We start from the raw sequence: 115,343 nt of genomic DNA on the forward strand, positions 1-115,343 counted from the left end.
AATAACTGGTGTGAAGACCTGCCGGAAAACCATGAGCCCCAGCTGGTGCCGCCGCAACTGCGCTGGCTGACAGAGCGGAATGATATTTACCTGGAGGTGCCCCGTTACCGGATTGAGGTGATGTGGGGGGGGGGTTATTTTTTCAGTAATATTGTCTGTTTTTTTAATGTTTTTTATGATTGTTACAGGAATTTATATGGAGTTTTATATATTGATTCCTTTACCTCTCATTGCATTTTCCATATTAATAAAATACGGCCTTACAACCTACTTTATAGAGCCTCGCAGCCAGCCAATACGCCTGAATCGCAAGCGGCAAAAACTCTATGTGTATAACTATAAACAGCCCTGGCAGCCCTGGCGGAAAGCCATAACCCGTATCAGTGTGTATAACTGGGCAGATATCCACGGAGAAGTCCATTTTGAAAGCACCCCGGGTATCCGTGGCTACCACCTGTATGGGGCGTTGTGTGAACCCGGCACCCACCAGGTGGTGGAACGTTTTGTGCTGGCGAAAGAGTGGGGGGAGCGGGAGCAACTGAACCAAATCTGGAGTTACCTGTGTATGTATATGCAGCACGACGATGAACTGCCACCGCCGCGCGAAGCGGGAACCCCGGACTTCTGGCAACCCCGTAAGGCCGATGCCTGGCCGGAAGCCATGGAGCGGGAATCCACCACGATATCACAGGTGTAGCTCACTTTTATGTGTGATGTGCATCATTTTATATGGTGTTTGCTGTATTTGAATTGTTTCTTTAAATGTACCACTTAGTCGAGTGTTTTTGTTTACTCAATTTAAGATGAAACTATGCCTGTTGATTTGAAAAAAATACCTGATGTGAGTTGTCGACCCAAAATGCCAGAAATTAAAAGATGGCTTGTTTTGTTTTCTTTTCTGGTGATTGTGTATGTTTTTATTTTGTATTTCTTTACGAACCTTGTGGGTAGTTTTTATTTTATTTTAGTACCTGCGTTTTTTGTTTTTTCTGGTTTTTATTTCGTGTTTTTTGTCTTCTCATTAAAGCATGTATCTGCTAATGCATGGGACAAGCAGAGAGAGGCGGTTATTCTCCAGGAGGTTCGCCGTGGGCGCAGATCATTACAAATCCTGGCGGCTGAGTATTGTACCGCTCATTCATTTATAGATACACCATTTACACCAGCAATCAACAATCTTCTGAATAATGAGAACGTACTTTTCCCTCAGTGTTCATGGCGAGGGGAAGATAATATTCGTTTAAGCCAGTTAGCCAGGTCTGAAGGAAGAGATGAAGAACATCATATCAGTGTATTATTTGCTGAGTTGGCAAAAAAAATAGCCATTCCCCTCTCTCAGTTGCCTGGAAGTAATCCTGTTATGTTGTTATTTGAAGCATCATCATCAATAGCAGATGATAAACTTGATAACTTATGGTCACAGGCCTGGCAAGCAGTGGGTATACAGCAATCTTATACATCTATTAATGGGTCTGGTCCTAAGGTAATTGATGACTGGCTTGATAATAACATTCGCAGCAAAGCGGTATTACTGATTATTGGATTACAGTACGTGCCTGAACATACGGCAATGTCTGCTGAAGTAATCAGCGGTATATTATTAGGTAATAGACTCACGCAACAAAAAATACATCCACTGGCGATTATCCACAGACCTGAACTTGTATTAAAAAACACAGATTATCAAAATAATATGATCACTCAGGCATTAGATTGGGTGCCTGTTAATGCAGATAAACTTAAACACCTTTGGATCAGCGGTGTTTTAGGGGGAACCGATGAGTGTCAGGTCCTGATGCACTCACTTGAGAACGAGCTTTTAACAGAGATTGACCGGAAAAAAGGCATTCACAATTTTAGTGATTTCATAGGTGGACCCGGTAAGGCCAGTATGAGTCTGGCTATTGCTGCAGCAACGCAATCGGTGAATCAAAAGCCTGAATATCATTTTTTAATTATACAGGAAAGTGCTTCTGCGAATATCTGGGGAATGGTTATCTCACCATGTTTTATTACTAAGGACAGTACGTAATGGGAAAAATAACAAAATGGTTCAAGGAAAATAACAGGCTTTATTGGTTTGTGGTAATCAGTGCCTTACTTGCTGGAAGTATACTCTATTATATTGTTCTTTTTTATTCGGCTTGGCTGGGTGTTATTCGTGATACACCTTCGTGGCATAGTTGGGAAAGTAATGTCAGAGTAAGTATCATCATATTTTCTGTTGTCAGTATCTTAATGTTTATAATTTTTTATAAAAGAGGCAAAGATGACTTTTTGTCTGAGAGAAATAATACTCCAGGAGATGATATAGCAATAGCCATTAACGAGAAGTCAGCAGACACTTCATGTTCTATAAATGTCGAAATTTGTGATTATCTGCGAAATCGCTCCGGGCCATTTTGGCGCCGCAAAGTCCGCCTGCTCCTGATTACCGGTGATGACGGTGCTGTCAGTCGCCTGGTCCCAGGTCTTAAAGAAAACCAGTGGCTGGAATGCAACGGCACCGTGCTGATATACGGTGGTAATCTGGATAGCCGGCCTGATGCTGAAAAGCTCAATGCCTTGCGTAAACTGCGCCGGTTCCGCCCACTGGATGCCATTATCCGGGTGCTGGACACCACACAGTCTCTGACTCCCCTGCGTAGTGACACAGACCTGCGTAGCCTGGAAAAGATCAGTGAGATCCTGCGTTATTCGCCCCCAGTCTGGCTGTGGCAACTGTGCGCCAGTGCATGGCCGCAGGAGGGCAGAGAACCACAGGCTGTGGGAATAACTCTGCCACGCAATGCCATGCCGGATGACGTGGAAGCACAGCTAAATGCACTGTTGCCGCAGTTACGCCAGCAAGGGTTGTCGCAGGTGGGGAGTAACTGGTCATATGATTTTTTGCTGCGCCTGGCATGGCAACTGGGGCAAGGGGGCAGCGCACAATGGAAGGCCCAACTGATCCCCTGGCTGCAAGGTGCGTCATCGCGTATTTCACTGAGAGGGGTGATGTTCAGCCAGCCTGAGCCTGTGGCAAAAAATGGTGGCAAGGAGACTACCCCAATGCATCCTCATGCGCTGGTGTTGCCACCAACCTGGCAGGGAGTGTTGAATGGCTGTGCGCGGGTACGTGGTTTTCGGGTGGGCCGCCCATGGGAGCCGGTACTTGCGTGGAGCCTGGCGGCTCTGTGCGCTGTCTGGTTTACCGGCCTGTTGATTTCAGCAACAGTCAATTACTACCATATTTCCACTGTTGCTGCTCGTGCTCACGCCCTGGATGTCAACCCGCCAGTATCAGATGCTCAGCTCACTGCTCTGCATGCCCTGCGCAACGATGCCGGGCGCTTGCAATACCACATCCGGCAGCGCGCGCCTTTGTACTGGCGTTTTGGTCTGGATCATAGCCAGCCGTTGCTGGATGCGCTGCTTCCTTATTACGGCAGGGCGAATAACCACCTGATACGCGACCCAGCCAGCCAGGCGTTGGCACAGTCATTACGTACCCTGGTGAATACCCCTCCGGACAGTAGCCAGCGGGCAGCACTGGCCAAATCCGGCTATGACCAGCTAAAAGCCTGGCTGATGATGTCACAGCCTGAGCGGGTGGATGCCGCTTTTTTTACCGAAGTCATGGCAAGCGTACAACCAGCACAGCCCGGCCTGTCGCAAGGGTTGTGGCAGGCACTGGCTCCAGATTTATGGGCGTTCTGGATGGATTTGCTGCCATCTCAGCCTGGCTGGGCAATTACCCCCGACAATGCCCTGGTGACCTGGAGCCGCCAGGTACTGTTACAACAGGTGGGGCAGCGTAACGCGGAAAGTAACCTGTATAACGGTATTTTGCTGGCTGTGCGGCGTAATGTGGCAGATGTCACGCTGGAAGACATGACAAACGGCACAGAGGTTGGGCGATTATTCTCAACGCGGGAAGTGGTTCCGGGAATGTTTACCCGCCAGGCCTGGGAAAATAGTGTCGCACAGGCGATTGACAGCGCGGCGAATGCCAGGCGAGAAGAAATTGACTGGGTTCTGAGTGACGGGCGGAATAGTGTCTCGGCTGATATCTCACCGGAAGCCCTGAAAACCCGGCTAACACAACGGTATTTTACTGATTTCGCCGGAGCCTGGCTGAATTTTCTCAATAGCCTTCAACTAACTCCGGCAAACACCATTGCCGATGTTACCGACCAACTGACCCTGATAAGTGATGTCCGCCAGTCTCCGGTTATTGCCCTGATGAACACGCTTGCCTGGCAGGGCCAGACAGGGCGGCAGGGGGAAGGATTAGCAGGCATGTTGTTGCGACCGGTTAAAAACCTGGCCAGTGGGCCGCAGCCTGTTATAGACCAGCTTGCCGCCGAACCACAAGGGCCACTGGATGATACTTTTGGTCCTTTACTGGCGCTGGCTGGCATTTCAGGTGGCACTGGCGTGATAAGCGCAGACAGCAGCTTAAGCCTGCAAACGTGGCTGACCCGTATTACGCGGGTGCGCCTGCGTTTGCAACAAGTGGCTGCAGCGCCAGACCCACAGGAAATGATGCAGTCCCTGGCGCAAACCGTGTTTCAGGGAAAAAGTGTGGATCTGACAGATACGCGCCAGTATGGCAGCCTGATGGCCGCGAGCCTTGGAGAAGAGTGGAGCGGTTTTGGCCGAACTGTCTTTGTGGAACCTCTGACCCGGGCATGGGAAGCGGTTCTGCACCCGTCAGCCATCAGCCTGAATGGCCACTGGAAACGCTCTGTGGTGGCTGACTGGCAGACTGCTTTTGGTGGGCGTTACCCACTGGCAGACAGCAAGAGTGAGGTGTCACTGCCAATGCTGGCTGAATTCATTCGCGCTGACAATGGGCGGATTGACCGTTTCTTGTCCACACAACTGGGAGGTGTCTTGCACAAGGAGGGCAGCCGGTGGGTTCCAGATAGCGCTAACAGCCAGGGTCTGACATTTGACCCGGCTTTTCTGGAAGCAGTAAACCAACTGAGCCAGTTAGCAGAGATCCTGTTTACCGATGGCCAGCAAGGTATTCGCTTTGAACTCCAGGCGCGCCCGGCACCAGAAGTGGTGGAAACTCGCCTGACCATTGATGGCCAGCAACTGCACTATTTTAACCAAATGGCCGACTGGCATACTTTCCGTTGGCCGGGTGAAACATACCAGCCCGGGCTGATGCTGACATGGGCATCAACCCGGGCTGGCACTCGTCTGTTTGGTGATTACACCGGCACCTGGGGGCTTGTCCGTTGGCTGGAACAGGGAACCAGCAAGCCTCTTAGTCGCAGTGAGTGGATGATGAGTTTCACAGCACCGGATGGCCGGGAGCTGGAGTGGGTATTACGTTCACAACTGGGGAAAGGTCCGCTGGCTTTGTTAGCCCTGCGGGGTTTCCGGTTGCCAGAAAAAATATTTATTGTGGAACCGCATATCTCCAGCCCAAACGCCCCTGTCGCCAGCAACAGCGTAGTGATGCAAGGAACTGAAGAATGAGTAACCTCCAGAATCTTATTTCCGCCTGTGGTACAGACGAAAAGACATTAAGAGCAAAAACGCAGTCGCATATTGTTGACTGGGAACGCTGGATGCAACCAATCAATGAAAACGACCCGACTGGGGGCGATTCGGGTTATGACGATGATTTCCAGTTGATGCGCGATGAAGTTAACAAACTCACCGGCACAGACACCGCCCTGATTTGCCAGCTTGCCGAAAAGCTACTTACTACTACCAGTAAAGATCTGCGTGTTATCACCTTTTATGTTTGGGCGCGCCTGCATCAGGATGGAGAAACAGGCCTTGCTGAAGGGCTTGAATTGCTTGCGGGTATGCTTGAAAAATATGGCACCCGTCTGCATCCTTTGCGCGAACGCACCCGGAAATCGGCACTTGAATGGTTAACCAGCCGCAAGGTTATGGACAGCCTGTTGCTGTACCCCGAAGTTGATATGGCTGTGATGCCACGTATTACTGGCGCTTTATTGTTAGTGGAACAGGCAATTGTGCAGTTAGATGCGCCGTCCCGGCCGGAGCTGGCACCTCTATACCAGGGGTTAAACCAGCGCCTTGAACAAAGCGGGGGAGCCAGTAGTCTTGTGCCGCAGAACAGCCGTGAAGAGAATAATGGCAGGCCTGCCACGAGATCTTCAGCACCTGTTATGTCTTCGGTCTCTTCGGGGCGGGATCTGCTTGATCAGGCTAAAGTGCTGGCAGCATACCTGCGTGATCAGCCCGGTGGCTGGCTTGCAGGGCATCACCTGATAAAGAGTATCCGTTGGGATACGCTGGCAACCTTACCTCCACTGGATTCAGCCGGCCGCACACGCCTGGTACCGCCAAAGCCGGATAACCGGGCACATCTTAAACGCCTGTATCTTCAGCAAAGTTGGAACGAATTACTAGAGCGTGCAGATAACTTACAGGCGCAGGGGGTTAACCACCTGTGGCTTGATGTGCAGTGGTATATCTGGCAAGCCCTGCTCAAAATGGATAACGACACTGTCCGGGCCGACATTATTTGCCGTGACCTTCAGGGCTTGCTAACCCGGCTTCCCGGGCTGGAAACCCTGGCCTTTGACGACGGCACTCCTTTTGCAGATGAAGTCACACTGAGCTGGATCAACGCCAGTGTGCTGGGCGAGGGTAACAACTGGAAAGAAGAACCGGTTAATGCACCAGACTTATCCGGTGATGCAGTACTGGCACTCGAAGCAGAAGCGATACAACTCGCAGACACCGAAGGCGTTGAGGCCGCCTTAAACTGGTTGCAACTCCGCCCGGGTTTTTCTTCTGCTAAAGACCGGTGGATGGTACGCCTGCTGATGGCAAGGGTAGCCGAACAGTACAATAAAAATGAACTGGCACTGCATTTGTTAAGTGACCTGGATAACCGTGCCAGCGCTCTCACCCTTGACCACTGGATACCTGAACTTATGTTTGAAGTGAAAGCCCGCTGGGTAAGGTTACTCCGGGCAAAAGCCGGGCGTAATGAGGCAGATAAACTGCGCCTTCAGGCAGAAATGGACACGCTGTTATCCGGGTTGATTGCGCTGGATCCTGCCCGGGCTGCGGTATTGTGTAACTGAATACACATGCAATTAATTGAAAGAGGGATGAGTTATGGCCAGAGGCCATTATCTGGTAATGGGCGACAAGACTACCTGCGGTGGAAGGATTATTGAAGGGGCAGTGGATCACCAGTTACTTGGTATGCCGGTTGCGTGTGAGGGCGATAAGGTCTCTTGTGGTCTGACTCCTTTTATTTATGTGATTCAGGGGGGAATATTAACTGACACGCTGCATGGGCGAAAGCTGGCGGGTACTCTTGAAAGTATCAGTACCTGCCCGTGTAAAGCTCGGTTCATTCCTTCACTCCCGCTGGATACTTATGAGTGAATCAGAGTATTGCTGTGCGCTGTGGTGTTATTTTATGGCAATTCAATTGCTGTGATATTTACGGCTAAAATAAATTAAATTTATTTTTTGTGAAGGTGATTATTGTTTTAATTGAAACTAATAATCGCTTTTTCTTTTTTTAAATTATATGTGGTGATTTTTTCCATCCCTGTGAGTGTTGCAAGTTAGTTTTTTTATATTTCACAAACAAAAAATAGTTAGTGAAAACTTACAATTATTACCCAAGTAGAAAATATTATGGATGATTTAACTCTGCGTTATTACGACGCTGAAATGCGTTACCTGCAAGAAGCAGGTGAAGAATTTGCCCGGGCTTACCCGGACCGGGCGGCCATGCTTAATCTTGATAAATCCGGTGCCCGTGATCCGTATGTTGAACGGTTGTTTGAAGGGTTCGCATTTTTAATGGGGCGGTTGCGGGAAAAACTGGATGATGACCTGCCTGAACTGACAGAAGGGCTGGTCAGCCTGTTGTGGCCTCACTATTTGCGCACTATTCCTTCGCTATCTATCGTCGAGTTTTCACCTGACTGGCGCGAAATGAAGGAAAGGCACCAAATTCGTAAAGGTTTTGAAGTGCTTTCCCGGCCAATAGGCGAAAAGGGAACTCAGTGCTGCTACACCACTACCCGCGAACTTGGCCTGTACCCACTTTCGCTGGAAAAGGTCTCTTTGAAAACTAATCAGAATGGGTGTTCAGTAATTAATTTCCGTTTCAGTTGCAGTAACCTTGCAGACTGGAGTCATATTAATCTGAGTGAACTCCCCCTTTATTTTAATGCAGATGCCCCGCTGGCCTGTGCAATGCACGAGGCATTTACCATGAATGCTGGCCGAATGTGGTTACAGTTATCAGATGGCAGTGAACCCCGTGAATTTGGCGGTTATTTTACTGCTTACGGTTTTGATGATGACGACAACCTGTGGCCAAAGAGCCACAGCAGTTTTAGTGGTTATCAGTTATTACTGGAATATTTTACCTTCCGTGAAAAGTTTATGTTCACCAGCCTGCGTGGCCTGGAAACCGTTAACTTCCCGCCAAATTTGCAATGGTTTGAGGTTGAGGTTCTCCTGGCCCGGCGCTGGGAGCATGATTTCAGCTTTAGCGAAAAACACATACGCCTGAACTGTGTACCCGTTATTAATTTGTTTCGGCTGGAGTCAGACCCGCTCAATATAAATTCTCTGCAAACGGAATACCTGTTAACGCCAATGCGGATTCAGGACGGTTATACAGAAATTTACGCTGTCGATGAGGTAACCTCATCCAGCTCACATACCTATGTGCCATTCTCAAGCTTCCGCCATAAAGGCGGCATGATGTGCCATGAGGCACCTGAGTATTACTATCATACCAGGGTTCGCCGTGGGCCGTCTGGTTTGCATAATACCTGGCTGATTCTGGGCGGGGAGGCCTTTGATAACCATACTGTCCCGGCTGATGAAAGCCTGTCCCTTACATTGACCGGAACAAATGGCCAATTGCCACGCCGGGCGTTGCAAAGCACGGTGCTGGATACCGTGATGAGAGCGACTGCTGTCAGTATCACGGTAACTAATCTGTGTGCACCTACGCTCCCTTGTTACCCACCCGAGCAGGACCGCTTTCACTGGCGTATTCTCAGCCACCTTGGCAGCAGCTTCTTATCCATGATGGATGACGCAGAAGTATTACGCGGCACGCTGGCGCTTTATGAATGGACTCACAGCGAGATGAACCGGCGCAGGCTGGAAGCGATTATTGATGTTAAGCATTCAGAAACCGAACGCTTTGAGCAAGGTTACCTGGTTCGTGGCGTGCAAATTGAGGTAGTACTCGACAGCCATGGTTTTGCCGGAAGAGGGGACATCTGCCTGTTTGGCGAAATGTTAAGCCGTTTCTTTGCCTTGTATACCGACATCTATCTGTTTAATCGCCTGGTAATCACCTTGCAACCAACCGGAGAACGACTGGAATGGGAAGAGAAACGCAGCCGTCATATTCCAGGCTGAGCCCGCGTCTGGAAGCAGAACTTCACCGGATAAACTTTTACCGTTTTTGCCAGTTACTGGAGAAAAAACAGCCGGGCAACCCACCATTAGGCTCAACCAGCCATCCCGCCGATGACCCGGTGCGTTTTTGCCCTCATCCTGGTATGGGGTTTCCGGTAAGTGAACTAAAACGTGTTGAATATGATGAAGAGGGCAGCCAAAACCCACCGGTTATCCGTACTACATTTATGGGCCTGTATGGCGTAGATTCGCCACTGCCAACCGCGTATCTCGACGACATCACGCAAAAACGTGAAGGGCACGAAGCACTACAAGGGTTTCTGGATATCTTCAACCACCGTATCCTCACCCAGTTTTACCGCATCTGGCGTAAATATTCGTATCCGACCACTTTCGAGCCTGGTGGAACCGACAATATTTCACAGTCGTTACTGGGTTTGGTGGGGTTAGGTATACCCGGTATGGCGAAGCATATTGGCACACCCGTATCGCGTTTTTTAGCGCTGTTGGGCATTCTGCGCCAGCCTGGAAAAACACAGGAGGGAATACAGGCACTGGTTACGTTGCTGGCACCTGAAACAGCTGCACAAGTTAGCCCTTATTGCCTGCGTCCGGTGGTAATCAGCCATCCGTCCGGCTTTTATGGCGAAGAGGATATGTTACTGGATGGCAATATGCCATTAGGTGATGAAGTCATGGACGCTTCCAGCCAGTTGTTGATAACACTGCGCACCGGGAATCACCAGGAAGCGCAGGGCTGGAGGCCGGATGGGCAGCTGTATCAGGATTTTCTGGTTATGCTGCGCGTATACCTTGGGTGGCGTTTTAAAGCCAAAATTCTCCTGACAGTGTGCACAGAAGCATTGAGTATGCGCCCGTTGGGAGAGTCGCCATTATGGTTGGGAATTAATGGTGTTCTGGGCGCTGAAGGCGAAGTTTTAGCTGCAGATATTCCGCCAACTTTTACCACCACTTTGGGCTATTACTCAGGCCTGCAACCCGCACCACAACGAGAGGGAAGTCGACGTGTCAGGTATCAATTTTCGTAATATAACTTTTTGGCTTGTGCCCTTTGTTGCATTCAGCCTTACCGGGTGTGGTTTAACGCAAAGTGTGGCAGAGGGAAGTAAATCTGCATTTAACTCGGTTTTCTACAAACAAATCAAAGTACTGCATCTGGATTTTACGGCTCGCGAAGCCCTGAACACAGATTCACGAGAGATGAATTCACTTTCAGAGCCTGTCGTTGTGCGGGTTTATCAACTTAAAGCCAGCCAGGCGTTTGAAAAGATAGTTTATGAACAATTACTGCGTGATGGTGAAAACAGCCTTAAAGAGGATTTACTGGCAACCCGGGATGTCGTGGTTAAGCCGGGCGGAGATGCTATGCTGGATATGCCGCTGGAAGCCGGAGCAAAATTTGTGGGAATTGCCGGTCTGTTTCGTGAACCAGATCGCAAAAATAACCACTGGAAACTCATCATCAAGCGTGAATCTCTTTTCGTAAATAATGCGCGCATCATTGAGTTGGGTGCGAACAGCCTGCGGTTATTGCCCGCTAAGGAGGAGTGATTGATGCAAAAGCAACATCATTCCCCATCTCTTTATGAAGTGCTCAGCGGTAATTTTACTGGTGGTTTTGACCTGCACCAGGTGAGTGAAGAAAACCTGGTTATTTTATCGGTACTGGACAACATGCAACGTATCCTGAATTGCCGGGCAGGCACACTGGCACACTTACCGGATTATGGGTTACCCGATATGGCAACCATTCTGCAGGGCATGCCAGGAACCGCCCACCAGTTAATGAGTACCCTCTCAGCAGTTTTGCTCAAATATGAACCCCGCCTGAAAAAGATAACCGTTGTTATGCTGGCTCAGGTGCAGGCAGGGGAACTGTGCTACGCCATTGATGCCGAACTGAAAGATATTGGTCTGGTGCGCTATGGCACCCAGTTTATGCCAGAGGGCAAGGTGTTGCTCAGGCATTTGAAACAACAGCGGTTCATCAACAACTCATCTGGTTTATAAGTTTATCTCACCACTGAGGGAACAGTACCTGTGAATACCCGAAAACACCTTCGTACAGGCAGCGACCCACGCTCACTGCCTGACTATATTGCTTTGCGTGATGAAATGCTGAAGCTCACCCATCCAGCACGGCCTGATGTGAACTGGCAATCGGCAGAAATGCTCTGCCTGCGGTTATTTGAACATAATGGAGTCGAATTACAGAGTGCGGCATGGTACACCCTTGCGCGTATGCACGTTGCTGGCCTGGCTGGCATGAACGAAGGGCTGGCTTTGATTAATGCACTGGCCGCGCACCAATGGTCAGTGATGTGGCCTGCCAGTGTGCATGCCCGTATGGAAATAGTAACCGGCCTTAATCAGCGCCTGCAGGCAGTCTTCCGTACTCAGGTTCGCCAGTCTCCCGATGACCTTGCTGAACTCTACCGGGCGCAACAAGGTCTGGATGAACTGGGCGAGACACTGGGCCGCCATGAACTCAGGCAAACCAGCCAGCTTGCTGCGCTTGGGCAACAGATAAAACAAGCGATTACCCGGCTGGAGAATATGCCGCGTGGCGAGCAATTTGCGCCGGATATTGTGTTGCCTGCCCAGGCAGTGACGCAGTTTGCTGAACCTCTGCGCCCGGCCAGAGAACGTCTGGTTTACATTGTTCCCCACGAGCCGGTAGTGGATGTTGATGTGCAGCCCGCACCGGGGAAAGTAAAGCGCCATAGCGTATGGCTGTTTTTAAGTGGTGCATGCACTGCACTATTGTTGAGTAGTGCGGTTAGCTGGGGATGGCATTATCTGAATACACCGCCCACAGGCCTGGCTCAGTTAAACGCATCTTTGGCACCGTTACCCGGCATCGTTCCTGAAGACAAACGTATGGCACTGAGCCAGCATGTAGGCGCAAAATCGCATGGCAGTGAAATGCTCCTCAAACAAACCCGTGAACAACTCGACTGGCTGGCAACGCTGGCTCCGGGCTGGCAACATCAGTATGCCCGGCAGTTACTGTCACAGGCCGCCTTTTTGTTGCCCTACAATACTGTTGTCGAGCCAATGACACGCGAATGGCAGCAACAGGCAGAAGCGAAGGCTTTACCTTTACCCCACCTAACCAACTGGCAGGACGGAATGGTAAAACTGCAACACCTGGCTGACCAGCTCAATGCTCTGGATGAGAAGCGCGGCAAGTACATGACGGTCAGTGAGCTGAAGTCGCAGGTTTTCGCTATAACCGAGGCGTTCCGCATGCATTTACCCACTGAAGAGCGGCTGCGCCAGTTGGCGCAGGCAGGTGATTCCGGCACCCAGCATGGTGCTTTGCAGTTACAGACCGAACTGCATATCAGGCAACTGCTTTACCGCTATAGCCTGATAAACATGCACCTGGGAAGCCCGGTTACCGGAACAAGTGGGAAACAATAACGGAGTGAGGTTGTAGTGACAGGCAATAACCTTAACAACCGGTTATACAAAAAACAAAGCCCCTGTACCGGGGCTTTGTTTTTGTTGCCAACAACTTAGTGGGATGACAAATCTGAGGTAAAATCACGCTTGGTGTAGCCGGTATACAGCTGGCGCGGACGGGCAATTTTCAACCCTTCTGCGTGCATTTCACTCCAGTGAGCAATCCAGCCAACGGTACGTGCCATTGCGAAAATTACCGTAAACATTGAAGACGGAATCCCCATTGCTTTGAGGATAATGCCCGAATAGAAGTCAACGTTCGGGTACAGCTTACGTTCAATGAAGTACGGGTCGTTCAGCGCGATGTGTTCCAGTTCCATTGCCACTTCCAGCAGGTCATCTTTCATACCCAGCTCTTTAAGCACTTCATGGCAGGTTTCACGCATTACAGTGGCGCGCGGATCGTAGTTTTTATAAACACGATGCCCAAAGCCCATCAGGCGGAAAGAGTCATTCTTATCTTTCGCACGGCGCACAAATTCCGGAATGTGTTCTTTCGCGCTAATTTCTTCAAGCATCTTCAGGCAGGCTTCGTTCGCACCACCGTGAGCAGGCCCCCAAAGTGAGGCGATACCCGCTGCAATACAGGCGAAGGGGTTGGCACCAGAAGAGCCTGCAGTACGTACGGTTGACGTTGAGGCGTTCTGCTCATGGTCCGCATGCAGAATCAGAATACGGTCCATTGCGCGTTCCAGCACCGGGTTAACTTCATAAGTTTCACACGGTGTTGCGAACATCATATGCAGGAAGTTACCGGCATAGGAGAGGTCATTTCGTGGGTAAACGAAAGGCTGCCCAATGGAGTACTTGTAACACATCGCCGCCACGGTTGGCATTTTGGACAACAGGCGGAAAGCCGCGATTTCACGGTGACGAGGAATATTCACATCCAGTGAGTCATGGTAAAACGCAGCCAGCGCACCTGTTACCCCGCACATGACGGCCATCGGGTGGGAGTCACGGCGGAAACCATGGAACAGGCGAGTAATCTGCTCATGGATCATGGTATGACGCGTTACAATCGTTTTGAACTCATCATATTGTTCCTGGGTGGGTTTTTCACCATACAGCAGGATATAACAGACTTCGAGATAGTTGGAGTTAGTTGCCAACTGGTCGATGGGGAAACCGCGGTGGAGCAAAATACCTTCATCACCATCAATAAAGGTTATTTTAGATTCACAGGATGCGGTTGAGGTGAATCCAGGGTCAAAAGTAAAAACCCCTTTTGAACCAAGGCTACGGATATCGATAACATCCTGGCCCAGGGTGCCTTGTAGCACGTCCAGCTCAGCGACAGAGCCCCCTTCGAGGGTTAGGTTTGCTTTTTTATCAGCCATTTACGGTCTCCTTAGCGCCTTATTGCGTAAGACTGCGGCTTTACCAGTTTGCTTTCATGGCCAGGTTGAAGTTTACCAGTTTGTTATATCAGCTCTCGTCTCTGTTTTTAGAGGATATGACCAGGGTACAGAGCGATGGGCGCTTGCAGGTAACCATTCAGACCGTGGTGAAACAACAGCAAATCAGGGTGTTAGCAGTCAGTATCATAAAATCTTTATATCACTAATAACTGTCCTGACTACTGCGGTCAATACCGACACACTGTTACATAACTTATTCTCAGGTGAAAGAGTGACCCTATAACTTTTGCGAATTATACGGCGTTTTCGGTGATGGATGTAACAATAATGTTTAATTTTTGTCAAATCAGATAATTAAAAATTAAAAAATTGTTGTTATCGTGATCGTGTTCACTGTTCCAGCCAAAAACACACAAACTATTTGTAGGTTAATTGTAATGATATTGTGAACATCCTATACTGCCGCCAGGTCTCCGGAACACACTGCTCCCGCGAGCCACCCAGCGTAGTACTCGTCATTTTAACACCTGGAAGCAGTTGTTTTACATGACGCAGAGTTATAGAAAACCACGCTGTCTGACCGCCTGCAGACCGGAGGAAGGAATAATAAAAACAGCATGTGGGCGCTATTCATAATGAAAAATGTGAAAAAACAAAGACCTGTTAATCTGGATCTTGCTACGATCCGATTTCCCGTCACCGCAATTGCTTCCATCCTCCACCGCGTTTCCGGCGTGATCACCTTCGTGGCGGTCGGCATTCTGCTCTGGTTGCTGGGGCTATCCCTTTCCTCACCCGAAGGCTTCCTGGTTGCTTCATCAATTATGGACAGCTTTATCGTTAAATTCATCCTGTGGGGCATTCTTACCGCACTGGCTTACCATGTTGTCGGTGGAATCCGTCATATGCTGATGGACTTTGGTTATCTGGAAGAAACCTTAGAGGCAGGGAAGCGTACTGCCAACATTGGTTTCGGTATTACTGTCGTGCTTTCTATTCTTGCAGGAGTTCTCGTATGGTAAGCAACGCCTCTGCGCTTGGTCGTAATGGTGTGCACGACTATATTCTGGTGCGTGCTACTGCGATTATCATCGCGCTGTATATCGTTTATATGGTTGGCTTCTTTGCAACCAGCGGTGAACTGACCTGGCAAATCTGGACGGGTTTCTTCGCCTCCGCTTTCACAAAAGTATTCACCTTGCTGGCGCTGTTTTCTGTGCTGATTCATGCCTGGATTGGCATGTGGCAGGTGTTAACCGACTACGTTAAACCACTGGCTATACGCCTTGTCCTGCAACTTGCCATTGTTGCAGCGCTGCTGGTTTACGTCATTTATGGGTTCGTTGTGGTGTGGGGTGTGTAATGAAATTGCCAGTCAGAGAGTTTGATGCAGTGGTTATCGGTGCAGGTGGCGCAGGTATGCGTGCCGCACTGCAAATTTCCCAGTCGGGGCAAACTTGTGCTCTGCTGTCCAAAGTATTTCCTACTCGCTCCCACACGGTATCTGCGCAAGGGGGCATTACTGTCGCATTAGGCAATTCCCATGAAGATAACTGGGAATGGCATATGTACGATACCGTGAAAGGTTCTGATTACATTGGTGATCAGGACGCAATTGAATATATGTGTAAAACCGGCCCGGAAGCGATTCTTGAGCTGGAACATATGGGGCTGCCGTTCTCGCGCCTGGATGACGGGCGTATTTATCAGCGCCCGTTTGGCGGGCAGTCGAAGAATTTTGGCGGTGAGCAGGCTGCGCGTACTGCGGCGGCGGCAGACCGTACCGGGCATGCTTTGCTGCATACGCTGTATCAACAAAATTTGAAAAACCACACCACCATTTTTTCCGAGTGGTATGCACTGGATCTGGTGAAAAACCAGGACGGCTCAGTGGTGGGTTGTACTGCACTGTGCATCGAAACCGGTGAAGTCGTGTATTTTAAAGCCCGCGCTACGGTGCTGGCGACCGGCGGTGCAGGGCGCATTTACCAGTCAACCACCAATGCGCACATTAATACTGGCGATGGCGTTGGCATGGCAATGCGTGCGGGTGTGCCTGTTCAGGATATGGAAATGTGGCAGTTCCACCCAACGGGTATTGCCGGGGCTGGTGTTCTGGTCACGGAAGGCTGCCGTGGTGAAGGCGGTTATTTGCTGAATAAACATGGCGAACGCTTCATGGAGCGTTATGCGCCAAATGCCAAAGACCTTGCCGGTCGTGATGTAGTTGCCCGCTCAATCATGATTGAAATCCGTGAAGGCCGTGGTTGCGATGGCCCATGGGGCCCACATGCCAAACTGAAGCTTGATCACCTGGGTAAAGATGTTCTGGAATCCCGCCTGCCAGGTATTCTTGAACTGTCACGCACCTTTGCACACGTCGACCCGGTAAAAGAACCTATTCCTGTTATTCCTACCTGCCACTACATGATGGGTGGGATCCCCACCAAAGTAACAGGCCAGGCGCTGACCGTGAACGAAAAAGGCGAGGATGTTGTGATTCCGGGCCTGTTTGCCGTTGGTGAGATTGCCTGTGTGTCTGTTCATGGTGCCAACCGTCTGGGTGGTAACTCGTTGCTGGACCTGGTGGTATTTGGGCGTGCGGCAGGTATGCATCTGCAAGAGTCTATTAATGAACAGGGTGCGCTGCGTGATGCAAGTGAATCTGATGTGGAAGCCTCCCTTGAGCGCATGAACCGCTGGAACAATAACCGCACAGGTGAAGACCCGGTGGTTATCCGCAAAGCATTGCAGGAATGCATGCAGCACAATTTCTCCGTATTCCGCGAAGGCGATGCAATGGCGAAAGGCCTTGAAGACCTCAAAGGAATTCGCGAGCGCCTGCAAAACGCGCGTCTTGATGATACGTCGAGTGAGTTTAATACCCAGCGAGTGGAATGCCTTGAACTGGATAACCTCATGGAAACGGCGTATGCCACCGCGATGTCGGCAAACTTCCGTACTGAAAGCCGTGGCGCGCACAGCCGCTTCGATTTCCCGGAACGTGATGATGAGAACTGGTTGTGCCACTCCTTGTACTTGCCAGAAAGTGAATCCATGGTACGCCGTAAGGTGAATATGGAGCCTAAATTGCGCCCGGCGTTCCCGCCGAAGGTACGTACTTACTGATTGCGGAGACAAGGTGATGAAACTCGAATTTTCAGTTTATCGTTATAACCCGGATGTAGACGATGCTCCGCGTATGCAGAATTACACGCTGGAAGCTGACGAAGGGCGAGACATGATGCTGCTGGATGCGTTAATCCAGTTGAAAGAAAAAGATCCGACACTTGCTTTTCGTCGTTCCTGCCGTGAAGGGGTCTGTGGCTCTGATGGCATGAATATGAATGGCAAAAATGGCCTGGCCTGTATCACGCCCATTTCAGCCCTGCGTAACGGTAATCAAAAAATTGTGATTCGCCCGTTACCAGGACTTCCTGTTGTGCGTGATCTGGTTGTGGACATGGGGCAGTTCTATACTCAATATGAGAAGATTAAACCTTACCTGTTGAATAACGGGCGAAATCCGCCGGCCAGAGAACATTTACAGTCCCCTGAACAACGGGAAAAACTCGATGGGCTGTACGAATGTATTTTATGTGCGTGCTGTTCAACATCCTGCCCGTCCTTCTGGTGGAACCCGGATAAATTTATTGGACCGGCTGGTTTGTTAGCGGCTTATCGTTTCCTGATAGACAGCCGTGATACAGAAACTGACGAACGCCTTGAAGGGTTGAGTGATGCTTTCAGTGTGTTCCGCTGCCACAGTATTATGAACTGTGTCAGTGTTTGCCCAAAAGGTTTGAACCCAACTCGCGCAATTGGCCATATTAAGTCGATGTTGTTGAAACGTAGTGCATAATATGAAGGGCCGGGAAGTCGTTTCCCGGCTTTTCAGGAAATCTTTAAAAACTGCCGGTAGCACCTTGCACCGGGTGTCATACTCAAAAGGTGCAATTGCGTGAAGACAGTTTTTAAAGGTTCCTTCGCGGGCGATTCCATTATAAAAGCTCGCTGAAAGTGAACCCTGGTACGTGCCCCATAAGGGTGTACGATGTAGTTTTTACGGCGAAAGTAAGCCTGTAAGGCTTAAGGGATCACGATGCAGAACGGCGCAATGAAAGCCTGGCTGGACTCTTCTTACCTGTCTGGTTCTAACCAGACATGGATAGAACAGCTCTATGAAGACTTCTTAACCGATCCTGACTCAGTGGACGCACACTGGCGCTCCATGTTCCAGCAGTTGCCAGGAACAGGGGTAAGACCGGATCAATTCCATTCCAAAACACGTGATTATTTTCGTCGTCTGGCGAAGGATGCCTCACGTTACACTTCCTCAATTACCGACCCTGACACCGATGCCAAGCAGGTAAAAGTCCTGCAGCTCATCAACGCATACCGCTTCCGCGGTCACCAGCAGGCTAATCTCGACCCGCTCGGGTTGTGGCAACAAGAGTCGGTACCTGATCTCTCTCCTGCATTTCATCACCTGACGGAAGCTGATTTCCAGGAGAGTTTTAACGTGGGGTCTTTTGCAATTGGCAAAGACACCATGAAGCTGGGCGACTTAATCACTGCACTGAGGCAAACCTATTGTGGTTCTATCGGTGCGGAATATATGCATATCACCAACACAGAAGAAAAACGCTGGATTCAGCACCGTATTGAATCTGTGGTTGGTCAGCCTTCCTTCTCAACAGAAGAGAAAAAGCGCTTTCTCAGTGAGTTAACTGCGGCTGAAGGTATGGAGCGCTATCTCGGTGCCAAATTCCCGGGCGCAAAACGCTTCTCACTGGAAGGTGGTGACGCGCTTATCCCCATGCTCAAAGAACTGATTCGCCATGCAGGCAAAAGCGGTACCCGTGAAGTGGTACTGGGCATGGCGCACCGTGGCCGTCTTAACGTGCTGCTCAACGTTCTGGGTAAAAAACCGCAGGATTTGTTTGACGAATTCTCCGGGAAGCATAAAGAGCATCTGGGAACCGGTGATGTGAAATATCACATGGGCTTCTCGTCAGACATCGAAACTGAAGGTGGTCTGGTCCACCTGGCGCTGGCGTTTAACCCTTCGCATCTGGAAATTGTCAGCCCGGTTGTTATTGGTTCTGTGCGTGCGCGCCTTGACCGGCTGGATGAACCTGGCAGCAACAAGGTTCTGCCTATCACTATTCATGGCGATGCTGCTGTTGCAGGCCAGGGTGTAGTTCAGGAAACCCTGAACATGTCCAAAGCTCGTGGTTATGATGTGGGTGGTACTGTTCGTATCGTTATTAATAACCAGATTGGTTTTACCACGTCGAACCCACTGGATGCCCGCTCCACACCTTATTGTACTGATATTGGGAAAATGGTGCAGGCACCGATTTTCCACGTCAATGCAGATGACCCGGAAGCAGTGGCGTTTGTTACCCGTCTGGCACTGGATTACCGCAACACCTTCCAACGTGATGTGTTTGTTGACCTGGTGTGTTACCGCCGTCATGGCCATAACGAGGCCGATGAACCCAGTGCAACTCAGCCGCTGATGTACCAGAAAATTAAAAAACATCCCACGCCTCGCAAACTCTATGCAGACAAACTGGAACAGAACCAGATTGTCACACTGGAAGATGCCACTGAACTGGTGAATCTGTACCGCGATGCGCTGGATGCCGGTGACTGCGTGGTGAAAGAGTGGCGCCCAATGAATATGCACTCATTCACCTGGTCGCCTTACCTGAACCATGACTGGGATGAAAGCTACCCGAACAAAGTTGATATGAAGCGTTTGCAGGAACTGGCAAAACGCATCAGTACGGTTCCGGATGTTGTCGAAATGCAGTCACGCGTGGCGAAAATTTACGGCGATCGCCAGGAAATGGCCGCCGGTAATAAACCGCTCGACTGGGGTGCTGCAGAAAACCTGGCTTACGCCACCATGGTTGACGAAGGTATTCCGGTACGCATTTCTGGTGAAGATGCAGGCCGTGGGACATTCTTCCACCGCCATGCTGTCATTCATAACCAGACTAACGGCTCGACTTACACGCCGCTGTGCCATGTACACAATGCACAGGGTACTTTCCGTGTCTGGGATTCTGTTCTGTCTGAAGAAGCCGTGCTGGCCTTCGAGTATGGTTACGCGACAGCAGAGCCACGCACTCTTACTATTTGGGAAGCACAATTTGGTGACTTCGCAAATGGTGCTCAGGTGGTTATCGACCAGTTCATCAGTTCGGGTGAACAAAAATGGGGCCGGATGTGTGGGCTGGTGATGTTACTGCCTCATGGTTATGAAGGGCAGGGGCCAGAGCACTCTTCCGCACGCCTGGAACGCTACCTGCAACTGTGTGCTGAGCAAAACATGCAAGTGTGCGTACCATCAACACCGGCACAGGTTTACCATATGCTACGCCGTCAGGCATTGCGTGGTATGCGCCGCCCGCTGGTGGTGATGTCACCCAAATCCCTGCTGCGCCATCCCCTGGCTATTTCCAGCCTGGATGAACTGGCGAATGGCACTTTCCAGCCTGCCATCGGTGAAATTGATGATATCGATCCGCAAGCTGTGAAACGTGTGGTGATGTGTTCTGGCAAGGTGTACTACGATTTGTTGGAACAACGCCGTAAAAACGATCAACACAATGTGGCGATTATCCGTATTGAGCAGTTGTATCCTTTCCCGGTACAAAGCGTGCAGGAAGTGCTTAAACGGTTCTCCCATGTTCATGACTTTGTCTGGTGTCAGGAAGAGCCTCTGAACCAGGGCGCATGGTATTGCAGCCAGCACCACTTGCGCGAAGTGATACCTTTTGGCTCCGCACTGCGTTACGCAGGGCGTCCGGCGTCAGCATCACCTGCCGTCGGGTATATGTCCGTTCACCTTAAACAGCAGCAAGATCTGGTTAATGACGCGCTGAATGTCGAATAGTTAAAGGATAAATAATGAGTAGCGTAGATATTCTTGTTCCCGACCTGCCTGAATCCGTTGCCGACGCCACCGTGGCAACCTGGCATAAAAAACCGGGTGACGCGGTAACCCGCGACGAAGTTCTGGTTGAAATCGAGACTGACAAAGTGGTACTGGAAGTACCGGCAGCCGCTGATGGTGTACTGGATGCTGTGCTGGAAGCTGAAGGCACAACAGTGACTTCTCGCCAGATCCTTGGGCGGCTGCGTGAGGGTAACAGTTCTGGTAAAGAAACCTCTGCCAAGGCGGATGAAAAGGAATCAACACCAGCACAACGCCACACTGCTGATCTTGAAGAGCAAACCAATGACGCTTTAAGCCCGGCAATTCGCCGCCTGTTGAGTGAGCATGATCTTGACGCCAGTGCAATTAAAGGCACCGGTGTTGGTGGCCGCATCACTCGCGAAGATGTTGAAAAACATCTGGCTAAAGCCCCTGCTGCGGCGGCAGTTCCGGCGGTAGAACCTGTTGCGGGTAACCGCAGTGAAAAACGTGTCCCGATGACGCGTTTACGTAAACGTGTTGCGGAACGTTTGCTGGAAGCGAAAAACTCAACAGCAATGCTGACTACGTTCAACGAAGTTAACATGAAGCCGATTATGGATTTGCGTAAACAGTACGGTGAGGCGTTTGAAAAACGTCATGGTATCCGTCTGGGCTTTATGTCTTTCTATGTTAAAGCAGTGGTTGAAGCACTGAAACGTTACCCGGAAGTGAACGCTTCAATTGATGGTGATGATGTGGTTTACCACAACTATTTCGATGTCAGCATGGCAGTGTCCACACCGCGTGGTCTGGTTACGCCGGTATTGCGTGATGTGGATACACTGGGCATGGCCGATGTCGAAAAACGTATCAAAGAGCTGGCTGTGAAAGGCCGTGACGGTAAACTCACCGTTGAAGATCTGACCGGTGGTAATTTCACTATCACTAACGGCGGCGTATTTGGTTCTTTGATGTCCACTCCGATTATCAATCCACCGCAAAGCGCCATTCTGGGTATGCATGCCATCAAAGACCGCCCCATGGCGGTAGACGGTAAAGTAGAAATTCTGCCAATGATGTATTTGGCACTTTCTTACGATCACCGTCTGATAGACGGGCGTGAGTCCGTTGGTTTCCTGGTGGCAATTAAAGAGATGCTGGAAGACCCGACTCGCCTGCTGCTGGATGTGTAGTTGTGTGGGGCTTGTGCCCCACACACCGATTACCCGGCCACAGCAAACGCTGTGGCGCAGAGTACCCCGAGCCTAGATGCTCTTCATCTGATTTGAATGGATAGAACTCATGAACTTACACGAATATCAGGCGAAACAATTGTTTGCCCGGTATGGCTTGCCGGCACCGGTGGGTTATGCCTGTACCACACCGCGTGAAGCGGAAGAAGCGGCGTCTAAAATTGGTGCCGGTCCTTGGGTAGTAAAATGCCAGGTACACGCAGGCGGCCGCGGTAAAGCTGGCGGTGTGAAAGTCGTAAAAAATAAAGAAGATATCCGTGCTTTTGCTGAACAATGGTTAGGCAAACGCCTGGTAACCTACCAAACAGATGCCAACGGTCAGCCGGTAAACCAGATCCTGGTTGAAAATGCGACTGATATCGCTAAAGAACTGTATCTTGGCGCAGTTGTAGACCGTAGCAGTCGTCGCGTAGTGTTCATGGCATCCACTGAAGGTGGCGTGGAAATAGAAAAAGTTGCTACAGAAACGCCGCATCTTATTCACAAAACAGCCATTGATCCACTGACTGGCCCGATGCCGTATCAGGGGCGTGAACTGGCATTCAAACTGGGTCTGCAGGGCAAACAAATTCAGCAATTCAGCAAGATTTTCATGGGGCTGGCCACTATGTTCCTGGAGCGTGACCTGGCGCTGGTGGAAATCAACCCCTTAGTCATTACTACTCAGGACGACCTGATTTGCCTTGATGGCAAACTGGGTGTTGATGGTAATGCGCTGTTCCGCCAACCAGAACTGCGTGAAATGCATGACAAGAGCCAGGAAGACCCGCGCGAAGCCCATGCTGCGCAATGGGAACTGAACTATGTGGCTCTGGAAGGCAATATCGGTTGCATGGTAAATGGCGCAGGTCTGGCTATGGGCACCATGGATATTGTGAAACTGCACGGTGGTGCGCCGGCTAACTTCCTTGATGTGGGCGGTGGTGCAACGAAAGAACGTGTTACTGAAGCGTTTAAAATTATTCTGTCTGACGATGCGGTTAAAGCGGTACTGGTTAACATCTTCGGCGGGATTGTGCGTTGCGACTTGATTGCCGACGGCATCATTGGTGCCGTTTCCGAAGTCGGTGTAAATGTGCCAGTTGTTGTGCGCCTTGAAGGTAACAATGCAGAACTGGGTGCGAAGAAGCTTGCTGAAAGTGGCCTGAATATTATTGCGGCGACCAGTCTGACCGATGCCGCGCAGCAGGTTGTTGCTGCAGTGGAGGGGAAATAATGTCCATTTTAATCGATAAAAACACCAAAGTTATCTGCCAGGGTTTTACTGGTAGCCAGGGGACATTCCATTCCGAGCAGGCCATTGCTTACGGTACCCAAATGGTCGGTGGCGTTACACCGGGTAAGGGCGGTACAACGCACCTGGGTTTACCCGTGTTTAATACCGTTCGTGAAGCGGTAGAGGCCACAGGAGCGACTGCATCAGTTATTTATGTACCGGCCCCGTTCTGTAAAGACTCGATTCTTGAAGCAATCGATGCTGGTATCAAACTGATTATCACTATTACTGAAGGTATTCCCACTCTGGATATGCTGACTGTGAAAGTGAAACTGGACGAAGCCGGTGTGCGCATGATTGGGCCTAACTGCCCGGGCGTTATCACTCCGGGTGCTTGCAAAATCGGTATCATGCCAGGGCACATTCACCAGCCGGGTAAAGTCGGTATTGTTTCACGCTCGGGTACGCTGACCTATGAAGCGGTGAAACAAACAACTGATTACGGCTTTGGCCAGTCGACTTGTGTTGGTATCGGTGGTGACCCAATTCCAGGTTCCAACTTTATCGACATCCTGAAACTGTTCCAGGAAGACCCGCAAACCGAAGCCATCGTGATGATTGGTGAAATCGGTGGTAGCGCAGAAGAAGAAGCTGCTGCCTATATTAAGGAACATGTCACTAAGCCAATGGTGGGTTACATTGCGGGTGTTACTGCGCCTAAGGGTAAACGTATGGGCCATGCTGGCGCCATCATTGCCGGGGGTAAAGGTACTGCAGACGAAAAATTCGCAGCACTTGAAGCTGCCGGGGTGAAAACTGTGCGTAGCCTGGCAGATATCGGTGAAGCGCTCAAATCTATTCTTCCTCAATAAAAAAATGGTGATCGCCGGTAAGGCGTGAACCCCTTTTCGACATGGTTGGCCACCTCCTGGGTGGCCTTTTTTTTACCCGTATAGTGACGAGCACTTCACAAAAACAGGGAAAATGAAAATAAAAAGTTAAAAACTTGATTAATATTGTGAAGGAACTACGCTTATTGATATTGCACAGAGTGACAGTTTCATTGTGAAAATGACAATGACATTACGCTTTAATTATTTATAACATCCAGCATACATGTAATTAAAGTTAATTTAATTAACATTATATTAACTTGACGCACACCCGAATAACCTCGTTAACACAAAATATTCGTTATTGATTTAAATCAATAAAATAACCTCTTGTCACCAAATGAAAAATTCCAAATTTGTCGAAGATCAAACTAGCGCTTGAGGATGTTTTTCGCTATAAATTGATCACCGTCGAGAAACGCAAAAAACGTTCAGTAAAAACCTATTTATTGTAAGTCCATTGAAGCGTAATATATTCGCGGGATTCATTTGGTATTAATTAACGTATTTGTAACCTTTTTACTTTTCTTGTTTTACATTCAGTGGTGCCGGAAAAGAAAGAGGTCGCAAATGTTTTTTGTATTGGGGCAAGTGTAGGGGAATGCTGTAGCCAGGTATTCTTCTATTCGGCGTCTTCATGCGAGGAGCAAGGAGTCAAGATGTTTGATATAGTCGAACTGTCACGATTGCAGTTTGCCTTGACCGCACTGTACCACTTTCTGTTTGTGCCACTGACGCTGGGTATGGCGTTCTTGCTGGCCATCATGAATACGATATATGTGTTGTCTGGTAAACAAATCTATAAAGATATGACCAAGTTTTGGGGAAAGTTGTTTGGTATCAACTTTGCTCTTGGGGTTGCCACTGGTTTAACCATGGAATTCCAGTTCGGTACTAACTGGTCATACTATTCGCATTATGTGGGCGATATTTTTGGTGCGCCGCTCGCTATTGAAGGTTTAATGGCCTTCTTCCTTGAGTCGACTTTCGTTGGGCTCTTCTTCTTCGGTTGGGACCGGTTGACCAAAGTACAGCATATGGCTGTTACCTGGTTAGTTGCTCTGGGCTCAAACCTTTCTGCGTTGTGGATTCTGGTCGCAAACGGCTGGATGCAAAACCCAATCGCTTCTGAGTTCAACTATGAAACCATGCGTATGGAAATGGTCAGCTTCTCCGAGCTGGTCCTGAACCCGGTCGCACAGGTTAAATTCGTTCACACGGTTGCTGCAGGCTATGTAACCGGCGCGATGTTCATTCTCAGCATCAGCGCATGGTACATGCTCAAAGGCCGTGACCTCGCATTTGCAAAACGCTCCTTTGCGGTTGCTGCCAGCTTCGGTATGGCTGCTGTGCTTTCCGTTATTGTGCTGGGTGATGAATCTGGTTACGAAATGGGTGACGTACAGAAAACCAAACTGGCTGCCATTGAAGCTGAATGGGAAACGCAACCCGCTCCTGCATCATTCACCTTGTTTGGTATTCCTGACCAGGCTGAACAGAAGAACCACTACTCGGTTCAGATCCCGTATCTGCTGGGGCTTATTGCCACACGTTCTGTTGATACGCCAGTGCTTGGTCTTAAAGATCTGATGGCCCAGCATGAAGAGCGCATCCGTAATGGGATGAAGGCTTATAAGTTGCTGGAAGAATTGCGTGCGGGTTCAACCGACCAGGCAGTGCGTAACGAGTTTAACAACGTGAAGAAAGACCTTGGCTATGGCCTGTTGTTAAAACGTTATACACCAAATGTCACGGATGCAACTGAAGCACAAATTCAGAAAGCCACCAAAGACTCTATACCGGAAGTGGCGCCACTCTATTTTGCTTTCCGCATCATGGTAGCGTGTGGTGTCTTGCTGCTTCTGATTATCGGCCTGTCGTTCTGGTCAGTGATTCGTAATCGTATCGGTCAGAAAAAATGGCTGCTGCGTGCCGCGTTCTATGGTCTCCCATTACCCTGGATTGCTGTAGAAGCTGGCTGGTTCGTTGCTGAATATGGTCGCCAGCCATGGGCTATCGGTGAAGTGTTACCCACAGCCGTTGCTAACTCGACATTGTCCGCGTCTGACTTGATTTTCTCAATCGTACTGATATGCGGTCTGTACACCTTGTTCCTGGTGGCGGAACTGTTCCTGATGTTCAAGTTTGCACGTCTGGGGCCAAGTAGCCTGAAAACCGGTCGCTATCATTTTGAGCAATCCGGCGCTACGGCTCAAACGGCACGCTAAGACAGGAGTCGAAACATGATTGATTATGAAGTATTGCGTTTTATCTGGTGGTTGCTGATTGGCGTTCTGCTGATTGGCTTTACCGTAGCTGATGGTTTCGACTTCGGCGTAGGTATGCTGACCCGCTTTATGGGCCGTAATGATGTTGAACGTCGTGTGATGATTAACAGCATTGCGCCACACTGGGACGGTAACCAGGTATGGCTTATCACTGCTGGCGGGGCGTTATTCGCCGCCTGGCCAATGGTTTATGCTGCCGCTTTTTCTGGTTTTTATGTCGCGATGATTTTAGTGCTGGCATCATTGTTCTTCCGCCCGGTTGGCTTTGATTACCGCTCTAAAATAGAAGATTCTCGCTGGCGTGACATGTGGGACTGGTGCATTTTTGTCGGCAGCTTTGTTCCACCGCTGGTTATTGGCGTTGCATTCGGCAACTTATTGCAGGGTGTACCGTTTAATGTCGATGAGTATCTGCGCCTGACATACACCGGGAATTTCTTCCAACTGCTGAACCCATTTGGCCTGCTGGCGGGTGTGGTGAGTGTAGCGATGTTCCTGACTCAGGGGGCAACCTACCTGCAAATGCGTACCAATGGTGAGTTGCTGCTGCGTGCCCGCGCAGTTTCTCAGGTTGCCACGCTGGTTATGATGGTGTGCTTTATCCTGGCTGGTGTTTGGGTGGTTTACGGGATTGATGGCTATGTGGTGACATCTGCTATGGACCATCACGCCGCATCCGACCCGCTGGTGAAAGAAGTATCTCGCCAGGCAGGAGCATGGCTGGTCAACTTTAACAATGCACCTGCACTGTGGGCTATCCCTGCGTTGGGGGTTGTGCTGCCGTTGCTGACCGTGCTGATGACCCGTGCAAATAAAGCTGCCCTGGCCTTTATTTTCTCCTCACTGACTATCGCCTGCGTCATTCTGACAGCTGGTGTGGCAATGTTCCCATTCATTATGCCATCCAGCACGATGATGAATGCCAGCCTGACAATGTGGGATGCGACATCCAGCCAGTTAACTCTGTCTGTGATGACTTACGTAGCGATTGTGTTCGTACCAATCATTCTTCTGTATACCGCCTGGTGTTACTGGAAAATGTTTGGTCGCATTACGAAAGAACACATCGAAAGCAACACGCATTCTCTGTACTAAGTAAGGAGCTGATTATGTGGTATTTCGCATGGATTCTGGGCACCCTTCTTGCGTGTGCATTCGGTGTGATTACAGCACTGGCACTTGAGCACGTTGAAGCGACTCAGTCCGGAGAAGAAAAGCAGGGATGAAAAATCTGATTTCATCACTCTATAAGCTGGTAGATAAGAGCCCGTTAAGGGCTCTTTCTCTGCTGATGGCACTGGTTCTGGCTGGCTGTATGTTCTGGAATCCGTCACGGTTTGCCGCGCACACCAGCGCGTTATCTGTCTGGCATGGTTTATTGCTGATGTGGGCAGTTTGCGCAGGGGTTATTCACGGTATCGGCTTTAAGCTGAAAGCCATTCAGTGGCAGGCTGTTTTTTGCCCATTACTCGCTATGATCGTACTGGCAGCAGGGTTGGCTTTTTTCTTTTTTTGAATAAGCTACCTCCGTCACAATTTATGGGCTTTACAAAGCCCATAAATATTTACACTCCGCACCCCTTAACCCATTCCCAACCCACTTCAGCTTGCGTATAGTAGCAACGTTTATTTTGCCTTACCGGGATGTAAAGTGAGCACTAAGCAGTTTCAATGGCCTGTTCGTGTCTACTATGAAGATACTGATGCAGGGGGAGTGGTTTACCACGCCAGTTACATTGCCTTTTATGAAAGAGCACGTACTGAAATGCTGCGTGAACATAACTTCAGCCAGCAGGCATTACTGGAAGAGCGTGTTGCCTTTGTTGTGCGCCGCATGTCTGTTGAGTATCACGCGCCAGCCAGACTTGACGACTTACTCGAAATCCAAACAGAGATTACCACGCTACGCCGGACATCTATGGTCTTTACGCAGCGCATAGTCAATGCAGACAACAAGATCCTTAATGAAGCGGAAGTGCTTATTGCTTGCGTTGATCCAATCATCATGAAGCCAAAAGCGCTTCCACTTTCTATTGTCGCGGAGTTCAAGCAGTGACTGACATGAATATCCTTGATTTGTTCCTGAAGGCAAGCCTTCTGGTCAAACTCATCATGTTGATTTTAATGGGTTTCTCTATTGCGTCCTGGGCTATCATTATCCAGCGAACCCGCATTCTCAATGCGGCAACACGTGAGGCTGAAACCTTCGAAGATAAGTTCTGGTCAGGCATTGATTTATCCCGCCTGTATCAGGAAAGCCAGGGGCGTCGTGAGAATTTGAGCGGTTCCGAGCAAATTTTCTATTCGGGCTTCAAAGAGTTTGCACGCCTGCATCGGGCCAACAGCCATGCACCGGAAGCCATTGTTGAAGGGGCATCGCGGGCAATGCGTATCTCAATGAACCGTGAGCTGGAGTCGCTGGAAACGCATATTCCGTTTCTGGGGACTGTAGGCTCTATCAGCCCGTACATCGGTTTGTTTGGTACGGTGTGGGGGATTATGCATGCGTTTATCGGCCTGGGTGCAGTAAAGCAAGCCACACTGCAAATGGTCGCTCCAGGGATTGCAGAGGCGCTGATCGCGACTGCGATTGGTCTGTTTGCCGCTATCCCGGCTGTTATGGCATACAACCGTTTGAACCTGCGTGTTAACAAGCTTGAGTTGAATTACGACAACTTCATGGAAGAGTTTACCGCAATTCTGCACCGTCAGGCGTTTACCACTACTGAGAGCCAAAAGGGGTAAACCATGGCCAGAGTGCGGGGACGAGGTAGCCGGGAGCTGAAGTCCGAAATCAATATTGTGCCGTTGCTGGATGTTCTGTTAGTGCTGGTGCTTATTTTTATGGCCACGGCACCTATCATCACACAGAGCGTCGAGGTGGATTTACCCGATGCAACGGATTCACAGTCCGTGGCGACTAACGATGATCCACCCGTCATTATTGAAGTCTCTGGTGTGGGGCAGTACAGCGTCGTGGTTGATAAAGATCGTATGGATCAACTTCCGCCAGAGCAAGTTATTGCAGAGGCGCAACGGCGCCTGGCAGCAAATCCGAAAACGGTATTTCTAATCGGGGGCGCAAAAGAAGTCCCTTACGATGAAATTATTAAAGCGCTTAATTTGTTGCATCAGGCTGGTGTGAAATCGGTAGGTCTGATGACCCAACCAATTTAATCAGCGCTATAACGGCAGAGTTTTTGGGAACCAAGAGTGTCAAAGGCAACCGAAGAGAACAAAAAGCTTAAACGTGCCATCATCATCTCAGCGGTACTGCATGTCATACTGTTTGCGGTGCTGATTTGGAGTTCGTTTGACGAACATATTGATGCCAGCGCCGGTGGTGGTGGTGGTTCGTCTATTGATGCCGTGATGGTTGATCCTGGCGCTGTAGTTGATCAATACAACCGCCAGTCGCAACAGCAGGCCAGTGCGCAGAGAGCAGCTGAGCAGCGTGAAAAGCAGGCTCAGCAGCAGGCTGAAGAACTCCGCGAGAAACAAGCGGCGGAACAACAGCGCCTGAAAGACCTGGAAAAAGAACGGTTAGCTCAGGAGCAGGCTCAGCAGCAAAAACAGGCTGATCAGGCGGCGGCTGAAAAAGCTGCAGCAGAAAAAGTAGCGGCTGAGAAAGCGGCAGCAGATGCAGCAGCCGAAAAAGCAGCTACACAAAAAGCAGCGGCAGAGAAGGCAGCAGCGGAAAAAGCGGCAGCACAAAAAGCAGCGGCAGAGAAGGCTGTAGCGGAAAAAGCGGCAGCGCAAAAAGCAGCGGCAGATAAGGCGGCGGCTGAAAAAGCAGCAGCACAAAAGGCAGCGGCAGAGAAGGCTGTAGCGGAAAAAGCGGCAGCACAAAAGGCAGCGGCAGAGAAGGCAGCAGCGGAAAAAGCAGCAGCACAAAAGGCAGCGGCAGAGAAGGCTGTAGCGGAAAAAGCGGCAGCACAAAAAGCAGCGGCAGAGAAGGCTGCTGCTGAAAAAGCGGCAGCACAAAAAGCAGCGGCAGAGAAGGCAGCTGCGGAAAAAGCAGCAGCACAAAAAGCAGCAGCACAAAAAGCAGCAGCAGATAAGGCCGCTGCTAAAAAAGCTGCAGCCGAAAAAGCCGCTTCAGAGAAAGCTGCCGCCAGCAAAGCTGCGGCAAAACAAGCCGCCGGGGTGGATGACCTGTTAGGCGATCTGAGCTCCAATAAAAATGCACCGAAAGCGGGAGGTGGAGCAAAAGGTAGCAACGCTTCACCTGCCGGTAGTGGTAATACCAAGAATAATGGCGCGTCAGGTGCTGAAATTAATGGCTATGCTTCGCAAATTAAGTCGGCTATTGAAAGTAAGTTCTATGATTCAGGCTCTTATACAGGTAAAACCTGTACGCTCAGAATCAAGCTGGCACCAGATGGTATGTTGCTGGATGTTCAGTCAGAAGGTGGTGACCCGGCATTATGCCAGGCTGCACTTGCGGCTGCTCGCCAGGCACATATGCCAAAACCGCCGAGCCAGGCAGTTTATGAAGTCTTTAAGAATGCGCCGCTGGATTTCAAACCGTAATTCTATTCCCCTGTACTAAGGGAATAGCATGAACGTTAAGTCGCCGGGTGGCGGTAGTTTTGTGTTATTGGGTTTGTTAACCTTCTGCTAATTATCGTGGGTCTTGTATCCAGATAAGGGAGATATGATGAAGCAGGCATTACGAGTTGCATTAAGTTTCCTGATGCTGTGGGCAGCAGTGCTGCACGCTGAAGTACGCATCGAGATAACTCAGGGGGTGGACTCGGCTCGCCCCATCGGTGTGGTACCGTTTAAATGGGCAGGGCCTGGTGCTGCACCAGAAGATATTGGCGGCATTGTGGCTGCTGACTTACGTAACAGTGGCAAATTCAACCCGCTGGATACATCCCGCTTGCCTCAGCAGCCTGCGACAGCACAGGAAGTTCAGCCTGCTGCATGGTCAGCTCTGGGTATTGATGCCGTCGTTGTAGGGCAGGTATCACCGAATCCGGATGGCAGCTATTCTGTGTCATACCAGTTGGTTGATACTGGTGGGGCGCCGGGCTCCGTCCTTGCTCAAAACACTTATAAAGTGAATAAACAGTGGTTGCGTTATGCAGCGCATACTGCCAGTGATGAAGTGTTTGAAAAACTGACGGGTATCAAAGGGGCTTTCCGTACGCGTATTGCTTATGTCGTGCAGACGGCGAACAGCCAGTATCCTTATGAATTGCGCGTTGCAGACTACGATGGCTACAACCAGTTCCTGGTTCATAAATCACCCGAACCATTGATGTCTCCGGCATGGTCTCCTGATGGCAACAAACTGGCCTATGTAACCTTTGAGAGTGGCCGCTCGGCGCTGGTTGTTCAGAACCTGGCTAACGCGACTGTTCGCCAGATAGCTTCTTTCCCGCGGCACAATGGTGCACCGGCATTTTCGCCGGATGGTACCAAACTGGCTTTCGCTCTGTCTAAAACAGGTAGCCTTAATCTGTATGTGATGGACCTGGCTTCCGGGCAAATTCGCCAGATTACTGATGGCCGCAGCAACAACACTGAACCTAGCTGGTTCCCGGACAGCCAGTCACTTGCCTACACTTCTGACCAGGCAGGTCGTCCGCAGATTTATAAAATCAATATTAATGGCGGTGCTCCGCAACGTATTACCTGGGAAGGTTCACAAAACCAGGATCCGGATGTCAGCGCCGATGGTAAATTCCTGGTGATGGTGAGTTCCAATGGTGGTGCTCAGCATATCGCCAAACAGGATCTGGTAACGGGAGGAGTTCAAACTTTAACTTCTACGTTCCTGGACGAAACGCCAAGTCTGGCACCTAACGGCACTATGGTAATCTACAGCTCTTCTCAGGGGATGGGATCCGTGCTGAATTTGGTCTCTACAGATGGGCGTTTCAAAGCGCGTCTACCGGCTACTGATGGTCAGGTGAAATCACCGGCCTGGTCGCCGTATCTGTAAATAAAAGAGTTCTTACTAAGGATTATAAAAAATGCAATTTAACAAAGTGCTGAAAGGGCTGATGCTGGTTCTGCCTGTTATGGCTATCGCTGCTTGTAGCTCTCACAAGAATGCAAATAATGGTCAGAGCGAAGGCATGCTGGGTGCCGGTACAGGTATGGAAGGCAATGGCAACATGTCTTCTGAAGAACAGGCTCGCCTGCAGATGCAACAGCTGCAGCAGAACAATATCGTTTACTTCGACCTGGATAAATACGATATCCGTTCTGAATTCGCAGCAATGCTGGATGCTCACGCAGCTTTCCTGCGCAGCAACCCGTCTTACAAAGTGACTGTTGAAGGTCATGCGGACGAACGTGGTACTCCGGAATACAACATCGCACTGGGCGAACGCCGTGCTAACGCAGTGAAAATGTACCTGCAGGGCAAAGGTGTTGCTGCAGACCAGATCTCTATCGTTTCTTACGGTAAAGAAAAACCAGCAGTACTGGGCCATGACGAAGCCGCTTATGCGAAAAACCGTCGCGCCGTACTGGTTTACTAAGAGAATGGCATGATCAGTAACTTCAGACATCATCTGTTGAGTCTGTCGTTACTGGTTGGCGTAGCGGCCCCCTGGGCCGCTAATGCTCAGGCGCCAATCAGTAGTGTAGGCTCAGGGTCCGTAGAGGACCGTGTAACGCAACTCGAGCGCATTTCTAATGCGCACAGCCAGCTTTTAACCCAACTCCAGCAGCAACTTTCAGATAACCAGTCCGACATAGACTCTCTGCGCGGCCAAATTCAGGAAAGCCAGTATCAGCTTAGCCAGATTGAAGAGCGGCAGAAGCAGATACTGTTGCAGATAGGTAATATGTCTGGTGGGGCGGCAGCAAATGGAACCACGCCTGCTGAAGGGAGTGCGAGCGGTGATACCGGGAGTACGGCTGCGCCGTCTGCACCAGCTTCATCAGCACCGGCTCAAACCGGTGATGCTAATACAGATTACAATGCCGCGTTTGCACTGGTGCAGGACAAATCGCGCCAGGATGATGCTATTGCTGCATTCCAGAACTTTGTGAAAAAGTATCCGGATTCAACCTATGTTCCGAATGCGAATTTTTGGTTGGGGCAACTGTATTACAGCAAAGGTAAAAAAGACGACTCTGCTTACTATTTTGCTTCTGTCGTTAAAAACTTTCCGCAATCACCGAAAGCACCGGATGCAATGTATAAAGTCGGTTTGATCATGCAGGAAAAAGGCGATACGGCAAAAGCGAAAGCAGTTTACCAACAAGTGATCTCAAAATACCCAGGCACGGATGGTGCTAAACAGGCTCAAAAACGCCTGAATGGCATGTAATTTTCCGGGCAAGGCCCGATAATGCTGTTTTTCTGGTCTTGCCGCCTGAAACATAAGCAGTTGAGTTACCTTTCTCGAAATTTTTGTTGCGCTGAAATGAGAAAGCAGTAATATATGCCGCCGTTGCCGGGGGATACATCACTGAAGAGTGGTGAGCCAGCAAGACGACGGGTCGTTAGCTCAGTTGGTAGAGCAGTTGACTTTTAATCAATTGGTCGCAGGTTCGAATCCTGCACGACCCACCAAAAATTTTGGTGTTCGTCGCGGTAGCAAGGTGTTTCATGTGGTTCTTATCCATGACCCACCATTAAGGCAGTTTGCTGCCTGTCAAAGCAGTACATGTGGGTGATTAGCTCAGCTGGGAGAGCACCTCCCTTACAAGGAGGGGGTCGGCGGTTCGATCCCGTCATCACCCACCACTTCGGGTCGTTAGCTCAGTTGGTAGAGCAGTTGACTTTTAATCAATTGGTCGCAGGTTCGAATCCTGCACGACCCACCAGTTTTCTCCGGTGGATACGTTTAAGGCAGCAAGGTGTCTTGTTGCATGGTTTGTTCACTTTGTGAAAACGCTCCTGCAGTTGTGCAGGGTTATAGAGTAGTAACAAAAGCAATAGCTTAATTGATGGGTCGTTAGCTCAGTTGGTAGAGCAGTTGACTTTTAATCAATTGGTCGCAGGTTCGAATCCTGCACGACCCACCATCATTTAAGCCTGTATTACCCGTAAGGGGTCGTTAGCTCAGTTGGTAGAGCAGTTGACTTTTAATCAATTGGTCGCAGGTTCGAATCCTGCACGACCCACCAGTGTGGAAAGGCGCCCTAAAGGCGCCTTTTTGCTATGCGTAAAAAGTGCAGAATGAGAACCTGGGCAGGTTCGAGCCGAGGGAAGCGAGACAACGTTGCCTCTGGCAACGGCCCGAGGGTGAGGCCAACGGCCGAATCATCCTGCACGACCCACCCTTCATTTATTTATCCCCGGTATTGTCCAAAGCACAAAATGCGGCAACGCACAAAACTGTAATTTTGCGTATTCGGTAAACAAAACCTCACGACAAAAAGCGATAATTCGGCTATCTTGTTTAGCATATAAAACAAATGACCTGCCCGGGATGGGAAAATACCAGTTGCAGGCATTTTTTGGTTAAGCTGTTAAACGAGAGTATCCCATGAGTGTGATGGCCGAACTGCACGATTCCATTTATCCCTTTCCTCCGAAACCACCGCGTTTGAGTGATGCGGAAAAGGCACAGTATCGGGAAAAGATCAAAACGTTACTAAAAGCGCGCAATGCTGTCATGGTGGCGCACTACTATACCGACCCGGAAATTCAGGCTCTGGCCGAAGAAACCGGCGGTTGTGTAGCAGACTCTCTGGAAATGGCCCGCTTTGGTGCAAACCACCCGGCTTCCACTCTGCTGGTTGCAGGAGTGCGGTTCATGGGGGAGACAGCAAAAATTCTCAGCCCGGAAAAAACAGTGCTAATGCCAACGCTTGCCGCAGAGTGCTCGCTGGACCTGGGCTGCCCTGAAGATGCATTCACTGCATTCTGTGATGCGCACCCGGACAGAACCGTGGTGGTGTATGCCAACACATCAGCGGCGGTTAAAGCGCGTGCTGACTGGGTTGTGACATCCAGCATCGCGGTGGAGCTTATTGAACACCTCGACAGCCTGGGGGAAAAAATTATTTGGGCGCCAGATCGCCATTTAGGGCGCTATGTCCAAAAGCAGACTGGCGCAGATATTCTGTGCTGGCAGGGTGCCTGCATTGTACATGATGAATTCAAAACCCAGGCGTTGTTACAGATGAAGGCGCTCTACCCGGATGCCGCCGTATTGGTCCACCCTGAGTCGCCTCAGGCTATCGTTGATCTGGCAGACGCGGTAGGCTCAACCAGCCAACTCATTGCCGCAGCACGTAAATTGCCGCACCCAAGGCTGATTGTAGCAACCGATCGCGGCATTTTTTATAAAATGCAGCAGGCCTGCCCGGAAAAAATATTACTGGAAGCACCGACAGCCGGAGAAGGTGCAACCTGCCGTAGCTGTGCACACTGCCCGTGGATGGCGATGAATGGTTTACGGGCCATTGCCAGCGGGCTGGAACAGGGTGGTGCAGAGCATGAAATTCATGTTGATTCTGCATTACGGGAAAAAGCTCTTTTGCCGCTTAACAGAATGCTGCAATTCGCGGCATCTCTGAACCAGGTTGTCAAAGGGAATGCCTGAATTACCGCCCGTGAGATGTTGCACGGGCGCACAGGTTAGCTGGTGTTAGTGATGATGATGGTGGTGAGCTTCGGCTGACTGCACCTGGTTCAGGTCACACAACGTTGTATTGCACGGCTGGTATTCCATTTGTACCGTGGCATGGGCAATGTGGTAGTTTTCACGCAGAAACGTGTGAATACGCCCCAGCAGTTCATCATGATCCCGTGGAGGAATAACCTGCACATGCAGCGTCAGAAGTGGCTGCTCACCAACCAGCCACACATGGACATGGTGCACCTGGCGAACTTCAGGCAAAGCCCGGGTCAGGGCTTTTTGCATTTTCGCGATGTCCAAATCGCGTGGGGCACCTTCCATTAATTCATTAACACTTTCTTTTAGCAACTGCCAGGCACTGCGTAACACCAGGCAGGAAACCAGCACCGACAAAATAGGATCTACCGGTGTCCATCCTGTCCACATAATCACAATCGCGGCAACAATGGCACCAACAGACCCCAGCAAATCTCCCAGTACGTGAAGTGCTGCGGCACGCACGTTCAGATTACTTTCGCTATTGCCACGATGAAGCATCCAGAAGGCCGCCAGATTCGCCAGCAACCCCAAAATAGCGATGGTCAGCATCATGGTGCTGCCAACCGGCCTTGGGTGCCAGAAGCGCACCACTGCTTCCCAGACAATCAATACAGTGATAACGACCAGTGCAATGGCATTAACAAAGGCGGCAAGGGTGGGTAAGCGGAGCCAGCCAAATGTATGCCCACGCGCAGGTGAACGGCGGGCAATCCGCACAGCCATCAGGGCAATGAACAGGGCTACAGCATCGGTCAGCATATGCCCGGCATCTGCCAGTAGCGCAAGAGAGCCAGACAGTAAACCACCAACAACTTCAGCTACCATAAACAGAGCTGTTATCAAAAACGCATAGAACAGGCGAGTTTCATTGTCATGGTTGCTGTTGTGCGAATGGTGATGGGAGTGCGTATGAGCCATGTGTCTCCTGAGCGTAAAGAGGTAAGCCAGTGAAGCCTTTGTTGCATATATCTATTATGGCTTCGGGCCAGCAATGGGTACAGCAGATAAAACTGTAAACCCGGACCCGGCCTGAAATCGCATCAAAAATTATATCTATTTTTCAGTTCGTTATGGCGCTTGTGGCGGAAAATTATGTTTTCCCGTCAACAGCCAGATTTTATTGGTTTAAGGTGCGGTATTTTTAATTTCTTCAGTTTTACTTTCTGTGAACCAGGCACTTCGCCGGTATTTTGTTCCTGTAGTGTAAAATTGCGTTTACACAATCCGGGTGAAGAGATAGATTGGGCGGGTTGCAATCAGGAAATTAGCATAGCCAGTCTTTATTGGGATTATCATGAATTATCAGAATGACGATTTACGTATTAACGAAATTAACGAGCTTTTACCTCCGGTAGCATTGCTGGAAAAATTCCCGGCGACAGATAATGCTGCAGCGACAGTCTCTGGTGCCCGTAATGCCATCCATAATATTCTCACCGGGCAGGACGATCGCCTGTTAGTGATTATTGGCCCCTGCTCAATTCATGATCCCAGTGCAGCGCAAGCTTATGCCACGCGTTTGTTGGAAATGCGTGAAGCCCTGAAAGGGGAGTTGGAAGTGGTGATGCGGGTGTATTTTGAAAAGCCGCGCACCACTGTTGGCTGGAAAGGGCTTATCAACGACCCTTACATGGACAGTAGCTATCAGATTAACGACGGTTTGCGTATCGCCCGTAAACTCCTGCTGGAAATTAACGACACTGGTTTGCCGACTGCGGGTGAGTTTCTTGACATGATCACGCCGCAATATATGGCGGACTTGATGAGCTGGGGGGCAATAGGTGCCCGTACCACAGAATCTCAGGTTCACCGTGAGCTGGCTTCCGGCCTTTCATGCCCGGTTGGGTTTAAAAATGGTACCGATGGAACAATTAAAGTAGCCATTGATGCCATCAATGCGGCCGGTGCGCCTCACTGCTTCTTGTCGGTAACTAAATGGGGGCATTCCGCTATCGTTAATACCAGCGGGAATGGTGACTGCCATATTATTTTACGCGGCGGCAAAGCACCAAATTACAGTGCGGAACATGTGGCTCAGGTGAAGCAAGGGCTGGAAAAAGCCGGGCTGGCGCCACAAGTAATGATTGATTTCAGCCACGCAAATTCCAGCAAGCAATTTAAAAAGCAAATGGATGTCTGTGCCGATGTGTGCGGGCAAATTGCTGGTGGCGAAAAAGGTATTATGGGTGTGATGGTAGAGAGCCACCTTGTTGAAGGTAACCAGAGCCTGGAAAGTGGCAAACCACTGGAATACGGCAAAAGTATCACTGACGCCTGCATTGGCTGGGAAGATACCGCGGCCTTGTTAACTCAGCTTGCTGGCGCAGTAAAAGCTCGCAGAACTAAATAAAAAAACCGCTCTGGTGAGCGGTTTTCTTAAACAAACGGTACCTGGGTAAAACTGGCACCGTTTTTTATTACTTGGCTTTACCCTGGTTGGCAACAGCCGCTGCTTTCGCTGCGATTTCGTCTGCGTTGCCCAGGTAGTAGCGTTTAATCGGGTTGAAGTTTTCGTCAAACTCGTAAACCAGCGGAACACCTGTCGGGATATTCAGCTCGAGAATTTCGTCTTCGCTCATGTTATCCAGGTATTTAACCAGTGCACGCAGAGAGTTACCGTGAGCAGCAACAATCACACGCTCACCACTTTTCATACGTGGCAGGATGCTGTCAGTCCAGAAAGGAATAACACGTTCAATGGTTAGCGCCAGGCTTTCAGTTACCGGCAGCTCTTTTTCTGACAGGCTTGCATAACGCGGGTCATGGCCCGGGAAACGTTCGTCGTCTTTTGTCAGTTCTGGCGGGGTAACCGCAAAACCACGACGCCACTGTTTAACCTGCTCGTCACCATATTTTTCTGCGGTTTCTGCTTTGTTCAGCCCCTGCAGTGCACCATAGTGGCGTTCATTCAGTTTCCATGATTTTTCTACCGGCAACCACACCTGGTCCACTTCGTCCAGGATATTCCACAGCGTGTGGATGGCTCGTTTCAGCACAGAAGTGTAGGCAAAATCGAAACTATAGCCTTCGTCTTTGAGCAGTTTACCAGCAGCTTTTGCTTCGCTTTTACCTTTTTCAGACAGGTCAACATCGTACCAGCCAGTAAAGCGGTTTTCCTGGTTCCACTGACTTTCACCGTGACGAACCAGAACCAGCTTAGTTACAGCCATAATATTACTCCTCGTAATCCTGGGGATTGAATGATAACAATTATCATTATATTGCCGTGGTGGCGCCAGCGGCAACGCCAAACCTTAAACATAGCGAAATTCTTGGCAGAGTGTAAGGCTGATGTGAATTTGTGGTTGCTCTTTTGCTGCTAAATGGTTTTAAAAACAGCATTTTGTTTAAAAAGTGAGCTCGCTGGCTGGGTTGCCAGGTGAAATGGGGTGGGTTGCTGAAAGGATACACCACCAGTAAAACGAGGGCGTTGCTATAACCACACAGGCTGACCATACCGCTTAGCTTACGACACCAGCTAACTACGCCAGTTATTTACACCCGAGTAGTGCATGCCAGCCTCACACCGGGCAGCGTAAGGCTGGTGGTTAACCCGTTATAGCGCAGTAAACTGGTACTCTGTAATACTTTGCCAGGTTTCACCCGGCTTGAGTACGCAGTCAGGTTGCGGCCACTCTGGGTGGTTGGGGCTGTCTGGCAAAAACTCACTTTCCAGCGCCAGGCCTTCAAAGGATGCGTAGTGGGTAAACTGCCTTGCCGGTGTGCCGTCAAGATAGTTCCCGGAATAGAACTGTAATGCTGGTGCTGAGGTAAACACGCTCATTTTTAGCTTGTTATCTGCAGACCAGACATGCGCTGCGGGCAGGCTTGCGTCCCCCCGGGCAGTGAGCAGGAAAGCATGATCGTAACCTTTCACGCCAGCCTGGTTTTCATCGCGCAGAAAATCTTCTGCAATTGTTTTCGGCCCGCGGAAATCAAAACCAGTATGCTGAACATCCGCCAGTTCACCAGATGGAATACCATTGCTATTAACCGGTAACCACTGCTCTGCAAACAGTTGCAGGCGGTGCTGGCGAATATCGCCCTTTTTGCCATCCAGATTAAAGTAGGCATGGTTAGTCAGGTTAACCGGGCAGGGTTTATCAACCTGAGCCTGGTAAATAATGGCAATACGGTTATCTGGTGTTACCCGGTAAATGACGCTGGCTGTCAGGTTACCAGGAAACCCCTGGTCGCCATCTGGTGAGGTCAGTTGTAAAACTGCCTGCTGGCTGTCATGGCTGATTATCTCCCAACGGCGCTTATCAAACCCCTCCGGGCCACCATGCAGTTGGTGCTCCCCCTGGCTGGGTTTCAGGTGCACAGTCAGCCCGTCATGAGTGTACTGGCTGCTGTCAATGCGGTTCGCATAGCGGCCAATGGATGCACCCAGAAAAGCGGCCTGGTGGGTATACTGTTCGGGTGTTTCACAGCCCAGTAATACTTCCCGGGTATGCCCGTCTTTCAACGGAACGCGGCACGACAACAGTGTTGCGCCCCAGTCCATCAGCATGACTTCCATGCCTGCCTGGTTGTGTAACGTTATCAGCTTAAACGGTTGGCCATCTGGTGCCATCCCGTGATCCTGGCTTAACATAATCCGGCTCCTTCGGAGGGTTTGCACACATAAAAGGTTTCTTTAATACCGGTTTTCGCTTCGTACTGGCTGGCGACAGCCTGGCGTACATCATCGACCAGTGTTTCAGGCACCAGTGCCACAACGCAACCGCCAAAACCGCCACCCGTCATACGCACGCCGCCCTTATCACCGATAGCAGCCTTAACAATATCAACCAGCGTATCAATTTGTGGGACGGTTATCTCAAAATCATCACGCATAGAGATGTGGGAGGCAGCCATCAGCTCACCCATTTTCTGCAAATCGCCATCTGCCAGTGCATCGGCTGCTGCCAGGGTGCGTTCATTCTCGGTTAAAACATGGCGCACGCGTTTTGCCACAACCGGGTCCAGCTCATGGGCCACGGCATTAAACGTTGCCAGGCTCACATCACGTAATGCTTTCTGTGTGAAGAACCGGGCACCCGTTTCACACTGTTCGCGCCGGGTGTTGTATTCACTACCGACCAGTGTGCGCTTAAAGTTACTGTTGATAATAATAACCGCCACACCTTTTGGCATTGGGACGGCTTTAGTGCCGAGGCTACGGCAGTCGATAAGCAATGCATGGTCCTGCTTGCCCAGAGCGGAAATCAGCTGGTCCATAATGCCGCAGTTACAGCCCACGAACTGGTTTTCAGCTTCCTGCCCATTCAGCGCCAGTTGCGCACCATCAAGTGGCAGGTGGTACAGTTGCTGGAATACTTTGCCCACAGCAACTTCCAGCGATGCTGATGAACTCAAACCTGCGCCCTGGGGTACATTACCGCTAATCACCAGGTCGGCACCGCCGAACCCGTTATTGCGTTTTTGCAAATGTTTAACAACACCGCGAACATAATTAGACCACTGCTGGTCCGGGTGGCTCAGAATCGGCTCATCAAGGGAAAACTCATCACGCTGGTTATCGTAATCTGCGGCAATAACACGCACGATACGATCATCGCGGGGGGCGCAACTGATAACGGTCTGGTAATCAATTGCACAAGGCAGAACAAAGCCATCGTTGTAATCAGTGTGCTCACCAATCAGGTTCACACGGCCTGGTGCCTGGATAGTTTCTTTTGCCGGGTAGCCAAAAATTTCAGTAAAAAGGGCCAGGGTGTTCTCTTTCAGACTCATTGTTATTCTCCTGATTCGCGAAAATGGATATCACTGACTGCCCGCAGGCGCTCGGCAGCCTGCTCAGCGGTTAAATCGCGCTGAGTTTCCGCCAGCATTTCGTAACCCACCATAAATTTGCGTACTGTTGCTGAGCGCAACAGTGGCGGGTAAAAGTGAGCATGTAACTGCCAGTGTGTGTTGTCTTCGCCGTTAAATGGCGCGCCATGCCAGCCCATGGAATACGGGAAAGAGCACTGGAATAAGTTGTCATAGCGGCTGGTCAGTTTTTTCAGTGCAACAGCCAGGTCTTTGTGTTGTTCGGGTGATAAATCTGTCAGACGCTGTGTTGGCGCTTTCGGCAGCAACAGCGTTTCAAAAGGCCATGCAGCCCAGTAAGGCACAACCGCCAGCCAGTGTTGTGTTTCAACAACTGTACGGCTGCCATCATTCATTTCCTGCCGGGCATAATCCACAAGCATGGGCGAGCCATGCAGAGCTTGCCAGTTCCGTTGGTGCTCATCTTCACGCGCCGCTTCATTGGGCAGGAAGCTGTTCGCCCAAACCTGCCCATGTGGATGCGGATTAGAGCATCCCATGGCGGCACCTTTATTTTCGAAAACCTGAACCCAGGGATAAGTGCGACCCAAATCTGCAGTTTGTTCCTGCCAGGTACGGATAACCCCTTCCAGGGCTTCCAGTGTCAGCTCTGGCAGAGTTTTGCTGTGATCCGGTGAAAAACAGATAACCCGGCTGGTACCCCGGGCACTCTGGCAACGAAACAGGGATCCTGGGTTTTCTGCAGCATCCGGTGTATCGGGCATCAGCGCTGCAAAATCATTAGTGAACACGTGCGTCCCGGTATAGTTCGGGTTGGTATCACCTGTCACCCGGGTATTGCCCGGGCACAAATAACACTCAGGGTCGTGCTTTGGTAATGACTGTTTGGCTGGTGTCTCCTGCGCCCCTTGCCAGGGGCGCTTTGCGCGGTGCGGAGAAACCAGAACCCATTGCCCTGTTAACGGGTTATAACGGCGATGTGGGTGTTCGACAGGATTAAAGGGTTCCATAACATTTCCTTAGTCAGGGTAACCTTGCGGGTGGCTGGACTGCCACCGCCAGGTATCGGCGGCCATTTCTTCCAGCGTGCGGGAAACACGCCAGCCAAGTTCTTTATCCGCTTTAGTTGCATCGGCCCAATAAGCGGGTAAATCGCCAGCACGGCGAGGTGCGAAGTGGTAATTAACCGGTTTACCGCAAGCTTTACTGAACGCATTAATCACATCCAGCACGCTGCTACCCACGCCAGCTCCCAGGTTGTAAACATGCACGCCAGGTTTATTCGCCAGTTTCTGCATGGCAACTACATGGCCGTCCGCCAGGTCCATCACATGGATATAATCCCGCACTCCGGTGCCGTCTTCCGTTGGGTAGTCATTACCGAACACAGCAAGTGACTCACGGCGCCCGACAGCAACTTGCGCAATATATGGCATCAGGTTATTAGGGATACCTTGCGGGTCTTCACCCATATCTCCCGACGGGTGGGCGCCAACCGGGTTGAAGTAGCGCAGCAGGGCAATGCTCCAGCTCGGGTCTGCGGTGTGCAGATCCGTTAAAATTTGTTCCACCATTAATTTGCTGCGCCCGTAGGGGCTTGCCGGCATCCCGGTGGGGAAGGTTTCAACGTAAGGAATTTTCGGCTGGTCGCCATACACTGTGGCAGAAGAGCTGAAAATGAAGTTTTTGACATTAGCGGCACGCATTGCGGCGATAAGGCGCAAAGTACCATTAACGTTGTTGTCGTAGTATTCAACCGGTTTTTGGACCGATTCACCAACGGCTTTCAGGCCGGCGAAATGAATAACAGCCTCAATCGCATGGTCATGAAGAATTTCGGTGAGTAAGGCTTCGTTGCGAATGTCACCATCAATAAATAACGGCTGTTTTCCGCCAAGGCGTTCAATGACAGGCAGTACGCTGCGTTTGCTGTTGCACAGGTTATCAAGGATAAATACCTCGTGCCCGCTTTGCAGTAACTGAACGCAGGTATGACTGCCAATGTAACCGCTACCACCTGTTACCAGAACTCTCATTTTTCGCTCCATTACGCTTATGGTATGTAATAAACATAGCATAACAGAGTGGCGAAAAGTGTGACATGGAATAAATTAGTGGAATCGTTTACACAAAGATTTCATCTATAAATACTCCCTGAACAGGCACATTGTAAATCAACAGGATAGATTGTGTAGCTGCGGGGATTCTGAAAAAAACGGGCCAGTGGCCCGCTGGTTTTCACAGAATATCGGTCTGGTATCTATAAATGCCGTTGTCCGGGACAAAGGTTAAACGATGAGTGATGCAATCTGGCGCATCCTGCATATGATGCGAAACGAATAACAACTGGGTATCGCCTTCACTAATCAGCACATCAATAAAACGGCGCACCAGTAAACGGTTTAACGGATCAAGGCCCTGCAATGGTTCATCCAGAATCAATAAAGTAGGATGCTTGACCAGCGCACGGGCAATCAATGCAATGCGTTGCTGACCCCAGGAAAGGGAGTGGAAAGGGGCATCTGCCGTGGCATTATCCATACCCAGTAATTGCAGCCATTCACGTACCAGGCGTTGCTGGCGCTCAGAAACGGCCTGGTAAATGCCGATTGTATCGAAGAAACCAGAGAGAATGACATTACGTAATGTGGTACTGACCCGGTAGTCAAGGTGCAGGCTGCTGCTGACATAGCCAATATGTTTTTTAATGTCCCATATGGTTTCACCACTGCCACGACGCCGGCCAAATAATGTCAGGTCATTACTGTAACCCTGGGGATGATCGCCGGTGACCAGGCTCAGTAATGTAGATTTGCCAGCCCCATTGGGGCCGACAATTTGCCAGTGCTCGCCAGGGTTTACCTGCCAGTCAAGCTTATGCAGCACCGGGCGGTCATTCCAGGAAACCACCCCTTTATTCAGGGTAATCAATGGTTGAGTAGGATCGAGTGCAGCACCGGGTGATGGTGTATCTGCTTGCGGAATACTGATACCCGCCAATTGTTCACTGTGGGCAAGCTGCGCGATAAGTGCCTGGGAAAGCAATTCGGCTTTATCCCCTGTTGCCTGCAACGCGCAATCGGCCAGTACGCCCGCATAACGGATAAACTCGGGTATTTCATCGAACCGGTTTAGTACCAGCACCAGGGTATAACCTTGTTGATTGAGGGAGGCCAGTTCACCGGCAAGCTGTTCCCGGGACTGGCTGTCCAGGCCGTCAAAGGGTTCATCGAACACCAGTAAATCCGGCGTGGGCATCAGCGCCTGGCATAACAAGGCCTTGCGTGTTTCGCCCGTGGACAGGTACTTAAACCGCCTGTCCAGTAAATGGCTGATCCCGAACCGTTGCGCCAGTTGCTGGCAGCGAGCCGGGTCTTTTACCGCATCCTGGATAATTTCAGCCGCTGTGCGCCCGGTATCGTCTTCATCGGCACTGAGCATGTCCGTATTATTGCGCTGCCACTCTTCACGGACCAGTTGGTGGAGTAATTCAAACGAGAGCAAGACAGGTCTTTTAAATGAGCTGGACAGCGTGCCACGCATGGCGGGCAGGTTACCACTCAGTACGCGAGCGAGCGCAGATTTTCCACTGCCATTCGCGCCAACAAAGGCCCAGCTTTCCCCGGCGCGTATGGTTAAATCATCAATCACCAGTGAACGGGTATCGCTCAGGTGAAACGTACATTGCGAAATTTGCAATAATGACATCATGTATCCCGTTTATTGCAGTAAATAATACAGGGATACGTGTTCCGACCGGGCTTGTCAATCACTATGCTGTTTAAACCCGGCCAGCCTGCATGTTGTTAACAAAGCGTGGCGATGATTACGTGGTCGGCATTGAAGTAAGCCGTGGCCTGGTTACCCACTTCCAGCGCTTCCTGGGCAACGACCTGGTTGGGGAGTGTTGCACACAGTGTCTGCCCGTCGGCCAGCGTAACCAGCACTTCACTCTGTTCCGGGCCCTGCTCGATAGTGTTAATAGTACCCGGCAGAATGTTATCAGCCTGGCTTGCGCGTTGTGTGTCACGGGTAATACCCACCCAGGGGGCTTTTACCAGCACCAGCACTTCTTTACCGGGCTCCAGGCCAAGCCGGTGTGCACTTTGTTCAGTCAGTGCCACTTTCAACTGTGTTTTCCCGTCGGCCAGCAGAATATTCACATGTTGTTGGACATGCTGGTTATCCCGCTCAAGCAGGGTGCCAAAAAGTTGGTTTCTGGCGCTGGTTTGCAGTGAAAAACGTGAAATGGCAGCCAATAAACTGTCCAGCGGCAGGGCGTCATCACGCAGTACATCAAACGCTTTTTGCTGAATTTGTGCCAGCAAATCATATAGCTGGATTAACCGCTTGCCATAGGGGGTCAATATGGCTCCACCACCGCCTTTGCCCCCGGTCGCTCTTTCTACCAGCAACTGGTCAGTCAGTTGGTTCATTTCATTTATGGCATCCCAGGCGCTTTTGTAGCTAATACCCGCCATTTTAGCGCCCTGGCTAATTGAGCCTGTTTGTTCTATCTGTTTAAGAAGAGAAATACGCCTTGGGTCGGCAAAAAGGCTTCCCTGAAGTTTTAGCGTAAGTAAGATTTCAGCCTGCATGTGCGGCTCCTGGTTAAACGAGAATCCAGTGATTGTAAACGTCAGGGCAAATTCGCACAAAAGGCGTGTGCGTTTTTGGTGGATAACAGTACAATGATCCAGAATTTACAAGGGAGACAACCATGTTAGAGTTATTGAAAAGTCTGGTTTTCGCCGTTTGCATGGTGCCTGTCATGATGGCGATTATTCTCGGGCTGATTTATGCGTTTGGTGAGGTATTCAACATCTTTTCAGGTATTGGCCGTAAAAAGACCTCCTGAGTCTCCACGCATAACGCCATTTGTAACGCCCGGTGTGCCCGGGCGTTGCTGTTTTTAGCAGGCAAGCAAAAATGTAGTTTACCCTGCCAGCAGCAGAAAACAGCACTTCAATAAACTTCACTAAGCGCTAATTTCAGGCAGTGATGCTGGCTTTTCTGTTTTGCATCTTATCCCCCGGTTTAACCGAGGTTTTTTCACTGTAAAGCCCCCAGTTTTTTTGCCGATAAATGTTATGAGAATCACAGGTGTTACGTTATATTGCAAAATATACAACGAAAAACCTGGAGATAATCATGGCTAAGACGTGGGTAAAACTGGCAGTGGGTGTCACTTTATCATTGGGAATGGCGGCACAGGTGATGGCAGACAATGCCAAAATCACTGTTTTTGCGGCTGCCTCTTTAACCAATGCGCTGCAAGATATTGCAACACAATATAAAAAAGAGAAGCAGGTTGATGTGGTCGCTTCTTTTGCTTCATCCTCAACACTGGCTCGCCAGATTGAGGCAGGTGCACCGGCTGATTTATTCATCTCTGCAGACCAAAAGTGGATGAATTACGCAGTCGATAAAAACACCATTGATACCGCCAGCCGTAAAACGCTGTTGGGCAATAGCCTGGTGCTGGTTGCACCGGCTACCGCTTCCCAGGGCGATGTAACAATTAACGATAAAACTGACTGGGCGGTGTTACTGAAGGATGGACGTCTGGCTGTGGGTGATCCGGCTCATGTTCCGGCAGGGATTTATGCAAAGCAGGCACTGGAAAAATTGGGTGCCTGGGATACACTTTCCGCAAAACTGGCTCCCGCGCAGGATGTGCGTGGTGCGTTAGCACTGGTTGAACGCAGTGAGTCACCTTTGGGGATAGTCTATGGCTCTGACGCAGTAGCCAGCAAAGGGGTAAAAGTGATTGGAACCTTCCCGGAAGATTCTCATCCGAAAGTTGAATACCCACTTGCGATGGTAAAAGGGCATACTGGTGCTCAGGTGAAAGCATTCTATGAATACCTGCAAGGCCCTGAGGCAGCAGCTGTATTCAAACAATATGGGTTTACGACGAAACAATGATATTGACTGATCCCGAATGGCAGGCGCTATTACTCAGCCTGAAAGTTTCAACATTTGCTGTTTGTGTGAGTTTGCCATTTGGGATTGCGTTAGCATGGGTGCTGGTTCGTTGCTCCTTCCCCGGAAAATCTTTACTGGATGGCATTGTCCACCTTCCTCTTGTGCTGCCGCCTGTTGTTGTCGGTTATCTGTTGCTGGTGGTAATGGGGCGCAATGGCGTGGTTGGCCGTTTTCTTTATGAATGGTTTGGCCTGACATTTGCCTTTAGCTGGCGTGGTGCGGTAATGGCTGCGGCAGTGATGTCGTTTCCTTTAATGGTGCGGGCAATACGCCTGGGGCTTGAAGGGGTGGATCAGCGCCTGGAGCAGGCAGCCAGAACCCTTGGCGCCAGCCGCTGGCGCGTGTTCTGGACGATTACACTGCCACTGACACTGCCGGGTATTATTGTCGGTACAGTTCTGGCGTTTGCCCGTTCACTGGGCGAATTTGGCGCTACCATCACTTTTGTTTCCAATATTCCTGGTGAAACCCGCACACTTCCTTCTGCAATGTACACCCTGATTCAGACACCTGGTGGTGAAGGTGCTGCTGCCCGGTTGTGCGTTATCGCCATTGTCCTGGCTTTATGTTCACTGATGATTTCTGAATGGCTGGCCAGGTTGAGCCGTCGGCGTATAGGGAGAGAGTAATGCTGGAGCTGCAGTTTACCCAAACACTTGGCACACACCGCCTGCATATTGACGAAACCTTGCCTGGCAAAGGGATTACCGCCATTTTTGGGGTGTCTGGCGCCGGGAAAACGTCGTTAATTAATGCGATAAGCGGCCTGACTCGCCCCCAGGAAGGGAAAATAGTACTCAATGAGCGGGTGCTGAGTGACACCGAACAGGATGTCTTCCTTGCCCCGGAAAAACGGCGTATAGGCTATGTCTTTCAGGATGCACGCCTGTTTCCCCATTACCGTGTTCGTGGCAATTTGAAATATGGTATGGCAAAAAAAATGGCGCCACAGTTTGATAAACTGGTGCAATTACTGGGGATAGAACCATTACTCGATCGCCTGCCAGGCAGTCTTTCCGGTGGAGAAAAACAGCGGGTGGCGATTGGCCGCGCCTTGCTGACAGCACCGGAACTTCTGCTGCTGGATGAGCCTCTTGCTTCACTGGATATTCCCCGCAAACGCGAGGTGCTGCCATACCTCCAGCGGCTGGCTCAAGAAATCAGCATCCCAATGCTGTATGTTACGCACTCGCTGGAAGAGATTCTGCACCTGGCGGAAAAAGTGCTGGTGCTGGATCAGGGGCTGGTTAAAGCCTATGGTAATCTGGAAGACGTGTGGACCAGCCAGGTTATGCACCCATGGCTGCCGGAAGAGCAGCAAAGCACAGTGTTTAAAGTGACGGTGCTCGAGCACCACCTGCACTACGCCATGACAGCTCTTGCAGTGGGCGACCAGCATTTATGGGTACACCGGCTGGAGTTGCCTGAAGGAGCCGCCGTGCGGATTCGTATTGGCGCATCTGATGTGTCGCTGGTGCTGATCCCGCCACAAAGCAGCAGTATTCGTAACGTTCTGCGAGCCAAAGTTGTCGAATGCTACGACAACGAGAACGGGCAGGTTGAAGTACGCCTGGAAGTGGGCTCCCGCACACTCTGGTCACGTATCAGCCCGTGGGCGCGTGATGAACTGGGGATTAAGCCGGGCCTGTGGCTGTACGCACAGATAAAGAGCGTTTCTATTACTACGTAATTTTCGGCGGTTACTCAACCACATCTCAATACCAGCCAACCAGCCAGAGAATACATTGCTTTTATTCGGGCATGTTGAAAGCCGTGCTGCCTGATGGGGACGATATTGCTGGCGCTGATGCTACTGGTTAATGGTTGTATCGGTTATTTACCAGTAGCATAATCTCCCGTACCCGTTCAAACACAAGGAAAGGTAATGACCTGGCAGGGTGTTGATATTACTACTGGTGGCCCGGCATTAAGTATATGGCCGCCTGTTATTTATTATTTTGTGTCAATCATTGTCGGTGGGGGGTTATATATTGGCAGGCACTTTGTTGAAAAATACGCCAATATTACAGTTTTTTTGATTTACGTTTTTTGTGTACTATTCATTGCAGCGCTTCATTATTGTCTTTTCAAATTTGGTGCGGAGTTTTCCAGTGGTGTACTCAGGGTGCATTTAGATGTATATGCTTATGATTCTATACACTTTGGCTCAATTGCATTTGCACTTATCTATATTTTTGCAGTTCCATCAAAGTTCAAGTAATTGTAGATGTTGGAGAGTAAGGAAAGTCCAATGACCTGGAATGATATTGTAATTACAGCTTCGATATGGCCTCCCGTGATTTTTTATATTGTGTCAATCGTTGTAGGTGTATTGTTATACGTAGGGAAGTACTATCTACATCGCCGTGCTAATTTTACTGTATTCATTCTTTATGGGTTAGTTGTGGGTGCTGCCGCCTCGGTGCAAATGTGTTTATATAGGTTTGGTGAAGACTTTGCGAAAGATATATTAAGGGTGAGCTTAGATGTGTATGGATGCGATTCAATATATAATGGCACATTTATTTTTTTTCTAATATACATTTTTGCTATGCCAACAAGATTTAAATAATCATACCTAAGCACAAGGAAAGTACGATGGCCTGGAATGAAATTATAATCACAAATTCAATATGGCCCCCCATAATTTATTATATTGTGTCAATCATTGTTGGCATTTTGCTATTCGTTGGTAAGTACTATGTGCATCGTCGTGCTAATTTTACTGTCTTTATGCTTTATGGCCTTGTTGTGATCTTTTGTGGTGGTTGCCAACTGGCACTTTTCAGGTTTGGTGGTGATTTTGCCAGAGATATACTAAGAGTAAACTTAGATGTATATTCATATGATTCAATTTTCTATGGTTCATATCTGTTTGCTTTAGTGTATGCTCTTGCAACCCCAATTAGATTTAAACAATCACACCCAAGCACAAGTAATGTACTATGACCTGGAGTGATATTGCAATAAAAAATTCAATATGGCCACCAATAATATACTACATTATTTCCATTGTCGTTGGTGTGCTGTTATTTATTGGTAAATATATAGTGCATCGCCGTGCAAATTTGCCAGGCTTTCTGCTTTATGCCTTCTTTGTTATTACCATTACAGCAGTGCAATTTTGTTTGATGTGGTTTGGTGCGGATTTTGCCAAGGATATACTAAGAATAGATTTAGATGTATATGGATATGAGTCAATATTCAATGGGACATATATTTTTACCATTATATATTCCCTTGCATTACCAACTAAGCTTAAATGATCATGGTCTCCGGTATGTTGCAGGGAATTATTGCGGATTATGGCAACAGTCATGCTTAAAGTCCGCTGTTGTAAATACCGCTACTTTATTTCCACATACTTTTCGGGTGTAGCCAGGAGCCCGGAATAAACTGGTTCTTAAACCGGGCTGTGGCTTTATCAACAAAAAAGTGTACCAACACGCTAATTACAACAGACTACGGGTAATAAAATCTGCAATTCCGGGTTGTGTATTGTCAGTGATAATCTGGCGTGCGTGCTGTTTAACTTCATCGGTAGCATTCCCCATCGCTACGCCCATACCGGCACTTGCCAGCATGCTGATATCGTTAAAGTTATCGCCGAACGCTACCACGTTTGCCATGCTTAAACCCTGAGATTCCACCCACTGCGCCAGGCGTTTCCCTTTACTGTTTCCGGTCTGCGCAACATCAACCTGATCATGCCAGGACCACTCACAGGTAAGGCCCAGCTCCTGTTCAACCACAGCGGTAAATTGTTGCAGGCGGGGAATATTGTAATCTGTCAGAGCGAACTTCCATATGGACTCACACTGGTCTACCTCCTGCTCCAAAGAGGCAACATGTAAAAATACCGGGCGTTGTTCTTCAGGTAATGTGCTGGCCCATTTCCGGGTACGCTCAACATGCCCAACATCATGCTGATACAACATGGCGTCGTCGACATACATCAGCCCGTGCACCTGGTGTTTTGCCAGCAACTTCACCACTGCATGAGCCTGCTGGTGGGAGAGCGGGTCGGATGAAAGTACTTTTTTTGCATGATAATCATACAAATATATAATATGTTATACAAAAATTATTATCATTTTCTGGATAACTGAAAAATGAAAAAATGCTTTATATATCATAGAGTAAGCTCAGAACAACAACGATCTGGAACGGGTATTGAGCGTCAAGAACAAAACTTGAACGCATATGTAGAGCGTACTAATCTACTTTCTGAAATGGATGATCCAGAAGCTATTATTATTAGCGATCAGGGTGTGTCAGCTTTCAAAGGTTTGAATATGTCCGAAGGGGAGTTAGGCCGATGGATGGAACAAGTACGTGGGGGTATGTGGGATGATTCACATTTAGTACTGGAAAGCATTGATCGCTTTAGTAGGCAAAACCCATTCACAGTTGTTGCGTATCTTTCAGAACTGGTTAATCACAATATTACTATTCATGATGTTTCATTGAATATGCTTATTAATCGTTCAAATAGTGCTATGTTGCCGCTCGTCACGATGTCGGCTCAACGTGCCTATGAAGAGTCTAAACTCAAGAGTGATCGTATACGTGATGGGTGGAAACGTAGACGTGACCAAGCATTTAAGCAAGGTACTATCGTTACTAACAAGCGTCCACAATGGATAGATGTAGTAGATGATAGGTATGTACTGAACGAGAAAGTAGCTGTTGTGCGTGAAATATTCCGTTTGTATCAAACTGGTATTGGTACACCAACAATAGCGAAAATGCTTAATGAAAGAGGTAGCGAATGGCTGTTTGAATCTAGCCGTCTATGGCGTGGTGAATCTATTCATAAACTTCTACGTAATAAGAGGGTAACGGGCTCTATTTTTATTAGTGAAATTATTCGTGATTATAATAGTACTTTTAACCCGGTAGATCAGAAACTCTCTGAAATGGATGTATACCCAATTGCTATTTCAAAAGAGGAATTCGATTTAGTACAGGAATTGCTAAAATCACGTCGCTCTGGTGTTAAAGTAACTGGTGGTAAATTCCTGAAGAAATTCTATGATCCAGATACAAATAAACCATACTTAGACCGTGACGGTAATGTAATCGAATTGGAAGTAGATACAGGTAAGGAAATCACACAGAGTAATATATTTAATGGGATTTTTCGTTGTGCACGTTGTGGTGAGGCAATGTATCATAATGTGGTAGTGACTAAACGGGATTCTAAGAAAAGGGGAAAGTTTACAGAGGAATACAGATACATCAGATGTATAGCTGAACGTGATGCACTTTGTGAGAACAAGGCACTTCAGTATGAAGTAGTTGAAAAATTTGTTATCGAACATATCAAGAACTTGGACTTTACCAAAATTCTACGGCCTAATGAAAATAATCCTGAAATTGAATTAGTACGTTTAAAGATTGAAGAAGAAGAAGCACACATAGAAGAATATAAACAAAACATTGAACGGTATCGTAACAGTGGTAAAAAAATACCGTTTGCCGTGTGGGGAGAACTTGAAGAATCGGAAGATAGACTAAAAGAACTCAAAGTACGTCAAAGTACATTCACTGAAGTACAAGTAGATACTGATTACCTTAGAACGGTTGATCCTTCCGTACTATTCGATGTTAAGAACATTGAAGTACGTTCAAGGATGGCAGCAGAACTATCTAAGATATTAGATGGTATTCAGCTTTACCGAACGGGTAAGCACTATGTAATTACAATCAATTATAAAAAGGTGGAAGTACTTAAGCATGTACTATTTGTTGAAGCGAAGAAAGTGCCTGAACTGGTTTCTTGCGTTGCTATAGAGCGTTTTGGCGATACTGTAGCTTATTCTACGCCATCCTTCTGCATCGCTGTTGAAGGTGGTACATCACCTCATTTAATCAACGTAGAAGGGGAACCACTAAGTATCATTGATTGGTCGCTATTGCTGAACTATGTAGATGCTGTAGATCCTAATGATGATGTAGGTATTTGGATGCGAGACAACATGAATTTTGTATTCACTAATTAATTACCACAATACCCAATACAGGCTTAACAGGAAGCACTCAGGGGCGATTTAAATCAAGTCTTAACCCATACCCACAGCCTACACTCAGCCCCTGCTACAGAGCGTTACAGGGGCTTTTTGTTTGTTCCACATGTTTTCAGCATAATAAACTAAATAGAATAGTTAATTTTAAGTAAGGAAGATTTATGAAAAGGATTATTCAGGAAATTTGTGTTATGGGAATTGTTTTGTGTATTGGGCTGGTTGGTTTTGCTCTTATGGGTTGGTGGTTTTTGTTGTTGATGATTGTGTTATGGGGGTGGGGATGAAAACAAGAAGAAAATATCGAAAAAATATCAAAAAAAATAGAAAATTTTTTAATTTGTTAGGGCTATTAATAAAGCCACATTTAATTGGTTATCTATCACAATATTTATGAAAAGTCAATACGGAATATTACAATTTGGCACCCGATAAGGGTTAAGTTTAACTCGGGTATAAAAATATCAAAACAAATATAGTCTGTCAAATATTGAATTAATTTAACTTAAGTGCTGATTTTGTATTATCTGAGTCTGAGTTTATAATACTCAACGTCAAGTAAATGGCTTGATTAAACGAAACATTAAATAGGTACTAAATATGAAAATTATTGAAGAACATAAATTTTATTCCAATGACATGGACAAAGAGGAACAAGATAAAGAAATTTGGGTTGACGGTAAACTGACGTATACCATTCATGATGGATTAGAGAATGAGGATACTGATCAATTATCTCCATTCGAAGACCAACAAGTATTACAAACATTATTTTTTACTGATAAAGGTACGGTTCAACATAACCATGAAGATGATAGTTTTTACTTTCGTCTTGCTGATGATGTTACTATGGCATCGTATGTTGATGGCGAACTAATGCCTGAAGATCCTGATGGTAAGTTTAATGATTTTATTACCTTCGCAAATGGTGTAAGCACTAAGTAAAAAAGTTATAAACGCAAGTGCAAAACTTGTGGCGGTCATATCATTTGACCGGCTTTAATTGAGAAGGTTTTTCCGATAATTAATAAATAGATTAAAAGGAGAATCAATATATGAACACGATTTTAATCGTAGCGTCGATACCATTAACATTGAAGATGATTAGCGAAGTTATTATTCACTACTGGCACTAATACGAATCACTGTACCTAAAAGAATCGCTGCAAGTTTTTGGAACAAATAATATCTTTACGGTATAATCAACATAACCGCACTTACCCGGTCAGCGTAAGAACACAATAATCTCCTCCATGAAAAATACCCCTCGTGACATTGGGGTACTTTTTCGTGCGTGGAAATCATAATTTTGTGAACAAAGGAAGGTCACATGAAAGACAAAAAAACAAAAGGTGTTGGTGTACGCCTCAATGAAACACAAGAGAAAACCCTACAAAGTATTATCGATAAGGGATTGGCTAAGAGCAATAGTGGGGCAATTCAATATCTGATCAACTCATATGCGATTAAGGAGGCGTGATATGAAGAAGATCAGAACTAACCGGAAAAGTCTAAACAAGAGTGTCAGAAAAAAAGAAAGAGTAAACTTTATCAACTTAACTTTTGATCAGTACGAAAATATTCTATGCAGTAACATACCATTTTCTCGCATTTGTAATGTGCTCAAAGTTAACTGTAATAAGAAATTTTTCAGTAAGTTAAAGGCGAACGAGTTACCTGAGTACGAGGACTGGTATAAGAAAGTGAAAGGTAATTAGTGTGAACAATCCAACTTATCTGTATCCACCGTCAGAAGAAACTCATACACAATATCTATAAACAAAAAGCCCGGTATGTTGGAGCCATACCGGGCAATCAATACTAAGGACGTAAACTTATGAACTATATACAAAGCTATTTATCAGGCGGCAATCATGGCTAAAAAGGAAGTAATCCACGGCAACACAAAGCTGAACGAGGCATTGAAACGTACTAACTACAATGGCCTATCCCCTGAAGCCAAAACTATTATTAATGAAGCTATACAGAACTGTCCATCACTTGGTAAGTACAAACTACCAGTTGATGATGTGTTCTACATCATACGCAACGCTAACGAGCTATCGAAAGAACAGGTACTACACCATCTGACAATCTACCGCTCGGACAAATCGAAGAAGTTTCCCAACAGCGTGTCATCTATTGAGAAGTACAAGAAAGCCTGTACCGCAGTTGCTAAGGCACTTGAAGACTTTATTGAAGGTGGTGGTCTGTTGTGTGGACTCAAGAAAGTACTTCCAGCAAAGCCGATGAACGATGAACAAAAGCAGACAGTACAGAATTTGTTGGACGAAAACGCATCAGCTATGGATATAATCGCCTATCTTCAGACAATACGATAACCGTAACTATAACCGTAACAAGGTAGTAAAAAATACGGTTATTATTTTTTGAAGTGATTAGCTAATGCATAATTATGCATAAAAAAGCACAATATAAGCATAAAATGGCCTTTTTATGCATATTTATGCGTTTTTGACCTTTTTTAAGATTAACCGTAACTTAATATAATATAACTTTCACTTTTTACTTTAAAGGCAATTGACTTACATATCTTTCAGTCTCAGAGAGCCTGACTCGCTTTGCTCGCCAGTCTCTATAAAACTCAATGATAAGATCATAACTTGCGTTTTTGTCGCACTGAAGTACTCCAAAGAACGCCGCGTTCGTTTCTCGCTTTGCTCGGTCACTTAATCGTTCTGAACAAAATGATTTGGTCTGCCGTCTTCGTGAGTAACTACGCGTCGCGTTGCTCCTTGTCGAGTACCGGGCTGTTTAAGCCCTGCTTGAGTTATATCAATCTACTAACTATAGTAGTGACTTGTCCCTGAGTTAGTACTGAGTTGTATTACTTAGCTATATGAAAAGAGGGAATAATATATCCAATTGAGAGCAAACTATGAGTCATACTGTGCTTTTAATGGGGAAGTGATTTTTACTGGAGTTAGGTGGAATAATGAATTTGTTATCTCTAGCTACAAAATACAAAGATATATTAACCATAGGTTTTTCAGTACTATCATTTGTAATTGCATGTACGTCTTTGTTCTTTTCTGGTAGGACAGCGTGGTATGATAGATCACGTCTCATAATTAAAGGTAGAGTTGTATATGAACCAGAACGTAATAAAGCTTATAAAATTGAAGTGATTGTTCTTAATGTCGGTAGACGTGATGCGGTATTAGAAGGGATATTGTGTCACTACGAATGCGATAGGAGAGGATATTCCTATATAAAAGAAGGGGTCGTCATTAAGGAGAAACAAAGGGAAATATTCACTATTACGTTTCATGACTTAATCATGACAGAAGATGAAGGTGAGGTATATCAATTAGAGAATATTACAATACTGGACATAGAAGGGAAGGAACATAAAATACCTAATTCATATGGCCTTGTCGAAAAATTTGCTAAAAATGTATAGTTTGGAGTGCGTTGTTACGACGGTGAGGTACTAAAAAAATATGTTAAATAACATGTCAGGTACTTTACGCATCATTTAGGGAATATAAATACAATTCATATTGTAGACTATCACTTTATATCGTAGGCGTGTTTGCGTGATATTTATTGTGATTTCTTCATTATTGACTTCTGATAGTCATACCGTATTCACTATATTAGTACTAATCCTATTGACTGATTGCCTCTCAGTGGTTTAATGGCATAAAAGGGAGGTTACACACATGCCACTACATAACCCGGATCAGGGCGATTTTGAACGCAAGGCCAAAGAACTCGAAAACTATGCCCGTCAACTGGCAAGCCGCTACATGTTCAGTACTTCAGAAGATTTCGTATATGAACAGCAAGTATTCATCGAAAGTCTGAAACGAGATATCAAAACCAACTGTATGTCCTGGCGGTACGGTATCGCTGAAATTGATCGCAACATTGAGTACTTGAAGAAGCAAGAAACCATGTTGCTGACTCAGCAAATACAAATGTATGCGATCATTGAGAAGGTAGAAGATCAACGAAATACAAATATCAGACTAGCAAGAATTGGTTTTGTAGCCGCCGCCGCCCAAGTGATGGGCGGTATAGGTATCTGTACTGAAAGTCTTGGAACAGCCTGTGCCGGGTATGGTTCACCAAACATAATTCAAGGCCTTAATAACTTCTATGAGAATGGCTATTACCTTTTATTCCAGGAAAGTACTTCCGGTACTGTTAGGGATGCTTACAGATATATAGTGAGTAAATTTGGTGGTTCCAATAATACTGCTGATTTGATTTATGGGACGGTAGATATTGGTCTAACAACAAGCAGTTACACAAAACTGATGATGTTGTCTAGAGAAAAATCTTGGTCATTGTTCAGACATATACGATCTGATTATATTCGTGGATGGAAAACCGTAACAGTACCTAATATGTTGGTTGACGGAATAGGTACAAGTGCTACAGGATATCAAATGTATCAAATAAGACAAAATCAAATATTAGAAGAAGCGAAAGAGAAAACCAAATGACCTATAATGATATTATAATAACAGATTCAATATGGCCTCCAGTACTGTATTATACTGTGTCAATTATTGTTGGCATAATACTATATATTGGTAAGCTCTTGGTACATCGTTATGCTAACCTAACTGTATGTGTATGTTATGCTTTGTTTGTATCATTTATTGCTGGTGTACATGTATGTATAGCCAGATTTGGTGGTGAATTTACAGATACCGTATTTGGAGTATATTTAGATACACTTACCTATAGATCCATATATAATGGTGCTTTTTTCTTTTTTCTGGCATACGGCATAGCTATACCCACAAAATTCAAATAATCACAATGTCCAGTACTTGCACTTAACTGAAGAGGCTGGACACTATCACAATGATCAATTCTTATTATTTTTAATAATAAAATCATCAATAGGATTATTACTTTTGATTAATTCATTTACTTGGCTATATAAGTTAAAATCGTTATCCATAAGTTGTTTTTTAATATTAGTTAATTTTTTAACTAACGGCTTTTTAGAATCTTGGTCTGCGTGAATATACATAGGTACTTCAGTTTTCAATTCATAGATATCAGTATAGTATTGTCTATACCAATCATTTCTTGAGTTTATTTTAGCTTGGATATCCTCTGAAGCTGTGTTTAGTGAATAATTATATCTTTTTACGGAATTAAACTTTCCCACAATTGAATATGATAGATTGGTAAATTCAAAAAATCTTGTTTCAAAATAGTGAAAATTTTCATCTAGTGAATTCAATGCTGTTCTATCCTCATTAAGACAACTCTGTAGATCACTGGTGAAATGTGTGAGTTTAACCATTAAATGAAAATCTTTATTGGCAAGGTCTACCATGCTGGTATATATAAGATCATCAATAATACTATGAACAATATCATAGCGTTTCTGACTTATCCATTCGGGTGCTTTCTTATAAGCCATACCAGCAACAATCAAAGTACCGAATGTTGATAGAGAACTTAACCAATCACTAACACTACCCAATTCCATAACATGTCCTGCATATTGATTCAGTAGTACATTAGCAAAGGTTATAACAGCCATCAATAATAGTACAATGATTAATCCGATTAGAATCCTGTTTACTTTCATGTATACTCTCCCTGCTTTACCTTATCTGGTCTGTATGGTGGCTTGTGACTGGATGGGGTAAAGCAACTATTAGGAGGATGACAATCTAGATAAACAATCAGTGATTATTTTTCTATCAAAATGATAGTATTGAGCATCGAAACCATTTAAAAATTGAATCAAGTCAATTGAAATACAAGAGTTTACATACTCTTTGCCATCAACTGAATATATCTCTACAGGTATCTTGTATGATATAGAAGATAACTTTTCTAAAAAAAGGATTTGCTCATTGAAACCACAAGTTTTGAACGTGTAGGAAAAATTTATAGTAAACTGACCTGTGCTTTCTGGACGTATTTCTAACGGAAATAGATTATTGAATTGCGTATGGTAGCTTATCGAATCCTGCATTGTCTTTAATAAAGATAGTAGGTTACTTAAATCTATAGAATTAATCGAAATTGAATGTTTTTTATGGTTCTGTATGTTAAATGTAAATTTGAAATGTAATATTCTAATCTGTACAGCTTGGTTTGTAACGCCTGCTTGTAATTTTACACTTTCGCTTTCAATGACCACTTTTTTTTGTTGTTTTTCTTGTAACTTTTCATATGTTTTTTTCCATGTCCTGTAGCTAGAAAAAAAGAATAGAAGAACAATAATAGCTGATGTTATTTCTACTTGATATGGTTTTATATATTCAACCAAGTTGAATGCAGAATAGTACGCAACTAATGAGACAGCCGTAGCCAATATTGATTTTACTACGCCAAAGCTTTCAGTTACTTCCTTGATATCGATGTACAGACTTTTGATGTAGGTCTTAAACATTCAAAACGCCCCAGAGAACAGTGATAAGGAGTATTGTACTCTATAAGCAAAGTCGGACAAGTTGTGATTTTTGCGAATAGTAATCAATATCATCTATAGTTTCGGGTAGAATTAAGTTACATGATACTGGCAGATATCTAAAATCTTGTGCTATACCTAACTGTTTATACTAACAGTATATGTGATTAATTATTTTTTATAGGAGTGTACTATGAGCATGAAACTTAATCAGAATGGAGCAGAATGTTTAAGAGATTTCTATACAGAAAAGAAAGCTTTTTTTGAAAATGAAAGGGTAAAATTAGATAGCTATATCGATACTGATGATTATAAAAATAATGAAGCTTTTAAAAATGAAATAGATGATTTATATAATGACGTAATGAATAAAATCACCCACTGTAAGTTTAAAATAAATGAGATGGAAGGTTATCTGAAAGAGTAACCATTCATAGTGTATTTGTTATTTTACAGTGCACCTTAGAGATCCATTTATATAGAAGAGTAGATTAGTAAGGTGCACACTAACCACTTCATGATCATTTATTGATATCTGTAAAAGAAAATGAAGCGTACTGATAAAATATCATTATAAATAATAATGAATGCCATTTAAGCAAAATTCAGTAAGATCGCGTAGGTTCTCGGATTTTAGACGAAGATCGCGAGGTTTCGCAGCTCGGCCTTTAAAATATATTTGTGATTTTTAATCACTCCCGAACCGGATGCCCCAGAATCAGTACTCCTATTTTATTATTTTTACCTACCTGGAATTCATCATTGAAAAAGTACTCCCATGCATCTTGTTTAATCATATTGTATACTTCTGGTCTATTAGGTTGATCTGTTATGGTGTAGAAACCAACAAACCAAGAAGACCTCTGGTTATATTCACAAGATAACACCCCCCTTAATTTATTGTAATCTTCACACATCAAACTGTATAAGCTACTCATGTATGGATTAGTTTTAAGTTCTACAAAATAAAATTGACCAATTGCAGTGCCAAATTTTCTAAATATAATGTCTATGAATATATGTGAACGACCTTTTAATTTTCTTTTATCTGGCAGAGCATTTACTTCACGTTCAACTTCATATTTTTCTGTACTGTCGATATAGTACTGTAATTCTAGCTGCAACCACTTTTCCCAATCGGAAATTTCTTTATTCTTTATAAAACCTAGTTTGGATTTTATATGACTTACACTCATAAAATCTGATATTAAATTTTTAATATCTGTCCCATCTTTTTTGTAGTTAGGCATTCTCTTATCCTGATTGATTTCATAAACAGATAAATACTCTCAAATGATAAGGAAATCAATCATGAAATTTAATATCAGTCAATTAGCGAAAAAATATGGTTACGATGAATCTACGGTGCGTTCATGGCGTGATGTACGCAGTATGCCAGTAGATACAGAAGAAAATGCATGTGAATGGATTGTAGAGAACATATTAAAACCATTGCGTGATGGTAACGTACAGGAACGAATACAGCAGGAACGCCTTAAGAAGATGTCAGCAGAGGCAGCCACCGCAGAGATAGAACTTGAACAGAGGCTTGGTAATTTAATCGAACTATCCTATCTGGAACAGTCACTATCAGAGTACTTCAGCCAGATGAAGAACTATCTACGCTCAATACCACAGAAGTACTACTTAGAATTGTTTGAATGCCAGGATGCATTAGAACTAAAAGTACTACTACAAAATATTATTGATGAAGTACTAAACGAAATAGGAAATCAGGAATACGAATTCACGGAAGAATTAGATGAACAGGAAGAAATTACAATCAATCTTGAAGAAGTCGATCAAGATGATATTACCACCAAGGAAGATGAAACCCAGTGATTGGGTACAGAATAATGTTACTTTTCCAGATGGGCCAATGGCAGGGCAGTTTGTACGCCTATTCGAATTCCAGAAAGAACCATTAGACATAATAACAAATCCAAAAATACGGAAAGTAGTATTACAAAGTTCAGCACAATTATTAAAAACAACAGTCATGTTAAACGCAGCAATGTATTTCATGGCTAACGATTCGGCAAATATGGCTTTCGCTTCCAGTACTGGAAAGGAAGTAAAGCTAATGAAAACAGGTAAATTTGATAACGTTGTACAACGTAGCCCGGTACTCAATAGATTAGTAACAGACAAGAATAATAAATCATTCGCCAACAACGCCGATCAGACACAACTTGTAGACGGAACCTTTTTGTACTGGTTGAACCTAAACGCCGCAAGTACTTTACGTGGTAAGACAATCAAACGTCTGTTTCTTGATGAAATCAGTAACGTTGAAGAAGGTGATGAAGGTAATCCCTTAAGACTTGCAGAACAACGTGCCGCCACCTTTACAGACGGCTTGGTTATGTGTGCCAGTACTCCAAAGCTTCCAGATGATTTGATCTGTACTGAGTACCAGTTATCAGACCAGAGAAAGTACTTTGTAACGTGTCCTCATTGCCAGCAGGAACATACGCTTGAATGGGAAAATGTCAGGTTTGAATTTAAGCAAATCAATGGTGGCAAGCGAGCAATACCTGATGAAGATACAGCCAGGTTAGTTTGCCCATGTTGTGAACATGAGATAACAGAGGCAGAACGTGCAAGGATAGTAAAACATGGGCGATGGATCGCGACTAATCCAGAAGTTAAAGACGTTGCCGGGTTTCATATATCCCGCCTTTACAGCCCGATTATCACTATTAAGACTTTGGTACAGTCATTTGCCGTTGCACACTACGAATTCAACCTACAATCATTCTATAACAATGATTTAGGCTTACCCTACGATGACCAGATGAATCAGGAAATTGATTCTCTGTTACTGGAAAACCTACGCGAAGAATTCGATGTTAAGAGCATACCCGATGAAGCATTAGCAATCACAATGGGTATAGACCAGCAGTTAGACCGCCTTGAGTGTACAACGCTTGCATGGTCTGAAAATCATGTTTGGGTTGTGGATCATCGCTCATTCTTCAGCCCGGACTGTACCAAGTACACGGCAAAGGCCTATCAGGAACTTGACGCCTATGTAAACGCAGATTTCCGTACAGTCAGTGGACGAAAAATAAAAGTACTTTGTGCCTTTGTAGATAGCAGTAACGGGAACGCGAGTAACACCATATACCGCTTTTGTGCAGGTAAGAAACTGTTCAGGGCAATCAAAGGTTCAAGCAGTACCACCAGTGATTTGTTCAAAGAATCCCGTACTGGTGGACACAATCTGGTAGTTCTCAACGTTAATGAAGGAAAGACAACAGTACGCCGCCTACTTAATGGAGCACTATCGGAAGAAGCAGACCAGCTACCATTACAATTGCACTTTTCCAGTACCCTTCCAGATGACTATTTTGATCAGTTAACCAGTGAAGAACTTAAAAGGAAAGGTGATTCATTACGCTGGATAATAAAGAAAGGAATTAAACGTAATGAAACACTGGACTGTCTGAATTATGCATTGATCGCTATGAACTATTGTCTTAGTCGTGTTGGTTTCAAAGATTTACGAATATATAAATCTAATCAAACAAATGATAAATACAATGAGAATAAGCCAGAGTCTCGAACAACAACAAGACGAAAAAGTAACTGGTTAGGGAAGAAATAATAAAAATGAAGGAAACAATATATATTGGGGAAACTATCATTGAAGCTATCCCAGCTTCCAGTACTCTGAAGATAGGGAACAGTACCCAAACACTATATGAGTACTCCAATACATCAGATATACAAACCACACAATCAATTGATACCAGTACTTGGACAGAAGGGACGTATGCATATGTATTAAACAATAACGGTACTATTACTATAAATAACATTACAGTAATTGATCCAATGAAATCCGCCGATGAACTATCTTATGCAAAAACGATGGTTAAAGAAATAGATTCAATAATTGAAAATCGTGCTAAGAATGCAACTACACAAATTACTATCAATAACAAAACAATTGTTAATGACAGCATTGATTCGTTGTATAAATTAAGAGCACTATTCGTTGAAAGAATAAATAGATTACAGAAAAAGAATTCATCAGGGATTTTTAAATCAATTACTATTATGAAGAAAGGACGCAACTGATGTTTAATTTTTTCAGGAAGAAACCACAACCACCAGAACAGCCACATGCAAGAAAATTACAAGTACAGAAGATTACTGGACAATTGAAACGTGAAATAGATGCAATACGCCGTCCTATTATCGATTTGGGTATTGGTGGTGTATCAAGTACTAACATCAATCAGGTATTACGTTATGTACTCACACCAGCAAGGAATAAATCACGCGAATTAGCCGTTAACAATCCAGTAGCGAAACGCTATGTAGTTCAGTGTGCCGATGGTGTAACAGGGGCTGATGGTATCACAATCAGACCTACACCAATTTCAGTAAATCCAGATTTAGGGAATGCATTAGAACAGCTTTTCTATACATGGGCGGAAGATCCAGAACAATTCAGTATTAACGGACAACTTACTATTGATTTGTTTCAGCAATTGGTTGAAAAGACCAGAGCGGTAGATGGTGAATGTTTTATCCGTATTCATAAGGATATGAAAGTAGAAATCATTGACGCAGCAAGATTAAGTTCAGCAAAGGTTGGTCTATTACCAGGCGGTTCATTCATCAGTAATAGTATTGAATTCGATCAGTACGGTAAACCACTTGCTTATTATGTATGCCGTTATAACCCTGTAACCTATCTCGTAGATTACAGTACTTATGAACGTATTCCAGCAGATGAAATCATTCACTACTATATTCCAGATTTTGCAGGGCAAGAACGGGGTATACCTGATTTGTTATGTGTTGCAGAGAATCTAAAAGATCTGAGTACTTTCATTGAAGCCGCGTTAATTCAGAAGAAGATTTCAGCGTCAAGTATGGGTTTCATAACGAATACCAATACTGACAGTATGATGATTGATGAGAATACCAGTACTGCAACATACAGTGAATATTACGAACCAGGTGCAATATTTGAATTGAATCCGGGTCAGGATGTTAAAACAATTAATCCTAATAGTGGTGTAGACCAAATTGATACATTCATTAGTGAATTAATGACACAGGTAGCTATGGGATTGAATATATCTAAACAGAATCTAACTATGGATACAAGTAATGCCTCATTTAGTGCAAGTAAACTATCTGACAAGTTACAGCAAAGTACTTTTAAAACACGTTCAAACGTCATGATAACAAAAGTACTTAAACCATTATATCAACGTTGGCTTTCTAATTACATGATGACGATAAATACAATGAAACTACAATTCAGTGAATATACAAACTTATCACAGGCAAGATATATACCAGTTAAACATATTAGTATTGATCCACAACGTGATGCACAGGAAAGACAAACGTATTTGGAAATGGGTGTTATGTCAAAAACTCAAATAATACTAGATATGGGAGGAGAGCCAGAGAAGGTATTCTCAGAAATTAAAAAGGAAAATGAAGAAAATGGAATTCAACAAAACCCAAACCAGGGAGATGAGCATAACAACAGTACAACCTGATGATACTCGTACTGTAATGCTTTCATTTAGTTCTGAATCGCCAGTTACAAGAATTATCAACGGGCAAGAATATAATGAAATATTACTACACGGGCAAGGTAATTGTGATTTAACACGTCTAAACAACTCCGCAGCACTTCTATTCAATCACAATCTTGATCATCAAATTGGTGTTGTCGAGATTGCCAGTATTGATCAAGACAAAGTAGGTCGTGCATTGGTTCGCTTTTCATGTACTGAAAAAGCTGATGAAAAGTACCGTATGGTAATGGAGAAAGTACTAACAAAAGTATCAGTAGGGTATGAAATTTTAGATTTCAGAATCGAAGGACAAGACCTATTAGTAACAAGCTGGATGCCTTATGAGATCAGTATGGTTTCAGTACCAGCAGATGATCTAGTAGGTGTAGGCCGTTCTATAGATGTTTCAGACGAAGAACTATATGCAGAAATATTAAACCGTCCTGAATTACTTGAAATGCTTCAGGGACAAACAGACGAACCACAAGAAGAAGCACAAGCTGAATCAGAATCTGAAAGTACTGATACTGAACAGGAACCAGAGCAAGAACAGGATAGTACTGAATCTGAAAGTACTGAAACCGAACAGGAAGCTGGATCAGAACCAGATTCTGAAATGATAAATAAAACAGAAGAACAAGAACGTATTGCTGAACTTGAGGGAATGGCTCGCGTTTTAAAAGTTGATGTAACAGAAGCAATTACTAAAGGAATTAGTGTTGCAGATTTCAAACGTCAATTAACAAATATTAATAACAATATCAAGGAAGATAATAAAATGGAATTTTCTTTAAAACAATTAATTCGTAGTTTCGTTGACGGAACAGAGATTCAATCAGAAATGGGTGAACGTGGTGCGATCGTACCTGCATCAGCATTACGTGCAGTTAGTTCAACAACTGGTGCATCTCTTATTCAAGAAACTATTAAATATGATAGTTACGTAGATGTACTACGTGCAAATTCAATCTTAGCTAAATTTAACCTAATGGTTATTTCTGGCTTGGAAGGTAACGGTACTTTAAGTATCCCTTACTTGGGTGGTGATTTTACTGATTCATTCGGTTTTGTGAATGAAGATAGTGCAGGTGTAGAAGCTGATCCATCATTTGGTTCTATTGACTTAGTACCTCGTGATTTCACAGGTTCTGTATATCTAACTCATATCATGCAAAAATCTGCATCAGCGGCAGAACGTTTTGTAAGTGATGCAATTCTAAAAGGTTCAGCAAATAAATTAGAAAAATTAGTAATGGCTGAAGTAGTTGCTGAAGCTGGTTCTAATACTGATGTAACAGCGGTTGATTATGATACCGTTATTGATGGTTTAGCAACTCTTGGTACTAACAATGTCTCTGAAGCAAATATTGTTGCTGTTATGTCACCTGCAATGGCTGCACTATGCCGTAAGGTAGTTGTTAAAGGTAACACCAACGCTAAGTTCTTGCTTGAAGGTACTGGTGATAACATGGTATTGGCTGGTTCTACTCCAGTAGTAGTAAGTACTTTAGTAGCTGATGGTGTTGTTGTAATGGGTGATTTCTCTAATATCGTAATCGCTTCATGGGGTGATTTAGAATTAGATTCTGATACTACAACCGCTCGTGCTAAAAAAGGTATGTATGTTCGTACTTGGTCAACTATCGACTTTAAAGTAACACGTCCAGAAGCATTCCATACTATTACTATCACGGCGTAATTAATATGAGTAGAGCATTTACCGAACAACAAGTAACTGCTCTTCTTGATTATTTTGGTGAAACAATAAGTATAAATGGTAGTACTGATATAACAGTAATATTTGAACAAGAACAAATTGTAATCGATGGTGCAGATGGTTTAATTCAAACAGAACAAATGTATTTCAGTACTAAACAAGGTATTGTAAACCTAGAAGATACTTTCACATATAACTATAAAAACTATCAAATCTATGACATATCCGACGATTTATCAGGAATCGTGAATGTCTATTATCGGGAGATCTAAGCATGAATATAATAACAATAAAAAATCATGTTTATGGTCTCCTTTCTTCTGGTGGTCTGGTTATACGTGAACCACTAAAACAACAAGAAGATGGAAGTTATGCATTATTAATTACTAACATTACAGAACAACGACAGGATAACTTTAGCAAGATTCAGAATGCACAATGTCAAATGGATATTTCATGTACATCTAAATCTGCTACGGATTGCCTTACTATAATGAATCAGGTTGTGAATATTGTAAATCAACCATTCGTGATTGAAGGTTTGAATGTATCGAGTAACAGTATTATTAGCAGTACTGAAGATATAGATCCAGTTAGTGGCATAAATACAATCATGTTAACAGTACAAATAAATTACATAACAAGGACGTGATTATATGTCAGGAATATTTTTAGGGAACAGAACAAAGATTTTTTACAATCCAGATGCAGGTAATACGACAGTAAACAGTGTTGGATATGTAGAAATTGATCTCTTGGCGTCGTTTCCACAAGTAACAATCAGCAGCGACAATACCAGTATTGAAACCTATCAGGACGAATACACACAGATCATATCTGGAAGTTTGAATATCAATACTGTATCTATCGTTGTTCACTATGTACCAGATAATTTATCACATCAGTACTTACTAGATAGGTTCAGTGATGGTGAAAAATTTCAAATTAAAATTAGTCTATATGAATCTGATGAATCCCTTGATCAACACTACATTATTCTCGGTGGGTATTGTACTGCCTATTCAGATTCAAGTGATCAGAATGCAGTGTTTGACCGTACATACACATTCACAGCAGAAGATGTAGTAAGCAGGGGTACAGCACAAGACCAGCCTAATCTTTCATGGGGTGATTTTGGTATCGGTGCAGACGGTTTAACAGTACCTCATTACGAGAGTTCTACACCAAGCGGAAACAGCCTTATCAAAGTACCAGCACTACAGGAACAGAATCCCCTTGGTGTTGATATGTACGGTACTGCATGGGTTGATGGTACTGATACTCTGAAACTTGCAGGTAATGCACAGGGTACACCACACCTTTATGTACAGAATAGTGATACAGACTGGACGAAGATCCCAGAGCAATCAGAAATTAATGCTACATTCACACCGATGACACGCAAAGTGAATGGATATGATTTAAGTACTGATATTGTACTAAGTAAATCAGATGTAGGACTATCCACAGTAACAGATGATCCACAACTTAAAATAGCGAGTAACTTATCTGACTTGGATTCTGTATCAACAGCAAGAGCTAATTTAAATGTATACAGTAAGACAGAAACCGATAATTCATATGTAACAAAAACATTAACTATTAATGGGCATGATTTAAATACTGATATTGTACTAAGTAAATCAGATGTAGGACTATCCACAGTAACAGATGATGCACAACTTAAAATAGCAAGTAATCTCTCCGATTTAAATGATACTGCAACAGCAAGAACTAATCTTGATGTGTATTCAAAAGAAGAAACAGACAGTACCTATGTAGCAATAGCAAACAATCTGTCTGATATAGATGCAACAGAAGCCAGAACTAACTTAGAAGTACTATCAAGTACTGAAAGTGATGCCAAATATGCACAATTAGGTATTAACAGCGATATTACAGATTTAACCGCTTTAAGTGGAAGTCTTGAATTAGGTGCTGATGCACAAAGTGATTATGACGCTGTTACATTACGTCAATTACAATCAGCAATTTCAGCAGGTGGTTCAGGTGGCCCAAGTCTTAACGGAGTAATGAACAATCAGATCGGTGCTGTAAGCTGGTTTGTGGGTACTCGTGCAACTATGTGGTCAGGTTGTTTGCCAGCAGATGGACAGCTTTTAAACCGTGCTGATTATCCTGATGTGTGGAGTGCTATCAGTAACGGATTACTAAGTTCAACTACTGATGCTACATGGACTGGTTCAGCAACTGAAAGAGCAAAATACTCTACAGGTGATGGTTCTACTACTTTCCGTATGCCAGACCTAAACGGGGCGTACAGTGGTTCTTATGTAGCCCCTGTATTACGTGGTGATGGTTCTGGTACTTACACAGTAGGTCAGATGCAACAAAACGCCGCACCTAATATTACAGGTGTAATAAGACAAGTTGCAGAAGATGCAGGTCTATATGAACAAAATGGACAAACAGGTGCTTTTTATCCAGATACCACGAGAGCACAATATTGGAACTTATTTTCATTAACTAAGTCTGGGACTGGGGGAGCATTCCCAAGTCGTATCGGTATTGATGCGTCACGTTCCAGTGCAGTATATGGACGTGACAATACGACAGAAATTCGTATGAATGCTGCTATTGGTATTTGGGTTATACGTGTTAAAGGTTCTTTCTCAGCAGTAGGTACAAACTTTAATGTTATTAACGCTGATACTACAGCACCAAGTACAGGAACAGTTGTATATGGTGGTGATTTAATCAGTAAGTATCAGGTTGGTGGTGCTGATTATTCAGCAGTAAAAATACGTGCTAAAACCACAATAGATGGTGACATAGTACCTGAACTTGTTGTAATTGATTCTCGTGGTACGAGCACTACACAAACTTCATCAGAAATACCCTTATTGAATAAAGCTAATGTATGGACTACATCAAATCAATTTAACCAAAGTTTAGAAATTGGGATCGCAAGTCAGGTTTATACACCATATATAGATTTTCATTCATCAGGTAATGGATATGATTATGATTGTAGAATTATATCATCAGGTGGTAGTTCTTCAGCAAGTGGTAAAGGTACATTACAGATTTATGGCGGAACAATACAAACTAACACTGGTTCTATATTAACAATTACAGGTGATGGAAGTACAACAGCCCCAACTGGTGCAGGTGATTCGGCAAGAATGATTTATGCAGGTGCAGATTCGGCAAGTTTTACTAGTACTTGTAATATTAACCTTGCTAGTTGGTATGGTATTGGATTTTTATCAAGTTATACTAGTCCCTCTAATGGTGTAGTTGCTGGGCAATGTGCAGCATTTATTAATACACGTCTTGGTAACTTTTATGCACGTAATGCTGTATATGCAAATACTACTGCATTAACATCCGATCGCAATGCAAAAGAAAATATAGTAGAGATCGATGATGCATTAAGTTTATTATCACAGTTGAAAACATATACATTCAATTATAAAAACAGTGGTGCAGCCTCAGCCGGTCTAATTGCACAAGAAGTACAGGAAGTATTTCCAGATTTTGTTACGAAATTAGATGATATCGAATACCTAAGTTTAGATTATAACGCAATACTTGGTTATGTATATCGCGGCGTAGTTCAATTAAATGATGAGCGTCTTGCTATGAAAGCAAAATTAGATGCAATTGAATCATTCTTAGAAAGCAAATTCCCTGGTGAGTATCCAACGGAACAATAAATAATATTAGTATAAACACAGTGCGGTACAGGAAGTACCGCCAAATTATAAAAAGGAATTAAATATGGCAATGGATATTTTCTCTGGTGCTAACATTCAAGTACAGATTGGTACAGCAGGTTCAACCGAAGCAACTGATTTTGTAGAAGTACCTGAAGTTGCAAGTTTTACAACAAGTGGTGCGGAAAGTACCGTCATTACTGTTAAATCTTTCAACTCAGCATATGACCGTAAACTATTGGGTACTAAAAATGTTCCCGACATTACACTAACTGTAAACTATCTTCCAGATGATGCAGTACATCAACAATTAGAAACCGCAGCAGAAAACCAATCACGTATTCAGGTTAAATTATCTTATTTTACTGATGCAACTAAAACAGAAGGTTTCAGTGTTACCTATAACTGCTTTGTTAGTAAAAGTACAATTGCAGGTGATAAAGATCAGGTAATCACAAAAGATTTCACACTTGGTATTGATGGTGGTGCAGTAGCTACAGCCGTGATTACAGCGGGTGCATAATATGAATAAGCAAGAACTATTAAAAGCACTTAAACCTGAAACACGTAAAGTACAGCTTGATGTAGATATGGATCTTTTCATTCGTCTACCTACACTTCAAAACATGCAGAAATGCCAAGATGCAGTATCTAATATTCTGTACTGCATATGTGATGAAAATGCAGTACTCGTATTTGAAGAAAAAGACTTGGATTTAATAGATTCAAAGTACTTATCACAGATGAATGAACAGATTATTGCATTCATCAATGAAATGTTCGATATTGAAAACACAATTGAAGAACATATTGAAAAAAAGTAAGAAGCAATAACCATGTACGCTTTTGTTTAAGGCAGATGATTAGATCGGGAGAAATACCAGATGAACCTGATCTATTCGATGCCTTATATGTATTTGATACATTCATTGAACCTACTTCGGCACATATTCAACAATTACGCTTTGCCGTATTGTGTGATTTGATTCTGAAATCATCCGGTAATGTTAGTGAAAGTGCTTTTAAAAATGCAAGTTATGAAGATTGGGATTTTTACAACATTCTTAAATCAAAAGAAGAAAAACAAAAAGATAAGAAGAAAAGCGAAATAGAAGCTTTCAAGAAATTTATGGGTGGTAAGTAATGGCACAACCAAATCAACAATTAGTATTCAATATCACTGGTAATTCACAGGGATTAGTACAGGCATTAAATCAGGGTTCAAATGCATTACAACAATTCGGAAGGAATTCCGGTGGTATATTTCAAACTTTTGGTAATGGTATTAGTGGTATTACTGGCAGATTAACAATGCTTACTACTGGTATTGGTGGTATGGCAACTGCCGCTGCATCATCAGCAGTTGCTATCGCTAGTTTAGTTGCAAGTAGTAATGAATATGTAAAGACATTAAATGATCTAAGCAAACTTTCTGGTATGTCTGTAGAAGAACTACAGAAAATGGATAAGGCGTTTTATACAAGTGGGTTAAATATTGATCAAATTGCAAACGCTAACAAGGATGCATTAGATAAATGGGGTGATGCGTATCGTAATGGCGGGGGTATTTCTGATGATGCTAAGGAATTAGGTTTAAACCTTAACAACTATGCCAAAAACCTTAACTTGGTAGATGGTGGACTTAGAAATATTATCCAAAGTTATTACGAGTTACAGAAGCTAGGTAAAACACGTTCTGAAATCGTTAACTTTCTTGAATCACAAGGTAGTGATGTTTCTGCATTGATACCAGTACTTCAACAGTTTAAAGATGCCAATGAAGCATTGAATTATGTACAAAGTCAAACAGCAAATATAACGAATGACAGTGCAGCAGCCTATCAAGAATTTGATAAGAATATGGCAACTTTAGAAACCAATCTTAAACAACTTCAGGCTGAAGGTTTTAACCCATTAATCAAAGCAACTAATGATTTATTTTCAGCATTTGAGCAAAAACCAGATTTAAGTACTTTTGACACAGTATATTCAAAATTAAATGCACTACAGAAAGTAACGTCTTTCTTTTCTGGTTTTTCATTAGACAGTATATCACAAGGGATTATTGATAAATCTGATAAAAACTTAACCAATAAGAACACACCTACAGTTAATACCTTACCAACACAAGCAGCAACAGTAACACCAAGTGGTGGCTTTGTAGATAAAGATGCAGAAGCAGCAAAGGCCAAAGCAGCCGCTGATAAAGCAGCAGCCGCAGCCAAGGCAGCAGAACAGAAACGCATTCAAGCACAACAACAACTTAACGCTGTACTTGGAAACATGGGTGATACAGCCGTTGCCGCACAGCTTGCTAAGTTCGATTACCAGCAAAATGAAATGGAACGCAAGATCCGTGAAAGTGCTAAAACACTTGGCCTAAGTGAAGCAGACACTACTAAGTACTTAGAAGCACAATACAAGTCACGTTCTCGTGCTTTCAGTGAAATGGTTGACCAGATGGTTTCAGAAAGTGATCCAGAGAAGCTAAAAGCTAATCTTGATGCTATCGGGAACAGATTAAATCCAAAACAAACACAGAAGGTACTTAAAGATCAGTCAGACCGTGTTTCATCAGCAACTGGTGTTAACAATAGTGATAACCCATTCAGCCAGGAATATGCAGACAGTATCAAAGAACAGCAAAGTACTTTGAAGGATTCATATACTAATGAACTTGGATTACTTGAAGATCTGAACCGTAAAAAACTAATCAGTGTTGAACAGTACAATCAGAAGAAATCAGCTTATGAAAGTGCATACCAACGTAAGACATTAGAACTAGAAAGCCAAACACAGATTGCCCAAATGGGTATGATTAGTACAGCAACCAGTGATATGGCTACCATGATGGCGGGTGCATTCGGTGAATCATCCGGTGCAGCACAGGCTTTCTTTGCGTTAAGTAAGGGTGTTGCCGTAGCAACCAGTATTATCAAGATTCAACAAGCCTTGTCCGAGGCGTTGGCTACACCATTCCCGGCAAACATTGCTATGTATGCACAGGTATTGTCTTTAGGTGCTGGAATTATAAGTACTATCAAAGGTACTAACATTCAGGGACAGGCACACGACGGTATAGACAGTATTCCAAATGAGGGTACATGGAACCTTGCGAAAGGTGAACGTGTTCTATCAAATCCACAAGCTAAGAAGTTGGATAATTACCTAGATAAAAACCAGAATGCAAGTACTCAACCAACACAACAAACAGTGATAAACGCCCCTCTAGTTGTACAGGGTGGTTCTTCAAAAGATGATGCACAATTCCAGGCAATGCTAAAGAAACACGCAAACAATGTTAATCAGGCAGTAAGACAATCACAACAACGAAATACATAACACATAATAAAAGGGGCTATATGCCCCTTACTTATTTCATAAATACAATAACACGGAGGTACTAAATGAGTGTATTCACAAATAATATAAAACTATCTGATGTTCAGGTAACATCTAATGAACCAATTTTTTCAAATCAATCATGGACGGGTGTTATTCATACTAGAAGTACTGGCATTCAGTACTACACAATACAATTTACAATGCAATTCGAGAAGAAGTACTTGCAAGAGTACAATGCATTCATTGCACAATATTCACAAGGTGCACCATTCAATTTGTCTCTTGGATTCTATGGTAACTATCTTGGCACACAAACAAAATCAATTCAGGCTACAGCAGCCAGTGCAAAAGGTGCGTACCAAATTCTAGTCGCATCAGGTTATACCGTAGAAGTTGGTACTTTGATTCAGTTCAGTAACCATAAAAAGATTTATCGAGTAATTTCCAATTCCAACAATGTACTCAGTATATTTCCAAATCTACGCCAGAATGTAGTTATTGGTGAAATCATTAAGTACAAAGGTATTGAAGGGCAATTTATGTTGAATAATGATAACGATTACAGTTTAAACGTTGGTAATGCCATGAGTATTCAACTTAAAGCAACAGAATATTTACAATAACGGAGTATCTACAATAATGACTACATACACAAATGCAAGCCTATTGCAGTACTACAACATGCACAGGGGAACTAATAAAACCAGTCTGACATTACCAGAAGTGGTATCAGTTGGTTGTACTGTAATAGCCGTTGATGTAATGCCAAAATCAATCACACCATTGCACTGGAATGATGGATTTACAGATATATCAATAAATGGTGTTCAGTACATTTCATATCCCGGATTTATGGATAATGGTTTTCCTAATATTACAGAACAAAAAAACATAACCAATGATGGTATAACTTTTACACTATCAGGTATTGAACAGGACAATATGGTACTTGCCCTTGATGGTGCATATCAGAACGCAAAAGTGAATTTTATGTTGGTGATACTTAATCCAGCAGATAATTCAGTACTTGAATATCAAACAATGTATTCTGGTTATGTCGATTATGTTTCAGCAAGTGCAAACAATCAGCATGATTCAATCAAGAACGAATTAGAAATTAACATTAATAGTATTTGGAAGAAGTTAGATAATGATCCTAAAACTTTAGCTGCAAATTCAGTACATCAATCTATGCATCCAGGTGATAATTTCTTTTCCTTATTGGGTATCCTACATGCAGAGCAAACATGGAAGTATAAATCATGATAGGACTAATTAATATATTAAATGAAGCATTGGATAATCCATATGAGATTGGTAAGAATGATTGTAATTTGATAGTACTCAAATGGATTGATCTATTTTGTGGTGCTGACTATATGAGCACTGCCAATATTGGATATGACAATGTAAAAGATGGATTAAAACTATTTCAGTCAATTGGATTTACTGGAATTGAAGAATTAATAAAACAACACGCAGATGAAGTAACATCACCAATATTAGGTGATATATGGGTAGCAAGTACTGGTCTTAATGTAACAGTATTTCAGCACAATGCATATATTGCAGTACTTGAAGATCATACGGGGTTTTATATGAACAAAGAAGCCATTACGGAAGATGGTAAGTATTACAGACTAAGGAAGGTAACAAAATGGGGAAGGGTGGATTCAGTAGCATTCTAAGTGCCGTAGTAATGGCGGTTGCCGTGGCAGCGAGCGTATACACTGGTGGTGCATCTTTAGCGGCAGCGGCAGCATGGGGAGCCGCTGCCGGTGCAGCGAGTTACATCGCTACAAGTCAAATGATGGCATCAATATCAGGGATGCAAACATCAGATAGTGCAACAACATTATCACGAACGACAGCCCCACAAAGTGGATTACCTATTGTATATGGGGGGCAAGCACCAGATTTTAGTCCTTGGGATAATTCTTGTTATATCAAAGTGGGTTCTATTGTCCCCTGGTATAATGTACAGAATAATAACAGTCAGTATTTATATACTGCACATGCATTATGTATGGGGCCAATACCTCAATTTATTAGTCAATTATATTTTGACGATGAACCAGTACTTGATTTCCCAATTGAGGCAGAAGGAATTGTAGATAGTAGTAAGATTAAAGAAAAGTACCGTCCTTACTTACAATTAGAAGTCTATTTTGGTAATTCATATTCTGGCACTTCCAGCCTTGCTACACAATATGCAGGAAGTCAATGGAATAGTACTTTTCACGGTAACAATATTGTACAGGTTCATACTGTAATCAAGAAAACACAGGATTCATTAGAGAATAGTATTCTTGTTAATGATAACTATGTTCTTACAGCAGAAATAAAAGGTCGCTTGATTTATGATTTAACCGATGGTGTTACTAGAGCGTCAAGTAATCCACCAAGTCAGATATATGATTTCATCACTAATACCGAATATGGTATGGGTATTGATCCATCAGTGATAGATTTAAATTCCTTTAGTTCAATTGCACAGTACTGTCAACAATATGAGTATTATTCTAACGGTGCAATTGATTATCAGAAATCGAATAAATCAAATATTGAAAGTATTCTTCAGTCATTTGGTGGTGTACTGTACGTTCATGCAGGTAAGATGTATTTAACTCTGGATGTAGCTAGTACAAGTGTAGCCTCATTCAATGAAGATACCATATTTAGTGAAGTGACCTATGCAACAAGCGGTATGACTGATTACTTTAACGCCGTTGATGCAACATATACGAATGTGGATAATTCATATTCAAGTGATGTGTTACGTATACCGAGTGATATTACTTCAGATGAAGTTATTCAGAGTGATGGACGTATTATCGTAACTGATCTGGATTTTTCATGGATTTACGATAAAGACAAAGTAGCAGAACTTGCTAACAAAGAATTGCTTAAATCAAAATACTTACTTAATACCTTAGCATTTACAACAGATTCTGGCTGGGATCTTAAACCTTGGGATGTTATAACAGTTAGCTTTTCAGAATATGGACTATCTAACAAGAAGTTTCGTGTTTTAACAAAAGAAATCGTAATGACACAAGACGGGATCGGAATGGTGAACCTTACCTGTGTTGAATATTCAGATGGTGTATATAACGGTACTGATCCGGGTGTATGGAGTGTTACTGGTAGTATTGCTAAAGCAGTAAGTGTACAACCACCAAAGAACCTTTCTGTAACACGTAAGGGTACAACCAACAACGGACTAACAGTTGTAATGGATTGGGACGCATCGATAGATCCTAACCTTCTTGGTTATTACACATACTATAGACAAACTGGAAGTACTACATGGTTAGTTGCAGATCAAACGAGTAAGTACGTTACAGAGTATGAACTATATGGACTTAACCAAAGTACCCAATATGATTTTGCCGTTGCTGCATATAACAATCTTGGTTTTGTATCAGACAAGGTAAGTCAAACAGGTATAGTACCAGATTATAATTTCACAATGCCTGAAATCAGTAATCTACATTTGGTTAACTATGATTCGAACTATGGGACAACACAAACAGAACAGACAGATTTTATTATCGGGTGGAATGCACCAACAGGTAATGTTAATGGTAAACCTTTCAGTTCTTACTTTAAACAGTACGAAATTGTTGTAAGGGATTCACAGGGTACACAATTAAACAGTTATTACACTACAAGTACTACATGGACGTATACGTATGCTATGAATCAGAATGATGGTTTAAGCCGTCAACGAATATTTGGGATTATTGTACATGGTCAGTCTGCAAGTGATTATTCAAGTGAGGTAACACTAACTGTCAGTAACCCACAAGCACCATTAATACAGAATCTTCAAATGTATTCGGCTATAGGTCAAATAGCGTTCACATACGATTCAGACAACTTCCCTGATGATTTTGCAGGTGTATTATTTCAGATTAGTTCTAGTTCTGATTTTACAATAGGTGTTAATAATTTTACTACTACTCAGTACTATACCTATTTTGCAAGCATTGATGATGGACAATATTATGCAAGGGCGGCAATTTATGATTTATTTGGTATGGATAATCTTAAGTGGTCAACTATCACACCATTTAATCAAAAAACGTCAGTGCCTTATAGTCAATTAAATGATGATGTTGTAGACGGGATTCTGTCAAGTTCTGAATTCAATACTGTAAAAGAACAAATTATAGATGAGGCAGGGTATACGGGCTGGACAGTATCTGTTAACAATAACAACTATGTTAGCGGTATTGCACTTGCTAACAGTGGTACAGAAAGTACTTTCACAGTAGTTGCAGATCGTTTCAGTGTAATTGATTCGGCAACAGCCAGTTCAAGTAATAAGGTATATCCTTTTGTAGTTCAAGGAAGTGTTACATACATCAATGGGGCAATTATACAATCGGCAAGTATTGGTAGTGCTGCTATTGGTACTGGTGTTATTAACAATGCACATATAGCTGATGCAAGTATAAGTACTGCCAAGATACAGGATGCAAGTATAAGTACTGCCAAAATCGCCAACACTATACAAAGTACTAACTATGTAGCTAATAGTACTGGTTGGCAGATAAATAAATCAGGGAACTTTTATATTAACGGAACTACATCAGGTACTGGAAGAATGTCTATCAGTAATAATCAGATTAACATTTATGATGGTAGTGGTGTGTTACGTGTCAGATTAGGATTATGGTAATGAGTAGTGGTTTACAATGTTGGGATTCATCAGGTCGGCTAATTGTCGATCTTGGTGATTATTTTATTAGGTATGTGGGTACACAGAGTATTACATGTGGCAGTGGTGCAACGTCATGGTCATTTTCATATTCAGGAATGACCACATCAGGCTGGATTGTCACTATTGTCAGTACTGCATACTGGCAAGATTATGCTGTTAAATGTTATGACGGTGGTTTTCGTGTTTTCTATCTACCAACTGCACATGGATTCAGTGATACCTTATCAGTAGAAATTTACAGATATGAGTGAGGATTTATGGCAGCAGGAATAGAAATATATAATTCAGCAGGGAAGTTAATTATTGACAGTAATAATAAACATACAGTTGTTAGTACTCTTAAGAATGTTACAACCGTGACAGATACGGGTTATTACGTGTTATCAACAAATTTTGGTAATGGTAGTAATCTTGGTTTTCTTCCATATCAGTTTTTACCCGAAGGTATGCTTAGATGGGGGCAATTAAATTCAGGGCAGTGGTGTTTTCCAGGTGCATCAATGTGGGCGGCAAACAGTGGACGTTTCATGATAAGTGATAAGAGCGGTGCAATTACTTCCGGTTATCTGGATGTGTATAACAGCTCAGGTACGTTGATATGGTCTGCCACAAGTGCTGGTAGTATGCCCCGTATAGTTGATTTCATGGAGATCCCAGCAGGTACTAACTTGCAGGGTGCAACCTACAGTAAAACACTTTCGTACAATCCTTGGTTCTTACAAAACAGTTGCCCAGGTAATTTATCAGATGATGGTGAAGTAACTGGTTACAGTGGTGTTTGTCTTAAATGGACTGGTACACAATTACAGGCAACATATATATGTAGTAACCAAACAGCATATACCAGTACTCCACTATACACATACGGCCTCAAGATACCACTTGCAGTATTTACAGGGTATTAATAGATAAATACTAGAAGAATAATAATAAAGGTATTAATAATGGAATGGATAATTGCACTTGTTGCAGGTGTTTTACTACCTATTTGCTTCTTTCTATATACTACTATTCGTGATCGTCGAAGGGATATGATCATAAATGAAAACAGGTTTGCCAGTATTGAAAGTCGTTTGACATTACAAGAACAAAAACTTGAAATTATGGTTAAAGATATTCACAAAATAGAAAAAGTACTATCAGAAATGACAGAAATGAAAATTAGCATTGCAAAGATAATTACAATTCTCGAAGAAAGAAACAAATAATCATTAGGGGAGCACGAAGCTCCCCTTTTTATAAATAGAACTATGGAAGGTTCTATATAAGGAATAATACAAATGGATTTGAAAGAACAACTAAAAGAATATGAAGGTACTAAACAATATCAGGCAAAGCTAGGGTACTTTCGCAATGGTAAATTCTGGACATATAAAGACAGTCTTGGTTATAGCACTATTGGTTATGGTCATTTAGTACTACATGGTGAAGACTTCAGTAATGGATTAACAGAAGAAGAAGCAGATAAATTACTAGAAATTGATATTCACAAAGCACAAACCCAGGCCGCTACCCTTGAACTAAATTTACCGAAGGATTCACGCTGGAATGATTTCATTGTGATGATGGTATTCCAATTGGGTATTGGTGGTACTCGCAAGTTCAAGAAATTTCTAGCGGCATTGAAAGCAGGTAACTATGCTACAGCCATTATCGAGGTTAAAGACAGTAACTGGTACAGACAAACACCAAAACGTGTTGATTCGATGATTGCCTATGTAGTTCGGGGGTAATCAAATGATATGGAACATATTTTACCCTGATGAATTCACTATTGATGATGTATACGAAAACGCAGCATTTGTGTATATGATCCAGTTCACTAACACTAATGAATATTATTTTGGTGTAAAGCAGGTGTATAAAGCCTTGAAGGATGTTAGTAAATTAACTCATGAAACAAGAGAAAGTAACTGGTTTGAGTACTTAAGTAGTTCCAAAAGTGTGAAAGAACGAATTCAGGCTGGTGAACCATTTCGTAAAACCATTCTATGGATGTTCCCGACACTACAACAGGCAAGTAATCTTGAGACAGCATTGATTAGTATATTTGGTACACATCCATTGAATATTAATCAAGCGATTATGACAAAGCAGAGACTGAAGAAAGATAACGGTTATCAGTTTTCAGTACTTCAACGGATTATGGGAGATCTATCATGAATGGTTGGCAGGGAACGACACCACAACAGGCCGGACAAATGTTAGTTAAGGATGGAACTACGTACATCAATAACATGCAAAAAGAGATAACAAACCGTGCAAGAGCGTTAAGCAAACAATTACAGGAACAGTTAAATACAAGTATAGAAGGTGGCCCGGTAGCATTTACCAAACGTACTATATTCTTTAACTTCATTCAAAACAGTAATGGTACAAGAACAAACCAGATTATAGTACGTTCAAGCCAATTGAAGTACTTACAATCGATTATTTTTGAACAGTCGAGTGAAACCAAGTTTGTACCTACTGATAATGCACGTTTGAACAAGCAAGGAAACATTGTTGGCCTAAAAGCAGGTTTAAACAGTAAGCGTTATGTGGTTGTTGAGCAGAAAGGTAAAAAGTACTTAATTGATACAACCAAGAAGCAGAAGAAAGGTAAACAGAGTAAACGTATTGTAGCAGTACGAGAAACAAAGAAACGTAAGATGATTTTTGATTTCTTTGAGAATGCTGAAAAAGGTGCTCGTTTGATACTAAACAATGTTAATGGACAATTTAAATTTACTAAGGGGTAATTATGAATACTAATGAAGGTCAGCATTATGATCAGGAAGAAACAGATATGATTCTTTTTGCAGGAAGTAAACCATTTATGAATTCACTTCAGTACAATGTATGTTTTATTGATTCTAAGTTCAATCCAGATTTTTTGGCAGGTGATTGTATGAATATTGCTTTTCAACTTGGTAAAGAACCAGATGTTCGAAAAGGTCATATTGTTGATTGGTCATATGATGGACAGGTACAGAAAGTAAAGATACTTGATTCTGCTATGCTTTACGTTAAAGGAATAAGAACACGTACTTATATAGTACAATTTTTAGAAAAGGATGAGGATGATGTTTTCATTAGCGACAATAATCGAATTGATTAAAACTGGATTTGGATTCTTCCAGAAAAAACAAGAGTCAAAAGACGAGTTAGAAGCTCAGAATAGTCATGAACAAAATGAGATAACACTTGAAGAAACACGTAAAGGTTTTACATGGCGGCAAATGTTGGGATATGTATTAACCTTCATCGTATTTTATAACTATGTTGTGATACCTATCTTTGCCTTGATGGGTTTAGTACTTCCAGCGATACCACTTGATGAAGTCTGGAAAGTACTTATAATCTTGATTGGTGGTGGTAGCTAACATAGGATGAATGATGAGTCTCATCAAAAATGATCTGAAACATATGATATTAATAATTAAAAAAATATACGCGAAGTACTTATTTTTTAGATTGATAATGTTATTGTTCAGTATTCTATTATGCATTTTGATTATTTTTCATAATTATGCTTCATCCGTTACCGATTGGCTTTCAGCAATCAGTGATATGGTTATGGCTTTTGCGGCAATCGCTGCGTACTTTGAAGCAAAGAACTTTTTAAACAAAAAGATTGCATCAACTGCTTATGATAAAGCATCAGATCTTGTTATATTCAAATATAAAGAAGTTATGGATCTTTTAACCAAGGCACATACTGAGTTGAGTTTTTATCTCTTTGCTATCCAGAATAATGTAAGTGATGACCTATTCAATAGAATTGAAAAAGATAAATTTGTTGACCTTGAAGTAATTACGCCAATGATACGAGCAATATGTGATATAAAAACTCATTTGGATAAGTTGGGGTGGGTATATAATGATGAAGCATTGCGTTTACATCATTCTTTAGTGTTGAATATGTCAAGTCTCCAACTATTGCAAATAAGTTGCTATGGTTCTATTTTGAGTGTATTAGAATGTATAAAAAAAGATGAATCTACAAACTTTAGTAGAAAGTTGCTTTTGAATAACTTACATGATATGCGTGATAAATATAATGACTTGCTTTTGGGGTTTAATTCTTTTAATGAGTTGGATAAGAGAGTTATTGATTATTTTGATATAGAAGAATAATGATCCATTATAGTATATCTAAAAAACACCCGTTTAAACGGGTGTTTTTTTATTCACATTCCCAAACAGTATTCTGTACACCAGAACCAGATGGTAGATTTGGATTCATATTAGCACTATGCACGTACTTGGCTTTTGATTTTCCATATTGTTGACATGCTGCATTTGCTGTTTTTTGTAGACTATCTAAACCGTACCAACCATCAGACTGAATACTTACTGTTTTACCATCATTGTATTGAACAGCAGCACATCCAGTTATCATCAGTGGTATAGCCAATAAAAGTATTATTCTCATCACTAAATACCCGTACATTAACTTATACGGGTATTACTTTATGGGAAAATTAACAAAAAAGGAAACAAAACTACATCAGCAGGTATTGGATTTAGTACATTCAGATAGACAGCTCACATTTGAAGAAAAAGAATTTATATTAAACAACTACGCAGGGGATGCAGTAGGTGCTACGGGTGCATTCTTTACGCCTGAATGGTTGGGATGGGATTTCACGATAGATAGTTACTGTACTGGAAGGTGTCTGGAACTTTGTGCTGGAATAGGGAGGTTATCATTCTGCCAGTACACCAGATGTAAGCCAGAACACATAACGTGTGTTGAATTGAATCCAGAGTACGTACAGATAGGCAAGAGAGTACTTCCAGAGGCAGAGTGGATCACTGGTGATGCTCTCACATACGCCTCAGAGCAACGCTACGACATTGTTTATGGCAATCCACCATTCGGTAAGATTAATACCTCAGAAGCTGTTACAGGCTCTTACAGTGGTTCTGAATTCGAATACAAGGTCATAACCAAAGGGGCAGAGTTTGCAGATTATGGAGTCTGGATTGTTCCCCAGGGTTCAGCAGGTTTTGTGTACAGTGGTGTTCGATGCTATGAGAGAAAGGAATCACCGAAGTACAAGAAGTTTGTTAAAGACACTGGCTGGACGTTCGAAGCAGGGTGTGGCATTGATACTTCAATCTATAAGGATGAATGGCATGGTACAAGCGTGATTTGTGAGGTGGTAACGGTTGAGTACAGTCACGATAATGAATAACGTGACTGTACTAGAAAATCAAAAGTATTTCTTAAGCAGGTCAGCAATACCTGTTTGAGTATTATCACCAATCACCATATCAGCACAGGCTTTAAGTTCTTCTACTGAATTCCCCATAGCCACACCAATACCGGCACTTTGCAACATACTCAGATCATTATGGTTATCGCCAAAAGCAATCACCTGGTTCATTGATAAACCCTGAGATTCAACCCATTGTGCCAGCCGTTTTCCTTTGCTGTTTCCAGCCTGGGCGATATCAACTTGATCATGCCATGACCATTCACAGGCAAGGCCAAGTTCACGTTCAACAACCTGAGTGAAGTTATTTAATTTTTCTACGTCAGTATCAGTAAGGGCAAATTTCCAGATTGAATCTACTTCATGAGCGGCTTCACGTAGTGAATTTACATGCCTGAAAACAGGGCGTTGTGATTCGGGTAATGATTTTGCCCAATTTTCAGTACGGATAATATGCCCCGTAGGTTCTTTATAGAACATGGCATCATCGGCATACATCAAGCTATGAACATCGTAATGATCAAGTAGGTCAACCAACTGTTTAGCTTGCTCAGATTGAAGGGGATCAGAAGCAATAACCTTCTTCTCTTGGTAGTTGTACAGCAACGTACCATTACAACAGATGGCAGGTGTATCAAGGTTCAGAGCCTGATAAAAAGGATGGATAGCAACAAAATGCCGTCCAGTGACTATAACAACTTTTGCACCAGCCTTTCGTGCATGTTGAAGTGCTATAAGTGATTCTGGAAGAATGGTTTTTTCTGGTGTTAATAGAGTACCATCAAGATCGAGGGCTATAACTTTATAGTTCATATAGTGTTTTTGCTTAAGATTTGGACGTTATACAGATAGTACACGGCTTTGCTGCTACGACGAAAATTTTTGAGCACTGGTACAACGGTTGAACAGACTTAGTGCATGTGATGAATTTGTTTGTTTACTTTGGCCGTTATTCAAATAAGTGCCATTACAGCAGATGGCAGGTGTATCCAGGCGCAGAGCCTGATAAAAAGGATGTATAGCGACGTGATGGCGCCCCGTCACAATCAAAACCTGGTAACCTGCCTGTTTTGCTTTTTGCAGTGCAGCAAGGGATTCAGGCAAGATGGTTTTTTGTGGCGTCAGTAAAGTGCCATCTAAATCAAGTGCAATAACACGATAAGTCATTTAAGGTTCCATTACGAAAGGGTCTGGTTCGATGGTACACCGTTGGCGCCAACAGGAAAACTCCCGGCGCCACTTGCACCGGGTACTGTCGGCTGTCCTTCTGCCCGTCGCTACCAGGCTACCGTGATAACAGGAGTATTCATGAAACAAATCGTCTATACCGCCAGTCCTGAAAGCCAGCAAATCCATGTATGGCAACTTGATGCCAGCGGTGAGCTGACCTTGCGCCAGGTTGTGGATGTCGCAGGCCAGGTTCAGCCCCTGGTTATCAGTCCGGACAAGCGTTTTCTGTATGCCGGTGTACGCCCTGAATTCAGGGTTATCGCCTGGCATATTTCCCCGGAAGACGGCACACTGTCCGATGCCGGCCATGCTGCTTTACCTGGCAGCCCTACGCATATCTCAACCGACCACACCGGGCGTTTCTTATTCTGTGGCTCTTATAATGGTGGTTGTGTCAGTGTGACCCCACTGAACGACGGCCTGCCGGGTGAAGTGGTTGAAGTGATTGAAGGCCTGGAAGGGTGCCACTCTGCCAATATCAGCCCGGATAACAAAACTTTGTGGGTTCCGGCATTAAAACAGGATCGCATCTGCCTGTTTTCCCTGGAAGACAGCGGTAAATTAACACCGCAAAAACCGGCAGAAGTCACTACAGTGGAAGGCGCTGGTCCTCGCCATATGGCTTTCCACCCGGGCGGGAAATTCGCATACAGCGTGAATGAGCTCAATGGTACCGTTAATGTTTGGGCGCTGAGTGACCCACACAACCAGGTCGCCTGTGTGCAGACCATTGACATGATGCCGTCCGATTTCACCGACACCCGCTGGGCTGCAGACCTTCACATCACACCTGACGGCAGGCATTTATATGCCTGCGACAGAACCTCCAGCCTGCTAACCATTTTCACTGTTTCGGAAGATGGCAGTGTACTGGCGCTGGAAGGCTTCCAGCCAACAGAAACGCAGCCGCGTGGCTTCAATATTGATAACAGCGGCAAGTATCTGATTGCGGCAGGCCAGAAATCGCACCATATCGCTGTTTATGAAATTAAAGGCGAGCAAGGTTTGCTGGAAGAAAAAGGGCGTTATGCCACCGGCCAGGGGCCAATGTGGGTGGTGGTGAATACGTTATAAAAATCAGGTAACGATGTGTGCCATTGAACGTGTCACATCCCGCTAAAATAAAAACGCCGCAGAAATGGCTCTGCGGCGTTTTTTCAGGCTAACCTGGGCAGTTATTTGTTGGTATTAAAAACCACTTTGCTGCCTAACCCACGGTTGTTGAATTCCCACATACGGTTGAAATTCACATCGTTCAGGTCGCGAACCCATTTTTTATCCTGCTCGCTGCCAGTATTACCGGCAAACGGGCGTTGGGAGACTTTGGCATTACCCCATGGTTGTGCGGTGTTAAACCCGGCGTTAATTACGCTGTCGCGAATGACCACCTGGCCATTGGCGCTTTGCCCCGGAACATAACCATTTTCGGCACCTAAATCCCACGCGCGGCCAAGTTGAGCCACACCTTCACCGGCTGCGTTGAATTCGCTGTTAACCGCCAGGAAGCCATAGTAAATGTTAGGCAGGGTTGCTGGTGCGAACACATAACCTTCTTTCTGGGTGCGGCTGTTCACCACATTGAAACGAGTGTGTTCAAACACCACGGCACCACGGCCAGAAACCAGGTCAACATCCCCTTCGATATAGCTGTTAGTTACCAGTGTGCGTGGCTGGCCGGTGGTCATCATCCGGTTATTCACATCACTGTTAGTTACCAGGAAGGTGTTCTGGCGGCCAAGAATGTTCACATTGTTAATCTGAACCTGGTCGCCATCGCTGCGCAAGGCCACCGCTTCGTGGTCACCTGCATCCACACTGTCACCCAGGGTGTTCTGAATGGTCAGGTTCTGCAATTGCAGACCACTGTTTTGCGACCAGACGGCAGCTGAACACATAATCCCCATATCCGCACCACGCTGATTCAGGCAGTTCTGGTACATGTACCATGCAGATTTACCCGGCATAAACTGCCCGGCAGGATTAAGGGTTTTACGCCAGGTTGCTTTGTCCATACGCGCATCCAGCGCCAGGCCAATTTTAACATCGGCAGGCTGGCTGCCGGTTCCGTACAGCGTCAGGCTGCCCGGAGCCGCAGGAATATACACCGCTTCCTGATAATCGCCCGGCATAATAGCGATATACAAACGGCGGCTGGAGTGGCGGGCCATCGCTGCATCAACTGCAGACTGGATGGTATTTTGTGTCACACCAGGTGTACCGGCTGGCCCAACGACAAAATCAGCCTGAGCAGGTAAGGTAATACCCGTGGGTTTCCAGGGCTGAGCGCTGGGCGTCATGCTGGAAAAATAGCGAGAAGGCACAAAGTTCTGCGCTTCATCCGCAGACAGCACCGGGCGTGACTGGCTTCCCGGCGCAACCTGTTCTGACGGACGGTCCTGAGGCGGTACAGATTTACATGCCGTTAAAGTCAGGCCGAAGGCAAGAGCCAGTGCCAGGCGAGAAACCGAAAGAGTGTTCAAGGGTTGCTCCTTGCTTAGCAAAAAAAGAGAACGATTCAGTAAAGTTTGCTTTTTTATACTAAGTTGAGCAAAACAGGAAGCCGATTTATGTATCGGCCCCCAAAAAAGCATATTCAGCGGTACATTGCGGTCAGCGTGGCATTCCCTAAGGTATGGAAATGTACATTGAAGCCAACCATCGCACCGCTGGACTGAGCATCGACATCAATCTGTTCGACATCCAGCGCATGCACCGTGAAAATATAGCGGTGGCGTTCACCGGCTGGTGGTGCCGCGCCACCATACTGGCTGTTACCAAAGTCGGTGCGTGTCTGTAATGCTTTACCCGGCAGCGGGGCAATACCAGAACCAGCACCCTGTGGCAGTTCACGGGTGTCTGCAGGAATATTGGCTACTATCCAGTGCCACCAGCCTGAACCTGTCGGTGCATCCGGGTCATAACAGGTAACCACAAAACTCTTAGTGCCTGCCGGGGCATCATCCCAGGCGAGGTGAGGAGAGACATTATCTCCGTGGTAACCCATGTCATTAAATACATGGCGGTCAGGCAGGGTTTGCCCGTCCTGAAAATCCTTGCTAAACAGTTTCATGATATCTCCCGTTATTGGTCGTCTGGCAAGTGTAGAGCATCTGCCTGCAGCGGGGAAATTCAGCCGCCATTAATGTTAAAGAGCGCGGGCTGCTCCACGGCAAGGGCTGTGGCCCGGGTAAGCCTGGTAAGTTCCTGCTCACTGATGATAAAGGGCGGCATCAGGTAGATTAGCCGCCCAAAGGGCCTTATCCAGACACCTTCATCTACCAGGAAGCGTTGCAATGCGGCCATATTTACCGGATGCACTGTTTCTACAACACCAATTGCCCCCAGTACCCGCACATCTTTTACTAACGCTGACTGTGCCAGTGGCTGTAACTGCACCTGTAGCTGGTGTTCAATGTTGGCAACCTGTGTTTGCCACTGGCCACTTTCCAGAATATCCAGGCTGGCACAAGCTGCGGCACAGGCCAGCGGGTTCCCCATGAATGTCGGACCATGCATAAAACAGCCTGCCTCGCCATTACTGATAGTCTCGGCAATCTCTCTGCGGGTCAGTGTGGCTGACAGGGTCATTGTACCGCCAGTCAGCGCTTTCCCCAGGCACAGAATATCGGGGCTAATTTGTGCATGTTCACAGGCGAACAGCTTCCCGGTGCGGCCAAAGCCAGTGGCAATTTCATCGGCAATCAGCAAAATGCCTTCGCGGTCGCACATTTGCCGCACGCACTTAAGCCAGTTGGGGTGGTAGAACCGCATACCACCAGCGCCCTGGACTACCGGCTCCAGGATGATCGCAGCAATTTCGTCACGGTGTGCCGCCAGCAGCCGGGCAAAGGCAATAACATCCTGTTCATTCCATTCGTCATCGAACCTGGTTTGCGGGGCCGGGGCAAAAATATTATCCGGCAGGTAGCCTTTCCACAGGCTGTGCATGGAGTTATCCGGGTCACAGACCGACATAGCAGCAAACGTATCGCCATGGTAACCGTGGCGAAAAGTCATAAAGCGGCGGCGCGGCTGGCCTTTTGCCTGCCAGTATTGCAATGCCATTTTCATGGCGACTTCAACAGCTACCGAGCCAGAATCAGCCAGAAAGACACACTCCAGCCCGTCCGGGGTCATCTCAACCAACTTGCGGCACAACGCGATGGCGGGCGCATGGGTAATGCCACCAAACATCACATGGGGCATCGCATCAATTTGTTGCTTCATTGCCTGTGTCAGGTGTGGGTGGTTATAGCCATGAATGGCTGCCCACCATGAAGACATCCCGTCTACCAGTTGCCTGCCATCCGCAAGTGTCAGAGTACAGCCTTGCGTGCTGGCGACCGGGTAAACCGGCAACGGATTGGTCATCGACGTATACGGGTGCCAGATATGGCGCTGGTCGAAATCCAGACTATGTTGATCGATCATATTCTTGTAAACCATTTTAAAAAGATTTAGTTTACGAAACTAAAGCATGTAAACCAAAAATAACAGTCTTTAGTTTACAACTATCGGCTCAGATTACAGCTCATATCACTTATTCTGGAGATGCCAGTGGCACATACTCAACGTTGGACAATGTCGCAAGTTACCGCTCTGTTTGAAAAACCGCTTCTTGAACTTCTGTTCGAAGCTCAGCAGGTACATCGCCAGCATTTTGATCCTCAGCAGGTTCAGGTTAGCACCTTACTGTCGATTAAAACCGGGGCCTGCCCGGAAGATTGTAAGTACTGCCCACAAAGTGCCCGTTATAAAACAGGCCTGGAATCTGAACGCCTGATGGAAGTGGAGCAGGTGCTGGCTTCTGCCGAAAAAGCGAAAGCAGCAGGTTCAGGCCGCTTCTGTATGGGGGCTGCGTGGAAGAACCCTCAGGACCGCGATATGCCATACCTGGAACAAATGGTGAAAGGGGTTAAAGCTCTGGGGCTGGAAGCCTGTATGACACTGGGCACACTGAGTGGCAGCCAGGCACAACGGCTGGCGGACGCCGGGCTGGATTACTACAACCATAATCTGGACACCTCGCCGGAATTTTACGGCAACATTATTACTACCCGTACTTACCAGGAGCGCCTCGATACTCTGGGCAAAGTACGCGATGCCGGAATTAAAGTATGTTCAGGGGGAATTGTAGGGCTGGGGGAAAGCGTAAACGACCGTGCCAGCCTGTTATTGCAACTGGCAAACCTGCCCACACCACCGGAAAGTGTACCGGTTAATATGCTGGTGAAAGTGAAGGGCACACCACTGGCAGACAACGACGATGTTGATCCTTTTGATTTTATCCGTACCATTGCGGTGGCCCGTATCATGATGCCTTCTTCCTGGGTTCGTTTATCCGCCGGGCGCGAGCAAATGAATGAACAAACCCAGGCCATGTGTTTTATGGCGGGGGCTAACTCGGTGTTCTACGGCTGCAAACTGCTCACCACGCCTAACCCTGAAGAAGACAAAGACCTGCAATTGTTCCGCAAACTGGGGATCAACCCGCAAACTACACAAGTCAGCCATGGTGATAACGCCCAGGAAAGTGAATTAACTGAGCAGTTATTACATGCAGACACCGAACAATTTTACAATGCCGCACTCTGATGAGCTGGTCGCAACGTATTGATAACGCGCTGTCAGCACGGCGCGAACAAGATCTGTGGCGCACAAGGCAAGTACGCCACCCGGGCACTGAGCGCATGTTTTCCGACGGCCAGCAGCAGTGGCTTAATTTTGCCAGTAACGATTATTTAGGGATGAGCCAGCACCCTGCGGTTATCCGCGCCTGGCAAGCAGGTGCTGCACGCTATGGGGTGGGAAGTGGTGGCTCCGGCCATGTCACTGGCTACACCCGCGCCCATGCTGAACTGGAAACGTCTCTGGCCGACTGGCTGGGCTACCCGCGCGCCTTACTGTTTATTTCTGGTTTCGCAGCCAACCATGCCGTAATCAGCGCACTAATGCAGCAAGGCGACAGGCTGCTGGCCGATAAGCTCAGCCATGCCTCGTTACTGGAAGCTGCCATGCAGTCGCCAGCCGTGTTACGCCGTTTTGCACATAACGATGCCGGTTCACTGGGCCGCTTACTTGCTGGCGGGCACACCGGAGAGCAACTGGTCGTTACGGAAGGGGTGTTCAGTATGGATGGCGACCAGGCCCCACTACCGGAACTTGCCCGGCTTGCCGGGCAGTCTGGTGCGTGGTTGATGGTGGATGACGCCCATGGCATTGGCGTGCTGGGCGAGGGAGGGCGGGGGAGTTGCTGGCAGGCTGGTATCAGGCCAGATGTTCTGGTAGTGACCTTTGGTAAAGCCTTCGGTGCCAGTGGGGCTGCGGTATTGTGCAGTGAAGCTGTTGCCGATTATCTGGTCCAGTTTGCCCGCCACCTGATTTACAGCACATCGCTTCCCCCAGCCCAGGCCGAAGCACTCAGCGCTGCGCTGGCAGTGATCCGCCATGCAGATGAATCCCGGGAAACACTTCAGCGCCATATTGGCCATTTTAGGGCCGGAGCGGCTGGTTTGCCCTGGGCGATGAGTGAATCATCTACAGCGATTCAGCCACTGATAATTGGTGATAATACCCGCGCATTGTACCTTGCCCAATGCCTGCGTGAGCAGGGCGTCTGGGTAACCGCGATACGCCCGCCGACAGTTCCCCCCGGTACTGCCCGGTTGCGTTTTACATTGACGGCGGCTCACCAGCCAGAAGATATCGACCGCTTACTGGAGGTGCTGTATGCCCTTGCCCGTGAATAAAGCCGCCGTGGCGGCAGCCTTTGGGCGTGCTGCTTCTGGTTACGACAAACATGCGCAATTTCAACGTGAAAGCGGCCAGCAGCTTATTACCATGCTGGGTGACATTTCTCCTTCCCGGGTACTGGATGCCGGGTGCGGTACCGGCTGGTTCAGCCGCTACTGGCATCAGCGTGGTGCAGCTGTTACCGGGTTGGATCTCTCGGTTGCCATGCTGGAGCAGGCAAGCCTGCAGAGCCCGGCAATAGAATTCCTGTGTGGCGACATAGAAGCATTGCCACTTCCCGATGCCAGTGTTGATCTTGCCTGGAGCAATCTTGCTATTCAGTGGTGCGCAGATCTACGCCTGGCGCTGAGTGAGCTCTGCCGGGTAACCCGCCCCGGAGGGCATGTCGCGTTCACAACACTGGCGGCGGGTTCACTGTGTGAATTACATCAGGCATGGCGTGCGGTTGACCAGCACAGCCATGGCAACCACTTTCTGCCCCGGCAAGCCATTGACGATGCCTGTAGTGGGTGGCAGTACCACATAAGTACAGTCACTGTGCGTGAACGCTGGGCTGATGTGCTGAGCGCAATGCGTTCCCTGAAAGGGATTGGCGCCACGCATTTACACGCCGGGCGCGCCTCTTCCACCTTAACCCGGAAACAACTTCAGGCACTCTCACTGGCCTGGCCGCAGGAGGCAGGCGAGTACCTGTTAAGTTACCAATTAATAGTAGGAGTGATTACGCGTGAGTAAACGTTGGTTTGTTACTGGCACGGATACGGAAGTTGGGAAAACCGTTGCCAGTTGTGCACTGTTACAGGCGGCAGCACAGCACGGATTTCACACTGCAGGTTACAAGCCTGTGGCGTCAGGCAGTGAAGCCACGCCGGAAGGAATACGTAACAGCGATGCGCTGGCTTTGCAGCGTAACAGTACCGTACCGCTGGCCTACCACCAGGTAAACCCACTGGTCTTTCTGGAACCCACTTCGCCGCATCTGGTCAGCAGGGATACCGGGCAGCCCATTACCTTTCCCGCAATATCTGCCGGGTTAGCTGCGCTGGAGCCTCTTGCCAGTTGGGTACAGGTTGAAGGTGCCGGTGGCTGGTTTACGCCTCTGAGCGAGGAAACCACTTTTGCTGACTGGGTGGTGCAGGAACAATTGCCAGTGATTCTGGTGGTGGGGGTAAAGCTTGGGTGTATCAATCACGCCATGCTGACTTTACAGGCAATTCGCCAGTCCGGGTTACCTGTTGCCGGCTGGATTGCCAATACTGTATTACCGCCAGGCGCGCGTCATCTGGATTATCTGTCAACATTACGCCAGCGGCTGGACGTGCCATTTCTGGGAGAAATTCCCTTTCTGGAACACGCGGAAACACACACCAATCTTGGGCAGTATATTGATATCACTGCCCTGATTTAATCTTGCGGCATTACGGTGCTATCCAGTCTGAAACCATATTGTCATCCAGCATTGTCAGGTCGCCCTGCGCAACATTGCGCCCGCGATGCAGCAGGCAAAATTTATCCGCCACCCAACGGATAAATGATAACCGTTGTTCAACCAGCAGTATTGTCAGGCCAAATTCCTGGTTCAGGCGGCGCAATGTCTGGCCCAGGTCCTGAATGAAACTGGTTCCGCGGCCATTAGTCGGTTCGTCCAGAATCAACAATTTCGGGTCGTTTACCAGCGCTCTTGCCAGTGACAGTTGCTGTTGTGTATCTCCGGCCAGATCACCGCCACGCACCTGGCGCAGGGTATATAATTCCGGGAATAACTCGTAAACCAGCGGCGAAATTCGCTTATGCTGTTCACCGGCGGCCATCATGGCAATATGCAGGTTCTCTTCCACACTCAGTTGCGAGAAAATCCGTTTATCCTGAGGAACATAGCCTATCCCCAGAGCAGTGCGCCCCTCTGGTGGGCGGGTCAGTAAATCTTCTGGTGGGTGCCCTTGTGCCTGCCAGAGCATACTGCCACTTTGTACCGGAATATGGCCGGTGATACAGTTCACCAGCGTTGTTTTGCCAACACCAGGTGCTCCCAGCAGGCAAATACATTGTCCTGTGGGCAAGTCCAGGTCAACATTCCATAATGTATGTTTTTCACCATAAAATTGGTTAACAGCACGCAAACTCAACATAATGTCCTCCTCCCGGACCGGCTCTACGTCAGGCTATTCCACTAAGGCGTAAATTCGCTCAGCGCTGGTAACCACTCATATAACCACTGCGTCCTGCATCACTTTCTGCCAACAGGAAAGGGGTTGAGCTCCAGTCTGGTAGTCTGTGCAATTCTCTTGCCAGAAAGCGTAATCACGACAGAAATTTCCACGAACCAGGACGATACTTACAAAAAATACTGGTTTTCACGGCTGCAACTACAACTTTGGTAGCACTGTGCACTTTGGCAGTGCTTCCCTGAGGATAATTTTGGTGCAGCGTGCTGACGCAAAACAAATGCCTGTGTGGTGCAGTGCAGATTTTGTTGTCAGGTCATCGACAAAAAAGATGGTTGCCTGCGAAAAAATTTTGCCAGAAAATTTTTTATGCGGTGTTTTTGCAAGAAAACGGTAAACCAGCGGAGTATGCCCTTACAGGGCTTAAAGCAGTTATCCACTATTCCTGTGGATAACCTTGTGTATTAGAGTTAGAAAACTAGCTGCAGGCGAGAGAATACGCGGCTTTCGCCTGAATTGATGTTAAAGCCGCCTTTATTTAAAAAAATATAAATATCAAATAGTTATATAAAATCAATCCTTGGATATCGTGCCGTGTGTTGTTTCATAAAACTTTCATGACGTCTCTTGACAAATGTTAAAAATGGAAAAAATCTGGGGATAACCTGGTAAGCGTGGATCTTGCTGGTATAAACGCCGGGTGTTTGTACAAAACGGTGTCATTTTGTGCTGTTATTTAGCGTGCTCACTATTAGTTACTGGTTATTTAGCCAGTCATTAAGGTTGGCAAAAAACAGTACGGCAGTTAAAATTGCTTCTTCCTTCCGCCATGGTGCAACAGGTCATGTCTTATGAGTAAATTGTTCAAATTACACTCCAGCTTTACGCCATCCGGGGACCAACCTGATGCCATTCGTCGCCTGTCTGAAGGGCTGGAAGATGGCCTGGCTCACCAAACGCTGCTCGGTGTAACCGGGTCAGGGAAGACATTTACCATTGCGAACGTCATTGCAGACCTGCAGCGCCCTACAATGGTGCTGGCACCTAACAAAACACTGGCGGCGCAGCTTTATGGCGAAATGAAGGCCTTTTTCCCGGAAAATGCTGTTGAGTATTTTGTTTCTTACTACGATTACTACCAGCCTGAAGCCTATGTACCCAGTTCGGACACCTTTATTGAAAAAGATGCGTCCGTGAATGAGCACATCGAACAGATGCGGCTTTCAGCCACCAAAGCCCTGCTGGAGCGGCGAGATGTAGTCGTGGTGGCGTCTGTTTCTGCGATTTACGGCCTGGGTGACCCGGATCTCTACCTGAAAATGATGCTGCACCTGACCGCCGGCATGATTATTGACCAGCGCGCTATTCTGCGTCGCCTGGCTGAATTGCAGTACACCCGCAACGATCAGGTGTTCCAGCGCGGTACTTTCCGTGTGCGTGGCGAGGTTATCGATATCTTCCCGGCGGAATCTGATGACATCGCCCTGCGGGTTGAATTGTTTGATGAAGAAGTTGAGCGGTTGTCGCTATTTGACCCGCTGACCGGGCAGGTGGAGTCTGTTATTCCGCGCTTTACCATTTACCCGAAAACCCATTACGTCACACCTCGTGAACGTATTTTGCAGGCAATGGAAGAAATCAAAGTCGAACTGGCTGACCGGCGCAAGGTGTTACTGGCAAATAATAAACTACTCGAAGAGCAACGCATCACCCAGCGCACGCAGTTTGACCTCGAAATGATGAATGAACTCGGGTATTGCTCGGGTATTGAAAACTACTCACGCTTTCTTTCCGGGCGCGGCCCGGGCGAGCCGCCACCAACACTGTTTGACTACCTGCCGGCAGATGGCCTGCTGGTTATTGATGAATCTCACGTTACTGTGCCGCAAATCGGCGGGATGTACCGTGGCGACCGGGCACGTAAAGAAACTCTGGTTGAATATGGTTTCCGGTTGCCTTCAGCACTGGATAACCGCCCGATGAAATTCGAAGAGTTTGAAGCCCTGGCACCGCAAACTATTTATGTTTCTGCCACACCAGGGAATTACGAACTGGATAAATCCGGCGGTGAAGTAATAGACCAGGTTGTGCGCCCTACAGGTTTGCTGGACCCACTGATAGAAGTGCGCCCGGTAGCAACACAAGTGGACGATTTGCTCTCAGAAATTCGCAAGCGTGCGGCCATTAATGAACGTGTGCTGGTTACTACCCTGACGAAACGCATGGCGGAAGACCTCACGGAATACCTTGAAGAGCACGGTGCCCGTGTGCGCTACCTGCACTCAGATATCGACACCGTCGAGCGCATGGAAATTATCCGTGACTTGCGCCTGGGGGAGTTTGATGTGCTGGTTGGGATTAACCTGTTGCGTGAAGGCCTGGATATGCCGGAAGTGTCGCTGGTGGCTATTCTGGACGCCGACAAAGAAGGCTTCCTGCGTTCTGAGCGCTCATTGATTCAGACCATTGGCCGCGCGGCGCGTAACCTCAATGGCATGGCGATTCTGTATGGGGACAAAATTACGCCGTCGATGGCGAAAGCCATTGGTGAAACTGAACGCCGTCGCGAAAAACAGGAGCGCTACAACAAAGAGCATGGCCTGGTGCCAAAAGGCCTGAATAAGAAAGTGGTGGATATCCTGGCGCTGGGCGAAGGGGTGATGAAAACCAAAGCGAAACGGGGCAAAACACGTGGGGGAGACTCTGCTGCACGCACTGTTGCACAGGATATGTCACCGAAGGCCATGGAGCAGAAAATCCATGAGCTGGAAACACAGATGATGACTCACGCGCAAAATCTGGAGTTTGAAGAGGCGGCTAAGTTGCGCGACCAGCTACAGCAACTGCGCGCACTGTTTATTGCCGCCTCATAAATTAATGGGAGTTACTTCTGTAGCGCCAGGTCAATGGCCTGGCGTAACCGTAGACGATCATGGCGGTAAGGCACATCACTGGCTGCCAGGGCAGTCTGAATCACTGTTTTGGCATCATGGCTTGCGGGCAGGGTGTTATACTCCCCGGTAATTACCGTGCTGATAACAGGTTTGCCTATTGCCTGCTCCATTATGTCCAGCCGTTCATCCAGCGTCAGTAGCGCCGCAGCACTGTGTTCTTTTCCCAGATTGTCAATAAACACCACTTTTGCCTGGGTACGGCGCAGTGCTGCGGTTAACTCGGGCATTAATAAAATAGGCATCAGGCTGGTATAAAAACTTCCCGGGCCAATAATTACCAGGTCGGCTTTTTCCAGGGCAAGCACTGCTTCACGGGTGGCACTAACCTGCGGGGACAACTGCAACCCTTGTGGTGGCACCGTAAGCTGGTCAATATTTACTTCTCCCCAAACTTCGTGGCCTTCGTCATCTATTGCCAGTAAATCCACCGGTTGCTCAGACATTGGGATTAAAAAGGCGTCTACGTGCAACCAGGTACGAATCAGGTTAATCGCTTCCAGTGGGCGCACGCTCAGGTGGTCGAGTGCTTTAAGAATTAAATTCCCCAGGTTGTGGCCGGCTAACTCGCCATTGCCACTAAAGCGGTATTCAAATAACGCCGATGCCACGCTTGGGTCGGTAATCAACTGGTTCACGCAATTACGCAGGTCGCCCCAGGCAATCCCCCCCTCTGAACGGCGAATGCGCCCGGTTGAACCGCCATTGTCCGTGGTGGTGACAATGCCAGTCAGGCGTTGGCCTAAAAACCCCAGGGCCGACATAACCCGCCCAAGCCCATGACCACCACCCAGAGTGACCACACAATCCAAATCGGCCAGAGCCCGACTGCGCATAGGATTTCCTTATAAAACAGATTTACCCCCTAAATTACCTGAATAGCGGTTAAAAGACGAACCTTTGGCAAGGGAAAATGACATCTGTCAAAGCAATGCCGGGAAACAGCAGCTATTTTGTCGCGAAAATGCAGAATTGTGTCGCTATATACTTGTTTATATAACGAAAGTCGCCTGGCACTTCATGCCAGAAAGCGCTACTATCCTGCTAACCCGGTTTCAGAAATCTGAAACTGACACTCAAGCCCTGGCACCTGTGTCGCAAGATATGGTGCCCTGGCCGTGGCGATGCGTCGCCACCAGGGTGCAGAAAGAAATGCCTGCATCTCCCGTATTTGGAAAGGTGTACATGGTCTCTCAACTTACCGATGCATGGGCGCGTAAGTTCTATTACTTGCGTCTGTCCGTGACTGATGTTTGCAACTTTCGTTGCACATATTGCCTGCCTGATGGCTACAAACCGCACGGCGTGGCGAACAAAAGCTTTCTCAGCCTCGATGAAATTCGCCGGGTTACCCGCGCGTTTGCCGCAGCAGGCACCGAAAAAGTTCGCCTGACCGGTGGTGAGCCCTCTTTACGCCGCGACTTTACCGATATCATTGCTGCCGTTCGTGAAAATGCTTCTCTGCGCCAAATCGCTGTGACCACCAACGGTTACCGCATGGCGCGTGATGTGCAGCAATGGCGCGATGCCGGGTTGACAGCAATTAACGTCAGTGTCGACAGCCTTGATGCCAGGCAGTTCTACGCCATAACCGGGCAGGATAAATTCCGCCAGGTTATGGACGGGATTGATGCTGCGTTTGCTGCCGGGTTTGAGCGTGTGAAAGTCAATACCGTGCTGATGCGTGACGTGAACCATCACCAACTGGACACCTTTCTCGGCTGGATTAAAACCCGGCCAATTCAATTACGCTTTATTGAACTGATGGAAACCGGCGAGGGCAGTGAACTGTTTCGCCAGCACCATGTTTCCGGCATGGTGATTCGCGACCAGCTTCTGGAACGCGGGTGGATCCATCAGATTCGCCAGCGCAGTGATGGGCCAGCCCAGGTATTCTGCCACCCGGATTACCAGGGTGAAATTGGCCTCATCATGCCCTATGAGAAAGATTTCTGTGCCAGTTGCAATCGCCTGAGAGTGTCATCCATTGGCAATCTGCATTTATGCCTGTTTGGTGATGGCGGCATTCCGCTGCGTGATTTGCTGGCAAACGACCAGCAACAGGGCGAATTGCAGGCACGTATCAGCCAGGCGCTGGCAGGCAAAAAACAGACCCATTTCCTGCATCAGGGAAACACGGGTATCACGCAGAATCTGTCGTATATCGGCGGGTAAGCGTTCGTAAGGAGAGAATCATGAGTCAGGTAAGCAGTACATTTATTCCGGCGCGTGTCGCAATCATGACAGTGACTTCACACCGCACTGAAGAAGAAGATTCATCAGGCCATTATTTGCGTGATGTCGCCACTGAAGCAGGCCATCAGGTGGTGGCTAAATCTATTGTCAGTGAAAACCGCTACGCCATTCGCGCCCAGGTATCACAGTGGATTGCCAGTGATGATGTCCAGGTGGTGCTGATTAACGGCGGAACCGGGTTAACGGATGGCGATCAGGTTCCTGAAGCCCTGTTGCCCCTGTTTGACCGTGAAATTGAAGGGTTTGGCGAAGTGTTCCGCATGCTGTCTTATGAAGAAATCGGCACGGCGACATTGCAGTCGCGCGCAGTGGCTGGCATGGCAAACCGCACGGTGATTTTCGCCATGCCGGGTTCAACCAAAGCTTGCCGTACTGCCTGGGAAAATATCATCCAGCAGCAACTCGATGCACGCCAGCGCCCGTGTAACTTCCATCCTCATCTCAAGAAATAGTTATGTCGCAATTAACCCATATTAATGCGGCTGGCGAAGCGCATATGGTGGATGTCTCCGCCAAAGCTGAAACAGCCAGGGAAGCCAGAGCGGAAGCGTTTGTCACTATGCATCCGGATACACTGGCAATGATTGTTGAAGGGCGTCATCACAAAGGTGATGTCTTCGCCACAGCGCGTATCGCTGGTATCCAGGCCGCGAAACGCACCTGGGAATTGATCCCTCTGTGCCACCCATTATTGCTCAGCAAAGTGGAAGTTCACCTGGAAGCGCAGCCTGCGGAAAACCGGGTGCGTATTGAATCAGTTTGCCGCCTGAGCGGTAAAACCGGCGTCGAAATGGAAGCGCTCACTGCGGCTTCAGTTGCTGCGCTGACCATTTACGATATGTGTAAAGCAGTTCAGAAAGATATGGTCATTGGCCCGGTACGCCTGCTGGCGAAATCGGGTGGTAAATCAGGTGATTTCAGGGCGGTGCAGGATGATTGATGTACTTTTTTTCGCGCAAGTGCGTGAACTGGTTGGCTGTGACGCTTTGCGCCTTCACGCCTCATTCTCTTCTGTTGAAGCGCTGCGCCAGCACCTGGAAAACCAGGGTGGGCGCTGGGCTTTGGCACTGGAAAGCGGCAAGTTGTTAGCAGCCGTTAACCAGACGCTGGTTCCTCTCGACCACGCTATTCAGGCGGGCGACGAAGTGGCCTTTTTCCCCCCGGTCACCGGAGGCTGATATGGCAGATCAAACACGCATTGGTGTGGGGCGTGGCAACATTGATGTCGGCGCAGAATACCAGTGGCTGGCGGCTTGCGATGACGATGGCGCCGTGGTGACATTTACCGGAAAAGTGCGTAACCACAATTTGGGCGATAACGTCAGCGCACTGTGCCTGGAGCACTACCCGGGCATGACAGAAAAGGCGCTGGAAGAAATTGTTGCTACCGCGCGGGAACGCTGGCCACTGCAACGTGTAACCGTCCTTCACCGCATTGGTGAAATGTATCCCGGAGAAGAAATCGTGTTTGTCGGCGTGACGGGTGCACACCGCAGCAGCGCTTTTGCCGCAGCAGAATTCATTATGGATTACCTGAAAACCCGGGCTCCGTTCTGGAAACGGGAGTCTACTGAGCAGGGCGCTCGCTGGGTTGAAGCACGTGAAAGCGATAAAGTCGCAGCAGAGCGCTGGTAAGACTGCGCATTACAACTGAATGTGGTAGTCTGAAGGCCTGTTTTTCCATCAAAATCAGAGGATATGTCATGGACCGCTTCCCACACGCCAATGGCACAATCGTCCAGAACACCCGCACCGGGCTGCAAACCTATATGGCGCAGGTGTATGGCTGGATGACTTGTGGCCTGTTACTGACGGCGTTTGTCGCCTGGTATGCCGCAGCGACCCCTGCAGTACTGATGTTCGTTTTTTCCAGCCAGTTAACCTTCTTCGGTTTGATTATTGCTCAACTGGCACTGGTATTTGTTCTGTCCGGTATGGTGCATAAACTGAGTGGCGCGATGGCAACCACGCTGTTTATGCTTTATTCCGCGCTTACAGGGCTGACGTTATCGAGTATTTTTGTCGCTTATACTTATTCGTCCATCGCCAGTACGTTTATTGTTACCGGCGGTATGTTTGGTGCAATGAGCCTGTATGGCTACACCACCAGGCGCGACCTGAGCAAGTTCGGCAGCATGCTGTTTATGGCGCTGATCGGTATTGTTCTGGCATCTGTAGTTAACATCTGGCTGAAAAGCACTGCGTTAATGTGGGCAGTAACCTACATTGGTGTGGTCGTTTTTGTTGGCCTGACCGCCTGGGATACCCAGAAACTGAAAAGTATTGGCAGCCAGATTGATACCCGTGACAGCACCAATCTGCGCCGCTACTCCATTATGGGTGCCCTGACGCTGTACCTTGATTTCATCAACCTGTTCCTGATGATGCTGCGTATTCTCGGCAACCGCCGTTAAGCGCTTATTGTAACCCGGTGGCGCGCGTTTTAACCGCGCCCGCCTGGTTGCGCTTTACCTCGCCTTTCTTGCGTAATTTTTCCGCCCGGCCTTCCAGTACCCCATAACACACCGCCGCAATTATTAATGGGATAAAGTAATACAACGCCCGCCAGACCAGTAACGCGGCAATAATACTGCCATGGCTGATTTGCGAGGCGGGCAGCAATGCCAGAAACACCGCTTCCAGTACCCCAATCCCTGCCGGAATATGAATAATTACCCCTGCAATACTGCTGAGTAATGTCACTGCCAGCACCGTCATAAAATCAACCTGTTGCTGCATGAGCAGCCAAATTGTAGTGCCCATAATCAGCCAGTTAACTGCAGACAACAAAAACTGCATTATGGCGAAACGGGCACCAGGCAGGCGTATTCGTCGCCCCCGGATTCGCCAGGTTCTTTTTGGGGAGAAAGAGCACAGCAACAACCAGCCGATGCTCATAGTGAGCAATACACCACCAATACAGCGCAGTGTCAGCGTATCGATATACCACCCAGAGGGCAGGTGCAGTGAACCAAAAGTAAACAGTACCCCGCCAACCAGGATATAACCCAGCCAGTTAGTCATAATGCTGAAGGAAAAAATCCGGGCGATAGTGCCGCTACTCAGGCCTAACCGCGAATATAACCGGTAACGCATACCAATACCGCCGACCCAGGTGCTCAGTGTCAGGTTAAAGGCATAGCAAATAAAAGAAACCAGCATGACTACCCGGGCGTGAAGACCATGCCCGGACCATGACCGGCTCAACAAATCATACAGGCCATAGATAGCGTAACTGACCACCACCAGACCTGCGGCGCTGAGCAACGCATTGCGGTTATAGGTCAGTAACGCTTGCCAGACTTCCTGCCAGTCCACCTGGCGGGCATAAAGTACAAGCAGTACCACAACGACCAGTAAAAAAGCGCCAGACAGCCCTTGCTTGATCCGGCGGCGGGTGTGAGCGCTCAATGAACGGTGCAGTAACGACATAGTTATTGTCCTCCTGAGTCCGTGGTGGCATGTTGGTCCTGCTGCTCAAGCTCAGGCTGAACTGGCGGCGGGACGCGGGTAATGCGTGGCGTATGGGCAGGCAACCAGCCCACCATGGCCGGGAAATGCCGTACAAAGTGGAAGGCGAGAACACTACAGGTAAGCCCCCACCAGCGCGGGCCTGGCAGCAACACGCGGTCGGCTTGTGTCTGCTCTGTGCTGTGGCTTATCAGCTTCATCAGGTTGTCGCGCAATGTCTGGTTGAATTCACGGTCATGAATCACCAGGTTGGCTTCAAGGTTGAGCGACAAACTCAGTGGGTCGAGGTTACTGGAGCCAACGGTTGCCCAGTGGCTGTCCATCACCGCGACTTTTCCGTGTAACGGGCGCTGCTGGTATTCATAAATATGGACACCAGCTTTAAGCAGGTAAGGGTAGAGCAGGCGGGCTGCGGTCTTTACCACCGGAATGTCCGGTTCGCCCTGCAAAATCAGTTTAACGCTGACACCACGGCGTGCTGCGTTGCGCATGGCATGTAACAGCCGGTATCCCGGGAAGAAATAAGCATTGGCGATAATCACCTCACGGCGAGCCCGTGCCAGCATGCGCAAATAATAACGCTCAATGTCATCCGGATGGTGGTTGTTATCCCGCCAGATAAACAGCGCCTGTGCTTCTCCGGCCTGGTTCTGGTCCTGTGCCTTATGCCGCCGCCAGCGCCAGCGGCGTGTTCGGGTACTTTCCGGCAGGTTATCAATAACAAACTGCTGAATATCACTGACCACCGGGCCACGAATGGCTACGGCATAATCCTGTTTGGCCTCAGGCCCGTAACTGGTGATGTGCTCTGCTGAGTAATTAATGCCGCCAACAAACGCCAGTTCGCCATCAATCACCACTATTTTGCGGTGCATCCGGCGGAACAGATTCGTTCGCATACCAAGAAACAGCGGTGACGGGTCGTAATAACGTACTACAACGCCCGCCTGGGTGAGTGTATTAATAAATGTCTCGCTCAGGTCGGGGGAACCATAGCCATCCATTAATACCTCCACCTGCACACCACGCTTCGCCGCTTCCAGCAAGACCTGGTGCAGCGCCTGGCCTGCGTTATCGTCAAACCAGATAAATGTTTCCAGTAATACCTGTTTTTTCGCCTGGCTTATGGCTTTGAATACCGCTGGATAATAGGCATCGCCATTTTCCAGTAACGTAATCTGGTTACCGCTTCTCCATGTCGTTTTCACAGACTAATCTCCACGGCTAATGGCGCATGATCCGATAACCCACGCCACGGACCAGATGAGAAGGGCAAAGGTTTGCACTGTTGCACATGGCGCACATAAATTCTGTCCAGGCGCAAAAAAGGGTACCAAACCGGGAATGTGCGGGCGGGTTTGCCAAACTCACGGCTGAATACTTCTTCCATGCCATCATGCTCATGCAGGCGTGGGTGGATCCGTTGCCGCCAGTCATTAAAATCGCCTGCCACAACCAGTGGGGCATTCTCAGGCAGTTGGCGAATCACTGCCCACAGCTTTTCCAGTTGTGCCCGGCGATGGGCCTCTTTCAGCCCCAGATGAACACAGATAATATGGAGTGGCGCTGGTTTACCGGGTACGGAGATGCGGCAATAAAGCAGGCCCCGCTGCTCATGGCCCTCTATGGATACGTCGATATTTTCGCTGTGTTCAATTGGGAAACGCGATAAAACCGCATTCCCGTGGTGACCTTCCGGATAAACCGCATTGCGCCCATAGGCATAATCGCGCCACACTGTATCGGCCAGATATTCATAGTGGCTGGTTGTTGGCCAGCCGGGTGTTGCCCGGGCCAACGCCTGGTGTTCACCGCTAACTTCCTGCAGGCAAACAATGTCAGCGAGTGTTGCACGCAAAGCATCGCGCAGAGCCGGCAGGGAAAAGCGGCGGTTAAAAGCAGTAAATCCTTTATGTGTGTTTATTGTTAAAATTTTGATAATTGACTGTGAAGGCATAGTGCCGGTTTCCTCCTTGTTTTGTTTCTGTGTGCAAATAAAGTGTAGTGTTTGTCACAAAAAACTGGCGGGATACGGAATTTTCCGTAAAGTGCGGTACTCTGATTAGTAGTCAAAAAATCCATCAGGAGATAAGACATGAAATGGCAACAACGACTTCGTGTCGCAACAGGCCTGAGTTGCTGGCAAATTATGCTGCATTTGCTGGTTATAGCCGTGCTGGTTGCCGGCTGGATGAGTAAGTCTCTGGTCCAGGTCGGTATTGGTCTGTGTTTGTTATACACACTGACTTTAGTGATGATGCTGGCGTTACAGCGTTTTCATGATGGCTGGCTCAGGGAGTTGGGTGATTTTCTCGAAGAGCTCACCACCACATGGTATTTTGGTACGGCGTTAATTGGCCTGTGGCTGTTATCCCGTGTTTTTCAGAGCCATCTGGTGCTGGTGCTTGCCGGCGTGGTTATCCTCGCCGGGCCTGCAGTTGTGTCGTTACTGGCAAAAGACAGCAAACGGCGCCGGTCAGGCGATTTTTCTGCGAAACATAGCGTACGCCGCTGAACCTGTTATGGCCGTTATAACTAATAGCGGCCATAAGCTTTGCCACACAATACTGAAATTCGCATCCTTCAGGTAAATCTCTTTGGTGATATCGGTGAAATGCCGAATCGGGTTTACCCACGTCAGGTCCTGTAACCACACCGGCATATTCTCTACCGGGGAAACATACCCGGAAAGCAAAATGGCTGGCATCATAAACACAAACACGCCAATAAACGCCTGTTGCTGGGTTGAACACAGCGACGAAATCAGCAGGCCGAACCCCACCAGCGATAACCCGTAAACCAGCATAGTGAAATAAAACAGCAGCAGAGAACCGGCAAAGGGGATCTGGTAAGCCCATATCCCCACGCCCAACACAATCGACGCCTGAAAGCAGGCGACAATTAAGGCCGGTACTGCTTTGCCAACAAAAATCTGCCAGGTGGCGAGCGGCGAAACCAGTAACTGGTCCAGTGTGCCTTGCTCACGTTCGCGGGCAACAGACAATGAAGTGACTATCATCACGCCTATGGTGGTAATCATGGCAATCAGCGAAGGAACAACAAACCACTTGTAGTCCAGGTTCGGGTTATACCAGTTGCGGATCACCAGTTCACTGTTGTTCTGTTTCTGCCCGTTCAGCAGCGATTGCTGGTAATCATTGATTATCTGCTGCACGTAACGGGCGGCAATTTGTGCACTGTTTGAATTGCGCCCGTCCAGCAGTAACTGCACTTGTGCGGGAGTTAGCTGGTCCAGGTTGCGGGAAAATGTGGGCGGGAAACGCACCACCAACAGCGCTCGCTGGTTATCAATGACATCACGAATCTGACTGGGGTTGTTGAGCTGTAAAATATGGGAAAACGCTTTTGCCTGCGCAATACGCTGGGTCAGTTCAACGGAGTGTTTGCCGTTATCTTCATTATAAATAGCCACGGTTGCGTTGGTGACTTCCAGTGTGGCGGCAAACGGAAACAGCACCACCTGAAGAATCACCGGCATTATCAGGATTGCGCGGGTTTGCGGCTCCCTTAACAGCGACTGTAACTCTTTACGGATAAGCGTCCACAAGCGGTGCAGCATAGCGTGTTACTCCCTGTCGAGACGGCGGCTGGTTTTCAACATGGTCAGCCCAATAAACAGTACCGCAGAGGCAATTAAAAACAGCACATTGACCACCAGCACCGAAGTGATATTGCCCGCGAGAAACAGTGTTTGCAGTGTACTGACAAAATAACGGGCCGGAATAATGTAGGTCACGATACGGATAATGGCGGGCATGCTGTCTATCTGGAATATAAAACCGGACAACATAATGGAAGGCAAAAAAGCGGCGTTCAGCGCAACCTGCGCGGCATTAAACTGGTTACGTGTCAGCGTGGAAATCAGCAGGCCCATACCCAGCGTGCTGAGCAAAAACAGGCTGGTGATAAGAAATAAGATCAGCAGCGAGCCACGCCAGGGAACACCCAGAATAAATACCGACACCAGCATACACAGCAACATAGCCAGCATACCGAGAAAGTAATAGGGAACCAGTTTACACAGTAGTAACTCAGTCCGGGTTACTTCAGTGGACAATAGCGCTTCCATGGTGCCGCGTTCCCACTCACGGGCAATCACCAGCGAAGTAAGGATAGCGCCAATAACGGTCATGATAATGGTAATGGCACCGGGAATAATAAAATGGCGGCTGATAGCGGCCGGGTTGAACCAGTAGCGGGTTTGCACATCAATCAGAGGTTCGAAGGTTTCACCACGGTCTTCAGCGCGTTGTTGCTGCCAGATTTGCCAGACACCCTGAGCATAGGCCTGCACAAAGTTGGCGGTATTGGGTTCGCTGCCATCGGTTATCACCTGAATGGGCGCTGTATCGCCATCACGGGCCATTTGCGCCGCAAAGTTGACCGGAATGGTAATGATGCCGCGTATTTTCCCGGCCTGCATCAGGTCAACCAAATGCTGGCGGTTATCGCTGATTGTCGGGGCAATGAAAGGCGAAGCACTGACCGTGTGAGCAAAAGAGAGTGCTTCCTCACTTTGCTGGTCCAGTAATACGCCCACATGCAACCGGCTGGAATCCAGGTTAATGCCATAGCCGAAGATAAACAGCAGCATCAGCGGGATAACCACCGCAATCAACCAGCTACTCGGGTCGCGAATAATCTGGCGGGTTTCTTTAATGCACAGCGCCCTGACTCGATGCCAGGCAAGGATGCTATTGGCGGCCATTGTCATGCTCCTTATCCCACTGGTGAATCAGTTGAATAAATGCCTGCTCCATGGTTGGGTCGGCCATTTCGTCGTTGGCCGCGCTGGCTTTAAGTGAGTCCGGGGAACCACTGGCAATTAACTTCCCGCGGTAAACCAGCCCAATACGGTCACAATATTCGGCTTCATCCATAAAGTGGGTTGTGACCATCACGGTGACACCCCGCTCCACCATACTGTTAATGTGCAACCAGAATTCGCGGCGGGTAAGGGGGTCAACGCCCGATGTCGGCTCATCAAGAAACAGAATATCCGGCTCATGCATTAATGAGCAGGCCAGTGCCAGGCGTTGTTTAAACCCTAATGGCAGGGCATCAGTTGCCTGGTGTGCTACGGCCTGTAAGTTAAAGGCATCGGTCATGCGCTGGATCTTTTCCTGCTGACGTGTGCCGCGTAAACCGTAGATCCCGGCAAAAAAACGCAGGTTCTGGGTAACCGTCAGATTGCCATACAGTGAGAATTTCTGTGCCATATAACCCAGGTGCTGGCGGGCTTTCCCTGAACTGGTTTTTAAATCCATATTCAGCACCAGTGCCTGGCCATCGGTGGGTACCAGCAACCCACACATCATTTTAAATGTTGTGGATTTCCCGGCACCATTTGGCCCCAACAGGCCGAAGATTTCGCCACGCTTGACCGCGAAGTCAACATGGTCAGTCGCTGCAAAATCCCCAAACTTCTTGGTGAGGTTACGGGCTTCAATCACGGTTTCCCCTTTGCTGCCCTCAACCTGATGCAAAATGGCACCAAGAGGGGATTCCCGGGTTTTGGTTCCGCCTAACAAGTCAATAAAGGCGTCTTCAAAGCGTGGCTGGGTTTCCCGAAAACAGTTTTCGGGTAACGACAGGCTGGTTGCAAGCCTGGGAATAGCAGATGGGGAATTAACAATCAGGCGAACCGAGTGGCCCTGAATCATCCCGTCGCTCACACAAGGCTGGCGCAGAGCATGCTGAAGCAGTGGGCGGTTTTTCCCTTCCGGGCTGGTAACCAGCCAGGTGCGCCCGGCAATTTGCTGTGTCAGTGCGTCTGGTGCGCCCTGGTACAGGCGCTCGCCTTCATTCATCAACAACACTTCCCGGCACTGTTCCGCTTCATCCAGGTAGGACGTGCTCCATAAAATCAGCATGCCGTCACTGGCCAGTTCATGTACCATGCGCCACAATTCCCGCCGTGAAATAGGGTCAACCCCCACTCCGGGTTCATCCAGTAACAGCACACTGGGCTGGCCGACCAGGGTGCAGGCTAGCCCCAGCTTTTGCTTCATCCCGCCCGACAATTTCCCAGCCAGGCGTTTGGTAAACGGCTCCAGGTCGGTAAATTCCAGAAGCTGGTTAAATACTTGCTGGCGCAGTTTGCCACGGACACTGCGCAAATCGGCGTACAGGTTCAGGTTTTCCATCACCGTTAAATCTTCGTACAGGCCAAATTTCTGTGGCATATAACCCAGCATGCTGTGCAGCTGTGTGCCGTCGCGAATGGGGTCAAGGCCCAGTACTTCAATCTTGCCTTCGCTCGGTGTCAGTAACCCGGCCAGCATACGCATTAATGTTGTTTTACCGGCACCATCGGGCCCGACAAGGCCAGCGACAGCGCCCGCTGTAATTTCCGTATTCAGGCTGGCAACGGCGGGGCGGTCGAGCCCGCGAAAATGTTTGACGACATTCTCCAGCCTGATTGTCGCCGCCTGGCTCATTACTGCTCTCCTTCAAACCGAATGGTTACTGGCATGCCCTGGCGTAGCGTATCGTCGGGGTGGGTGACAATAATACGCAGGCGGTAAACCAGGTCAGTTCGCAGATCCGGCGTTTCGACGGTTTTCGGGGTAAATTCGGCCGTGGGTGAAACAAAACCAATTTTACCTTTCCATGGATTCCCTGGGCGACCATCGATATAAATCAGCACATTACGCCCGGGCACTGCCTGGCCAAGATTTTTTTCGTCTACATAAGCGCGCACCCAAACCGGGCGGGTTAATGACAATGTCAGCACCGTGCCGCCAGCACTTAACATCGTGCCAGGTTCTACCGCGCGTGTCAGCAGCGTGCCACTTGACGGAGCGGTAAGGGTGGTATCGTGTAAATCCAGTTGCGCCTGGGCAAGGGCTGCCTGGGCTTGCTCCAGGCTGGCTTTGGCTTCAGCAATTTCCTGCGGGCGGTTACCCGCTTTGTACTGGCTGAGTTTATCTTCGGCGGCTTTCAGGTTGGCCTGAGCCTGAACACTCGCCGAACGGGCATTGGCTAAATCATCGGCGGAATTTACCCGTTGTTGCCATAACGCCTGCTGGCGCTGGTAGTAACGAGTGGCGTACTGGGCTGCTGCCTGGGCTTGTTTCACGGCGGCGGCGGCCTGGGCGATTTCTTCACTACGGTAGCCGGCCATCACCAGGTCATACTTGGCCTGAGCGGCGTCTTCATTAGCCTGTGCCTGTGCCAGCGCAATGGTGTAAGGCTTTTTATCCAGCATACCGAGTGTTTCACCTGCCGTGATTTTATCGCCTTCGTCCACATTCAGTTCTTCAAGGCGGCCTCCAACCCGGAAGCTCATGTTCACTGTTCGAATATCGACATTGCCGTAGAGTGTCAGTGTGTCATCCTGGTGTTGCTGGTACCACCAGACACCGGCACCAGCTACAATGAGAACTAATAAAATCACAGCTGCAATCAGGGGCTTGCGGTGTTTCATGCCAGCGTTCCTCAGTGTTGAGACAGTCCGTATAAAATAAAATCAATATGCGATGCGATAACGTTGCTAATCAGCCCAACTTTTTGATTATCGAATTGGGTCCAGCCCATGCGTAATAAAATGGTTTCGCGCCCAAGGCGGAACGCCAGGATCTCACCTAACAAGGCATGGGTATGCAAAATGGTTTCTGTATCCAGTGGATCCCGCTCACAGTAACAGGCGATTAATGCGCACAGGTGATCATGCATGGGGGCGATCACCTGGTCATGAATCAGGGTGTAAGCGGAAGTGGGGGAAAGCTGTTCGCGGGAAATAAATTTACTCAGGTTGAGGGTTTCATCTGAGGTCAGCAATTTGCACATATGGCCGCAGGCCAGGTGAATTAACTCGCGCACTGCCGTTTTGTCTGGTTGTTCCCGGGAAAGTAACTGTACCGCGGAAGCAACATGTGGCTGGAAATTATGGCTGATAAAATCTGCTATCCATTGCGCGCAGGCCATATACAGTTCTTCTTTTGAACCAAAATAGTAAGTAATGGCAGCGATATTTTGGTCAGCCTGTGTTGCAATATCTCGTGTGGTTGCATGCAAACCAAACTCACCAAACTGCGCTATAGCGGCAGTAATTAATTGGTTTTTAGCGAGTTCACCCCGAGAGGTGACGGGCGTATTCATCGTATTCATCACCAGAGCAAGTAAAAGTTAATCAATCGTTTGATTAAGTTTATGCCAGCTTTTGGTATATGGCTACTGGCAGCGTATTATTTTGCAGAAATTTCTGTTCGCGGGAATTTATGCAGCGCGACGGAAAAGCTGTTACACTCCGCCGCTTCATGACACTGTGGTTGTGTCGCTGTTGTTTGGTTAAGGGGTTCCCTTGCCACTAAAACGACGATCCCTGGAACTACGCCGTAAACTGCGGGCAGGGTGAGTGAGGAGTTGTTATGTCTTTTGAATCACTCGGGTTAAATCCGGCAATTTTACAGGCAGTAGCTGAACAGGGTTATAGCGAGCCAACCCCAATTCAACAACAGGCGATTCCGGCAGTGCTTGCCGGGCGCGATTTAATGGCCAGCGCACAGACCGGGACCGGGAAAACCGCCGGGTTTACTTTGCCATTGTTGCAGAAATTGTCTCAGTCTCCGCATGCGGTCAGTGGCAAACGCCCTGTTCGTGCTCTGATTCTGACGCCTACCCGCGAGCTTGCTGCACAGGTTTGGGAAAATGTGCGTGCCTACAGCAGCCACCTGAAACTGCGTTCACTGGTGGTGTATGGCGGTGTCAGCATCAACCCACAAATGATGAAGCTGCGTGGTGGCGTAGATATTCTGGTCGCCACTCCAGGGCGTTTGCTGGACCTGGTGCACCAAAATGCAGTCAGCCTGGATAAAGTAGAAGTACTGGTGCTGGATGAAGCAGACCGCATGCTGGATATGGGTTTTATTCATGATATTCGCCGTGTGCTGGCAAAATTACCGGCAAAACGCCAGAACTTGCTGTTTTCCGCAACCTTCTCAGATGACATTAAACACCTGGCTTCCGGGCTACTTAAAAACCCGGAAGTGATTGAAGTTGCACGCCGTAATGCGCCTTCAGAACAGGTGACACAATATGTACACCTGGTTGATAAAAAGCGTAAGCGTGAATTGTTGTCTCACCTGATTGGTAAAGATAACTGGCAGCAGGTACTGATCTTCACCCGCACAAAATACGGTGCCAACCACCTTGCGGAGCAACTGAACAAAGACGGCATCAGCGCTGCGGCTATTCATGGTAATAAAAGCCAGGGAGCCCGTACCCGTGCGCTGGCCGATTTTAAATCCGGCGCGATTCGTGCGCTGGTGGCTACAGACATTGCTGCACGTGGTATTGATATTGAATCACTGCCTTATGTGGTTAACTATGAGTTGCCAAATGTGCCGGAAGACTATGTTCACCGTATTGGCCGTACCGGGCGCGCGGCAGCAACCGGGCAGGCGGTGTCATTGGTGTGTGTAGACGAGCACAAACTGTTAAAAGACATTGAGCGCTTACTTAAACGCCCAATACCGCGCATGGCGATTGACGGCTATGAGCCAGACCCGTCCATCAAAGCGGAACCAGTGGAAGACCGCCAGTCGCGTGGCCGCCGTGGTGGTGGCCAGGGCCGTGGTAGCCGCCCTTCAGCCGGGGCTCCGGCGAAGAAACGCACCCCGCGCCCAGAAAACCGTGGTGCCCGGCCTGAAAATGCCAGCGGCAAACCTGAAAACCGCCCGGCAAAACCCCACCGCTCGCGTGCTCCCCGAAAAGAGAATGGCAGTAACGGCCAGTAATGGCCTGCGTGGCTGATAAAACTGCCTGCCACTGCGGTTAACCCCCGGTCTGTTAGCCGTTCCCGGCAATTCTGGTTCACAGAATTGCCGGCTCTCTTCCAGTAAACCAATTTGCCCCAAAAAGCAGTTCAGCCAGCCACGAAAAAATGCCACAATAGTGGTTGTTTATACAGTACAGGAACTGCAATGGCCTTATCCGCGGCACAAAAGGCGCAAATTGCCGCATGGTACAAAGCGCTGCAACAACAAATCCCTGATTTTATCCCTCGCCCTCCTCAGCGGCATATGATTGCCGAGGTGGCAAAAAACCTGGCGGGTGACAGCGGCCGGCATTTGGTTATTGAAGCGCCAACGGGCGTAGGTAAAACGCTCTCCTACCTGATTCCGGGGATTGCCCTTGCCCGGGATGAAAAAAAAACGCTGGTGGTCAGTACTGCGAACGTCGCGTTGCAGGATCAGATCTACAGTAAAGATCTCCCTCTTCTGAGCAAGATAATCCCTGAATTGCGTTATACAGCCGCTTTTGGCCGTGGGCGCTATGTTTGCCCACGTAACCTGGAAGCCCTCGCCAGCGATAACAGCAGCCAGGGGGATCTGTTAGCGTTTCTTGATGATGACCTCACGCCGAAAAATAAAGCAGAACAACAGCGCTGTGCGGCATTAAAGAAAGACCTCGACAGCTACAGTTGGGATGGTCTGCGTGACCACACAGATAAAGTTATTGATGACGGGTTATGGGCGCGCCTGAGCACAGACCGCGCCAGTTGCCTTGGCAGCAACTGCCATTGGTACCGTGAGTGCCCTTTCTTTGTGGCCCGCCGTGAAATTCGTGAAGCTGAAGTGGTGGTGGCGAACCATGCTCTGGTGCTGGCGGCAATGGAGAGTGAATCCGTGTTACCGGAGCCAGATAATTTGCTACTGGTACTGGATGAAGGCCACCATATACCAGAGGTTGCCCGTGATGCACTGGAAATGAGTGCGGAAATCACGCCTGGCTGGAGCCGCCTGCAGCTGGATCTGTTTTGCAAACTGGTCAGCACCTGCCTGGAGCAGTTCCGCCCTAAAACGGTTCCTCCGCTGGCAACACCCGAGCGCCTGGCAAACCATTGTGAAGAAATCACTGAACATCTTGCGGGCCTGGTTGCACAATTTGATTTAGCGCTGCCAGCCACAGAAGAAGGTGATTACCGTTTCCCCATGGGGGTTTTGCCCGAAGATATCATGGCCCATTGTGAGCGCCTGGCAAAACTGACCGATGCATTGCGTGGCCTTGCAGAATCATTCCTGAATGATTTAAGTGAACGCACCGGGCAGCATGATATTGTGCGGTTGCACCGCCTGATTCTGCAAACTAACCGGGCTTTTGGCCACTTTGAGGCGCAGAGTAAATTGTGGCGGCTGGCGGCAATGGAAAAAGCCTCCGGAGCACCGGTATCAAAATGGTTTACCCGTACTTTTCAGGATGGCCAGGCTCACCTGTTCTTCCACTGTGTTGGCATTCGTGTCAGCGACCAGTTGGAACGCCTGTTGTGGCGGCAAATTCCCCATATTGTAGTGACTTCAGCCACATTACGTTCCCTGAACAGTTATACCCGCATTCAGGAGCTCACCGGGCTGCATGAAAAACGGGGGGATACCTTCGTTACTCTGGATTCCCCCTTTAACCATGTAGACCAGGGGCGCATTGTTATTCCCCAAATGCAAACCGACCCTCAGCCAGCAACAGAGCGCCAGCATATTGCCGAGATGGCGGCGTTTTTCCGTGAGCAACTCAAGGCAGGCAAGCACAAAGGGATGCTGGTGTTATTTGCCAGTGGCCGTGCAATGAATATTTTTCTTGAAGAAGTGCAGGATCTGCGTCTGGTGTTACTGGTGCAGGGCGACCAGCCCCGTTACCGGCTG

At 46.6% G+C, this 115,343-nt stretch carries 115 protein-coding genes, 5 tRNA genes, 1 other RNA gene, 3 pseudogenes and 1 riboswitch (1 of these 125 running past the window's edge); of the genes and pseudogenes, 94 read left to right on the forward strand and 30 right to left on the reverse strand.

The window, feature by feature from the left end:
- From DES37_RS25935 to DES37_RS19785, 11 genes and pseudogenes are all read left to right on the forward strand, one after another.
- Positions 1 to 336: pseudogene (locus DES37_RS25935) on the forward strand (hypothetical protein); the annotation flags it as partial.
- Positions 275 to 697 (forward strand): DUF6708 domain-containing protein, encoded by a 423-nt coding sequence (locus tag DES37_RS25940; RefSeq protein WP_342768401.1) that lies wholly within the window; start codon positions 275 to 277, stop codon positions 695 to 697. The pseudogene DES37_RS25935 and the gene DES37_RS25940, both read left to right, overlap by 62 nt.
- Before the next feature lie 114 nt (positions 698 to 811).
- Positions 812 to 2,032 (forward strand): hypothetical protein, encoded by a 1,221-nt coding sequence (locus tag DES37_RS19745; protein WP_110027459.1) that lies wholly within the window; start codon positions 812 to 814, stop codon positions 2,030 to 2,032.
- Complete coding sequence (locus DES37_RS19750; RefSeq protein ID WP_110027461.1) at positions 2,032 to 5,475, forward strand: ImcF-related family protein; 3,444 nt, start codon at positions 2,032 to 2,034, stop codon at positions 5,473 to 5,475. The genes DES37_RS19745 and DES37_RS19750 overlap by 1 nt, the downstream gene beginning before the upstream one ends.
- Positions 5,472 to 7,067: a type VI secretion system protein TssA gene (gene tssA, locus DES37_RS19755; protein WP_110027462.1), complete on the forward strand. Its 1,596-nt coding sequence runs from the start codon at positions 5,472 to 5,474 to the stop codon at positions 7,065 to 7,067. Before DES37_RS19750 ends, tssA begins: the two co-directional genes overlap by 4 nt.
- A 34-nt stretch (positions 7,068 to 7,101) precedes the next feature.
- Positions 7,102 to 7,377 carry a PAAR domain-containing protein gene (locus DES37_RS19760; protein ID WP_110027464.1) on the forward strand — a complete coding sequence of 92 codons (276 nt, stop codon included), beginning with the start codon at positions 7,102 to 7,104 and terminating at the stop codon, positions 7,375 to 7,377.
- Positions 7,378 to 7,635: 258 nt separating this feature from the next.
- Positions 7,636 to 9,390 (forward strand): type VI secretion system baseplate subunit TssF, encoded by a 1,755-nt coding sequence (gene tssF, locus DES37_RS19765; RefSeq protein ID WP_110027465.1) that lies wholly within the window; start codon positions 7,636 to 7,638, stop codon positions 9,388 to 9,390.
- A complete protein-coding gene (gene tssG, locus DES37_RS19770) occupies positions 9,354 to 10,439 on the forward strand; it encodes a type VI secretion system baseplate subunit TssG (protein WP_110027466.1) in 1,086 nt (361 codons plus the stop codon). The genes tssF and tssG overlap by 37 nt, the downstream gene beginning before the upstream one ends.
- On the forward strand, positions 10,417 to 10,962 hold the full coding sequence (tssJ, locus tag DES37_RS19775; RefSeq protein ID WP_110027468.1) for a type VI secretion system lipoprotein TssJ: 546 nt from the start codon (positions 10,417 to 10,419) through the stop codon (positions 10,960 to 10,962). Before tssG ends, tssJ begins: the two co-directional genes overlap by 23 nt.
- Before the next feature lie 3 nt (positions 10,963 to 10,965).
- Complete coding sequence (gene tssE / locus DES37_RS19780; protein WP_110027470.1) at positions 10,966 to 11,421, forward strand: type VI secretion system baseplate subunit TssE; 456 nt, start codon at positions 10,966 to 10,968, stop codon at positions 11,419 to 11,421.
- A 30-nt stretch (positions 11,422 to 11,451) separates the two neighbouring features.
- Positions 11,452 to 12,837 carry a VasL domain-containing protein gene (locus tag DES37_RS19785; RefSeq protein ID WP_245930142.1) on the forward strand — a complete coding sequence of 462 codons (1,386 nt, stop codon included), beginning with the start codon at positions 11,452 to 11,454 and terminating at the stop codon, positions 12,835 to 12,837.
- A 95-nt stretch (positions 12,838 to 12,932) separates the two neighbouring features.
- On the opposite strand, the gene DES37_RS19790 is transcribed toward DES37_RS19785, so the two are convergent.
- Positions 12,933 to 14,219, reverse strand: a complete 1,287-nt coding sequence (locus tag DES37_RS19790) for a citrate synthase (RefSeq protein WP_036109362.1) — start codon at positions 14,217 to 14,219, stop codon at positions 12,933 to 12,935.
- A 204-nt stretch (positions 14,220 to 14,423) separates the two neighbouring features.
- Positions 14,424 to 14,585, reverse strand: a complete 162-nt coding sequence (locus DES37_RS26220; RefSeq protein WP_425451728.1) for a hypothetical protein — start codon at positions 14,583 to 14,585, stop codon at positions 14,424 to 14,426.
- A 272-nt stretch (positions 14,586 to 14,857) separates the two neighbouring features.
- Here DES37_RS26220 and sdhC point away from each other — a divergent pair, with 272 nt between their 5' ends.
- The 26 genes from sdhC (at position 14,858) to nadA (ending at position 36,345) form a co-directional block, all read left to right on the forward strand.
- Positions 14,858 to 15,262 (forward strand): succinate dehydrogenase cytochrome b556 subunit, encoded by a 405-nt coding sequence (gene sdhC / locus DES37_RS19805; protein WP_036109355.1) that lies wholly within the window; start codon positions 14,858 to 14,860, stop codon positions 15,260 to 15,262.
- Positions 15,256 to 15,603 (forward strand): succinate dehydrogenase membrane anchor subunit, encoded by a 348-nt coding sequence (sdhD, locus tag DES37_RS19810; RefSeq protein ID WP_110027473.1) that lies wholly within the window; start codon positions 15,256 to 15,258, stop codon positions 15,601 to 15,603. The genes sdhC and sdhD overlap by 7 nt, the downstream gene beginning before the upstream one ends.
- The gene (sdhA, locus tag DES37_RS19815; RefSeq protein ID WP_036109346.1) at positions 15,603 to 17,369 is read left to right on the forward strand and encodes a succinate dehydrogenase flavoprotein subunit; all 1,767 of its coding nucleotides are present in this window, start codon (positions 15,603 to 15,605) and stop codon (positions 17,367 to 17,369) included. Before sdhD ends, sdhA begins: the two co-directional genes overlap by 1 nt.
- Positions 17,370 to 17,385: 16 nt before the next feature.
- Positions 17,386 to 18,102 carry a succinate dehydrogenase iron-sulfur subunit gene (locus tag DES37_RS19820; RefSeq protein WP_110027475.1) on the forward strand — a complete coding sequence of 239 codons (717 nt, stop codon included), beginning with the start codon at positions 17,386 to 17,388 and terminating at the stop codon, positions 18,100 to 18,102.
- A 240-nt stretch (positions 18,103 to 18,342) separates the two neighbouring features.
- Positions 18,343 to 21,150 (forward strand): 2-oxoglutarate dehydrogenase E1 component, encoded by a 2,808-nt coding sequence (sucA, locus tag DES37_RS19825; RefSeq protein ID WP_110027476.1) that lies wholly within the window; start codon positions 18,343 to 18,345, stop codon positions 21,148 to 21,150.
- 14 nt (positions 21,151 to 21,164) lie between these two features.
- Positions 21,165 to 22,367, forward strand: a complete 1,203-nt coding sequence (gene odhB / locus DES37_RS19830) for a 2-oxoglutarate dehydrogenase complex dihydrolipoyllysine-residue succinyltransferase (RefSeq protein ID WP_110027478.1) — start codon at positions 21,165 to 21,167, stop codon at positions 22,365 to 22,367.
- Positions 22,368 to 22,476: 109 nt separating this feature from the next.
- Positions 22,477 to 23,643, forward strand: a complete 1,167-nt coding sequence (gene sucC / locus DES37_RS19835) for an ADP-forming succinate--CoA ligase subunit beta (RefSeq protein WP_110027480.1) — start codon at positions 22,477 to 22,479, stop codon at positions 23,641 to 23,643.
- The gene (sucD, locus tag DES37_RS19840) at positions 23,643 to 24,515 is read left to right on the forward strand and encodes a succinate--CoA ligase subunit alpha (protein ID WP_036109307.1); all 873 of its coding nucleotides are present in this window, start codon (positions 23,643 to 23,645) and stop codon (positions 24,513 to 24,515) included. The genes sucC and sucD overlap by 1 nt, the downstream gene beginning before the upstream one ends.
- Before the next feature lie 680 nt (positions 24,516 to 25,195).
- Positions 25,196 to 26,764: a cytochrome ubiquinol oxidase subunit I gene (gene cydA, locus DES37_RS19845; RefSeq protein ID WP_036109303.1), complete on the forward strand. Its 1,569-nt coding sequence runs from the start codon at positions 25,196 to 25,198 to the stop codon at positions 26,762 to 26,764.
- A gap of 15 nt (positions 26,765 to 26,779) precedes the next feature.
- Positions 26,780 to 27,919 carry a cytochrome d ubiquinol oxidase subunit II gene (gene cydB, locus DES37_RS19850; protein WP_036109301.1) on the forward strand — a complete coding sequence of 380 codons (1,140 nt, stop codon included), beginning with the start codon at positions 26,780 to 26,782 and terminating at the stop codon, positions 27,917 to 27,919.
- Between the two features lie 14 nt (positions 27,920 to 27,933).
- Positions 27,934 to 28,050, forward strand: coding sequence for a cytochrome bd-I oxidase subunit CydX (gene cydX / locus DES37_RS19855; RefSeq protein ID WP_064597002.1), 117 nt, complete (start codon positions 27,934 to 27,936; stop codon positions 28,048 to 28,050).
- On the forward strand, positions 28,047 to 28,340 hold the full coding sequence (ybgE, locus tag DES37_RS19860; RefSeq protein ID WP_036109292.1) for a cyd operon protein YbgE: 294 nt from the start codon (positions 28,047 to 28,049) through the stop codon (positions 28,338 to 28,340). Before cydX ends, ybgE begins: the two co-directional genes overlap by 4 nt.
- A 135-nt stretch (positions 28,341 to 28,475) precedes the next feature.
- The gene (gene ybgC, locus DES37_RS19865; RefSeq protein WP_036109289.1) at positions 28,476 to 28,880 is read left to right on the forward strand and encodes a tol-pal system-associated acyl-CoA thioesterase; all 405 of its coding nucleotides are present in this window, start codon (positions 28,476 to 28,478) and stop codon (positions 28,878 to 28,880) included.
- On the forward strand, positions 28,877 to 29,569 hold the full coding sequence (tolQ, locus tag DES37_RS19870) for a Tol-Pal system protein TolQ (protein WP_072006956.1): 693 nt from the start codon (positions 28,877 to 28,879) through the stop codon (positions 29,567 to 29,569). Before ybgC ends, tolQ begins: the two co-directional genes overlap by 4 nt.
- A gap of 3 nt (positions 29,570 to 29,572) precedes the next feature.
- A complete protein-coding gene (gene tolR / locus DES37_RS19875) occupies positions 29,573 to 30,001 on the forward strand; it encodes a colicin uptake protein TolR (protein ID WP_036109282.1) in 429 nt (142 codons plus the stop codon).
- A gap of 36 nt (positions 30,002 to 30,037) precedes the next feature.
- Entirely contained in the window at positions 30,038 to 31,357 is a 1,320-nt protein-coding gene (gene tolA, locus DES37_RS19880; RefSeq protein ID WP_110027482.1) for a cell envelope integrity protein TolA, read from the forward strand.
- Positions 31,358 to 31,484: 127 nt separating this feature from the next.
- Entirely contained in the window at positions 31,485 to 32,777 is a 1,293-nt protein-coding gene (gene tolB / locus DES37_RS19885) for a Tol-Pal system beta propeller repeat protein TolB (RefSeq protein ID WP_110027484.1), read from the forward strand.
- Positions 32,778 to 32,808: 31 nt separating this feature from the next.
- Positions 32,809 to 33,321 carry a peptidoglycan-associated lipoprotein Pal gene (gene pal, locus DES37_RS19890; protein WP_036109271.1) on the forward strand — a complete coding sequence of 171 codons (513 nt, stop codon included), beginning with the start codon at positions 32,809 to 32,811 and terminating at the stop codon, positions 33,319 to 33,321.
- 9 nt (positions 33,322 to 33,330) lie between these two features.
- Positions 33,331 to 34,119 (forward strand): cell division protein CpoB, encoded by a 789-nt coding sequence (cpoB, locus tag DES37_RS19895; protein WP_110027486.1) that lies wholly within the window; start codon positions 33,331 to 33,333, stop codon positions 34,117 to 34,119.
- Between the two features lie 169 nt (positions 34,120 to 34,288).
- Positions 34,289 to 34,364, forward strand: a tRNA-Lys gene (locus tag DES37_RS19900).
- Between the two features lie 98 nt (positions 34,365 to 34,462).
- Positions 34,463 to 34,538, forward strand: a tRNA-Val gene (locus DES37_RS19905).
- A 4-nt stretch (positions 34,539 to 34,542) separates the two neighbouring features.
- A tRNA-Lys gene (locus DES37_RS19910) sits at positions 34,543 to 34,618 on the forward strand.
- Between the two features lie 125 nt (positions 34,619 to 34,743).
- Positions 34,744 to 34,819, forward strand: a tRNA-Lys gene (locus tag DES37_RS19915).
- Positions 34,820 to 34,845: 26 nt separating this feature from the next.
- Positions 34,846 to 34,921 (forward strand) — tRNA-Lys (locus DES37_RS19920).
- A 31-nt stretch (positions 34,922 to 34,952) separates the two neighbouring features.
- A non-coding RNA gene (locus tag DES37_RS19925) (RtT sRNA) lies at positions 34,953 to 35,077 on the forward strand.
- Between the two features lie 206 nt (positions 35,078 to 35,283).
- Positions 35,284 to 36,345 (forward strand): quinolinate synthase NadA, encoded by a 1,062-nt coding sequence (gene nadA, locus DES37_RS19930; RefSeq protein WP_110027488.1) that lies wholly within the window; start codon positions 35,284 to 35,286, stop codon positions 36,343 to 36,345.
- A gap of 45 nt (positions 36,346 to 36,390) precedes the next feature.
- On the opposite strand, the gene zitB is transcribed toward nadA, so the two are convergent.
- Positions 36,391 to 37,338 carry a CDF family zinc transporter ZitB gene (gene zitB, locus DES37_RS19935; protein WP_110027489.1) on the reverse strand — a complete coding sequence of 316 codons (948 nt, stop codon included), beginning with the start codon at positions 37,336 to 37,338 and terminating at the stop codon, positions 36,391 to 36,393.
- Between the two features lie 376 nt (positions 37,339 to 37,714).
- Here zitB and aroG point away from each other — a divergent pair, with 376 nt between their 5' ends.
- Complete coding sequence (gene aroG / locus DES37_RS19940; RefSeq protein ID WP_036109259.1) at positions 37,715 to 38,770, forward strand: 3-deoxy-7-phosphoheptulonate synthase AroG; 1,056 nt, start codon at positions 37,715 to 37,717, stop codon at positions 38,768 to 38,770.
- Between the two features lie 67 nt (positions 38,771 to 38,837).
- Here aroG and gpmA read toward each other — a convergent pair whose 3' ends face one another.
- The 7 genes from gpmA to modE form a co-directional block, all read right to left on the reverse strand.
- Positions 38,838 to 39,590 (reverse strand): 2,3-diphosphoglycerate-dependent phosphoglycerate mutase, encoded by a 753-nt coding sequence (gpmA, locus tag DES37_RS19945; protein WP_036109256.1) that lies wholly within the window; start codon positions 39,588 to 39,590, stop codon positions 38,838 to 38,840.
- Positions 39,591 to 39,976: 386 nt separating this feature from the next.
- Entirely contained in the window at positions 39,977 to 41,017 is a 1,041-nt protein-coding gene (galM, locus tag DES37_RS19950) for a galactose-1-epimerase (RefSeq protein WP_110027491.1), read from the reverse strand.
- On the reverse strand, positions 41,011 to 42,159 hold the full coding sequence (galK, locus tag DES37_RS19955; protein ID WP_110027493.1) for a galactokinase: 1,149 nt from the start codon (positions 42,157 to 42,159) through the stop codon (positions 41,011 to 41,013). Before galK ends, galM begins: the two co-directional genes overlap by 7 nt.
- Before the next feature lie 2 nt (positions 42,160 to 42,161).
- Positions 42,162 to 43,208, reverse strand: a complete 1,047-nt coding sequence (gene galT, locus DES37_RS19960) for a galactose-1-phosphate uridylyltransferase (RefSeq protein ID WP_036109248.1) — start codon at positions 43,206 to 43,208, stop codon at positions 42,162 to 42,164.
- Positions 43,209 to 43,217: 9 nt separating this feature from the next.
- Positions 43,218 to 44,234: a UDP-glucose 4-epimerase GalE gene (gene galE, locus DES37_RS19965; RefSeq protein WP_036109245.1), complete on the reverse strand. Its 1,017-nt coding sequence runs from the start codon at positions 44,232 to 44,234 to the stop codon at positions 43,218 to 43,220.
- A 202-nt stretch (positions 44,235 to 44,436) separates the two neighbouring features.
- A complete protein-coding gene (gene modF / locus DES37_RS19970) occupies positions 44,437 to 45,906 on the reverse strand; it encodes a molybdate ABC transporter ATP-binding protein ModF (protein WP_110027494.1) in 1,470 nt (489 codons plus the stop codon).
- A 98-nt stretch (positions 45,907 to 46,004) separates the two neighbouring features.
- Positions 46,005 to 46,796: a molybdenum-dependent transcriptional regulator gene (gene modE, locus DES37_RS19975; protein ID WP_036109230.1), complete on the reverse strand. Its 792-nt coding sequence runs from the start codon at positions 46,794 to 46,796 to the stop codon at positions 46,005 to 46,007.
- Positions 46,797 to 46,918: 122 nt separating this feature from the next.
- Here modE and DES37_RS19980 point away from each other — a divergent pair, with 122 nt between their 5' ends.
- The 8 genes from DES37_RS19980 (at position 46,919) to DES37_RS20015 (ending at position 51,452) form a co-directional block, all read left to right on the forward strand.
- Positions 46,919 to 47,056: an AcrZ family multidrug efflux pump-associated protein gene (locus DES37_RS19980; RefSeq protein WP_036109227.1), complete on the forward strand. Its 138-nt coding sequence runs from the start codon at positions 46,919 to 46,921 to the stop codon at positions 47,054 to 47,056.
- A 293-nt stretch (positions 47,057 to 47,349) separates the two neighbouring features.
- A complete protein-coding gene (gene modA / locus DES37_RS19985) occupies positions 47,350 to 48,126 on the forward strand; it encodes a molybdate ABC transporter substrate-binding protein (protein ID WP_110027496.1) in 777 nt (258 codons plus the stop codon).
- Complete coding sequence (gene modB, locus DES37_RS19990; protein WP_110027498.1) at positions 48,123 to 48,815, forward strand: molybdate ABC transporter permease subunit; 693 nt, start codon at positions 48,123 to 48,125, stop codon at positions 48,813 to 48,815. The genes modA and modB overlap by 4 nt, the downstream gene beginning before the upstream one ends.
- Positions 48,815 to 49,876, forward strand: coding sequence for a molybdenum ABC transporter ATP-binding protein ModC (gene modC, locus DES37_RS19995; RefSeq protein ID WP_036109217.1), 1,062 nt, complete (start codon positions 48,815 to 48,817; stop codon positions 49,874 to 49,876). The genes modB and modC overlap by 1 nt, the downstream gene beginning before the upstream one ends.
- A 195-nt stretch (positions 49,877 to 50,071) precedes the next feature.
- Entirely contained in the window at positions 50,072 to 50,407 is a 336-nt protein-coding gene (locus tag DES37_RS20000) for a hypothetical protein (protein WP_110027499.1), read from the forward strand.
- Between the two features lie 30 nt (positions 50,408 to 50,437).
- Positions 50,438 to 50,758: a hypothetical protein gene (locus tag DES37_RS20005; RefSeq protein ID WP_110027501.1), complete on the forward strand. Its 321-nt coding sequence runs from the start codon at positions 50,438 to 50,440 to the stop codon at positions 50,756 to 50,758.
- A 26-nt stretch (positions 50,759 to 50,784) separates the two neighbouring features.
- Complete coding sequence (locus DES37_RS20010; protein ID WP_110027503.1) at positions 50,785 to 51,135, forward strand: hypothetical protein; 351 nt, start codon at positions 50,785 to 50,787, stop codon at positions 51,133 to 51,135.
- Positions 51,132 to 51,452: a hypothetical protein gene (locus DES37_RS20015; RefSeq protein ID WP_110027504.1), complete on the forward strand. Its 321-nt coding sequence runs from the start codon at positions 51,132 to 51,134 to the stop codon at positions 51,450 to 51,452. Before DES37_RS20010 ends, DES37_RS20015 begins: the two co-directional genes overlap by 4 nt.
- A 186-nt stretch (positions 51,453 to 51,638) precedes the next feature.
- Here the strand turns inward: DES37_RS20015 and DES37_RS20020 are convergent.
- Positions 51,639 to 52,250, reverse strand: a pseudogene (locus DES37_RS20020) (pyridoxal phosphatase); the annotation flags it as partial.
- 48 nt (positions 52,251 to 52,298) lie between these two features.
- On the opposite strand from DES37_RS20020, the gene DES37_RS20025 reads away from it, so the two are divergent.
- From DES37_RS20025 to DES37_RS20050, 7 genes are all read left to right on the forward strand, one after another.
- The gene (locus DES37_RS20025) at positions 52,299 to 54,191 is read left to right on the forward strand and encodes a recombinase family protein (RefSeq protein WP_110027508.1); all 1,893 of its coding nucleotides are present in this window, start codon (positions 52,299 to 52,301) and stop codon (positions 54,189 to 54,191) included.
- Between the two features lie 185 nt (positions 54,192 to 54,376).
- A complete protein-coding gene (locus DES37_RS26075; RefSeq protein ID WP_281271492.1) occupies positions 54,377 to 54,499 on the forward strand; it encodes a hypothetical protein in 123 nt (40 codons plus the stop codon).
- A gap of 313 nt (positions 54,500 to 54,812) precedes the next feature.
- Positions 54,813 to 55,157 (forward strand): hypothetical protein, encoded by a 345-nt coding sequence (locus tag DES37_RS20030; RefSeq protein ID WP_110027510.1) that lies wholly within the window; start codon positions 54,813 to 54,815, stop codon positions 55,155 to 55,157.
- 385 nt (positions 55,158 to 55,542) lie between these two features.
- Complete coding sequence (locus DES37_RS25680; protein ID WP_170123797.1) at positions 55,543 to 55,692, forward strand: hypothetical protein; 150 nt, start codon at positions 55,543 to 55,545, stop codon at positions 55,690 to 55,692.
- A gap of 394 nt (positions 55,693 to 56,086) precedes the next feature.
- Positions 56,087 to 56,554 carry a hypothetical protein gene (locus tag DES37_RS20040; protein ID WP_110027513.1) on the forward strand — a complete coding sequence of 156 codons (468 nt, stop codon included), beginning with the start codon at positions 56,087 to 56,089 and terminating at the stop codon, positions 56,552 to 56,554.
- A 614-nt stretch (positions 56,555 to 57,168) separates the two neighbouring features.
- Complete coding sequence (locus DES37_RS20045) at positions 57,169 to 57,636, forward strand: hypothetical protein (protein ID WP_110027514.1); 468 nt, start codon at positions 57,169 to 57,171, stop codon at positions 57,634 to 57,636.
- A 262-nt stretch (positions 57,637 to 57,898) separates the two neighbouring features.
- Complete coding sequence (locus DES37_RS20050; RefSeq protein WP_110027516.1) at positions 57,899 to 58,687, forward strand: DUF4225 domain-containing protein; 789 nt, start codon at positions 57,899 to 57,901, stop codon at positions 58,685 to 58,687.
- Positions 58,688 to 59,058: 371 nt separating this feature from the next.
- On the opposite strand, the gene DES37_RS20055 is transcribed toward DES37_RS20050, so the two are convergent.
- On the reverse strand, positions 59,059 to 59,796 hold the full coding sequence (locus DES37_RS20055; protein WP_110027517.1) for a hypothetical protein: 738 nt from the start codon (positions 59,794 to 59,796) through the stop codon (positions 59,059 to 59,061).
- A gap of 69 nt (positions 59,797 to 59,865) precedes the next feature.
- Positions 59,866 to 60,609: a hypothetical protein gene (locus tag DES37_RS20060; protein ID WP_110027519.1), complete on the reverse strand. Its 744-nt coding sequence runs from the start codon at positions 60,607 to 60,609 to the stop codon at positions 59,866 to 59,868.
- Between the two features lie 211 nt (positions 60,610 to 60,820).
- Between DES37_RS20060 and DES37_RS20065 the strand changes: the two genes are divergently transcribed.
- Entirely contained in the window at positions 60,821 to 61,054 is a 234-nt protein-coding gene (locus DES37_RS20065) for a hypothetical protein (protein ID WP_110027521.1), read from the forward strand.
- 265 nt (positions 61,055 to 61,319) lie between these two features.
- Here DES37_RS20065 and DES37_RS20070 read toward each other — a convergent pair whose 3' ends face one another.
- A complete protein-coding gene (locus tag DES37_RS20070) occupies positions 61,320 to 61,877 on the reverse strand; it encodes a hypothetical protein (RefSeq protein ID WP_110027523.1) in 558 nt (185 codons plus the stop codon).
- A 61-nt stretch (positions 61,878 to 61,938) separates the two neighbouring features.
- On the opposite strand from DES37_RS20070, the gene DES37_RS20075 reads away from it, so the two are divergent.
- The 24 genes from DES37_RS20075 to DES37_RS20190 all read left to right on the forward strand — a co-directional run bounded on the left by DES37_RS20075 (position 61,939) and on the right by DES37_RS20190 (position 83,769).
- Positions 61,939 to 62,469 carry a hypothetical protein gene (locus DES37_RS20075; protein WP_110027524.1) on the forward strand — a complete coding sequence of 177 codons (531 nt, stop codon included), beginning with the start codon at positions 61,939 to 61,941 and terminating at the stop codon, positions 62,467 to 62,469.
- Positions 62,456 to 64,237, forward strand: coding sequence for a terminase gpA endonuclease subunit (locus tag DES37_RS20080; RefSeq protein WP_170123798.1), 1,782 nt, complete (start codon positions 62,456 to 62,458; stop codon positions 64,235 to 64,237). The genes DES37_RS20075 and DES37_RS20080 overlap by 14 nt, the downstream gene beginning before the upstream one ends.
- A 5-nt stretch (positions 64,238 to 64,242) precedes the next feature.
- Entirely contained in the window at positions 64,243 to 64,713 is a 471-nt protein-coding gene (locus DES37_RS20085; protein ID WP_110027528.1) for a hypothetical protein, read from the forward strand.
- Positions 64,713 to 66,158, forward strand: coding sequence for a phage portal protein (locus DES37_RS20090; protein ID WP_110027529.1), 1,446 nt, complete (start codon positions 64,713 to 64,715; stop codon positions 66,156 to 66,158). Before DES37_RS20085 ends, DES37_RS20090 begins: the two co-directional genes overlap by 1 nt.
- Complete coding sequence (locus DES37_RS20095; RefSeq protein ID WP_170123799.1) at positions 66,103 to 67,878, forward strand: phage major capsid family protein; 1,776 nt, start codon at positions 66,103 to 66,105, stop codon at positions 67,876 to 67,878. Before DES37_RS20090 ends, DES37_RS20095 begins: the two co-directional genes overlap by 56 nt.
- 5 nt (positions 67,879 to 67,883) lie before the next feature.
- Complete coding sequence (locus DES37_RS20100) at positions 67,884 to 68,168, forward strand: hypothetical protein (RefSeq protein ID WP_110027533.1); 285 nt, start codon at positions 67,884 to 67,886, stop codon at positions 68,166 to 68,168.
- A gap of 2 nt (positions 68,169 to 68,170) precedes the next feature.
- A complete protein-coding gene (locus tag DES37_RS20105) occupies positions 68,171 to 68,548 on the forward strand; it encodes a hypothetical protein (protein ID WP_110027535.1) in 378 nt (125 codons plus the stop codon).
- Between the two features lie 4 nt (positions 68,549 to 68,552).
- Positions 68,553 to 71,576 carry a tail fiber domain-containing protein gene (locus tag DES37_RS20110; RefSeq protein WP_110027536.1) on the forward strand — a complete coding sequence of 1,008 codons (3,024 nt, stop codon included), beginning with the start codon at positions 68,553 to 68,555 and terminating at the stop codon, positions 71,574 to 71,576.
- A 64-nt stretch (positions 71,577 to 71,640) separates the two neighbouring features.
- Positions 71,641 to 72,099 (forward strand): phage tail tube protein, encoded by a 459-nt coding sequence (locus DES37_RS20115; RefSeq protein ID WP_110027538.1) that lies wholly within the window; start codon positions 71,641 to 71,643, stop codon positions 72,097 to 72,099.
- A 1-nt stretch (position 72,100) separates the two neighbouring features.
- Positions 72,101 to 72,400 carry a hypothetical protein gene (locus DES37_RS20120; protein ID WP_110027540.1) on the forward strand — a complete coding sequence of 100 codons (300 nt, stop codon included), beginning with the start codon at positions 72,101 to 72,103 and terminating at the stop codon, positions 72,398 to 72,400.
- A 35-nt stretch (positions 72,401 to 72,435) separates the two neighbouring features.
- The gene (locus DES37_RS20125) at positions 72,436 to 72,720 is read left to right on the forward strand and encodes a hypothetical protein (RefSeq protein ID WP_110027542.1); all 285 of its coding nucleotides are present in this window, start codon (positions 72,436 to 72,438) and stop codon (positions 72,718 to 72,720) included.
- Positions 72,720 to 74,918 carry a hypothetical protein gene (locus tag DES37_RS20130; RefSeq protein ID WP_110027544.1) on the forward strand — a complete coding sequence of 733 codons (2,199 nt, stop codon included), beginning with the start codon at positions 72,720 to 72,722 and terminating at the stop codon, positions 74,916 to 74,918. The genes DES37_RS20125 and DES37_RS20130 overlap by 1 nt, the downstream gene beginning before the upstream one ends.
- A 65-nt stretch (positions 74,919 to 74,983) precedes the next feature.
- The gene (locus tag DES37_RS20135; RefSeq protein ID WP_146211540.1) at positions 74,984 to 75,544 is read left to right on the forward strand and encodes a hypothetical protein; all 561 of its coding nucleotides are present in this window, start codon (positions 74,984 to 74,986) and stop codon (positions 75,542 to 75,544) included.
- Positions 75,545 to 75,560: 16 nt separating this feature from the next.
- Positions 75,561 to 76,187 carry a DUF2163 domain-containing protein gene (locus tag DES37_RS20140; RefSeq protein ID WP_146211541.1) on the forward strand — a complete coding sequence of 209 codons (627 nt, stop codon included), beginning with the start codon at positions 75,561 to 75,563 and terminating at the stop codon, positions 76,185 to 76,187.
- Positions 76,184 to 76,609 carry a DUF6950 family protein gene (locus tag DES37_RS20145; RefSeq protein WP_110027549.1) on the forward strand — a complete coding sequence of 142 codons (426 nt, stop codon included), beginning with the start codon at positions 76,184 to 76,186 and terminating at the stop codon, positions 76,607 to 76,609. The genes DES37_RS20140 and DES37_RS20145 overlap by 4 nt, the downstream gene beginning before the upstream one ends.
- Before the next feature lie 23 nt (positions 76,610 to 76,632).
- The gene (locus DES37_RS20150; RefSeq protein WP_170123800.1) at positions 76,633 to 79,608 is read left to right on the forward strand and encodes a phage tail tip fiber protein; all 2,976 of its coding nucleotides are present in this window, start codon (positions 76,633 to 76,635) and stop codon (positions 79,606 to 79,608) included.
- A 299-nt stretch (positions 79,609 to 79,907) separates the two neighbouring features.
- On the forward strand, positions 79,908 to 80,555 hold the full coding sequence (locus DES37_RS20155; protein WP_110027552.1) for a hypothetical protein: 648 nt from the start codon (positions 79,908 to 79,910) through the stop codon (positions 80,553 to 80,555).
- Between the two features lie 39 nt (positions 80,556 to 80,594).
- Positions 80,595 to 80,858 carry a hypothetical protein gene (locus DES37_RS20160; protein WP_110027554.1) on the forward strand — a complete coding sequence of 88 codons (264 nt, stop codon included), beginning with the start codon at positions 80,595 to 80,597 and terminating at the stop codon, positions 80,856 to 80,858.
- A gap of 72 nt (positions 80,859 to 80,930) precedes the next feature.
- The gene (locus DES37_RS20165; RefSeq protein ID WP_110027555.1) at positions 80,931 to 81,383 is read left to right on the forward strand and encodes a glycoside hydrolase family protein; all 453 of its coding nucleotides are present in this window, start codon (positions 80,931 to 80,933) and stop codon (positions 81,381 to 81,383) included.
- A 4-nt stretch (positions 81,384 to 81,387) separates the two neighbouring features.
- Positions 81,388 to 81,813 carry a GIY-YIG nuclease family protein gene (locus DES37_RS20170; protein ID WP_110027557.1) on the forward strand — a complete coding sequence of 142 codons (426 nt, stop codon included), beginning with the start codon at positions 81,388 to 81,390 and terminating at the stop codon, positions 81,811 to 81,813.
- Positions 81,810 to 82,391, forward strand: a complete 582-nt coding sequence (locus DES37_RS20175) for a hypothetical protein (protein ID WP_110027559.1) — start codon at positions 81,810 to 81,812, stop codon at positions 82,389 to 82,391. The genes DES37_RS20170 and DES37_RS20175 overlap by 4 nt, the downstream gene beginning before the upstream one ends.
- Positions 82,392 to 82,393: 2 nt before the next feature.
- The gene (locus tag DES37_RS20180; RefSeq protein ID WP_110027560.1) at positions 82,394 to 82,750 is read left to right on the forward strand and encodes a hypothetical protein; all 357 of its coding nucleotides are present in this window, start codon (positions 82,394 to 82,396) and stop codon (positions 82,748 to 82,750) included.
- Positions 82,713 to 83,015: a hypothetical protein gene (locus tag DES37_RS20185; RefSeq protein WP_245930144.1), complete on the forward strand. Its 303-nt coding sequence runs from the start codon at positions 82,713 to 82,715 to the stop codon at positions 83,013 to 83,015. The genes DES37_RS20180 and DES37_RS20185 overlap by 38 nt, the downstream gene beginning before the upstream one ends.
- A 187-nt stretch (positions 83,016 to 83,202) precedes the next feature.
- Positions 83,203 to 83,769, forward strand: coding sequence for a hypothetical protein (locus DES37_RS20190; RefSeq protein ID WP_146211542.1), 567 nt, complete (start codon positions 83,203 to 83,205; stop codon positions 83,767 to 83,769).
- A 49-nt stretch (positions 83,770 to 83,818) separates the two neighbouring features.
- Here the strand turns inward: DES37_RS20190 and DES37_RS20195 are convergent, their stop codons facing one another.
- On the reverse strand, positions 83,819 to 84,067 hold the full coding sequence (locus DES37_RS20195) for a hypothetical protein (RefSeq protein ID WP_245930146.1): 249 nt from the start codon (positions 84,065 to 84,067) through the stop codon (positions 83,819 to 83,821).
- A gap of 40 nt (positions 84,068 to 84,107) precedes the next feature.
- Here DES37_RS20195 and DES37_RS20200 point away from each other — a divergent pair, with 40 nt between their 5' ends.
- Positions 84,108 to 84,833, forward strand: a complete 726-nt coding sequence (locus tag DES37_RS20200; RefSeq protein WP_110027565.1) for a class I SAM-dependent methyltransferase — start codon at positions 84,108 to 84,110, stop codon at positions 84,831 to 84,833.
- Positions 84,834 to 84,851: 18 nt separating this feature from the next.
- Here DES37_RS20200 and DES37_RS20205 read toward each other — a convergent pair whose 3' ends face one another.
- Positions 84,852 to 85,667, reverse strand: coding sequence for a pyridoxal phosphatase (locus DES37_RS20205; RefSeq protein WP_110027566.1), 816 nt, complete (start codon positions 85,665 to 85,667; stop codon positions 84,852 to 84,854).
- 99 nt (positions 85,668 to 85,766) lie between these two features.
- Positions 85,767 to 86,021, reverse strand: a pseudogene (locus tag DES37_RS20210) (HAD-IIB family hydrolase); the annotation flags it as partial.
- Positions 86,022 to 86,162: 141 nt separating this feature from the next.
- On the opposite strand from DES37_RS20210, the gene pgl reads away from it, so the two are divergent.
- Complete coding sequence (pgl, locus tag DES37_RS20215; protein ID WP_110027567.1) at positions 86,163 to 87,158, forward strand: 6-phosphogluconolactonase; 996 nt, start codon at positions 86,163 to 86,165, stop codon at positions 87,156 to 87,158.
- Positions 87,159 to 87,259: 101 nt separating this feature from the next.
- Here pgl and DES37_RS20220 read toward each other — a convergent pair whose 3' ends face one another.
- The 3 genes from DES37_RS20220 to bioA form a co-directional block, all read right to left on the reverse strand.
- The gene (locus tag DES37_RS20220) at positions 87,260 to 88,564 is read right to left on the reverse strand and encodes a putative acyl-CoA thioester hydrolase (protein WP_036109105.1); all 1,305 of its coding nucleotides are present in this window, start codon (positions 88,562 to 88,564) and stop codon (positions 87,260 to 87,262) included.
- A gap of 113 nt (positions 88,565 to 88,677) precedes the next feature.
- The gene (locus DES37_RS20225; protein WP_110027569.1) at positions 88,678 to 89,154 is read right to left on the reverse strand and encodes a kinase inhibitor; all 477 of its coding nucleotides are present in this window, start codon (positions 89,152 to 89,154) and stop codon (positions 88,678 to 88,680) included.
- Between the two features lie 59 nt (positions 89,155 to 89,213).
- On the reverse strand, positions 89,214 to 90,530 hold the full coding sequence (gene bioA / locus DES37_RS20230) for an adenosylmethionine--8-amino-7-oxononanoate transaminase (RefSeq protein ID WP_110027570.1): 1,317 nt from the start codon (positions 90,528 to 90,530) through the stop codon (positions 89,214 to 89,216).
- 111 nt (positions 90,531 to 90,641) lie between these two features.
- Here bioA and bioB point away from each other — a divergent pair, with 111 nt between their 5' ends.
- Genes bioB through bioD form a run of 4 tightly spaced genes read left to right on the forward strand, consistent with a single transcriptional unit; the run spans position 90,642 to position 94,245 of the window.
- Positions 90,642 to 91,679, forward strand: coding sequence for a biotin synthase BioB (bioB, locus tag DES37_RS20235; RefSeq protein ID WP_072006954.1), 1,038 nt, complete (start codon positions 90,642 to 90,644; stop codon positions 91,677 to 91,679).
- Positions 91,679 to 92,833: an 8-amino-7-oxononanoate synthase gene (bioF, locus tag DES37_RS20240; protein ID WP_110027572.1), complete on the forward strand. Its 1,155-nt coding sequence runs from the start codon at positions 91,679 to 91,681 to the stop codon at positions 92,831 to 92,833. Before bioB ends, bioF begins: the two co-directional genes overlap by 1 nt.
- Positions 92,814 to 93,572 carry a malonyl-ACP O-methyltransferase BioC gene (bioC, locus tag DES37_RS20245; RefSeq protein ID WP_110027574.1) on the forward strand — a complete coding sequence of 253 codons (759 nt, stop codon included), beginning with the start codon at positions 92,814 to 92,816 and terminating at the stop codon, positions 93,570 to 93,572. Before bioF ends, bioC begins: the two co-directional genes overlap by 20 nt.
- On the forward strand, positions 93,565 to 94,245 hold the full coding sequence (gene bioD / locus DES37_RS20250; RefSeq protein WP_036109092.1) for a dethiobiotin synthase: 681 nt from the start codon (positions 93,565 to 93,567) through the stop codon (positions 94,243 to 94,245). The genes bioC and bioD overlap by 8 nt, the downstream gene beginning before the upstream one ends.
- Positions 94,246 to 94,255: 10 nt before the next feature.
- Here the strand turns inward: bioD and DES37_RS20255 are convergent, their stop codons facing one another.
- On the reverse strand, positions 94,256 to 94,966 hold the full coding sequence (locus DES37_RS20255; RefSeq protein ID WP_036109087.1) for an ATP-binding cassette domain-containing protein: 711 nt from the start codon (positions 94,964 to 94,966) through the stop codon (positions 94,256 to 94,258).
- 887 nt (positions 94,967 to 95,853) lie between these two features.
- Here DES37_RS20255 and uvrB point away from each other — a divergent pair.
- Positions 95,854 to 97,875 (forward strand): excinuclease ABC subunit UvrB, encoded by a 2,022-nt coding sequence (uvrB, locus tag DES37_RS20260; RefSeq protein ID WP_110027575.1) that lies wholly within the window; start codon positions 95,854 to 95,856, stop codon positions 97,873 to 97,875.
- Positions 97,876 to 97,886: 11 nt separating this feature from the next.
- On the opposite strand, the gene yvcK is transcribed toward uvrB, so the two are convergent.
- On the reverse strand, positions 97,887 to 98,789 hold the full coding sequence (yvcK, locus tag DES37_RS20265) for a uridine diphosphate-N-acetylglucosamine-binding protein YvcK (RefSeq protein WP_036109079.1): 903 nt from the start codon (positions 98,787 to 98,789) through the stop codon (positions 97,887 to 97,889).
- A gap of 225 nt (positions 98,790 to 99,014) precedes the next feature.
- Positions 99,015 to 99,151, forward strand: a riboswitch (molybdenum cofactor riboswitch).
- Between yvcK and moaA the strand changes: the two genes are divergently transcribed.
- From moaA to DES37_RS20295, 6 genes are all read left to right on the forward strand, one after another.
- Positions 99,139 to 100,128 (forward strand): GTP 3',8-cyclase MoaA, encoded by a 990-nt coding sequence (gene moaA, locus DES37_RS20270; RefSeq protein ID WP_146211543.1) that lies wholly within the window; start codon positions 99,139 to 99,141, stop codon positions 100,126 to 100,128. It overlaps the preceding riboswitch by 13 nt.
- A 20-nt stretch (positions 100,129 to 100,148) precedes the next feature.
- Positions 100,149 to 100,661 carry a molybdenum cofactor biosynthesis protein B gene (gene moaB / locus DES37_RS20275; RefSeq protein ID WP_110027577.1) on the forward strand — a complete coding sequence of 171 codons (513 nt, stop codon included), beginning with the start codon at positions 100,149 to 100,151 and terminating at the stop codon, positions 100,659 to 100,661.
- A gap of 2 nt (positions 100,662 to 100,663) precedes the next feature.
- Positions 100,664 to 101,149 carry a cyclic pyranopterin monophosphate synthase MoaC gene (gene moaC / locus DES37_RS20280; protein WP_064599819.1) on the forward strand — a complete coding sequence of 162 codons (486 nt, stop codon included), beginning with the start codon at positions 100,664 to 100,666 and terminating at the stop codon, positions 101,147 to 101,149.
- The gene (moaD, locus tag DES37_RS20285) at positions 101,142 to 101,387 is read left to right on the forward strand and encodes a molybdopterin synthase sulfur carrier subunit (RefSeq protein WP_110027579.1); all 246 of its coding nucleotides are present in this window, start codon (positions 101,142 to 101,144) and stop codon (positions 101,385 to 101,387) included. The genes moaC and moaD overlap by 8 nt, the downstream gene beginning before the upstream one ends.
- 1 nt (position 101,388) lies before the next feature.
- The gene (moaE, locus tag DES37_RS20290; RefSeq protein WP_110027580.1) at positions 101,389 to 101,844 is read left to right on the forward strand and encodes a molybdopterin synthase catalytic subunit MoaE; all 456 of its coding nucleotides are present in this window, start codon (positions 101,389 to 101,391) and stop codon (positions 101,842 to 101,844) included.
- A gap of 68 nt (positions 101,845 to 101,912) precedes the next feature.
- The gene (locus tag DES37_RS20295) at positions 101,913 to 102,623 is read left to right on the forward strand and encodes a Bax inhibitor-1/YccA family protein (RefSeq protein ID WP_110027582.1); all 711 of its coding nucleotides are present in this window, start codon (positions 101,913 to 101,915) and stop codon (positions 102,621 to 102,623) included.
- Between the two features lie 4 nt (positions 102,624 to 102,627).
- On the opposite strand, the gene DES37_RS20300 is transcribed toward DES37_RS20295, so the two are convergent.
- The 3 genes from DES37_RS20300 to DES37_RS20310 are packed head-to-tail and all read right to left on the reverse strand — an operon-like array spanning position 102,628 to position 105,637.
- The gene (locus DES37_RS20300; RefSeq protein WP_110027583.1) at positions 102,628 to 103,641 is read right to left on the reverse strand and encodes a lysylphosphatidylglycerol synthase domain-containing protein; all 1,014 of its coding nucleotides are present in this window, start codon (positions 103,639 to 103,641) and stop codon (positions 102,628 to 102,630) included.
- A gap of 2 nt (positions 103,642 to 103,643) precedes the next feature.
- Positions 103,644 to 104,888: a cardiolipin synthase ClsB gene (clsB, locus tag DES37_RS20305; RefSeq protein ID WP_036109040.1), complete on the reverse strand. Its 1,245-nt coding sequence runs from the start codon at positions 104,886 to 104,888 to the stop codon at positions 103,644 to 103,646.
- A complete protein-coding gene (locus DES37_RS20310; protein WP_110027585.1) occupies positions 104,885 to 105,637 on the reverse strand; it encodes an endonuclease/exonuclease/phosphatase family protein in 753 nt (250 codons plus the stop codon). Before DES37_RS20310 ends, clsB begins: the two co-directional genes overlap by 4 nt.
- Positions 105,638 to 105,775: 138 nt before the next feature.
- On the opposite strand from DES37_RS20310, the gene DES37_RS20315 reads away from it, so the two are divergent.
- Positions 105,776 to 106,195 (forward strand): YbhQ family protein, encoded by a 420-nt coding sequence (locus DES37_RS20315; RefSeq protein WP_036109034.1) that lies wholly within the window; start codon positions 105,776 to 105,778, stop codon positions 106,193 to 106,195.
- On the opposite strand, the gene DES37_RS20320 is transcribed toward DES37_RS20315, so the two are convergent.
- Genes DES37_RS20320 through cecR form a run of 5 tightly spaced genes read right to left on the reverse strand, consistent with a single transcriptional unit; the run spans position 106,157 to position 111,813 of the window.
- Complete coding sequence (locus DES37_RS20320) at positions 106,157 to 107,260, reverse strand: ABC transporter permease (RefSeq protein WP_110027587.1); 1,104 nt, start codon at positions 107,258 to 107,260, stop codon at positions 106,157 to 106,159. The genes DES37_RS20315 and DES37_RS20320 overlap by 39 nt on opposite strands.
- 6 nt (positions 107,261 to 107,266) lie before the next feature.
- Positions 107,267 to 108,409, reverse strand: a complete 1,143-nt coding sequence (locus DES37_RS20325; protein WP_211320569.1) for an ABC transporter permease — start codon at positions 108,407 to 108,409, stop codon at positions 107,267 to 107,269.
- Positions 108,396 to 110,141, reverse strand: a complete 1,746-nt coding sequence (locus tag DES37_RS20330) for an ATP-binding cassette domain-containing protein (RefSeq protein ID WP_110027590.1) — start codon at positions 110,139 to 110,141, stop codon at positions 108,396 to 108,398. Before DES37_RS20330 ends, DES37_RS20325 begins: the two co-directional genes overlap by 14 nt.
- Positions 110,141 to 111,130 carry a secretion protein HlyD gene (hlyD, locus tag DES37_RS20335; RefSeq protein ID WP_110027592.1) on the reverse strand — a complete coding sequence of 330 codons (990 nt, stop codon included), beginning with the start codon at positions 111,128 to 111,130 and terminating at the stop codon, positions 110,141 to 110,143. Before hlyD ends, DES37_RS20330 begins: the two co-directional genes overlap by 1 nt.
- Before the next feature lie 11 nt (positions 111,131 to 111,141).
- Entirely contained in the window at positions 111,142 to 111,813 is a 672-nt protein-coding gene (cecR, locus tag DES37_RS20340) for a transcriptional regulator CecR (RefSeq protein WP_110027593.1), read from the reverse strand.
- Between the two features lie 260 nt (positions 111,814 to 112,073).
- Here cecR and rhlE point away from each other — a divergent pair, with 260 nt between their 5' ends.
- Together rhlE and dinG are read left to right on the forward strand one after the other, a co-directional pair.
- Positions 112,074 to 113,441 (forward strand): ATP-dependent RNA helicase RhlE, encoded by a 1,368-nt coding sequence (rhlE, locus tag DES37_RS20345; protein WP_110027595.1) that lies wholly within the window; start codon positions 112,074 to 112,076, stop codon positions 113,439 to 113,441.
- A 186-nt stretch (positions 113,442 to 113,627) separates the two neighbouring features.
- Positions 113,628 to 115,343, forward strand: the 5' portion of a protein-coding gene (gene dinG, locus DES37_RS20350; RefSeq protein WP_110027597.1) for an ATP-dependent DNA helicase DinG. 456 nt of this gene lie beyond the right edge of the window; the window shows 1,716 of its 2,172 coding nt (coding positions 1–1,716); it begins with the start codon at positions 113,628 to 113,630; the stop codon falls past the right edge of the window.

The organism is Mangrovibacter plantisponsor (assembly GCF_003182475.1).
GTDB classification, from domain to species: domain Bacteria; phylum Pseudomonadota; class Gammaproteobacteria; order Enterobacterales; family Enterobacteriaceae; genus Mangrovibacter; species Mangrovibacter plantisponsor.

Bases quoted from the DNA above. Each gene is read 5' to 3' on its own strand.
- DES37_RS19745 (WP_110027459.1), top strand. From the start codon at position 812: ATGCCTGTTGATTTGAAAAAAATACCTGATGTGAGTTGTCGACCCAAA.
- DES37_RS19750 (WP_110027461.1), top strand. From the start codon at position 2,032: ATGGGAAAAATAACAAAATGGTTCAAGGAAAATAACAGGCTTTATTGG.
- tssA (WP_110027462.1), top strand. From the start codon at position 5,472: ATGAGTAACCTCCAGAATCTTATTTCCGCCTGTGGTACAGACGAAAAG.
- DES37_RS19760 (WP_110027464.1), top strand. From the start codon at position 7,102: ATGGCCAGAGGCCATTATCTGGTAATGGGCGACAAGACTACCTGCGGT.
- tssF (WP_110027465.1), top strand. From the start codon at position 7,636: ATGGATGATTTAACTCTGCGTTATTACGACGCTGAAATGCGTTACCTG.
- tssG (WP_110027466.1), top strand. From the start codon at position 9,354: ATGGGAAGAGAAACGCAGCCGTCATATTCCAGGCTGAGCCCGCGTCTG.
- tssE (WP_110027470.1), top strand. From the start codon at position 10,966: ATGCAAAAGCAACATCATTCCCCATCTCTTTATGAAGTGCTCAGCGGT.
- DES37_RS19790 (WP_036109362.1), bottom strand. From the start codon at position 14,219: ATGGCTGATAAAAAAGCAAACCTAACCCTCGAAGGGGGCTCTGTCGCT.
- sdhC (WP_036109355.1), top strand. From the start codon at position 14,858: ATGTGGGCGCTATTCATAATGAAAAATGTGAAAAAACAAAGACCTGTT.
- sdhD (WP_110027473.1), top strand. From the start codon at position 15,256: ATGGTAAGCAACGCCTCTGCGCTTGGTCGTAATGGTGTGCACGACTAT.
- sdhA (WP_036109346.1), top strand. From the start codon at position 15,603: ATGAAATTGCCAGTCAGAGAGTTTGATGCAGTGGTTATCGGTGCAGGT.
- DES37_RS19820 (WP_110027475.1), top strand. From the start codon at position 17,386: ATGAAACTCGAATTTTCAGTTTATCGTTATAACCCGGATGTAGACGAT.
- sucA (WP_110027476.1), top strand. From the start codon at position 18,343: ATGCAGAACGGCGCAATGAAAGCCTGGCTGGACTCTTCTTACCTGTCT.
- odhB (WP_110027478.1), top strand. From the start codon at position 21,165: ATGAGTAGCGTAGATATTCTTGTTCCCGACCTGCCTGAATCCGTTGCC.
- sucC (WP_110027480.1), top strand. From the start codon at position 22,477: ATGAACTTACACGAATATCAGGCGAAACAATTGTTTGCCCGGTATGGC.
- sucD (WP_036109307.1), top strand. From the start codon at position 23,643: ATGTCCATTTTAATCGATAAAAACACCAAAGTTATCTGCCAGGGTTTT.
- cydA (WP_036109303.1), top strand. From the start codon at position 25,196: ATGTTTGATATAGTCGAACTGTCACGATTGCAGTTTGCCTTGACCGCA.
- cydB (WP_036109301.1), top strand. From the start codon at position 26,780: ATGATTGATTATGAAGTATTGCGTTTTATCTGGTGGTTGCTGATTGGC.
- cydX (WP_064597002.1), top strand. From the start codon at position 27,934: ATGTGGTATTTCGCATGGATTCTGGGCACCCTTCTTGCGTGTGCATTC.
- ybgE (WP_036109292.1), top strand. From the start codon at position 28,047: ATGAAAAATCTGATTTCATCACTCTATAAGCTGGTAGATAAGAGCCCG.
- tolR (WP_036109282.1), top strand. From the start codon at position 29,573: ATGGCCAGAGTGCGGGGACGAGGTAGCCGGGAGCTGAAGTCCGAAATC.
- tolB (WP_110027484.1), top strand. From the start codon at position 31,485: ATGAAGCAGGCATTACGAGTTGCATTAAGTTTCCTGATGCTGTGGGCA.
- pal (WP_036109271.1), top strand. From the start codon at position 32,809: ATGCAATTTAACAAAGTGCTGAAAGGGCTGATGCTGGTTCTGCCTGTT.
- cpoB (WP_110027486.1), top strand. From the start codon at position 33,331: ATGATCAGTAACTTCAGACATCATCTGTTGAGTCTGTCGTTACTGGTT.
- nadA (WP_110027488.1), top strand. From the start codon at position 35,284: ATGAGTGTGATGGCCGAACTGCACGATTCCATTTATCCCTTTCCTCCG.
- zitB (WP_110027489.1), bottom strand. From the start codon at position 37,338: ATGGCTCATACGCACTCCCATCACCATTCGCACAACAGCAACCATGAC.
- aroG (WP_036109259.1), top strand. From the start codon at position 37,715: ATGAATTATCAGAATGACGATTTACGTATTAACGAAATTAACGAGCTT.
- gpmA (WP_036109256.1), bottom strand. From the start codon at position 39,590: ATGGCTGTAACTAAGCTGGTTCTGGTTCGTCACGGTGAAAGTCAGTGG.
- galM (WP_110027491.1), bottom strand. From the start codon at position 41,017: ATGTTAAGCCAGGATCACGGGATGGCACCAGATGGCCAACCGTTTAAG.
- galK (WP_110027493.1), bottom strand. From the start codon at position 42,159: ATGAGTCTGAAAGAGAACACCCTGGCCCTTTTTACTGAAATTTTTGGC.
- galT (WP_036109248.1), bottom strand. From the start codon at position 43,208: ATGGAACCCTTTAATCCTGTCGAACACCCACATCGCCGTTATAACCCG.
- galE (WP_036109245.1), bottom strand. From the start codon at position 44,234: ATGAGAGTTCTGGTAACAGGTGGTAGCGGTTACATTGGCAGTCATACC.
- modF (WP_110027494.1), bottom strand. From the start codon at position 45,906: ATGTCATTATTGCAAATTTCGCAATGTACGTTTCACCTGAGCGATACC.
- modE (WP_036109230.1), bottom strand. From the start codon at position 46,796: ATGCAGGCTGAAATCTTACTTACGCTAAAACTTCAGGGAAGCCTTTTT.
- DES37_RS19980 (WP_036109227.1), top strand. From the start codon at position 46,919: ATGTTAGAGTTATTGAAAAGTCTGGTTTTCGCCGTTTGCATGGTGCCT.
- modA (WP_110027496.1), top strand. From the start codon at position 47,350: ATGGCTAAGACGTGGGTAAAACTGGCAGTGGGTGTCACTTTATCATTG.
- modB (WP_110027498.1), top strand. From the start codon at position 48,123: ATGATATTGACTGATCCCGAATGGCAGGCGCTATTACTCAGCCTGAAA.
- modC (WP_036109217.1), top strand. From the start codon at position 48,815: ATGCTGGAGCTGCAGTTTACCCAAACACTTGGCACACACCGCCTGCAT.
- DES37_RS20000 (WP_110027499.1), top strand. From the start codon at position 50,072: ATGACCTGGCAGGGTGTTGATATTACTACTGGTGGCCCGGCATTAAGT.
- DES37_RS20005 (WP_110027501.1), top strand. From the start codon at position 50,438: ATGACCTGGAATGATATTGTAATTACAGCTTCGATATGGCCTCCCGTG.
- DES37_RS20010 (WP_110027503.1), top strand. From the start codon at position 50,785: ATGGCCTGGAATGAAATTATAATCACAAATTCAATATGGCCCCCCATA.
- DES37_RS20015 (WP_110027504.1), top strand. From the start codon at position 51,132: ATGACCTGGAGTGATATTGCAATAAAAAATTCAATATGGCCACCAATA.
- DES37_RS20025 (WP_110027508.1), top strand. From the start codon at position 52,299: ATGAAAAAATGCTTTATATATCATAGAGTAAGCTCAGAACAACAACGA.
- DES37_RS26075 (WP_281271492.1), top strand. From the start codon at position 54,377: ATGAAAAGGATTATTCAGGAAATTTGTGTTATGGGAATTGTTTTGTGT.
- DES37_RS20030 (WP_110027510.1), top strand. From the start codon at position 54,813: ATGAAAATTATTGAAGAACATAAATTTTATTCCAATGACATGGACAAA.
- DES37_RS25680 (WP_170123797.1), top strand. From the start codon at position 55,543: ATGAAAGACAAAAAAACAAAAGGTGTTGGTGTACGCCTCAATGAAACA.
- DES37_RS20040 (WP_110027513.1), top strand. From the start codon at position 56,087: ATGGCTAAAAAGGAAGTAATCCACGGCAACACAAAGCTGAACGAGGCA.
- DES37_RS20045 (WP_110027514.1), top strand. From the start codon at position 57,169: ATGAATTTGTTATCTCTAGCTACAAAATACAAAGATATATTAACCATA.
- DES37_RS20050 (WP_110027516.1), top strand. From the start codon at position 57,899: ATGCCACTACATAACCCGGATCAGGGCGATTTTGAACGCAAGGCCAAA.
- DES37_RS20055 (WP_110027517.1), bottom strand. From the start codon at position 59,796: ATGAAAGTAAACAGGATTCTAATCGGATTAATCATTGTACTATTATTG.
- DES37_RS20060 (WP_110027519.1), bottom strand. From the start codon at position 60,609: ATGTTTAAGACCTACATCAAAAGTCTGTACATCGATATCAAGGAAGTA.
- DES37_RS20065 (WP_110027521.1), top strand. From the start codon at position 60,821: ATGAGCATGAAACTTAATCAGAATGGAGCAGAATGTTTAAGAGATTTC.
- DES37_RS20070 (WP_110027523.1), bottom strand. From the start codon at position 61,877: ATGCCTAACTACAAAAAAGATGGGACAGATATTAAAAATTTAATATCA.
- DES37_RS20075 (WP_110027524.1), top strand. From the start codon at position 61,939: ATGAAATTTAATATCAGTCAATTAGCGAAAAAATATGGTTACGATGAA.
- DES37_RS20080 (WP_170123798.1), top strand. From the start codon at position 62,456: ATGAAACCCAGTGATTGGGTACAGAATAATGTTACTTTTCCAGATGGG.
- DES37_RS20085 (WP_110027528.1), top strand. From the start codon at position 64,243: ATGAAGGAAACAATATATATTGGGGAAACTATCATTGAAGCTATCCCA.
- DES37_RS20090 (WP_110027529.1), top strand. From the start codon at position 64,713: ATGTTTAATTTTTTCAGGAAGAAACCACAACCACCAGAACAGCCACAT.
- DES37_RS20095 (WP_170123799.1), top strand. From the start codon at position 66,103: ATGGAATTCAACAAAACCCAAACCAGGGAGATGAGCATAACAACAGTA.
- DES37_RS20100 (WP_110027533.1), top strand. From the start codon at position 67,884: ATGAGTAGAGCATTTACCGAACAACAAGTAACTGCTCTTCTTGATTAT.
- DES37_RS20105 (WP_110027535.1), top strand. From the start codon at position 68,171: ATGAATATAATAACAATAAAAAATCATGTTTATGGTCTCCTTTCTTCT.
- DES37_RS20110 (WP_110027536.1), top strand. From the start codon at position 68,553: ATGTCAGGAATATTTTTAGGGAACAGAACAAAGATTTTTTACAATCCA.
- DES37_RS20115 (WP_110027538.1), top strand. From the start codon at position 71,641: ATGGCAATGGATATTTTCTCTGGTGCTAACATTCAAGTACAGATTGGT.
- DES37_RS20120 (WP_110027540.1), top strand. From the start codon at position 72,101: ATGAATAAGCAAGAACTATTAAAAGCACTTAAACCTGAAACACGTAAA.
- DES37_RS20125 (WP_110027542.1), top strand. From the start codon at position 72,436: ATGATTAGATCGGGAGAAATACCAGATGAACCTGATCTATTCGATGCC.
- DES37_RS20130 (WP_110027544.1), top strand. From the start codon at position 72,720: ATGGCACAACCAAATCAACAATTAGTATTCAATATCACTGGTAATTCA.
- DES37_RS20135 (WP_146211540.1), top strand. From the start codon at position 74,984: ATGAGTGTATTCACAAATAATATAAAACTATCTGATGTTCAGGTAACA.
- DES37_RS20140 (WP_146211541.1), top strand. From the start codon at position 75,561: ATGACTACATACACAAATGCAAGCCTATTGCAGTACTACAACATGCAC.
- DES37_RS20145 (WP_110027549.1), top strand. From the start codon at position 76,184: ATGATAGGACTAATTAATATATTAAATGAAGCATTGGATAATCCATAT.
- DES37_RS20155 (WP_110027552.1), top strand. From the start codon at position 79,908: ATGGCAGCAGGAATAGAAATATATAATTCAGCAGGGAAGTTAATTATT.
- DES37_RS20160 (WP_110027554.1), top strand. From the start codon at position 80,595: ATGGAATGGATAATTGCACTTGTTGCAGGTGTTTTACTACCTATTTGC.
- DES37_RS20165 (WP_110027555.1), top strand. From the start codon at position 80,931: ATGGATTTGAAAGAACAACTAAAAGAATATGAAGGTACTAAACAATAT.
- DES37_RS20170 (WP_110027557.1), top strand. From the start codon at position 81,388: ATGATATGGAACATATTTTACCCTGATGAATTCACTATTGATGATGTA.
- DES37_RS20175 (WP_110027559.1), top strand. From the start codon at position 81,810: ATGAATGGTTGGCAGGGAACGACACCACAACAGGCCGGACAAATGTTA.
- DES37_RS20180 (WP_110027560.1), top strand. From the start codon at position 82,394: ATGAATACTAATGAAGGTCAGCATTATGATCAGGAAGAAACAGATATG.
- DES37_RS20185 (WP_245930144.1), top strand. From the start codon at position 82,713: ATGATGTTTTCATTAGCGACAATAATCGAATTGATTAAAACTGGATTT.
- DES37_RS20190 (WP_146211542.1), top strand. From the start codon at position 83,203: ATGGTTATGGCTTTTGCGGCAATCGCTGCGTACTTTGAAGCAAAGAAC.
- DES37_RS20195 (WP_245930146.1), bottom strand. From the start codon at position 84,067: ATGAGAATAATACTTTTATTGGCTATACCACTGATGATAACTGGATGT.
- DES37_RS20200 (WP_110027565.1), top strand. From the start codon at position 84,108: ATGGGAAAATTAACAAAAAAGGAAACAAAACTACATCAGCAGGTATTG.
- DES37_RS20205 (WP_110027566.1), bottom strand. From the start codon at position 85,667: ATGAACTATAAAGTTATAGCCCTCGATCTTGATGGTACTCTATTAACA.
- pgl (WP_110027567.1), top strand. From the start codon at position 86,163: ATGAAACAAATCGTCTATACCGCCAGTCCTGAAAGCCAGCAAATCCAT.
- DES37_RS20225 (WP_110027569.1), bottom strand. From the start codon at position 89,154: ATGAAACTGTTTAGCAAGGATTTTCAGGACGGGCAAACCCTGCCTGAC.
- bioA (WP_110027570.1), bottom strand. From the start codon at position 90,530: ATGGTTTACAAGAATATGATCGATCAACATAGTCTGGATTTCGACCAG.
- bioF (WP_110027572.1), top strand. From the start codon at position 91,679: ATGAGCTGGTCGCAACGTATTGATAACGCGCTGTCAGCACGGCGCGAA.
- bioC (WP_110027574.1), top strand. From the start codon at position 92,814: ATGCCCTTGCCCGTGAATAAAGCCGCCGTGGCGGCAGCCTTTGGGCGT.
- DES37_RS20255 (WP_036109087.1), bottom strand. From the start codon at position 94,966: ATGTTGAGTTTGCGTGCTGTTAACCAATTTTATGGTGAAAAACATACA.
- uvrB (WP_110027575.1), top strand. From the start codon at position 95,854: ATGAGTAAATTGTTCAAATTACACTCCAGCTTTACGCCATCCGGGGAC.
- yvcK (WP_036109079.1), bottom strand. From the start codon at position 98,789: ATGCGCAGTCGGGCTCTGGCCGATTTGGATTGTGTGGTCACTCTGGGT.
- moaA (WP_146211543.1), top strand. From the start codon at position 99,139: ATGGTCTCTCAACTTACCGATGCATGGGCGCGTAAGTTCTATTACTTG.
- moaB (WP_110027577.1), top strand. From the start codon at position 100,149: ATGAGTCAGGTAAGCAGTACATTTATTCCGGCGCGTGTCGCAATCATG.
- moaC (WP_064599819.1), top strand. From the start codon at position 100,664: ATGTCGCAATTAACCCATATTAATGCGGCTGGCGAAGCGCATATGGTG.
- moaD (WP_110027579.1), top strand. From the start codon at position 101,142: ATGATTGATGTACTTTTTTTCGCGCAAGTGCGTGAACTGGTTGGCTGT.
- moaE (WP_110027580.1), top strand. From the start codon at position 101,389: ATGGCAGATCAAACACGCATTGGTGTGGGGCGTGGCAACATTGATGTC.
- DES37_RS20295 (WP_110027582.1), top strand. From the start codon at position 101,913: ATGGACCGCTTCCCACACGCCAATGGCACAATCGTCCAGAACACCCGC.
- DES37_RS20300 (WP_110027583.1), bottom strand. From the start codon at position 103,641: ATGTCGTTACTGCACCGTTCATTGAGCGCTCACACCCGCCGCCGGATC.
- DES37_RS20310 (WP_110027585.1), bottom strand. From the start codon at position 105,637: ATGCCTTCACAGTCAATTATCAAAATTTTAACAATAAACACACATAAA.
- DES37_RS20315 (WP_036109034.1), top strand. From the start codon at position 105,776: ATGAAATGGCAACAACGACTTCGTGTCGCAACAGGCCTGAGTTGCTGG.
- DES37_RS20320 (WP_110027587.1), bottom strand. From the start codon at position 107,260: ATGCTGCACCGCTTGTGGACGCTTATCCGTAAAGAGTTACAGTCGCTG.
- DES37_RS20325 (WP_211320569.1), bottom strand. From the start codon at position 108,409: ATGGCCGCCAATAGCATCCTTGCCTGGCATCGAGTCAGGGCGCTGTGC.
- DES37_RS20330 (WP_110027590.1), bottom strand. From the start codon at position 110,141: ATGAGCCAGGCGGCGACAATCAGGCTGGAGAATGTCGTCAAACATTTT.
- hlyD (WP_110027592.1), bottom strand. From the start codon at position 111,130: ATGAAACACCGCAAGCCCCTGATTGCAGCTGTGATTTTATTAGTTCTC.
- cecR (WP_110027593.1), bottom strand. From the start codon at position 111,813: ATGAATACGATGAATACGCCCGTCACCTCTCGGGGTGAACTCGCTAAA.
- rhlE (WP_110027595.1), top strand. From the start codon at position 112,074: ATGTCTTTTGAATCACTCGGGTTAAATCCGGCAATTTTACAGGCAGTA.